At 41.1% G+C, this 115,343-nt stretch carries 115 protein-coding genes, 4 tRNA genes and 1 pseudogene (2 of these 120 cut by a window edge); 62 read left to right on the forward strand and 58 right to left on the reverse strand.

Going from position 1 to position 115,343, the window contains the following annotated elements; all coding sequences use genetic code 11:
• The 6 genes from dapD to P255_RS08360 all read left to right on the forward strand — a co-directional run.
• Nucleotides 1–370, forward strand: partial view of a 2,3,4,5-tetrahydropyridine-2,6-dicarboxylate N-succinyltransferase gene (gene dapD, locus P255_RS08335; protein WP_004751466.1) — the final stretch only. 452 nt of this gene lie to the left of the window's left edge; 370 of the gene's 822 nt are visible here — the last part of the coding sequence; its start codon lies off the left edge, out of view; the stop codon is at nucleotides 368–370.
• Nucleotides 371–484: 114 nt separating this feature from the next.
• Complete coding sequence (gene queE, locus P255_RS08340; protein WP_004900418.1) at nucleotides 485–1,195, forward strand: 7-carboxy-7-deazaguanine synthase QueE; 711 nt, start codon at nucleotides 485–487, stop codon at nucleotides 1,193–1,195.
• A gap of 22 nt (nucleotides 1,196–1,217) precedes the next feature.
• Nucleotides 1,218–1,889 (forward strand): 7-cyano-7-deazaguanine synthase QueC, encoded by a 672-nt coding sequence (gene queC, locus P255_RS08345; protein WP_004900415.1) that lies wholly within the window; start codon nucleotides 1,218–1,220, stop codon nucleotides 1,887–1,889.
• A 12-nt stretch (nucleotides 1,890–1,901) separates the two neighbouring features.
• Nucleotides 1,902–2,306, forward strand: a complete 405-nt coding sequence (locus P255_RS08350; protein ID WP_004900412.1) for a hypothetical protein — start codon at nucleotides 1,902–1,904, stop codon at nucleotides 2,304–2,306.
• A 94-nt stretch (nucleotides 2,307–2,400) separates the two neighbouring features.
• Entirely contained in the window at nucleotides 2,401–3,093 is a 693-nt protein-coding gene (locus P255_RS08355) for a Dph6-related ATP pyrophosphatase (protein WP_004900411.1), read from the forward strand.
• Between the two features lie 9 nt (nucleotides 3,094–3,102).
• A complete protein-coding gene (locus P255_RS08360; RefSeq protein WP_004900406.1) occupies nucleotides 3,103–3,564 on the forward strand; it encodes a peroxiredoxin in 462 nt (153 codons plus the stop codon).
• A 33-nt stretch (nucleotides 3,565–3,597) separates the two neighbouring features.
• Here P255_RS08360 and P255_RS08365 read toward each other — a convergent pair whose 3' ends face one another.
• Nucleotides 3,598–4,161 carry a nicotinate-nicotinamide nucleotide adenylyltransferase gene (locus P255_RS08365; protein WP_035365128.1) on the reverse strand — a complete coding sequence of 188 codons (564 nt, stop codon included), beginning with the start codon at nucleotides 4,159–4,161 and terminating at the stop codon, nucleotides 3,598–3,600.
• 118 nt (nucleotides 4,162–4,279) lie between these two features.
• Between P255_RS08365 and P255_RS08370 the strand changes: the two genes are divergently transcribed.
• Together P255_RS08370 and P255_RS08375 are read left to right on the forward strand one after the other, a co-directional pair.
• Nucleotides 4,280–5,131, forward strand: a complete 852-nt coding sequence (locus tag P255_RS08370) for an enoyl-CoA hydratase-related protein (RefSeq protein ID WP_004900399.1) — start codon at nucleotides 4,280–4,282, stop codon at nucleotides 5,129–5,131.
• Nucleotides 5,132–5,250: 119 nt separating this feature from the next.
• Nucleotides 5,251–6,009 carry a nitroreductase family protein gene (locus P255_RS08375; RefSeq protein WP_004900396.1) on the forward strand — a complete coding sequence of 253 codons (759 nt, stop codon included), beginning with the start codon at nucleotides 5,251–5,253 and terminating at the stop codon, nucleotides 6,007–6,009.
• A gap of 242 nt (nucleotides 6,010–6,251) precedes the next feature.
• Here the strand turns inward: P255_RS08375 and P255_RS08380 are convergent, their stop codons facing one another.
• The 5 genes from P255_RS08380 to P255_RS08400 all read right to left on the reverse strand — a co-directional run bounded on the left by P255_RS08380 (nucleotide 6,252) and on the right by P255_RS08400 (nucleotide 12,964).
• Nucleotides 6,252–6,569: a YqfO family protein gene (locus tag P255_RS08380; protein ID WP_004900393.1), complete on the reverse strand. Its 318-nt coding sequence runs from the start codon at nucleotides 6,567–6,569 to the stop codon at nucleotides 6,252–6,254.
• Between the two features lie 42 nt (nucleotides 6,570–6,611).
• A complete protein-coding gene (locus tag P255_RS08385) occupies nucleotides 6,612–7,169 on the reverse strand; it encodes a hypothetical protein (RefSeq protein WP_004900390.1) in 558 nt (185 codons plus the stop codon).
• Nucleotides 7,170–7,215: 46 nt separating this feature from the next.
• A complete protein-coding gene (locus P255_RS08390; RefSeq protein ID WP_004900388.1) occupies nucleotides 7,216–7,908 on the reverse strand; it encodes a hypothetical protein in 693 nt (230 codons plus the stop codon).
• 115 nt (nucleotides 7,909–8,023) lie between these two features.
• Nucleotides 8,024–11,860, reverse strand: coding sequence for a phosphoribosylformylglycinamidine synthase (purL, locus tag P255_RS08395; RefSeq protein WP_004900386.1), 3,837 nt, complete (start codon nucleotides 11,858–11,860; stop codon nucleotides 8,024–8,026).
• 399 nt (nucleotides 11,861–12,259) lie between these two features.
• On the reverse strand, nucleotides 12,260–12,964 hold the full coding sequence (locus P255_RS08400; RefSeq protein WP_004900383.1) for a VIT1/CCC1 transporter family protein: 705 nt from the start codon (nucleotides 12,962–12,964) through the stop codon (nucleotides 12,260–12,262).
• A 186-nt stretch (nucleotides 12,965–13,150) separates the two neighbouring features.
• On the opposite strand from P255_RS08400, the gene P255_RS08405 reads away from it, so the two are divergent.
• The 10 genes from P255_RS08405 (at nucleotide 13,151) to pal (ending at nucleotide 21,536) form a co-directional block, all read left to right on the forward strand.
• On the forward strand, nucleotides 13,151–14,491 hold the full coding sequence (locus P255_RS08405; RefSeq protein ID WP_004900378.1) for a deoxyguanosinetriphosphate triphosphohydrolase: 1,341 nt from the start codon (nucleotides 13,151–13,153) through the stop codon (nucleotides 14,489–14,491).
• A gap of 17 nt (nucleotides 14,492–14,508) precedes the next feature.
• Nucleotides 14,509–15,111: a Holliday junction branch migration protein RuvA gene (gene ruvA / locus P255_RS08410; RefSeq protein ID WP_004900376.1), complete on the forward strand. Its 603-nt coding sequence runs from the start codon at nucleotides 14,509–14,511 to the stop codon at nucleotides 15,109–15,111.
• A gap of 8 nt (nucleotides 15,112–15,119) precedes the next feature.
• Complete coding sequence (gene ruvB, locus P255_RS08415; RefSeq protein ID WP_035365129.1) at nucleotides 15,120–16,118, forward strand: Holliday junction branch migration DNA helicase RuvB; 999 nt, start codon at nucleotides 15,120–15,122, stop codon at nucleotides 16,116–16,118.
• 15 nt (nucleotides 16,119–16,133) lie between these two features.
• The gene (gene ybgC, locus P255_RS08420) at nucleotides 16,134–16,547 is read left to right on the forward strand and encodes a tol-pal system-associated acyl-CoA thioesterase (protein ID WP_004900373.1); all 414 of its coding nucleotides are present in this window, start codon (nucleotides 16,134–16,136) and stop codon (nucleotides 16,545–16,547) included.
• A 15-nt stretch (nucleotides 16,548–16,562) separates the two neighbouring features.
• Nucleotides 16,563–17,261 carry a protein TolQ gene (tolQ, locus tag P255_RS08425; RefSeq protein WP_004900371.1) on the forward strand — a complete coding sequence of 233 codons (699 nt, stop codon included), beginning with the start codon at nucleotides 16,563–16,565 and terminating at the stop codon, nucleotides 17,259–17,261.
• Complete coding sequence (gene tolR / locus P255_RS08430; RefSeq protein WP_004751428.1) at nucleotides 17,261–17,713, forward strand: protein TolR; 453 nt, start codon at nucleotides 17,261–17,263, stop codon at nucleotides 17,711–17,713. The genes tolQ and tolR overlap by 1 nt, the downstream gene beginning before the upstream one ends.
• Nucleotides 17,714–17,716: 3 nt before the next feature.
• Nucleotides 17,717–19,006: a cell envelope integrity protein TolA gene (gene tolA, locus P255_RS08435; protein ID WP_004900368.1), complete on the forward strand. Its 1,290-nt coding sequence runs from the start codon at nucleotides 17,717–17,719 to the stop codon at nucleotides 19,004–19,006.
• 313 nt (nucleotides 19,007–19,319) lie between these two features.
• Entirely contained in the window at nucleotides 19,320–19,574 is a 255-nt protein-coding gene (locus tag P255_RS08440; protein WP_228127528.1) for a TonB C-terminal domain-containing protein, read from the forward strand.
• Nucleotides 19,575–19,641: 67 nt separating this feature from the next.
• Nucleotides 19,642–20,925: a Tol-Pal system beta propeller repeat protein TolB gene (tolB, locus tag P255_RS08445; RefSeq protein WP_035365130.1), complete on the forward strand. Its 1,284-nt coding sequence runs from the start codon at nucleotides 19,642–19,644 to the stop codon at nucleotides 20,923–20,925.
• A 41-nt stretch (nucleotides 20,926–20,966) separates the two neighbouring features.
• Nucleotides 20,967–21,536: a peptidoglycan-associated lipoprotein Pal gene (gene pal, locus P255_RS08450; RefSeq protein ID WP_004751420.1), complete on the forward strand. Its 570-nt coding sequence runs from the start codon at nucleotides 20,967–20,969 to the stop codon at nucleotides 21,534–21,536.
• A gap of 42 nt (nucleotides 21,537–21,578) precedes the next feature.
• On the opposite strand, the gene P255_RS08455 is transcribed toward pal, so the two are convergent.
• Nucleotides 21,579–21,779, reverse strand: coding sequence for an NF038105 family protein (locus tag P255_RS08455; RefSeq protein ID WP_004900360.1), 201 nt, complete (start codon nucleotides 21,777–21,779; stop codon nucleotides 21,579–21,581).
• 178 nt (nucleotides 21,780–21,957) lie between these two features.
• On the opposite strand from P255_RS08455, the gene P255_RS08460 reads away from it, so the two are divergent.
• The 5 genes from P255_RS08460 (at nucleotide 21,958) to P255_RS08480 (ending at nucleotide 25,289) form a co-directional block, all read left to right on the forward strand.
• Complete coding sequence (locus tag P255_RS08460) at nucleotides 21,958–22,929, forward strand: class 1 fructose-bisphosphatase (protein WP_004900358.1); 972 nt, start codon at nucleotides 21,958–21,960, stop codon at nucleotides 22,927–22,929.
• Between the two features lie 66 nt (nucleotides 22,930–22,995).
• On the forward strand, nucleotides 22,996–23,772 hold the full coding sequence (locus tag P255_RS08465) for a TrmH family RNA methyltransferase (protein WP_004900357.1): 777 nt from the start codon (nucleotides 22,996–22,998) through the stop codon (nucleotides 23,770–23,772).
• A 159-nt stretch (nucleotides 23,773–23,931) separates the two neighbouring features.
• The gene (locus P255_RS08470) at nucleotides 23,932–24,546 is read left to right on the forward strand and encodes an RNA polymerase sigma factor (protein ID WP_004900356.1); all 615 of its coding nucleotides are present in this window, start codon (nucleotides 23,932–23,934) and stop codon (nucleotides 24,544–24,546) included.
• Nucleotides 24,536–24,868 carry a hypothetical protein gene (locus P255_RS08475; RefSeq protein ID WP_004900354.1) on the forward strand — a complete coding sequence of 111 codons (333 nt, stop codon included), beginning with the start codon at nucleotides 24,536–24,538 and terminating at the stop codon, nucleotides 24,866–24,868. Before P255_RS08470 ends, P255_RS08475 begins: the two co-directional genes overlap by 11 nt.
• Nucleotides 24,858–25,289 carry a DUF3106 domain-containing protein gene (locus P255_RS08480; RefSeq protein ID WP_004900352.1) on the forward strand — a complete coding sequence of 144 codons (432 nt, stop codon included), beginning with the start codon at nucleotides 24,858–24,860 and terminating at the stop codon, nucleotides 25,287–25,289. Before P255_RS08475 ends, P255_RS08480 begins: the two co-directional genes overlap by 11 nt.
• On the opposite strand, the gene hda is transcribed toward P255_RS08480, so the two are convergent.
• On the reverse strand, nucleotides 25,286–26,008 hold the full coding sequence (hda, locus tag P255_RS08485) for a DnaA regulatory inactivator Hda (RefSeq protein WP_004751403.1): 723 nt from the start codon (nucleotides 26,006–26,008) through the stop codon (nucleotides 25,286–25,288). The genes P255_RS08480 and hda overlap by 4 nt on opposite strands.
• 22 nt (nucleotides 26,009–26,030) lie before the next feature.
• The gene (gene cxpE / locus P255_RS08490) at nucleotides 26,031–27,224 is read right to left on the reverse strand and encodes a chloramphenicol efflux transporter CxpE (RefSeq protein ID WP_004900349.1); all 1,194 of its coding nucleotides are present in this window, start codon (nucleotides 27,222–27,224) and stop codon (nucleotides 26,031–26,033) included.
• 136 nt (nucleotides 27,225–27,360) lie between these two features.
• Here cxpE and purM point away from each other — a divergent pair, with 136 nt between their 5' ends.
• Together purM and purN are read left to right on the forward strand one after the other, a co-directional pair.
• Nucleotides 27,361–28,431 carry a phosphoribosylformylglycinamidine cyclo-ligase gene (gene purM, locus P255_RS08495; RefSeq protein ID WP_004900346.1) on the forward strand — a complete coding sequence of 357 codons (1,071 nt, stop codon included), beginning with the start codon at nucleotides 27,361–27,363 and terminating at the stop codon, nucleotides 28,429–28,431.
• A gap of 10 nt (nucleotides 28,432–28,441) precedes the next feature.
• Nucleotides 28,442–29,074 carry a phosphoribosylglycinamide formyltransferase gene (gene purN, locus P255_RS08500; protein WP_035365342.1) on the forward strand — a complete coding sequence of 211 codons (633 nt, stop codon included), beginning with the start codon at nucleotides 28,442–28,444 and terminating at the stop codon, nucleotides 29,072–29,074.
• A 13-nt stretch (nucleotides 29,075–29,087) separates the two neighbouring features.
• On the opposite strand, the gene P255_RS08505 is transcribed toward purN, so the two are convergent.
• Nucleotides 29,088–29,900, reverse strand: a complete 813-nt coding sequence (locus P255_RS08505) for an alpha/beta fold hydrolase (RefSeq protein WP_004900343.1) — start codon at nucleotides 29,898–29,900, stop codon at nucleotides 29,088–29,090.
• A 23-nt stretch (nucleotides 29,901–29,923) separates the two neighbouring features.
• Nucleotides 29,924–30,958 (reverse strand): signal peptide peptidase SppA, encoded by a 1,035-nt coding sequence (sppA, locus tag P255_RS08510; RefSeq protein WP_004900340.1) that lies wholly within the window; start codon nucleotides 30,956–30,958, stop codon nucleotides 29,924–29,926.
• A 127-nt stretch (nucleotides 30,959–31,085) separates the two neighbouring features.
• On the opposite strand from sppA, the gene P255_RS08515 reads away from it, so the two are divergent.
• Nucleotides 31,086–32,099: a lysophospholipid acyltransferase family protein gene (locus P255_RS08515; protein ID WP_004900338.1), complete on the forward strand. Its 1,014-nt coding sequence runs from the start codon at nucleotides 31,086–31,088 to the stop codon at nucleotides 32,097–32,099.
• On the opposite strand, the gene P255_RS08520 is transcribed toward P255_RS08515, so the two are convergent.
• From P255_RS08520 to P255_RS08530, 3 genes are all read right to left on the reverse strand, one after another.
• Entirely contained in the window at nucleotides 32,029–34,425 is a 2,397-nt protein-coding gene (locus P255_RS08520; protein ID WP_228127507.1) for a DNA internalization-related competence protein ComEC/Rec2, read from the reverse strand. The two genes, P255_RS08515 and P255_RS08520, sit on opposite strands and share 71 nt — an antisense overlap.
• Nucleotides 34,426–34,541: 116 nt before the next feature.
• Nucleotides 34,542–35,225: a lipoprotein-releasing ABC transporter ATP-binding protein LolD gene (gene lolD / locus P255_RS08525; protein ID WP_004900333.1), complete on the reverse strand. Its 684-nt coding sequence runs from the start codon at nucleotides 35,223–35,225 to the stop codon at nucleotides 34,542–34,544.
• Nucleotides 35,218–36,453: a lipoprotein-releasing ABC transporter permease subunit gene (locus P255_RS08530; protein ID WP_004900332.1), complete on the reverse strand. Its 1,236-nt coding sequence runs from the start codon at nucleotides 36,451–36,453 to the stop codon at nucleotides 35,218–35,220. Before P255_RS08530 ends, lolD begins: the two co-directional genes overlap by 8 nt.
• Nucleotides 36,454–36,476: 23 nt before the next feature.
• Between P255_RS08530 and P255_RS08535 the strand changes: the two genes are divergently transcribed.
• Complete coding sequence (locus P255_RS08535) at nucleotides 36,477–37,049, forward strand: PilZ domain-containing protein (protein ID WP_004900330.1); 573 nt, start codon at nucleotides 36,477–36,479, stop codon at nucleotides 37,047–37,049.
• Nucleotides 37,050–37,051: 2 nt separating this feature from the next.
• Here P255_RS08535 and P255_RS08540 read toward each other — a convergent pair whose 3' ends face one another.
• The gene (locus P255_RS08540; protein WP_004900326.1) at nucleotides 37,052–37,960 is read right to left on the reverse strand and encodes a DMT family transporter; all 909 of its coding nucleotides are present in this window, start codon (nucleotides 37,958–37,960) and stop codon (nucleotides 37,052–37,054) included.
• Nucleotides 37,961–37,963: 3 nt separating this feature from the next.
• Nucleotides 37,964–38,437, reverse strand: coding sequence for a YaiI/YqxD family protein (locus tag P255_RS08545; protein ID WP_004900324.1), 474 nt, complete (start codon nucleotides 38,435–38,437; stop codon nucleotides 37,964–37,966).
• A 205-nt stretch (nucleotides 38,438–38,642) separates the two neighbouring features.
• Between P255_RS08545 and P255_RS08550 the strand changes: the two genes are divergently transcribed.
• Together P255_RS08550 and P255_RS15470 are read left to right on the forward strand one after the other, a co-directional pair.
• Nucleotides 38,643–39,581, forward strand: coding sequence for a hypothetical protein (locus tag P255_RS08550; protein WP_004900322.1), 939 nt, complete (start codon nucleotides 38,643–38,645; stop codon nucleotides 39,579–39,581).
• Nucleotides 39,582–39,624: 43 nt separating this feature from the next.
• Nucleotides 39,625–39,762: a hypothetical protein gene (locus P255_RS15470; RefSeq protein WP_004900321.1), complete on the forward strand. Its 138-nt coding sequence runs from the start codon at nucleotides 39,625–39,627 to the stop codon at nucleotides 39,760–39,762.
• A gap of 51 nt (nucleotides 39,763–39,813) precedes the next feature.
• Here the strand turns inward: P255_RS15470 and serC are convergent, their stop codons facing one another.
• From serC to surE, 5 genes are all read right to left on the reverse strand, one after another.
• Nucleotides 39,814–40,893, reverse strand: a complete 1,080-nt coding sequence (serC, locus tag P255_RS08555) for a 3-phosphoserine/phosphohydroxythreonine transaminase (RefSeq protein WP_004900316.1) — start codon at nucleotides 40,891–40,893, stop codon at nucleotides 39,814–39,816.
• Between the two features lie 212 nt (nucleotides 40,894–41,105).
• A tRNA-Asn gene (locus P255_RS08560) sits at nucleotides 41,106–41,181 on the reverse strand.
• 500 nt (nucleotides 41,182–41,681) lie between these two features.
• The gene (locus P255_RS08565; RefSeq protein ID WP_004900315.1) at nucleotides 41,682–42,611 is read right to left on the reverse strand and encodes a LysR family transcriptional regulator; all 930 of its coding nucleotides are present in this window, start codon (nucleotides 42,609–42,611) and stop codon (nucleotides 41,682–41,684) included.
• A gap of 82 nt (nucleotides 42,612–42,693) precedes the next feature.
• Nucleotides 42,694–43,545 (reverse strand): peptidoglycan DD-metalloendopeptidase family protein, encoded by an 852-nt coding sequence (locus P255_RS08570; RefSeq protein ID WP_004900311.1) that lies wholly within the window; start codon nucleotides 43,543–43,545, stop codon nucleotides 42,694–42,696.
• Nucleotides 43,546–43,675: 130 nt separating this feature from the next.
• Nucleotides 43,676–44,443 carry a 5'/3'-nucleotidase SurE gene (surE, locus tag P255_RS08575; RefSeq protein ID WP_004900308.1) on the reverse strand — a complete coding sequence of 256 codons (768 nt, stop codon included), beginning with the start codon at nucleotides 44,441–44,443 and terminating at the stop codon, nucleotides 43,676–43,678.
• 91 nt (nucleotides 44,444–44,534) lie between these two features.
• On the opposite strand from surE, the gene P255_RS08580 reads away from it, so the two are divergent.
• The 11 genes from P255_RS08580 to P255_RS08630 all read left to right on the forward strand — a co-directional run bounded on the left by P255_RS08580 (nucleotide 44,535) and on the right by P255_RS08630 (nucleotide 54,368).
• Nucleotides 44,535–44,897: an MCR_0457 family protein gene (locus P255_RS08580; RefSeq protein WP_004900307.1), complete on the forward strand. Its 363-nt coding sequence runs from the start codon at nucleotides 44,535–44,537 to the stop codon at nucleotides 44,895–44,897.
• A 154-nt stretch (nucleotides 44,898–45,051) separates the two neighbouring features.
• Entirely contained in the window at nucleotides 45,052–45,450 is a 399-nt protein-coding gene (locus P255_RS08585; RefSeq protein WP_004900303.1) for an MCR_0457 family protein, read from the forward strand.
• 110 nt (nucleotides 45,451–45,560) lie between these two features.
• On the forward strand, nucleotides 45,561–46,709 hold the full coding sequence (gene dacC, locus P255_RS08590; RefSeq protein WP_004900300.1) for a D-alanyl-D-alanine carboxypeptidase PBP5/6: 1,149 nt from the start codon (nucleotides 45,561–45,563) through the stop codon (nucleotides 46,707–46,709).
• Between the two features lie 94 nt (nucleotides 46,710–46,803).
• On the forward strand, nucleotides 46,804–47,343 hold the full coding sequence (locus tag P255_RS08595) for a gamma carbonic anhydrase family protein (RefSeq protein WP_035365343.1): 540 nt from the start codon (nucleotides 46,804–46,806) through the stop codon (nucleotides 47,341–47,343).
• A gap of 469 nt (nucleotides 47,344–47,812) precedes the next feature.
• Nucleotides 47,813–48,523, forward strand: coding sequence for an outer membrane protein (locus tag P255_RS08600; protein ID WP_004900294.1), 711 nt, complete (start codon nucleotides 47,813–47,815; stop codon nucleotides 48,521–48,523).
• Nucleotides 48,524–48,888: 365 nt separating this feature from the next.
• Nucleotides 48,889–49,377 (forward strand): NUDIX hydrolase, encoded by a 489-nt coding sequence (locus P255_RS08605; protein WP_004900292.1) that lies wholly within the window; start codon nucleotides 48,889–48,891, stop codon nucleotides 49,375–49,377.
• Nucleotides 49,378–49,381: 4 nt separating this feature from the next.
• Nucleotides 49,382–50,512 carry a tRNA 2-thiouridine(34) synthase MnmA gene (gene mnmA / locus P255_RS08610; protein ID WP_004900289.1) on the forward strand — a complete coding sequence of 377 codons (1,131 nt, stop codon included), beginning with the start codon at nucleotides 49,382–49,384 and terminating at the stop codon, nucleotides 50,510–50,512.
• Between the two features lie 12 nt (nucleotides 50,513–50,524).
• Nucleotides 50,525–51,262 carry a high frequency lysogenization protein HflD gene (gene hflD, locus P255_RS08615; protein WP_004900287.1) on the forward strand — a complete coding sequence of 246 codons (738 nt, stop codon included), beginning with the start codon at nucleotides 50,525–50,527 and terminating at the stop codon, nucleotides 51,260–51,262.
• Nucleotides 51,263–51,309: 47 nt separating this feature from the next.
• A complete protein-coding gene (gene purB, locus P255_RS08620) occupies nucleotides 51,310–52,698 on the forward strand; it encodes an adenylosuccinate lyase (RefSeq protein WP_004900285.1) in 1,389 nt (462 codons plus the stop codon).
• A gap of 76 nt (nucleotides 52,699–52,774) precedes the next feature.
• Nucleotides 52,775–53,416: a DUF2238 domain-containing protein gene (locus P255_RS08625; RefSeq protein WP_004900283.1), complete on the forward strand. Its 642-nt coding sequence runs from the start codon at nucleotides 52,775–52,777 to the stop codon at nucleotides 53,414–53,416.
• Nucleotides 53,417–53,678: 262 nt separating this feature from the next.
• A complete protein-coding gene (locus P255_RS08630; protein ID WP_004900280.1) occupies nucleotides 53,679–54,368 on the forward strand; it encodes a pirin family protein in 690 nt (229 codons plus the stop codon).
• Nucleotides 54,369–54,735: 367 nt separating this feature from the next.
• On the opposite strand, the gene htpX is transcribed toward P255_RS08630, so the two are convergent.
• Nucleotides 54,736–55,641, reverse strand: a complete 906-nt coding sequence (gene htpX, locus P255_RS08635) for a protease HtpX (RefSeq protein WP_004900278.1) — start codon at nucleotides 55,639–55,641, stop codon at nucleotides 54,736–54,738.
• A gap of 142 nt (nucleotides 55,642–55,783) precedes the next feature.
• Nucleotides 55,784–56,596 carry a lytic transglycosylase domain-containing protein gene (locus tag P255_RS08640; protein ID WP_004900274.1) on the reverse strand — a complete coding sequence of 271 codons (813 nt, stop codon included), beginning with the start codon at nucleotides 56,594–56,596 and terminating at the stop codon, nucleotides 55,784–55,786.
• A 485-nt stretch (nucleotides 56,597–57,081) separates the two neighbouring features.
• Between P255_RS08640 and ttcA the strand changes: the two genes are divergently transcribed.
• Both ttcA and P255_RS08650 read left to right on the forward strand, forming a co-directional pair.
• Nucleotides 57,082–57,987, forward strand: a complete 906-nt coding sequence (gene ttcA / locus P255_RS08645) for a tRNA 2-thiocytidine(32) synthetase TtcA (RefSeq protein ID WP_004900272.1) — start codon at nucleotides 57,082–57,084, stop codon at nucleotides 57,985–57,987.
• A 203-nt stretch (nucleotides 57,988–58,190) separates the two neighbouring features.
• Nucleotides 58,191–58,574, forward strand: a complete 384-nt coding sequence (locus P255_RS08650; protein WP_004751348.1) for an SCP2 sterol-binding domain-containing protein — start codon at nucleotides 58,191–58,193, stop codon at nucleotides 58,572–58,574.
• 56 nt (nucleotides 58,575–58,630) lie between these two features.
• Here P255_RS08650 and P255_RS08655 read toward each other — a convergent pair whose 3' ends face one another.
• Nucleotides 58,631–59,749: a transglycosylase SLT domain-containing protein gene (locus tag P255_RS08655; RefSeq protein ID WP_004900271.1), complete on the reverse strand. Its 1,119-nt coding sequence runs from the start codon at nucleotides 59,747–59,749 to the stop codon at nucleotides 58,631–58,633.
• A gap of 385 nt (nucleotides 59,750–60,134) precedes the next feature.
• Nucleotides 60,135–60,602 (reverse strand): transcription elongation factor GreB, encoded by a 468-nt coding sequence (gene greB / locus P255_RS08660; protein ID WP_035365133.1) that lies wholly within the window; start codon nucleotides 60,600–60,602, stop codon nucleotides 60,135–60,137.
• A gap of 280 nt (nucleotides 60,603–60,882) precedes the next feature.
• On the opposite strand from greB, the gene P255_RS08665 reads away from it, so the two are divergent.
• Nucleotides 60,883–60,972: transfer RNA gene (locus P255_RS08665), tRNA-Ser, on the forward strand.
• A gap of 255 nt (nucleotides 60,973–61,227) precedes the next feature.
• Here P255_RS08665 and P255_RS08670 read toward each other — a convergent pair.
• From P255_RS08670 to P255_RS08705, 9 genes are all read right to left on the reverse strand, one after another.
• Complete coding sequence (locus P255_RS08670) at nucleotides 61,228–62,349, reverse strand: sigma-54 interaction domain-containing protein (RefSeq protein ID WP_004900264.1); 1,122 nt, start codon at nucleotides 62,347–62,349, stop codon at nucleotides 61,228–61,230.
• A gap of 164 nt (nucleotides 62,350–62,513) precedes the next feature.
• A complete protein-coding gene (locus tag P255_RS08675; RefSeq protein ID WP_004900262.1) occupies nucleotides 62,514–63,380 on the reverse strand; it encodes a transporter in 867 nt (288 codons plus the stop codon).
• 393 nt (nucleotides 63,381–63,773) lie between these two features.
• Nucleotides 63,774–64,484 (reverse strand): ABC transporter ATP-binding protein, encoded by a 711-nt coding sequence (locus P255_RS08680; RefSeq protein WP_004900261.1) that lies wholly within the window; start codon nucleotides 64,482–64,484, stop codon nucleotides 63,774–63,776.
• Nucleotides 64,382–64,663 (reverse strand): ABC transporter permease subunit, encoded by a 282-nt coding sequence (locus P255_RS15640; protein WP_081401994.1) that lies wholly within the window; start codon nucleotides 64,661–64,663, stop codon nucleotides 64,382–64,384. The genes P255_RS08680 and P255_RS15640 overlap by 103 nt, the downstream gene beginning before the upstream one ends.
• Nucleotides 64,623–64,808 (reverse strand): hypothetical protein, encoded by a 186-nt coding sequence (locus P255_RS15475; RefSeq protein WP_035365136.1) that lies wholly within the window; start codon nucleotides 64,806–64,808, stop codon nucleotides 64,623–64,625. Before P255_RS15475 ends, P255_RS15640 begins: the two co-directional genes overlap by 41 nt.
• 642 nt (nucleotides 64,809–65,450) lie before the next feature.
• A complete protein-coding gene (gene groL, locus P255_RS08690; RefSeq protein ID WP_004900257.1) occupies nucleotides 65,451–67,085 on the reverse strand; it encodes a chaperonin GroEL in 1,635 nt (544 codons plus the stop codon).
• Between the two features lie 57 nt (nucleotides 67,086–67,142).
• The gene (locus tag P255_RS08695) at nucleotides 67,143–67,433 is read right to left on the reverse strand and encodes a co-chaperone GroES (RefSeq protein ID WP_004652030.1); all 291 of its coding nucleotides are present in this window, start codon (nucleotides 67,431–67,433) and stop codon (nucleotides 67,143–67,145) included.
• A 195-nt stretch (nucleotides 67,434–67,628) separates the two neighbouring features.
• Nucleotides 67,629–68,387: a metallophosphoesterase family protein gene (locus P255_RS08700; protein ID WP_004900255.1), complete on the reverse strand. Its 759-nt coding sequence runs from the start codon at nucleotides 68,385–68,387 to the stop codon at nucleotides 67,629–67,631.
• Nucleotides 68,368–69,303, reverse strand: a complete 936-nt coding sequence (locus P255_RS08705; protein ID WP_004900252.1) for a diacylglycerol/lipid kinase family protein — start codon at nucleotides 69,301–69,303, stop codon at nucleotides 68,368–68,370. Before P255_RS08705 ends, P255_RS08700 begins: the two co-directional genes overlap by 20 nt.
• 407 nt (nucleotides 69,304–69,710) lie before the next feature.
• Between P255_RS08705 and P255_RS08710 the strand changes: the two genes are divergently transcribed.
• Entirely contained in the window at nucleotides 69,711–71,561 is a 1,851-nt protein-coding gene (locus tag P255_RS08710) for a phosphoenolpyruvate carboxykinase (GTP) (RefSeq protein WP_004900251.1), read from the forward strand.
• 96 nt (nucleotides 71,562–71,657) lie between these two features.
• Complete coding sequence (locus P255_RS08715) at nucleotides 71,658–72,059, forward strand: hypothetical protein (RefSeq protein WP_004900249.1); 402 nt, start codon at nucleotides 71,658–71,660, stop codon at nucleotides 72,057–72,059.
• Between the two features lie 77 nt (nucleotides 72,060–72,136).
• On the opposite strand, the gene P255_RS08720 is transcribed toward P255_RS08715, so the two are convergent.
• Nucleotides 72,137–73,432, reverse strand: a complete 1,296-nt coding sequence (locus tag P255_RS08720; protein ID WP_004900245.1) for an MFS transporter — start codon at nucleotides 73,430–73,432, stop codon at nucleotides 72,137–72,139.
• A gap of 297 nt (nucleotides 73,433–73,729) precedes the next feature.
• Between P255_RS08720 and P255_RS08725 the strand changes: the two genes are divergently transcribed.
• Nucleotides 73,730–74,161, forward strand: coding sequence for a hypothetical protein (locus P255_RS08725; protein WP_004900242.1), 432 nt, complete (start codon nucleotides 73,730–73,732; stop codon nucleotides 74,159–74,161).
• 32 nt (nucleotides 74,162–74,193) lie between these two features.
• Here P255_RS08725 and P255_RS08730 read toward each other — a convergent pair whose 3' ends face one another.
• Nucleotides 74,194–74,862 carry a class I SAM-dependent methyltransferase gene (locus tag P255_RS08730; protein ID WP_004900240.1) on the reverse strand — a complete coding sequence of 223 codons (669 nt, stop codon included), beginning with the start codon at nucleotides 74,860–74,862 and terminating at the stop codon, nucleotides 74,194–74,196.
• A gap of 233 nt (nucleotides 74,863–75,095) precedes the next feature.
• Nucleotides 75,096–75,944, reverse strand: coding sequence for a bifunctional methylenetetrahydrofolate dehydrogenase/methenyltetrahydrofolate cyclohydrolase FolD (folD, locus tag P255_RS08735; RefSeq protein ID WP_004751261.1), 849 nt, complete (start codon nucleotides 75,942–75,944; stop codon nucleotides 75,096–75,098).
• Nucleotides 75,945–76,097: 153 nt separating this feature from the next.
• On the opposite strand from folD, the gene P255_RS08740 reads away from it, so the two are divergent.
• A tRNA-Cys gene (locus P255_RS08740) sits at nucleotides 76,098–76,171 on the forward strand.
• An 11-nt stretch (nucleotides 76,172–76,182) separates the two neighbouring features.
• Nucleotides 76,183–76,268 (forward strand) — tRNA-Leu (locus P255_RS08745).
• A gap of 104 nt (nucleotides 76,269–76,372) precedes the next feature.
• Here the strand turns inward: P255_RS08745 and def are convergent.
• Nucleotides 76,373–76,854 (reverse strand): annotated as a pseudogene (gene def / locus P255_RS08750) (peptide deformylase).
• An 80-nt stretch (nucleotides 76,855–76,934) separates the two neighbouring features.
• Here def and P255_RS08755 point away from each other — a divergent pair.
• Complete coding sequence (locus P255_RS08755) at nucleotides 76,935–77,138, forward strand: hypothetical protein (RefSeq protein WP_004900234.1); 204 nt, start codon at nucleotides 76,935–76,937, stop codon at nucleotides 77,136–77,138.
• Here the strand turns inward: P255_RS08755 and P255_RS08760 are convergent.
• Entirely contained in the window at nucleotides 77,135–77,959 is an 825-nt protein-coding gene (locus P255_RS08760; protein ID WP_004900232.1) for a PhzF family phenazine biosynthesis protein, read from the reverse strand. The genes P255_RS08755 and P255_RS08760 overlap by 4 nt on opposite strands.
• 106 nt (nucleotides 77,960–78,065) lie before the next feature.
• On the opposite strand from P255_RS08760, the gene P255_RS08765 reads away from it, so the two are divergent.
• Complete coding sequence (locus tag P255_RS08765; RefSeq protein ID WP_004900230.1) at nucleotides 78,066–78,668, forward strand: flavin reductase family protein; 603 nt, start codon at nucleotides 78,066–78,068, stop codon at nucleotides 78,666–78,668.
• A gap of 53 nt (nucleotides 78,669–78,721) precedes the next feature.
• On the opposite strand, the gene icd is transcribed toward P255_RS08765, so the two are convergent.
• Entirely contained in the window at nucleotides 78,722–79,978 is a 1,257-nt protein-coding gene (icd, locus tag P255_RS08770; protein WP_004900227.1) for an NADP-dependent isocitrate dehydrogenase, read from the reverse strand.
• Between the two features lie 198 nt (nucleotides 79,979–80,176).
• On the opposite strand from icd, the gene P255_RS08775 reads away from it, so the two are divergent.
• The gene (locus P255_RS08775; protein WP_004900226.1) at nucleotides 80,177–80,965 is read left to right on the forward strand and encodes a pseudouridine synthase; all 789 of its coding nucleotides are present in this window, start codon (nucleotides 80,177–80,179) and stop codon (nucleotides 80,963–80,965) included.
• Between the two features lie 141 nt (nucleotides 80,966–81,106).
• Here P255_RS08775 and P255_RS08780 read toward each other — a convergent pair whose 3' ends face one another.
• The 5 genes from P255_RS08780 to P255_RS08800 all read right to left on the reverse strand — a co-directional run bounded on the left by P255_RS08780 (nucleotide 81,107) and on the right by P255_RS08800 (nucleotide 90,216).
• Entirely contained in the window at nucleotides 81,107–83,338 is a 2,232-nt protein-coding gene (locus tag P255_RS08780) for an NADP-dependent isocitrate dehydrogenase (protein WP_004900223.1), read from the reverse strand.
• Between the two features lie 637 nt (nucleotides 83,339–83,975).
• Complete coding sequence (locus tag P255_RS08785) at nucleotides 83,976–84,662, reverse strand: hypothetical protein (RefSeq protein WP_004900221.1); 687 nt, start codon at nucleotides 84,660–84,662, stop codon at nucleotides 83,976–83,978.
• Nucleotides 84,663–84,671: 9 nt separating this feature from the next.
• On the reverse strand, nucleotides 84,672–86,717 hold the full coding sequence (locus P255_RS08790) for a hypothetical protein (RefSeq protein ID WP_004900219.1): 2,046 nt from the start codon (nucleotides 86,715–86,717) through the stop codon (nucleotides 84,672–84,674).
• Complete coding sequence (locus P255_RS08795) at nucleotides 86,708–88,216, reverse strand: hypothetical protein (RefSeq protein WP_004900216.1); 1,509 nt, start codon at nucleotides 88,214–88,216, stop codon at nucleotides 86,708–86,710. Before P255_RS08795 ends, P255_RS08790 begins: the two co-directional genes overlap by 10 nt.
• Nucleotides 88,217–88,512: 296 nt before the next feature.
• Entirely contained in the window at nucleotides 88,513–90,216 is a 1,704-nt protein-coding gene (locus P255_RS08800) for a M61 family metallopeptidase (RefSeq protein WP_004900213.1), read from the reverse strand.
• Between the two features lie 174 nt (nucleotides 90,217–90,390).
• On the opposite strand from P255_RS08800, the gene P255_RS08805 reads away from it, so the two are divergent.
• The 3 genes from P255_RS08805 to phrB all read left to right on the forward strand — a co-directional run bounded on the left by P255_RS08805 (nucleotide 90,391) and on the right by phrB (nucleotide 93,837).
• Nucleotides 90,391–91,680 carry a D-alanyl-D-alanine carboxypeptidase family protein gene (locus tag P255_RS08805; RefSeq protein WP_004900211.1) on the forward strand — a complete coding sequence of 430 codons (1,290 nt, stop codon included), beginning with the start codon at nucleotides 90,391–90,393 and terminating at the stop codon, nucleotides 91,678–91,680.
• A 148-nt stretch (nucleotides 91,681–91,828) separates the two neighbouring features.
• Complete coding sequence (locus P255_RS08810) at nucleotides 91,829–92,311, forward strand: FKBP-type peptidyl-prolyl cis-trans isomerase (protein ID WP_004900209.1); 483 nt, start codon at nucleotides 91,829–91,831, stop codon at nucleotides 92,309–92,311.
• Between the two features lie 95 nt (nucleotides 92,312–92,406).
• Nucleotides 92,407–93,837: a deoxyribodipyrimidine photo-lyase gene (phrB, locus tag P255_RS08815; RefSeq protein ID WP_004900206.1), complete on the forward strand. Its 1,431-nt coding sequence runs from the start codon at nucleotides 92,407–92,409 to the stop codon at nucleotides 93,835–93,837.
• A gap of 6 nt (nucleotides 93,838–93,843) precedes the next feature.
• On the opposite strand, the gene P255_RS08820 is transcribed toward phrB, so the two are convergent.
• Together P255_RS08820 and yaaA are read right to left on the reverse strand one after the other, a co-directional pair.
• On the reverse strand, nucleotides 93,844–94,473 hold the full coding sequence (locus tag P255_RS08820; RefSeq protein WP_004900202.1) for an HD domain-containing protein: 630 nt from the start codon (nucleotides 94,471–94,473) through the stop codon (nucleotides 93,844–93,846).
• 2 nt (nucleotides 94,474–94,475) lie between these two features.
• Nucleotides 94,476–95,255: a peroxide stress protein YaaA gene (yaaA, locus tag P255_RS08825; RefSeq protein WP_004900201.1), complete on the reverse strand. Its 780-nt coding sequence runs from the start codon at nucleotides 95,253–95,255 to the stop codon at nucleotides 94,476–94,478.
• A 129-nt stretch (nucleotides 95,256–95,384) separates the two neighbouring features.
• Between yaaA and P255_RS08830 the strand changes: the two genes are divergently transcribed.
• Complete coding sequence (locus tag P255_RS08830; protein WP_035365344.1) at nucleotides 95,385–96,014, forward strand: alpha/beta hydrolase; 630 nt, start codon at nucleotides 95,385–95,387, stop codon at nucleotides 96,012–96,014.
• Between the two features lie 150 nt (nucleotides 96,015–96,164).
• Here the strand turns inward: P255_RS08830 and P255_RS08835 are convergent, their stop codons facing one another.
• The 3 genes from P255_RS08835 to pheA all read right to left on the reverse strand — a co-directional run bounded on the left by P255_RS08835 (nucleotide 96,165) and on the right by pheA (nucleotide 101,182).
• Nucleotides 96,165–97,625 carry an aminoacyl-histidine dipeptidase gene (locus P255_RS08835; protein WP_004900197.1) on the reverse strand — a complete coding sequence of 487 codons (1,461 nt, stop codon included), beginning with the start codon at nucleotides 97,623–97,625 and terminating at the stop codon, nucleotides 96,165–96,167.
• Between the two features lie 143 nt (nucleotides 97,626–97,768).
• Entirely contained in the window at nucleotides 97,769–100,027 is a 2,259-nt protein-coding gene (locus P255_RS08840; protein ID WP_004900194.1) for a bifunctional prephenate dehydrogenase/3-phosphoshikimate 1-carboxyvinyltransferase, read from the reverse strand.
• A gap of 48 nt (nucleotides 100,028–100,075) precedes the next feature.
• Nucleotides 100,076–101,182 carry a prephenate dehydratase gene (pheA, locus tag P255_RS08845; RefSeq protein WP_035365346.1) on the reverse strand — a complete coding sequence of 369 codons (1,107 nt, stop codon included), beginning with the start codon at nucleotides 101,180–101,182 and terminating at the stop codon, nucleotides 100,076–100,078.
• A gap of 335 nt (nucleotides 101,183–101,517) precedes the next feature.
• On the opposite strand from pheA, the gene P255_RS08850 reads away from it, so the two are divergent.
• Nucleotides 101,518–102,516 (forward strand): glycosyl transferase family protein, encoded by a 999-nt coding sequence (locus P255_RS08850; RefSeq protein ID WP_004900189.1) that lies wholly within the window; start codon nucleotides 101,518–101,520, stop codon nucleotides 102,514–102,516.
• A 43-nt stretch (nucleotides 102,517–102,559) separates the two neighbouring features.
• On the opposite strand, the gene P255_RS08855 is transcribed toward P255_RS08850, so the two are convergent.
• Together P255_RS08855 and P255_RS08860 are read right to left on the reverse strand one after the other, a co-directional pair.
• On the reverse strand, nucleotides 102,560–102,832 hold the full coding sequence (locus P255_RS08855; RefSeq protein WP_004751217.1) for a YeaC family protein: 273 nt from the start codon (nucleotides 102,830–102,832) through the stop codon (nucleotides 102,560–102,562).
• Complete coding sequence (locus P255_RS08860; RefSeq protein WP_171063163.1) at nucleotides 102,829–103,740, reverse strand: NAD(+) kinase; 912 nt, start codon at nucleotides 103,738–103,740, stop codon at nucleotides 102,829–102,831. The genes P255_RS08855 and P255_RS08860 overlap by 4 nt, the downstream gene beginning before the upstream one ends.
• A gap of 190 nt (nucleotides 103,741–103,930) precedes the next feature.
• On the opposite strand from P255_RS08860, the gene mrcB reads away from it, so the two are divergent.
• Complete coding sequence (gene mrcB / locus P255_RS08865; RefSeq protein WP_035365347.1) at nucleotides 103,931–106,318, forward strand: penicillin-binding protein 1B; 2,388 nt, start codon at nucleotides 103,931–103,933, stop codon at nucleotides 106,316–106,318.
• A gap of 72 nt (nucleotides 106,319–106,390) precedes the next feature.
• Nucleotides 106,391–106,954 carry a hypothetical protein gene (locus P255_RS08870; protein WP_004900183.1) on the forward strand — a complete coding sequence of 188 codons (564 nt, stop codon included), beginning with the start codon at nucleotides 106,391–106,393 and terminating at the stop codon, nucleotides 106,952–106,954.
• On the opposite strand, the gene P255_RS08875 is transcribed toward P255_RS08870, so the two are convergent.
• Nucleotides 106,951–107,847 carry an NUDIX domain-containing protein gene (locus tag P255_RS08875; RefSeq protein ID WP_004900180.1) on the reverse strand — a complete coding sequence of 299 codons (897 nt, stop codon included), beginning with the start codon at nucleotides 107,845–107,847 and terminating at the stop codon, nucleotides 106,951–106,953. The genes P255_RS08870 and P255_RS08875 overlap by 4 nt on opposite strands.
• Nucleotides 107,848–107,996: 149 nt before the next feature.
• On the opposite strand from P255_RS08875, the gene hemP reads away from it, so the two are divergent.
• Nucleotides 107,997–108,167, forward strand: a complete 171-nt coding sequence (hemP, locus tag P255_RS08880) for a hemin uptake protein HemP (RefSeq protein WP_004751206.1) — start codon at nucleotides 107,997–107,999, stop codon at nucleotides 108,165–108,167.
• A gap of 291 nt (nucleotides 108,168–108,458) precedes the next feature.
• Here hemP and P255_RS08885 read toward each other — a convergent pair whose 3' ends face one another.
• Both P255_RS08885 and tsaA read right to left on the reverse strand, forming a co-directional pair.
• Nucleotides 108,459–110,240, reverse strand: coding sequence for a type IV pilus assembly ATPase TfpB (locus tag P255_RS08885; RefSeq protein ID WP_004900179.1), 1,782 nt, complete (start codon nucleotides 110,238–110,240; stop codon nucleotides 108,459–108,461).
• Between the two features lie 107 nt (nucleotides 110,241–110,347).
• Nucleotides 110,348–111,064, reverse strand: coding sequence for a tRNA (N6-threonylcarbamoyladenosine(37)-N6)-methyltransferase TrmO (gene tsaA / locus P255_RS08890; RefSeq protein ID WP_004900176.1), 717 nt, complete (start codon nucleotides 111,062–111,064; stop codon nucleotides 110,348–110,350).
• A 101-nt stretch (nucleotides 111,065–111,165) separates the two neighbouring features.
• On the opposite strand from tsaA, the gene P255_RS08895 reads away from it, so the two are divergent.
• The 3 genes from P255_RS08895 to nth all read left to right on the forward strand — a co-directional run bounded on the left by P255_RS08895 (nucleotide 111,166) and on the right by nth (nucleotide 113,584).
• Nucleotides 111,166–111,945, forward strand: a complete 780-nt coding sequence (locus P255_RS08895; RefSeq protein WP_004900174.1) for a ferredoxin--NADP reductase — start codon at nucleotides 111,166–111,168, stop codon at nucleotides 111,943–111,945.
• 155 nt (nucleotides 111,946–112,100) lie between these two features.
• Nucleotides 112,101–112,898: an RnfABCDGE type electron transport complex subunit B gene (locus P255_RS08900; protein WP_004900170.1), complete on the forward strand. Its 798-nt coding sequence runs from the start codon at nucleotides 112,101–112,103 to the stop codon at nucleotides 112,896–112,898.
• A complete protein-coding gene (nth, locus tag P255_RS08905; RefSeq protein WP_004900168.1) occupies nucleotides 112,898–113,584 on the forward strand; it encodes an endonuclease III in 687 nt (228 codons plus the stop codon). The genes P255_RS08900 and nth overlap by 1 nt, the downstream gene beginning before the upstream one ends.
• A 105-nt stretch (nucleotides 113,585–113,689) precedes the next feature.
• On the opposite strand, the gene P255_RS08910 is transcribed toward nth, so the two are convergent.
• The 3 genes from P255_RS08910 to P255_RS08920 form a co-directional block, all read right to left on the reverse strand.
• Nucleotides 113,690–113,872, reverse strand: coding sequence for a hypothetical protein (locus P255_RS08910; protein WP_004900165.1), 183 nt, complete (start codon nucleotides 113,870–113,872; stop codon nucleotides 113,690–113,692).
• A gap of 68 nt (nucleotides 113,873–113,940) precedes the next feature.
• The gene (gene adk / locus P255_RS08915; protein ID WP_004900163.1) at nucleotides 113,941–114,600 is read right to left on the reverse strand and encodes an adenylate kinase; all 660 of its coding nucleotides are present in this window, start codon (nucleotides 114,598–114,600) and stop codon (nucleotides 113,941–113,943) included.
• Between the two features lie 74 nt (nucleotides 114,601–114,674).
• Nucleotides 114,675–115,343, reverse strand: partial view of a DUF445 domain-containing protein gene (locus P255_RS08920; protein WP_004900159.1) — the 3' portion only. 648 nt of this gene lie beyond the right edge of the window; 669 of the gene's 1,317 nt are visible here — the last part of the coding sequence; its start codon lies off the right edge, out of view — the gene reads right to left on this strand; the stop codon is at nucleotides 114,675–114,677.

Here is a 115,343-nt window from a genome sequence, read left to right on the forward strand (position 1 = left end):
AATTGGTAAAAACGTACACTTGTCTGGCGGCGTAGGGATTGGTGGTGTTCTTGAGCCACTTCAAGCAAACCCAACCATCATTGAAGATAACTGTTTCATCGGTGCACGTTCTGAAATCGTTGAAGGCGTGATCGTTGAAGAAGGTTCTGTGATTTCTATGGGCGTGTTTATTGGTCAGTCAACCAAAATTTATGACCGCGCAACTGGCGAAATCCACTACGGCCGTGTACCAGCAGGTTCTGTTGTTGTTGCAGGTAGCCTTCCATCTAAATGCGGTACTTACAGCCTTTACGCTGCAATCATCGTGAAAAAAGTTGATGCGCAAACTCGTGCAAAAACCAGCTTGAACGATTTGCTTCGCGACGAGTAATCTCTAAACTGTTGAGGAACTTAACCTGTTCCTCGGAGCTTCATTCGCTCCTCGTCTCTACGGTTGTAAAATCGTAGAGATTTTTGTTTTTTTAAATACTGTGGTTATTTTGCTATGAATCCGCTTCGCTCCTCTCAGATTCCTGTGACTGATCCTGCTGCAGGCTTACGTATTACCGAGATTTTCTATTCACTGCAAGGTGAAGCGAATACCGCAGGATTGCCCACGGTTTTTATCCGTTTGACAGGCTGCCCACTGCGTTGCACCTATTGTGATACCACCTATTCATTTGAAGGTGGCGAACGCTGGTCACTGGACAAAATTATTGAAACAGCCCAAGCCTATCAAACCCCATATATCTGTGTGACTGGTGGTGAACCACTGGCACAGCCCAACTGCATCGCCTTACTGAATCGCTTGTGTGAACTAGGTTTTGAAGTATCTTTAGAAACCAGTGGTGCATTAGATGTCAGTAAAGTCGATCAGCGCGTATCCAAAGTCCTTGATTTAAAAACCCCAACTTCGGGTGAGGCACACCGCAATTTGCTCAGCAATCTGGATCTGCTTACGACCAAGGATCAAATCAAGTTTGTGATTTGTAACCGTGAAGATTATGAATGGTCAAAGCAACAGCTTGCAGAGTATCAACTCCAGCAAAAAGTCAGTACCGTTTGGTTCTCCCCTGCTTTTGCTGTCGAAAAAGGCAATGCCAAATTGCCACGCTTTGCCCGTGATCTGGCACAGTGGATTTTAGATGATCATTTACCTGTACGTTTTCAGTTACAACTACATAAACTGTTGTGGCAAGATGAAACAGGTCGTTAATTAAATTTTTTGGAGAATGAATATGCGCCCTCGCGCCATAGTTTTATTATCTGGTGGTTTAGACTCAACTACTTGTTTAGCTTGGGCGCAAGCACGATATGAATGTATTGCCCTGAGCTTTCAGTACGGACAACGCTCAAGCACCGAACTTGATGCTGCCAAAGCTCTAGCACAGCGTTCAGGCGTAGAACATCGTATTATCAATATTGATTTGGGTAATCTCGGTGGTTCGGCACTCACTGACCATAACATTGCGGTTCCAGAACAGGCTCAGGAAGGTATTCCTGTCACTTATGTTCCAGCACGTAACACGATTTTCCTGTCTTACGCACTTGCTGCGGCAGAAGTTTTTGGCGCTGAAGCCATTGTGATTGGCGTAAATGCTGTAGATTACTCAGGTTATCCTGACTGCCGCCCTGAGTTTATTGACGCGTTTGCACAACTTGCAAGCCTCGCGACCAAAGCTGGGGTTGAAGGAAAACCACTTAAAATTGAAACACCTCTGTTACATTTATCTAAAGGGAATATAATACGTTTAGGTCTTGAACATGGTGTAGACTACAGTCAAACAGTGTCTTGCTATCAAGCTGACGACCAGGGACGTGCTTGTGGTAAATGCGATAGCTGCCGCTTACGTAAAGAAGGTTTTGCTCAGGCAGGCGTTGAAGACCCAACACGTTACGTACCTCAATAAAAGGCAGGTTATATGAAATTCTTAAATTCAAAACTGATTGTTTCTACTCTTTTTTCTGCATTGGCATTTACAGCAACAATGTCTCATGCAGCACAAGATCCGTCAAAAAGCACCAACGTTCGTGCAACCCTAATTAGCAACTGTAAAGAAAGTGCAGGTAAAGGCGGCAAACTGACTGCAGCAGAAACCAATAAGTTTTGTACATGCCAAGTCGATGCTGAAGGTCGCTTGACCAAAGCTCAAGAATGGCAAATTATTAGCACCGTTAACCAAAAGAAAAGCCCAAGCTCACTTCCTTTTATTCAACAACAAAACAAAGCTGTCCAAGCTTGTTTTGGTCCACAGTTGACTGCAAAGTTAAAATCTTTGTCTGAAGAAGCCATGAAAAATGCGCAACAAGCAGAACAAAAGAAGTAAGACATCACAGTTAAGTGATTCTATTAACTAGCCACATCATGTGGCTAGTTTTTTTATGGGGTCACCTATTTTCAACGCAGGTAGAACATAAATCATGCAAATGCTATGGAATGCCAACGCCCAGAACAAAAAATTTGTCGCTGCTTATAGTGGAGGTAAAGACAGCAGCCTTGCTCTCTTTAAAGCCATGCAAATGGGTGAAGCGATAGGTTTAATTGTGATGCTAGAAGAGCAAGGACTCAAATCACGTTCACATGGTATGTCACTCGAGATTATCCATGCGCAAGCCGATGCTATTGGGTTACCTATTTTGACGGCTTGTGCAACATGGCAAAACTATGAAGCACAGTTTATCGAACTACTTAACCAGCAAAAAACATTGGGTGCAGAAGTTTTGGTCACTGGGGATATCGATTTACTCGGTCATGCAGAATGGAACCAATCCGTCTGTAATAAAAGTCAGTTAAAATTATGCATGCCTCTATGGCAAAAACCCCGTCTCGAAATTATCCATGAATTTATAGACTTAGGCTTTCAAAGCGTTATTGTTACGGTAAACCTAGATTTAGGCATGAAAGTTGAAGATCTTGGGCGGGTTTTGACTACCCAGTATGTAGAAGAACTTTGTGCGCGTGGCATTGATCCCTGTGGTGAAGCGGGTGAATTTCATACCACGGTGATTGATGGCCCAATCTTTAAAAAAGCACTTTCAATTCGCAAAGGTGATATTCTGTATCACAACAATTATGCGTTTTTGCCCCTTACATTAGAACATCATGAAATTTAAGGACAGATAATGACTGACAGCATTCAACTTCCAAATCAAGCCTTTCCTACCACAACAGGTGAAATCAACTTAGCTGAAGTTGCATCAGAATGGTTAATTGTTTATTTTTACCCTAAGGATTCAACTCCAGGCTGTACCACTCAGGCTGTTGATTTTTCTTGTATTCAAGACCAGTTTACTGAACAAGGTGCAACGATTATTGGGATTTCACGTGATTCGGTAAAATCGCACCAAAACTTTACTGAAAAGCAGGCTCTCAAAATCAATCTGATCAGCGATAAAGAAGAAGTTTTATGCCAACACTTCGATGTCATTAAAGAAAAAAATATGTATGGCAAAAAGGTCATGGGCATTGAACGCTCTACCTTTATTTTTCATAACGGCAAGTTAGTAAAAGAATACCGTAAGGTGAAAGCTGCAGGTCATGCCGAACAAGTACTTGCCGATCTTAAAGCACTCAAAGCGGCATAAAAAATAATAGCTAGCAGTAATGCTAGCTATTTTTTAAAAACTGCTACTGTCTTGCCGTGTAAAACGCTGTTTTAGCTCATCATAAACAGGCGTATTTTGAAATTGCTGTAAAAACTCAATCGTACCTTGCGGAAAATATTGGGTTTGAATTTCACCACGATAATATGCTTCACGCATTGGTGTTGCCGAAATCGAATTTTTTAAACTTTCGAGCTCGACCAAAGTCCAGTCTGGAAACAATTGTAAATAGTACGACGAGTCATCTTTAAAGTGACCAATCAGTCCAATGCTCGCCTGCACTGGTGTATTGGCTGCCACCAGATCTTTGACCAATTTCACCCATTTCTGATCATCATAGACATCAACAACATGCACAAAAACAATACGTTGTTGATCTTCCTGAGAAAAATTCGACAAGATCATCTGTTCACGTTCTTGAGCAAGAAACGGGTTTTTGATACTGCGCTCGGCCTGAGCCGAACCTAAAGCAATAATCACCTTCTGGCTTTGTTGCAATGCAATCTGAATAGTCTGCATATGCGCCAGATGAAATGGTTGAAAACGCCCAATGAAAACAAGATAATCAAAACGATACATCATAGGATATCAATAATTAAACCAAGGGATGGTGAAGTGCAATGATAAAGAATCAGCGTGAAGCATAACAATTTACCTTCTGAAAATCACCAAATACTGTAAATAAAGGATATGAATAATGACACTCACTTGTTTAACACAGCCCCATCAGCATTTACAGGCAAGCCTTGAACATGGCGTACTCACTCTCGCCATTGACCGTGCGATTGCCAAAAATGCGATTTATAGCGGGTTATATTTATGGATTGCTCAGGCTTTAGACCAAGCCAATGTCAGTGATGAAGTTCGTGTAGTTGTTTTACGCGGCGCAGGCGATGACTTTACCGCAGGCAATGACATGCAGGATTTTTTAGATTCCCTGCAAAACCCGATCAGCACCAGTGCGGCAGAACAACCACCTTTTATCTTGCTCAAATCTGCAGCCAAACTCTCTAAACCGCTGATTGTTGCCGTCAAAGGTGTGGCAATTGGTATTGGTGTCACCCTACTCTTACATGCAGACTTGGTCTATGCCGATGAATCTGCTGTGTTTCAACTACCATTTGTCAGCCTTGGACTATCACCAGAAGGTGGTGCAAGCAAACTTTTGCAGCAACAAGTGGGCTATCATCATGCCGCAGAACTTTTGCTGACCGCACAAAAATTCAATGCTCATACGGCTGAAAAATTTGGCTTAATCAATCAGGTTTTTTCCAATGAACATCTGCGCGCACCATTTCATCTAATGGCCTTGATGGAACATCATGATGTTTATGATTTTGCGAATGAAACAGCGAAAAATATGGCAAAACTTCCAATTGCATCGCTTAAGCAAACCAAAGCACTCATGAAACAAAACCTACCTGAAATTTTGGAATGGATTGATGAAGAAGCTGAAATTTTTATGCAACGGGTCAAATCACCTGAACTGCATGAAGCGGTCAATGCTTTCTTGGAAAAGCGCGAAGCTGATTTCTCAAAATTCAACTAAATAGCCTCTTTAGGCAGCTCTTTTCTGAGCTGCCTATTTATACACTACACAATCCTACATGCAACTGCGTTTAGAATAGCAGATAATATTTTCTGATTTTTTGTTGTGATATTTAAAATATGGACACTACGAAAACCACAGCCAAAGTTCGTTACCATGAGGCTGCACCTGATGATATTGATGTCAATCAGTTTAAAAAAGTCATCGAAAGTCGCCGTTCAGTGCGTAAATTTACCGATACGCCGATTCCTGCTGAAATTTTAGATGAATGTTTAGACCTTGCACTACTTGCACCCAATTCTTCAAATTTGCAGCCGTGGATGTTTTATGTGGTGCAATCGGCTGAGAAAAAAACGCAACTGGTTAAAGCCTGTATGGGGCAACTGGCTGCTCGAACTGCGGCTGAACTGATTGTCTGCGTGGCACGTACAGATCGTATTGATGAAATGGCAAAGAAAAATCTCAGCCAGTTTCCAATGCCTAAAACACCAAAAGCAGTGCAGCAATACTATCGCTTTATTGCCTATAATTACAAAACAGGACTATTCAACAGTATTGGCAACGCCAAAAAACTGGCTTTTAGCGTTGTTCGCCAATTTACCCCTCTGCCTGTCACTGCATTTAGTCCTGCAGACCGTAAACTTTGGGCTGTTAAAAGCACTGCCCTTGCCTGTGAAAATTTAGTTTTAGCACTCCGCGCTTATGGGTTTGACAGTTGTATGATGGAAGGTTTCGATGAACCTCGCGTGCGTAAACTTTTACAGTTGGGTGATGAAGAATATCCTGTGATGGTCATCGGTGCTGGGCAACGTGCTGAAGATGGGGTGTTTTTCCCGCAGTATCGTTTTGAGCGTGAGTTATTTGTTCAGAAGGTTTAATCGAACACTTTATTATTAGCTACTCGCAGCAATTTGATACGCGTCAAAGTCATCAGCAACTGTTCGAGGCAAGGTGAAAATCGCATCGTAAAGTTTCTGCGATCAGTTTAATTGAATGATGAACTTTGCCGAGTTTTGCTGATGACAATGGTTTTGCCTACTTTTGCCAAAACAAAAGTAGGATTCAGCAAACATTAAGCCCTAAATCAAAAATTAAATTACAAGATGGCATCTTGATAACTTTAATACTGAACATCCACCATTTGAATAAACTCAAAAGCAGGTTCTTCATACGGATGACTCGTTTGTAAAGCTTGAACCACTTGCTTGGCTTGCGCTTCAGGAACAATGGTTTCTACACGCCACTCTTCAAGTTGTTCGAGCTGATCAAGTTGCCCTAAACATGGGTCTGCGCCTTTCACAGGTTTAAACTGTCCGATACCTTTGACTTGCCATGCACACTGTTCGTAGTTGCCGATACCACCTGCACCTGCAGCAAAAATGGCTTGTTTGGTCGACTCAAGATGGCTTTCAGGAACGTAGTAAATGAGTTTGAACATAATAATTAATCTAAATAACTAAGGGTTCTAAAATTATTTATTTTATATATCAGAAAAACCAAATTCAAATCCAGTTAATATTTTACTTTTCTTATTGAACTTATAGAGCGCGTAATAAGATGGCATATAATTATTTTTCAAAATAGGATAATCTCGATCTTCTGTGTAATATTTTAATATGAGTGAATCTTTGTCATTATATTGATTTGTTGGAACACCCATTTTTTTAATAAAATCAGCATAATGTATACCAATAAAATTTTGATTTTGTGTAATAAATTTTTCAACATTCAACTTATTAATAAGCCTACCATATGCTACTCTATTTGGAGTAGTCACTGTTATTCGCTGTACATTCAAACTAGATCCACCACAACAGAAATCCAAAATTAAAATTTGATCATTATTTTTATTAGAAAAATAAATTTTCTCTCCTGATAATTCAAACTTTATATTTTTATTATAAAATTTAGACTTTTCAAAATTTTGCGCTATTTTAATATTATGGCTAATAACATCTTGATCAAATTTAAAATGATTATCTTGGGCTTTAATATTAAAGCTAAAAAAGAACAATCCAATTAAAATAATTTTTCTCATATTCGTCTCACTTCTTAAAGTTCAAATAATTTCACTTCGTAAATTTTTATAAATCAGTTATAGACATCAATTCTTTGTGAATCACATAAAGCTTTGCATAAGCATCTATTGCATTATGAATATCTTGCTTAATGGTCAAAAAATCAGGTTCCGGTGTAGTTCGGCTTCTTAAGTCTTCAATCATGGCATCTGTTAAATGTAATGATAAAGCCTGTGGTGTCCATAAATCATCTAAAGAATCTTGTAGAGTTTTTACTGATTTTTTATGAATAAAGCATAATAAATTGAACTGTGTAGTGATTAATACTCGTAATGTTTTTTCAATATCTGACGTCAATTCAGCCACACAATCAAATGACTGAATCGCCCCATAAAGTTGACAAAATCCCTCTACACGTTTATCAACTTTAGACAAACTTCCCAAAGTACCACCAAAATTCAAAGCTTGTGGCAGCAGCAATCTAAATAGCTCAGTTCGTGCTTGTTTTAAGCTTTCAATGGTTTGATGTGCCTCATCTTTTAGCTCTCTAAGCTTCACTGCATTCCCTGCAATCGAAAACTCTTGAATTTCCGAAGAAAAATAAATGATTAAACTTAATACTATGCCACCCAAAACCAATGCTACAAACTCCGATCCTGCAAGCTTTCCAATGAACAGTAACCATACTGCTCCACCAATACAAAATAAACTCAGAGAAATACCGAGAAAAATTGAAATGCCTGATTTTTTTGATGACATATTTTTTATTTTCCAATTTACAAATTTAGTTAATCAACAGTCTCAGCATAAACTGATTTACTGGCAAAGAAAAAGCCACCTTACGGTGGCTTTTTGAACTTGGCTAAATCAACAATTAACCAATAAATTTACGGGCATTACGGAACATACGTAACCATGCACCATCCTCAGTCCAGCCTTCTGGCGCCCAAGAATGCTGAATCGCACGGAAGTTACGCTCAGGGTGCGGCATCATAATTGTCGCACGACCGTCTTTAGATGTTACACCTGTAATCGCATCTGGCGAACCGTTCGGGTTCAACGGATAATGCTGAGTCGGCTGACCAAGGCTATCCACATAACGTAAAGTCACTTGATGTCCTGCTTGTAAGCTTGCCAAGTTTTCAGCACTTGCCACAACACGACCTTCACCATGCGCAACTGCGATTGGTAAAATCGAACCTTCCATATCTTGCAACAATACAGAAGCTGATTTTTCTACACGGACATTCACTGCACGTGCTTCAAACACTTCAGAAGTGTTACGGTGGAAACGAGGCCAAGCATCCGCACCAGGAATTAATGGCGCAAGTTGTGAAATCATCTGACAGCCGTTACAGACACCTAAAGTGAAGGTATCGTCACGGTGGAAGAATTTTTCGAACTGGTCACGCAATTTCGCATTGAACAAAACTGATTTTGCCCAGCCGCCACCAGCACCCAGTACGTCACCGTAAGAGAAGCCACCACAAGCCACTAAGCCTTCGAAGTCATTTAAGTCAACTCGACCCGCAAGCAAATCACTCATGTGAACATCGACTGTGTTAAAGCCAACTTTATCAAATGCAGCCGCCATTTCAGTCTGACCATTGACACCTTGTTCACGCAAAATCACCATGCTTGGACGGCGTAAATTAATGAACGGCGCTTCTACAGGTTCATTTAAGTCATATGTTGGCTGTGCAATCAAACCTTTGTGGTTTTTATCTGCAATTAACGCAAACTCTTGATCAGCAGTTTCAGAGTTGTCACGTAAACGCTGGATTTGATGTGAAACTTCTGCCCATGCCTGTTGTAACTCTGCACGGTCTAAAGTTAAGCCGTTGATGCTTAACTGGTCGCTGTTATTCACTTGACCAACCACAGTAATTGCATCTTTCAGACTTGATGCAGCAACTTCAGCTTCAAGCGCTGCCCAGTCAGCTGCCTTGATTTGTACAACTGCACCAATTTCTTCAGCAAACAGGCTTTCAGTGCTTTGGTTTTCCAAAGCCACGCCCAAGCGTGAAGCAAACATCATTTCAGCTACAGTTGCCAACAAACCACCATCACCAATGTCATGGTAAGCTTGAAGTAAGCCACGATTGTTCCAGTCTTGAACTAATGCGAAGAATGCTTTGAAGTCATCAAAACTGTCTACGTCAGGAGTTACTGAACCGATTGCTTTATAAACTTGAGTAAGGATCGAACCACCTAAACGGAACTGACCTTTTGACAAATCAATACGTACAAGCACTGAATCATCAAGCTGTTTTAGCTCAGGTGTCAATGTCTTACGAACGTCCAAGACTGGCGCAAATGCGGTAATCACACCTGTCATCGGTGAAGTCACAGCTTTATCAACGCCTTCATCCGTCCAAGTGGTACGCATTGAAAGTGAGTCTTTACCCACTGGAATAGCAATACCCAACGCAGGGCACATTTCCATACCAATCGCTTTTACACCTTCAAACAAGGCTTGGTCTTCGCCTTTTTGACCTGCTGCTGCCATCCAGTTCGCAGACAATTTAATGTCGCTGATCTGTTCGATGTTGGCACACATGATGTTTGAAATTGCTTCAGCCACTGCTAAACGTGCAGATGCTGCTGGGTTAAGCAATGCAACTGGTGGACGTTCGCCCATTGCCATTGCTTCGCCTGTATAACCTTCAAGGCTTGTAGTCGTCACTGCTGCATCAGCAACAGGAACCTGCCAGCGACCAACCATTTGGTCACGTGCAACCATACCTGTAATTGAACGGTCACCGATGGTAATCAAGAATGATTTAGATGCAACCGTCGGGTTTTTCAAGACACGGAAAATCGCATCTTTCAAATCAACTTTTGATGCATCAAAGTCGTTACCTTGACGTTCAATGGTTTCGTAAGAACGTTGCATACGTGGCGTGCCGCCCAACATCACTTGCATTGGGATGTCGACTGCCTTGTTCTCAAATAACGGATCTTCAACAGTTAAGTGACGTGCTTCGGTTGCTTCACCCAACACAGCGAATGGACAGCGTTCACGCGCACAAATTGATTCAAATTGTGCCAAAGACTCTGGACGAATTGCAAGAACATAACGCTCTTGTGCTTCATTTGACCAGATTTCCATTGGGCTCATGCCCGGTTCAAGCGATGGAATCTTACGAAGGTTAAGAATTGCACCTAACTCGTGATCATTCACAAGTTCAGGCATAGCATTCGATAAACCACCCGCACCTACGTCATGTACAGACACGATTGGGTTGAAGTCTTCCAAGCGCCAGCATGTATCAATGACTTCTTGGCAACGGCGTTCCATTTCTGGGTTTTCACGTTGTACAGAAGCAAAGTCAAGGCTTTCACCCATCGTACCGCTATCTACAGAAGATGCTGCACCACCGCCAAGACCGATCAACATGGCAGGGCCACCAAGTACAATCAGTAAATCACCTGGTTGAATCGCATCTTTCTCGACATGGTCAGGACGAATGTTACCGTAACCACCTGCGATCATAATTGGCTTATGGAAACCTTTCACTTCACCATTCACGTTTTGTTCAAATGTACGGAAATAACCGTTCAGGTTTGGACGACCAAATTCGTTGTTAAACGCTGCACCACCCAACGGGCCTTCGATCATGATTTGTAATGGCGATGCCATACGTGAAGGTTTGCCGTAGTTCTCTTCCCAAGGCTGTTCAAAACCAGGAATATTCAGGTTAGATACAGTAAAGCCTGTTAAACCTGCTTTTGGCTTACCACCACGACCTGTCGCGCCTTCATCACGGATTTCACCACCTGAACCTGTTGCCGCACCTGCAAATGGAGAAATTGCAGTCGGGTGGTTGTGGGTTTCCACTTTCATGAGGATGTGAGCGGCTTGGCTCTTGTATTTATAAATGTAATGACCTGTTGCTGCGTCTTGTTTTGGATAAAAACGCATGGTGTCATAACCGACAATCACCGAAGCATTGTCTTTATATGCTGACAACACATCATTTGGTGATTCTTTATAAGTATTTTTAATCATCTGGAACAAAGACAATGGTTGTTTTTCACCATCAATTGTCCATTCTGAACCAAAGATTTTATGACGGCAGTGCTCAGAGTTGGCTTGAGCAAACATCATCAATTCGATGTCGTTCGGGTTACGACCCAATTTGGTGAAAGCCGCAGTCAGATAATCAATTTCTTGCTCTGACAATGCAAAACCAAACTCTTGGTTCGCTTTGACCAATGCTTCTTTGCCTTGACCCAAAATATCAATTGCATTGAGTGGCTTTGGTGCCGTCTCTGAAAATAGTGCTTGAGCATCTTCAATCTGGTCAAACACAGTCTCAGTCATGCGGTCATGCAATACCAGCTTTACAGCTTTTGAAACATCACTTACGCCTTTTAGAGTAAATAAAAGACCACGTTCTAAGCGGTGTACAGGTGTATTACAGTTTTTGAAAATATCGGTCGCTTTAGATGACCACGGTGAGATTGTGCCAACCCGTGGAGTCACCAAAATTTGAACTTCATCGGCTGCAACTTGACGCAACTCGAAAGACTGACCATCATTTAAAAGTTGTAAAGCTGACTGATATTGCTGCTCGTTGAGCGCTTGATCAAACAGATAAACCCATTGGCTATCAAAAGACTGAACAGAACTAATTGACGTCAAACGCGATAATAGTTGAGTTTTCTTAAAAGAGGAATGCGCTGAGGCACCGGCCACGATAAACATGTTGATTTTGGCTCCACGGGCTTGTCGTTAATGACGTTACCGCAATGTGACTTAGAGAGAGCGCATATTCTACTGTGAAAAGCCCCAATCAGCTAGATCAAGAAATAAGATTCTGTAAGTGATTTTTAAAGAAGTATTTATTTTTACAAAATATTTTTTTTAGATTGCTTATTTTAAATGCAATTTTTTTTTCAAATCAAACTGAGTGCATAACAAATAGACAACATAAAGGGCTTTTTCTGTGGTCTCTGTTCAACTTCAAATAGAAAATAGCCCTCTTTCGATGATTTATACCCTCTTTGTATCTCTCCTTAACCCAAATAAAAAGTAAAATAAAAATCTCAATTATCAGTGGCAAGTTAATAAATACACATTCAAAGCACGATCTCCACGCTTATATCAATGAACATCCACATCAAATAACGAACCTACCCAAAAACTAAACAGCATCGCCAAAATCCCCCAAACCACAACCCGTAATGCTCCTTTCCAAACGCTATTGCCTCCGACATAGCTGGCGAGCGCACCTAAAACGCCCAAAGAAATAATCCCCACGCTGCCCACACCGATTTGAACCCAATGCGCAGGAAAAATCAGGATTGCCAACAGTGGGCACACCGCACCAACAGAAAAAGAAAAAGCAGAAGAAAAGGCGGCTTGCAAAGGCTTCGCCAGTGTTTGTTCAAAAATCCCGATTTCATCACGGGCATGGGCTTGCAAAGCATCATGTGCAGTCAGTTGTTTAGCCACTTCAACAGCCAGACTCGGCTCCAAACCACGCTGTACATAGATTTTGGTGAGTTCTTTAAGTTCCTGATCTGGATTGTGATGCAATTCATGCGCTTCCATTTTCAGGTCAGCCTGTTCAATGTCTTGTTGTGACTTGACTGAAATGTATTCACCTGCCGCCATGGATACAGCACCCGAAATCAAACCTGCAATACAGCTCACCAGTAGTGTTTGTGCAGATGCACCACTTGCTGCAATTCCGATCACCAAACTGGTCACAGAAATAATGCCATCATTTGCACCGAGTACCGCAGCACGCAACCAACCTGAACGTTCGGTATAATGTTTTTCGGTATGAGAAGAATGTCGTGTCATTATTGTCGGCTCTAAATTTTATGATTGTACTTAGCTTGTATATAGCAGAAATTAGTCATTGCTTCGACATTTATACGAGATAAACTGCGCAACATCTGCAATTACGACAAGTCATGACGTTATGCTCTAGAGTCTATAGCGCTTTTTTGGCATGATGTCTTTTTACAAGGAATAAAAACTGAATTCATGAGACAAATGCGTTGGTTAGAATTGCTATCAGCAATCCGTTTAGGTACAAAAAAAAGTCGCAACGAATTAGGACGCAGCCCATTTCATAAAGATTATGATCGCATTATTTTTTCACAAAGTTTTCGTCAATTAAATAGAAAAACCCAAGTACATCCCCTTACCCAACACGATGGCGTACATACACGTCTCACCCATTCACTCGAAGTTTCCTGTATCGGACGTTCACTCGGCATGATGGCAGCCGAAAAAATCAAAGATGATTTACCCATGTGGATTACCCCTGCCGATGTCGGGGCGATCATCCAGGCAGCCTGTTTAGCACATGACATAGGTAATCCACCATTTGGGCATGCAGGCGAATACGCGATTCGCGAATGGTTTGATGATGCTTCTCACACTGACTTTCTCACCGAATTAAGTCCAGAAGAACAAGCCGATGTACGTCAGTTTGAGGGCAATGCACAAGGTTTACGCTTATTGACCCGCGTTGACTACCATCCTGACAATGGTGGCATGCGTTTAACCTGTGCCACCATTGGGGCATATTTAAAGTATCCATGGTTGTCTAAAACCATTGAATCTCAGGGTGACCAACCTTCTCACCGCCGAGCAAAATTTGGCTGCTACCAGACTGAAAAAGAGATTTTAAAAGAAATTGCCGAACAGCTTGGACTGATTCAACTGGGTGAATACCATTATTGCCGTCATCCACTCACTTATTTGCTCGAAGCTGCCGATGACATTTGTTATGCCCTGATTGACTTAGAAGATGGTATTAGCCTGAACATTCTCAGTTACCCAGAAGTTGAACCGATTTTTTTGAACTTAATTGCCGACTATGGTGTACCTAGCGAACTTTCAACACCGTGGAGTACATGGCAACAAAAAATTGCAGCTTTACGCGGACGCGTTATGAAACGCCTTGTCGATGAGGTCACGACAGCTTTTGCCAAGCATCAATACCAGATTCTAACAGGTCAACTTGAAGGAACACTGCTGCAATACTGTTCTGCCGATATTTCAGAGGGGATTGAACAAGCAAAAAATCTGGCACGTGAAAAAATCTTTAAGCACAGACAAAAACTAGATTTAGAAATTGTTGCACACATGAGTTTACAATCTATTCTCGATGCCTTTATTCCACTCACTGTTCCAAACAAACAACTGAGCTTTAAAGATCAGCGCATGATGTCAATTTTGCAGCAATCTGGCGCGAATTTTGGGGTAAATCACTACCAAAACATCATGCAGGTGCTCGATATCATCAGCAAGTTTTCAGACCATGAAGCATATGACCTCGCGCAAGTTTTGCAAGGTCGACCAACCTCTTTTATATAATTTCAGGAAATATTGACATGATTGGCTGCTTAATTGGCGAAATTATCTCCATCGAAACTGCACCAAGCGTTTTATTAAATGTAAATGGTGTCGGTTATGAAATTGATACGCCACTTTCAACTTTTTGCCAATTACAAAAGGGGCAAAAAGTGACACTATGGACACACCTCGTTGTGCGTGAAGATGCACAGCAATTGTATGGTTTTTTAGATACCCAAGAAAAAAGTATTTTTAAAACTTTACTCAAGGTTAATGGTGTAGGTCCAAAAATGGCACTCGGGATTTTATCCACATTAAGTGTCGAACTACTCATTCAAACGATTGAACATGATGACGTAAACACTCTGGTCAAAGTACCTGGAGTGGGCAAGAAAACTGCTGAACGTTTATTAATTGAATTAAGAGATCGTGTTAAAGGGCTATCTGGTCATCAGACACAGAATCATCCAAATAGCACTTTACAACTTTCTGGAAATTCTGCAGTTGCAGAAGCCGAAGCAGCATTACAGTCTCTGGGCTATAAACCTGCCGAGGCGCAAAAAGCAATTGCTTTAGTCAAAGATCAATATACCGATGTCGCAGACCTGATTCGTGCAGCACTTAAATCTATGATGAAATGATAAGCACCATGCAAGATCGATTAATTAGTAGTGTAGAAAAAACTGAAGATCATATTGATCGGGCCATTCGACCAGCAACACTTGCAGATTATGTCGGGCAACCTGTTGTGTGTGAGCAAATGGAAATTTTCATTGGTGCAGCCCGTGGTCGCGGCGAAGCACTGGATCACACCTTAATTTTTGGCCCTCCAGGTTTGGGAAAAACCACGCTTGCCAATATTATTGCCCGTGAAATGGGTGGTAACCTCAAATCTACCTCTGGCCCAGTCCTTGAACGTGCGGGTGATTTGGCAGCACTATTAACCAACCTCGAAGAAGGTGATGTGCTGTTTATTGATGAAATTCATCGCCTTTCTCCTGTAATTGAAGAAATTCTCTATCCTGCCATGGAAGATTATCAGCTCGACATCATGATTGGTGAAGGTCCTGCTGCACGTTCGATTAAACTCGATCTACCACCGTTTACTTTAGTCGCTGCAACAACACGCGCAGGCTTACTCACTTCACCGCTACGTGACCGTTTTGGCATTGTACAGCGCCTTGAGTTTTACTCTGTAGAAGACCTCACCTCAATTGTCAGCCGCTCAGCCATGCTGATGGATGTCCCAATGACGCCTGAAGGTTCAGCAGAAATCGCTCGCCGTGCTCGCGGCACACCGCGTATTGCAAACCGTTTGTTACGTCGTGTACGAGATTATGCACAGGTCAAAGGCACTGGTGAAGTCACTCAAGATATGGCACAGCGCGCATTAAATATGCTGAATGTCGACAAAGCAGGCTTAGACACCCTTGATCGCCGTTATTTAAGTATGTTGCTTGAACGCTTCGATGGTGGGCCAGCAGGAATTGAAGCTCTAGCCGCAGCTATGGCTGAGGATAGCGGCACACTTGAAGATGTCATTGAACCCTATTTGATTCAACAAGGTTTTGTCATGCGTACCGCGCGTGGCCGAATCGCGACCAATCAATCTTATTTACAATTTGGATTGACTCCACCTGAAACGTAATTATGGAAAACATTTATGACTAATCGTTTTGAGTTCAAAATACGTGTTTACATCGAAGATACCGATGCAGGAGGCATTGTTTATCATGCCAACCATATTCGTTATATGGAGCGTACTCGTACCGAATGGTTACGTGCTTCAGGCATTGATCATTACTGGCATCAAACCGATTACAACTTTGTTGTCCATAGAATTGATATCAAATATCACCGCCCTATTCTGATGGATAACCTGATCACCGTAACTGCGCGTGTTATTTCTTGTAAAACTGCGTCATTTGTATTGCAACAAGAAATTTATCGTGATGAAATCTTGCTGGCTTCTGGTGAAGTTGAACTCGCATGCTTAAGCAAAGAGATGCGTCCACGTCGACTTCCCGATTATCTCCGTCAGTTGATTCAAGAACAATTGGATCAAGAAAAAGCATAAGTGACCTGTTGTACTATGGCAAATCAAGTAACTGCTACCCTGCATATTTCCGATTTAGTTTTGCAAGCAAGCCCAGTCGTTCAAGCTGTCATGCTGCTGCTGTTTTTGGCTTCGCTATATAGCTGGTACTTGATTGCCAGATTATATTTAGGCTTTAGAAAAGCTCAGCAACAAGATGAACATTTTCAGAAAATTTTCTGGTCGGGCGCTGAACTCAGCACCTTGTACAATAATGCACAGCTCAACTCAAAACGTCATGGTTTAGAAGATATTTTTTATCAAGGTTTTGGAGAGTTTTTAAAACTTAAGAAACGCCATGCGCCTTTGGTGCAAACGATCGAAGGCACAGAACGCATTTTACGTGTTGGCTTAAGTCGTGATCAAAGCTATATGGAATCTGGACTCAGTGCTTTAGCGAGTATTGGTTCGGTTGCACCGTATATTGGTTTATTTGGCACAGTCTGGGGCATCATGAATGCCTTTATTGGTTTGGCTGCTGTCGAGCAAGTCACCTTGGCAACCGTTGCTCCTGGTATTGCAGAAGCCTTGGTTGCAACCGCAATCGGCTTATTTGCTGCGATTCCTGCTGTGCTGTCATTTAACCATTTCACTGCAAAAAGTGAAGCAGTGTACTCGGACCGAGCTTTATTTTCCGAAGAAATGGTTGCACTCCTGCAACGCCAATCTTTCAGTACCACACAGGATGCTGAATAATGGCCATCCAGCGTTCTGGACGCTTCGAGCGTATTAAAAAACCTCTGAAAAGTGACATGAATGTTGTACCTTACATTGATGTCATGCTCGTTTTGCTGGTGATTTTCATGGTGACTGCGCCAATGATTACCAGCAGTATTAAAGTTGACTTACCTCAAGCCAGCAGCACCCCGTTTGAATCTAAAGACACCCCTGCTATTGTCAGTTTAAATAAAGATGGAAATTACTATTTAAACTATCAGGATCATCATAATGATCAGCCACTTTCGCTCGATCAACTCAAAGATATTCTGAGCAAGGCACAACAGCAAGCAAGCCAAAACCATACTCAGCTTAATGTATTGGTCAATGGTGACAAGTCACGCCCATATGGCGATGTGGTCACACTCATGGCAAACTTGCAACAAGCAGGATTAGAACAAGTTGGCTTACTCACTGAGCCAGTGAAGTAACTTATGAAACAGATTCAAAAACCACCTTTTCAGCAAAAAGCGATCGCCATCGGATTTACCCTTGGCGTACACGTGATTGCCGTTGTGGGATTATTGTATTTAGGCTTAAGTAAACCACCTGAACCACCAAAAAAATTAAAAACTTATTTGGTTGATCCAAGTACTTTGCCACAAACAGAAAATACTGAAACGGCTACTGCACCTGAACAAGATTCAACTCAAGCTGCAGCCAAAGCTGTAGAAAAACCAGAGCCGACACCTGAACCACAAGCCAAATCAAGCTCTGCTGATACCAAACAGCTTGCTGCACTTGCTGCGACAGTGGCAGCGGCCGAAGCTGCTAAGCATCAGGCAGCATTACATGCTCAGAAGCAAGCAGATGCAAAAGCCGCTTTAGAAGCGAAACGACAAGCCGAAGCTAATGCTGAAGCAAAACATCAAGCCGCACTAGAAGCGAAAAAACAAGCTGAAGCTGAGGCAAAACATCAGGCTGCAGAGGCGCAAAAACAAGCAGCTGCCGAAGCCAAACACCAAGCTGCACTTGAAGCCAAAAAACAGGCAGCAGCAGATGCTAAACGTCAAGCTGCTCTTGAAGCACAAAAACAAGCCGTTGCTGATGCAAGACTTAAAGCGGCTACAGAGGCAAAACGCCAAGCTGCTTTACAAGCTAAAAAACAGGCTGATACTGATGCGAAAGCCAAAGCTGCTGATGCAAAACGTAAAGCCGATGCCGAAGCAAAACGTCAAGCTGCTTTAGAAGCAAAAAAACAGGCGGCGGCTGACGCTAAAGCCAAAGCTGCAGATGCAAAACATCAAGCGGCTCTAGAAGCAAAAAAACAGGCGGCGGCTGATGCCAAAGCCAAGGCAGCAGCAGATGCAAAACATAAAGCCGATGCAGACGCAAAACATCAAGCTGCTCTAGAAGCTAAAAAACAGGCTGCGGCTGATGCGAAAGCCAAAGCAGATGCAGATGCGAAAGCTCAATCCGCTAAAGACGCAGCCAATAAAAAGGCAGAAGCTAAGCACATTGCTTCGACTGCAAAGCGTGATTTTCAAAATAAAATTAAAAGTGTTTGGGATGTTCCATCAGATTCTACAGGAAAAACAGCCAGTGTGCGTGTGACCCTGACTGCCTCAGGAGGCGTTGCCTCGGTATTGGTCAGCTCAAGCGACCCTGATGTAAAAGCCAGTGTAGAAGCCGCTGTTCGTCGGGCTGCACCTTACCCGATGCCAAGTGACCCAGATGCACGTCGAGAAGCCCAAAGCTTTAGTGCCACATTCACAGCAAAATAATCCAAAATTAAGTATGATCTTCTCAAAAAGGTCATACTTAAACTTCAAATTATGTCTAATTTAAAATCAACTTTTCAATATCTTTCAACTCGTTTAATTACACTTATCATTTTAAGTTCAAGTCATTCTGTATTTGCAGAGCAAACCACTTCTATATTTAGAAGCTTCCGAACAACCCCATTAGAAGCTTCCGAACAACCCCCAAGCGAATACTCAACAGCAAACTGCACGAGAAGCAATAAAACAAACTGACACTGATATTAAACATCCAGAGGGATTCAACACTAAACTGACAGCAGCTGAAATTGAAGCTATTCAGGCATGGAAGAATTTATATAGACGTAAAATTATGAATGCTTGGAATGTTCCTCCGCATAGTTCAGGACAAATCGCAAAAGTAAAAATTCAACTGGATTTAGACGGCAATGTGTTAAGTATAGACATTCAAAGCAACTCAAAAGAAATGCAAGACAGTATTCGTCAGGCCATTTTACAATCAGCCCCTTATCCGCTCCCCGATGCTATTAAATATCGACAATTTTTTTATATAACTTTTACAGCAAAGTAATAGTTTATTTAACCCGCATGGTTTAGATTGTGTAAAACCTTTTCACCCTAAGATCTGCATAACAATGATGGAAATGAAACGTCAGCATCTTCTTGCCTTAGCTTTTGTTGCAGGATTGGGCTCTACCCTATCCACAACGACCTCAGCTCAACTGCATCTTGAAATTGCCAAAGCACCTGAACAAGCACCTAAAATTGCGATTGTGCCATTTAGCAATGATCAAAGCATTTACCCAATCGTAGAGACCGATCTTAATCGTTCGGGGCGCTTTAGCAGTGCATCACAAAACTTACCAACCAGTGGCAGTATCGACAATATCAATGCTACCAACTGGAAAACTACAGGTATTCCTTATGTAGTGGTGGGTAAAATTACCGCCATCGATGCCAATACCAATCAAGTTCATTATCAGCTCTACGATGTAGATAAACAAAAATACTTACTCAACGAAGTTTTAACTGTACCGACTTCTCGTATACGCCAAGCTGCCCATATGATGAGTGATGCCATTTATCAGGCACTCACAGGCATTCAAGGGGATTTCAGTGGTCGTATTGCCTATGTCTTACGAGATCCAAGTAATTCAGACAAACGCTACACTTTGCAAATTGCAGATACAGATGGTGAACGACCATTCACAGTTTTGTCTTCACACTATCCTATTCTGTCTCCAGCATGGACACCAGATGGTAAACAAATTGCATATGTCTCGTTTGAAACCAAACGCCCTGCAATTTATTTACAGGATTTATCGACAGGACAACGTCAGGTACTCACCAACTTCAAAGGTTTAAACGGCGCGCCAAGCTTCTCGCCAGATGGTAAATCAATGTTGTTTACATCATCTATGGATGGAAACCCTGATATCTACCGTATGGATCTCGCGACTCACCAATATGAGCGCATTACCAATGATTCAGCGATTGACACTGAAGCGCGTTACGCACCAGATGGTAAATCATTTATTTTTACCTCTGACCGAGGCGGCTCACCACAGATCTATCGCTATACGTTTGCCGATGGTTCAAGCAAACGCATCTCCTTCCGAGGAACGTTTAATGCACGCGGTACTCTCAGTGCTGACGGTCAAAAACTGGCGATGGTACATCGACCTGCAGGCAGCAATTTTAAAGTTGCAATTCAGGATCTAAATTCTGGCGTACTGAATGTACTCACCCCAACTGACCTAGATGAATCACCAAGTTTTTCACCAAACGGGCAAATGGTGGTGTACGCCACTCATGAAGGCAATCGTGGTTTGCTGTCGATTATTTCGACCAATGGTCAATTCCGTATGAACCTTCCAAGTGAGCAAGGTGAAGTCCGTGAACCTGCATGGGCACCTAAATAATTTCAGTTTTTATTACATATCGTAATTGTGGAGTATCCATCGTGAAAACTTTAAAACTTCTTATCCTTCCAGTGTTGGCATCTACTGTAATTTTCACAGGATGTGCGAGTCGTAAACCAACAACTCAAGTTAATCCTACAACCAACCCATCAGGTACAACTACAGTCAATACTGCAGGTTTAAGCGACGATGCAGCACTTGATGCAAAGAACTTAAAAGGTGCTTCAGCGAAAGGTGTTACCGATGCTAACCGAGCATTCCTTGCTCAACGTGTTGTACATTTTGGTTATGACAGCAGTGACTTGTCATCTACTGACTATCAAACACTGCAAGCTCATGCTGACTTTTTAAAAGCGAATTCTGGTTCTAAGATCGCATTAACAGGTCATACCGATGAACGTGGTACACGTGAATACAATATGGCACTCGGTGAACGTCGCGCAAAATCAGTATTTAACTATCTGGTTTCTTACGGTGTTAACCCAACCCAACTTGATACCGTAAGCTATGGTAAAGAAATGCCAATTAACCCAGGGCATGATGAAAATGCATGGAAAGAAAACCGCCGCGTAGAATTAAACTATGAAGCAGTGCCTCCACTTCTAAAATAAGCAATCTTTGTATTAAAAAAGCGCTCAAAATGGAGCGCTTTTTTAATGATCGAGTACTTTTTTCGTAGTTTCATCAATTTTGCATGATTGCATCGATTCAATCAGATCATGCTTGTTAAATTCTTTGTATTCAGGTTTGGTCTCATAATTCGCCCAAGCCGATTTGACATTTTCATCAGTAATTTCATTAAAATCAATCGCTTCACTTGGCGTCGGCATGGCATCAAAAGTCTTTGTTGTCATAACGATATCCTCTTTCCTCTTGTTATGATTTTAAAATAGCATGTTCTGCAAGACTTGCAAGCTGAAAAATAATGTCAATTGTGTCTATAAAATTTTTATTTTTTGCGGTTCTCATCTAAAATATGCCCCAGCCGTTCTAGCCAAGAACATATTGCACAAAATTTGGAGCAACCTCATTATGTCAACTGCCACATTATCCCAGTATTTAAAACAACAACAGGGAAATCTTACACCAGAACTAGCCAGTGTCATTGAAACGATTATTGAGAGCTGCAAGACGATTGATCAGGCATTGCAAAAAGGTGCGATTGCGGGAATTTTAGGTAGTGCAGAACACGAAAATGTTCAGGGCGAAACGCAAAAGAAACTTGATGTAATTTCTAACCAGATCTTAATTGATGCTCTACAAGTTCATCCACACGTAGGTGGTTTAGCATCTGAAGAATTGGATACTTTTACTTCAGCGCAAGAAAATGGTCAATATCTGGTGTTGTTTGACCCTCTTGATGGCTCAAGCAATATTGACATTAATATGTGTGTTGGCACAATTTTCTCAATTCTTCCTGCAAAAAATGCCGTGACCCAAGCGGAAGATTTCATGCAAGCTGGTGTTGATCAGGTTGCTGCAGGCTATGTGATGTATGGTCCATCGACCATGTTGGCACTGTCTGTAGGTGTTGGTACTGTTTTCTTTACCTATGATGTTGATAGTCAAGAGTTTGTATTAACCAAACAAGATATTAGCATTAGCCCTACAACTCAGGAATTTGCAATTAATGCATCTAACCAGCGCCACTGGGAACAACCTGTAAAACGTTATATTAATGAATTACTTGAAGGTAAAACAGGCGTTCGCGGTAAAGACTTTAACATGCGTTGGGTCGCTTGTATGGTAGGTGATGTGCATCGTATTTTATGTCGTAGCGGTATTTTCATGTATCCGTATGACTTGAAAGACCCGAAAAAAGCAGGTCGTTTACGTTTGATGTATGAAGCAAACCCGATGAGCATGCTGGTTGAACAAGCTGGCGGCGTAGCAACGACTGGTCGTGTTCGTATTCTAGACATTCAGCCAACTGAATTACACCAACGTGTACCTGTGATTTTGGGTAGTAAAGATGAAGTTGAACTTGTCACTAGCTACCACTAATTGATTTATCTTTTCTTGTTTTAGACTTAGATGTAAGCTAAGCCTTACATCTAAGCGGTTATTATTATGTCCATGACTTTTCTTGCTTCAAAAGACAACGCAAAAATTAAACATCTGCGTGCCTTGATTGAGCAAAACCAATATCGTAAAAAACATCAGCAAACTGTTCTTGAAGGCACACATTTGTGTCTAGCATGGTTGCAAACACATAAAAATCTTGTTTCACTTTTTACTACCGAAGCGGCTCTAGAACACCCTGATCTGGAAAAAATTCAGGAGCAGTATCAAGGGCAAATTTTTATTATTAGTGAAAGTTTATATAAAGATCTCAGCACACTAGGAACTTCTTTAGCATGTCTTGCGATTATTGATATTCCAAAGCATGCACAAACTGTTGATTTGACTGTAGATACTCTTATTCTGGACGATGTTCAGGATCCTGGAAATGTCGGTACTTTACTGCGCTCGGCGGCAGCAGCAAATGTCAAACAGATCATCTGCACCAAAGGCGTTGCTGCACTTTGGTCTCCTCGTGTTTTACGTGCAGGTATGGGCGCCCAATTTTCGCTATTATGCTTTGAAAATGCCGATCTCAGCTTATTATTACCTGATTTCAAGATTCCTGTTTATGTCACCAGTTCTCATCGTTCTGAAAGTTTATATGCTCAAAACCTCAGCAAACCTTGTGTATGGATTCTAGGCAACGAAGGACAAGGCGCTTCTGAATATGCTTTAACTCATGCCAAAGCGGTTGCTATTCCACAACCAGGTGGACAAGAGTCTTTAAATGTTGCTATCGCAGGTTCGATCTGCTTATTTGAGATGGTGCGCCAGCGCCAATAAATCGTTTCATTTATTTTACTTTAAGCCCTTTTTTACTCAAATTACTTTACACTGAAAAAATTTAGTAGAATTGTCAACCTTCCATGTTGTTTGAACGTTATTAGAAATACATTGTTGAAACAATATGGTGGGTATCCAATGACAGGATTTTCCATCTCTATGGATCTAACACCAAAAGAGACCAAGTCTGAACTTAGTCAGTCAAAAACGACTGAACAACGTCTTAAGTTTTTTATGCAAGACGTGACTGGTCGTGCCTTGGTCATGATGGAAAATGCAACACAAGGGCAACAAGGTATTGCAATGGATCTGGTACAGGAAGCGTTTATCTCCTTACACAAATCTTATGCCGATAAAGCAATTGATGAGTGGTACCCGTTGTTCTACACTATTTTAAACAATAAATTACAAGATTGGCGGCGCAAAGAAGCACGAAGAGCTCAACCCTTTTCACTTTTCAAGAAAATCAGTCTTGATGATGACAGTGAAGAAATTCTTGAAATTGAAGATCAGCAACAGCTCAACCCTTTTGATACACTAGATCAGGCAGTGACGATTGAAGAAATTCAACAGGCAATTCGCCAACTCCCTGTGCGTCAACAGCAGGCCTTCATGCTACGCGCTTGGGAAGGCTTTGATACCCAAACCACTGCTCAAATTATGAATTGTAGCGAAGGTAGTGTAAAAACCCACTATCACCGCGCTATACAAGGTTTAAGAACAGCATTAGCACACCTTAATCCACATATTGGAGGATCATCACATGAAGAATGATGATTTTGCAAAAAAAATTACGCAACGTCTTGACCACCTCGCAGAAACACATAAAGATAAAAATGTGTTGATGTATCAGGTCATCGAAAAAGTGCATGCAGAGAAAGCTCATCGCCACTCGATGTGGAAAATGACAGGCTTTGCTCTTGCAGCGACCTTAACTGGGTTCTTGGTATTACCCACTGCATTCAATTTCTCTGAGAAAAGCCATCCTCAGCAGACAATTGTAAATAACAATACCAATAAGCTTTCACCACAAATGGTCGAAGATTTGGAAATGGTCATGGTATTTGGAGAGGATCATAATTCTCATGGCAGTTAAGAAAGTGACTTTAGCTTTTTGTGCACTTGCTTTCTTGCAAACCAGTTTTGCAGGATTTGAACGCTTTTGGCCATTTAACACAAAAAGCACCACAACTGCTCAAGTCGATGATAACTGGGACGAGTTGACAGCGGAGCAGCAAAAACAACTGATTCAGCGCTATCAAAATCTCAAAGAGATGCCTACTCAGCAGAGTAACAGCATTCAGCAACGAATGGACTGGTTTACGCAACTACCAGAACAAGAACAACAGCGTATGCGCGATGTATGGCAACAAATGAGTACACAGCAACGTCAAACCATGCGACTACGCATGCAAAAAGCCAAAACACTACAAGAGCGTAATTTGATCCGTCAGGAATATATGCAAAAATTCCAGCAGATCAATCACACTGCGCCAACACCAACACCTTCAAGTTAATGAGAGAATGATGTTTGCTGATATTCATCAATCAGTGCATAAATTTGACGTAATGTCGCATTTGACAACTTGGTTTTTTCACCTTTGAGTAGTTTTTCTAAACGCTCAACTGCCTGTAATAACAAAGATGCCTGATGTGGACCATTCAACAATAAATAATCAATAATTTGCTGATCGAGATGGACACCCCGACGTCCCAATACCGAAAGCACCAAAGCCTGTCGGTCAGCATATAAACTCCCATTCGGCAATTTCACACTCACAGCCTGTGTCAAGCGTGACTGTAGATCAGGTAACTCAAGTTTGAGTTCAATAGGCGCGTAACGTGATGAAAATACCAACTGCCGACCTTCCTGATCACTATTATTAATCAGGTGAAATACGGCTTTTTGCCAGTGTTTTACACCACTAATTGCCTCGATATCATCCAAGGCAACCAAATCATATTGTTCTAATGAAGTAATGGCTTCAATTGGCGCATCTAGCAATTGCAATAATGAAACTTGAATTGCTGTTTTACCAATTTCACAATAAGAATCACAAATTGCCGACAGAAGATGACTTTTCCCTGTCCCTGCTCCGCCATAAACATAAAAACGGTTGACTAACCCTGCATGTAGCTGGCGAATTGCATCAATGACATGCCCCCAACTTGGCCCTGAAAAATCACTGATTCGGGCATCAAGTTGAGGTTCTATGTCGAGTTGTAATTGACGCATAAATGCACATGTACCTAGAGTTTTATTCTGGATCAATCTTACTTGATTTTTGGCTATCTTGCTGATTTTTTATTGTTATATCAACATTAATATTTTCAGCATCGACATGGACACTCTTGCCGTTTTCTCCGTCAAGTATGACCTGCGCTGATTTTCCATACCACAGACTACTTTCATAAAACTCACGCGCATGTTTTAAGAGTACCACAATGATTGCGGCAACAGGCAGCGCAATCAACATGCCCAGAATACCACCTAAATGAGCCCCAGCCAAAACCGCAAAAACCACGGCAACTGGAGACAAACCGATTTTATCACCCAACAAAAATGGCTGTAAAATATACCCTTCTATCGCCTGTCCGATCATAAAAACAACGCCCACAAGAAACAACTGCATCCAGTCAATGCCAAACTGGAATAACGTTGCGATCACAGCGGAAATAATCCCGACTGCAAAGCCCAGGTAAGGAATAATACTCGCTAGACCCGCCACCATGCCAATGATTAAGCCCACTTCCAAACCAATGATCTGTAAGCCAACAGCATAAACCACACCCAACAAGAACATGACTAAAATTTGCCCTTTGACAAATGCCCCCAATACCATGTGACAGTCACGTACAATCCGCATGGTAGTTTTTTCGTACGGGCGTGGAATCAAGCGATGCATCTGCTTGAGCATACGCTCCCAATCCAGCAAGAAGTAGAATGTAATAATCGGCACCAATACGACCGTACCGCCGATCTGGATAAAATTCAATCCCGATTGAGCAAGGCGAAGCACCAAAGTCTGAATATTATCAATACTATAATTTGTCTTGATATACTGCATAATCGCATTTGACATCTGATCTGTGTCTATACGCATAGGCACAAGATTAAAAGTGCGTTCCGCCCATGGCAAGAAATGATGGTTGACCCAGTGCACGCCAGCTGGAATGCTATCACGGGCATAAATCACCTGTTTCCAGACCAAAGGTACGACATACCAAAGCGCAAAGGTTAAGCCAACACTAATACCTAGAAATACCACACAGGTTGATAGCCAGCGTGGTAACCCCAACTTTGACAAACGCGCGACCAGTGGGCTGAACAGATAAGCAATGAAAAATGCCCCAACAAATGGAATGACAACAGGTTTAAGTAAATAAATCAGCCACAGTAATAGCGCAATAATTATCAAAATAAAGATACGACGTAATGGACGATCGATCATGTATTTGCCTACTTCAATTTATAAGATTATTTATTAAGGGTAATTTAATAAGCAAAGATAACATTTTCGTGCATAAATAACGTAAGAATTTCGTATATTAGGTTATAATCTGCGGCCAAAGCGGAGACTTCTTCATATGAGCAACTCGACTTCCAATTCAAATACTGGCTTAAGCTACAAAGATGCAGGCGTAGACATCGAAGCAGGTGATGCACTTGTCGATCGCATCAAATCTGTCGCAAAACGCACAACTCGTCCAGAAGTAATGGGCGGACTAGGCGGCTTTGGTGCATTATGTAAAATTCCAAAGGGCTATGAAGAGCCTGTTTTGGTTTCAGGCACCGATGGCGTAGGCACAAAATTACGCCTTGCCCTTAACTTAAATCGTCATGACACTATTGGTCAAGACCTTGTTGCTATGTGCGTTAACGATCTTTTGGTTTGTGGCGCAGAACCCCTTTTCTTCCTTGACTACTATGCAACTGGACACTTGAATGTTGACGTTGCTGCAAATGTCGTTACGGGTATTGGTAAAGGTTGTGAGCTTGCAGGCTGTGCATTGGTCGGCGGTGAGACTGCTGAAATGCCTGGCATGTATGAAGGTGAAGATTACGACCTAGCAGGTTTTGCTGTTGGCGTGGTTGAACAAAGCAAAATCATTGATGGTTCAAAAGTCAAAGCTGGTGATATCTTAATCGGTGTTGCATCTTCTGGTGCACATTCAAACGGTTATTCTCTACTACGCAAAATTTTAGACGTTAAAAATGTTGATTTAACGCAAATCGTTGATGGTCGCCCACTTGCAGATGCTGCAATGGAACCAACACGCATTTATGTAAAACCAGTACTTGAACTTTGCAAACAAGTAGATGTTCATGCTATGGCGCATATCACAGGTGGCGGTCTACCAGGTAACCTTCCACGTGTATTGCCTAATGGTGCTCAAGCAGTGATTAACGAAAGCTCTTGGGAATGGTCAGAGTTGTTCCAGTTACTACAACGCGAAGGTAATGTTGAACGCTTTGAAATGTACCGCACATTTAACTGTGGCGTTGGTATGGTCATCGCTGTAGATGCAAGTGAAGCAGATAAAGCCATCGACATTTTAAATGCTCAAGGCGAAAAAGCATGGAAAATTGGTCATATCCAAGAAAATGCTGAATCTGTTGAAGGTGCAGACGAAAAAATTCGTGTGTTATTTGCATAAAGAAAATCGCATGATCAAAATTGCAGTACTGGTTTCAGGCAACGGAAGTAACTTACAAGCGCTGATTGATGCCAATTTATCAGGCGAGATTGTGGGTGTTTTGTCAAATCGACCAGATGCCTACGCTTTGCAGCGTGCCCAGCAAGCAAATATTGCTACACAAGTAATTGAACACAAAAATTTCCCAAATCGTGAAGCTTTTGATGCTGCAATGCAGCAACAGCTTCAGGCTTGGGATGTTGATTTGGTCATTCTTGCTGGCTTTATGCGCATTTTAACACCTAAATTTGTACAGGCTTGGGAAGGAAAGATGTTAAACATTCATCCTTCATTACTACCAGCCTACAAAGGTATGCACACCCATCAACGCGTACTCAATACTGGTGATCGCTGGCATGGTTGTACTGTGCACTTTGTCACAGATGAGTTAGATGCGGGTCAAGCTCTCGCACAAGGCGTGATTGCTGTTACTCAGCATGATGATGCGGAACGTTTGGCTGAGCGTGTGCATGTTTTAGAACATGTGGTTTACCCACAAGTGGTTGAATGGATCTGTTCTGGGCAGCTTCAATATGTATCAGCTCAACAAGTTGAATACCAAGGTACGCCACTGTCGGGCCCGATACAATTTTGTAAGCTCTAAAAAAAGCGCATCTTCATGATGCGCTTTTTTTTATCACCTGCTGAACTAAATGCGTGGTTTCTATTGGATACTCTAATGGGAACATATGCCCACCCGCCATGACTGAAAAAGGAATTCCCAAGCGTTTTTGTGCCATTTCAGTAAACTTACGCTCATAAAATGGACTCTTCTCTCCAACAATCATACGTGTTGTGACAGGTGGCTTTTCAGGCCAAACCCGCCACCAATTTGAAGGATTTGTGCGAAAAATTGCCAGTTCATCAACCTTAGGAATCGTGAGAGTAAAACCACCCGTAACGCTGTCTTCAGTGAGAGCATAACGAAGATAATCAGAAAAACAGTCAGAATCAAAATTACGATAAAAAGGTTTTGGGCGAAATAATTGTGCCGCCTGCTCACGAGAATCCCACTGATCACGGCGACGCTTGGACAGTCCTGCAGGGCTAAGCTGATCGACCATTTTTGGGTAAAACAACTTTGCCATATCAAAAGCAAAAGAAGCAGCCCCCATAATCAAAGGTGGATCAAGCATCACCACTTGCTGAAAAAGTTCAGGACGTTTACGACTTGCCATATAGGTGAGTAAAGCACCTAAAGAATGCCCCAAACCGATAACTGCCTGCCCTTTTGCCTGTTGTACAATGCTGTCAATGACCTGATTGACTAAGCTTTCCCAATTATTATCAATAGGATAACGCTTATCTGGCCCAAGTAGCGGTACAAAAATAATCTGATAATTTTCAGACAACAAGTCAAAAAGTTTTCGATAAACCAATGATGGAACACCATTGGCATGTGCAAAATGAATAATCGGTTTGGTTGTCATAATATCCTGTCTATTTTTTACATTTATTGCAAACTCACTTGTTTTTGACTTTGCAATTGTTGCGTTACAGTTTCGCTAAAACCTTGTCCAAATTCTGCCCCCATTTTGCCCAATACAGACTCTAGCGGGTTACGTTGAACGGTATAATTTACAGTTTTATCAAGTTTTAACTCTCTTTTTAAGCTTTCAATGCCACCTGTACGGTCAGCAATACCTATTTTTACAGCTTGGGCACCGCTCCAGAACAATCCAGAGAAGATGGCAGGGTCATTACTTTTTAGACGAGCGCCACGACCTTCTTTCACAGCATTAATAAAATGCTCATGCACGTCATCAAGTACTGCTTGCACATGTGTACGCTGCGCTGGATTAATCGGCTTGGTCATACTCAGAATGTCCTTGTTCTCACCAGAGGTCATGGTACGATCTTCTACACCCAATTTTTGTGCCAACCCTGCTACACCATAATTTGGCATAATGACCCCAATAGAACCCACTAAGCTCGATGGGTTTACCCAAATTTCGTTGGCGGCTGACGCAATATAATATGCACCCGACGCACCCATATCACCAATGACTGCGTAAACTTTTTTGTCTGGATGCTGTTTTTCCAAGTAACGGATTTCCTGCCAGATCTCATCAGATTGAACAGGTGATCCGCCTGGCGAATTGATATTTAAAGCAATGGCTTTACTACCACTTGCAGCAAATGCCTGACGCAATGCTTTAATCGTATCTGCACTATCAACTGACTTCGAACCACCAGACTGGATGGTTCCGACAATATCGACGACAGCCAGATGACTGCTACTTGAAGATGTACTTACACCATCACTACCTGCATTATTACAGCTACGCAAAACACCCAAGATCACAATAAATAAATATAAGAAGGTTAATGCCTTAAAAAAAATGCCCCAACGGCGTGCACGACGCTGCTCTGTGACAGAAGCCATCACCACTTTTTCAAGCAGTTGCCATTCTTGTCCAGAATTAGCTTGAGGCTCGTTATGTTGATTTGTATTTTGATTGAATGGTTTTGGTGGCCAATCGGACATAAATCACATCCTAGCGATAAAAAATTGTCCCATTATATACACCGAAAGCCTAGTCGCTGTCTAAAAGAAAAGTTTTCACTTATAATATTTCGCTGAATGGCGATAAATTGTGTACGAATCTTTTCTAATGCTGAATTCAAGTTCAAATTCTTTTACCTATCGTGTTTTAAAGTTTGTAAGTAAACAGCCTTTACATTTTGCACGTGCCTTTGCACGCGTATTAGCATCTATTGCCAATACCGTCAAAATTGCAAAAACAGCTCAAGTAGCCGACTTAAATATTCGGATTGCATTGCCTGAGTTGAATGAGGACACACGCCAATATATCGTCAAAGAAGCGATTAAAAATGAAATGACCTCTTACTTTGAGTTCTTCAATGTTTGGGGAGCAAGTAATGCAAAAAATATTGCCCGTATTCATCATATTCAGGGTGAAGAGCACTTTTATAACGCATTAGAGCAAAAGAAAGGTATCGTTCTGATTGTTCCTCATTTTGGTACATGGGAAGTGATGAATGCTTGGTTCGCCCAACATACCGCTATGACCATTATGTACAAACCAATTAAAAATGAAGTTGCCGATCAGTTTGTACGTGAAGCTCGTAGTCGGGAAAATGCTCATCTTGTACCCACCGATGAGTCAGGTGTGCGCCAAATTTTCAAAGACCTGAAACGTGGTGGCACAACCGTCATTTTGCCAGATCACACCCCTAACATCGGGGGAACAATGGTTGATTACTTTGGTATTCCACTCGCATCCAGTAACTTATCAGCAAAATTGATTCAAAAAACGAAAGCACGAGCCTTATTTTTGTATGCCATTCGTAATGACAATGCAGGATACGACATGTTCATCGAACCTGTTGCTGAACAGATTTACGCTGGATCAGATGAAGAAGGCACATTGATTATTCATGAAATGATCGAGAACCTAATTCGTAAGTATCCACAGCATTATCATTGGAGTTACAAGCGTTTTAAAGCCAACCCTCAGCTCAATAACCTTTATAATTTACCCGAAGATGAAGCACTGGCTAAAGTTAATCAGGTGCGTACAGAACGACTATATGTTAAGGATGCAGCCACAAGCGAGCATTCCGAGCCGCTGCATAATTTAGAGACCCCTCATCCGTTACCGTAAAATACAATGAGCCCTGTTCTGCTGTATTGAGCAATGGAATTTGTGCTTGTTGTAAACGTTGTTGCACTTCCCGACTTGGGTGTCCATAACGGTTGTGCAACCCTGCCGAAGCAATCGCAATTTTAGGTTTTAGCCGTTGTAAAAACTCAGGTGATGAGCTAAAGCGACTACCATGATGTCCGAGCACTAAAACATCAACAGCTAAATCTGGATATTTCTGCAATAAAAACTGCTCTGTCTGTGTGCCTGCATCTCCCATAATCAAAAAATGGGTCTTGGCTTGCTGATGCTTATAGCTCAGATAAATCACACAAGATAGTTCATTTTGTTGATATTCAGCATTCGCCAAGTCATCTTCTTGTGGCGATAAAACTTGCATTTCTATATTTTTACTGACCCAACGCTGCCCTGCATGACAATAGTCAAAACTCGGTAAATTGCCCTGCGGGCGCTGACTACCAAACAGTTGCTTGACGGGCATCTTTTCATTTAAACGAGGAAATGCACCGCTATGATCCTGATCGAGATGACTCAAAATCACTTGATCTAAACTTGAGATTCCGCGACTGGAAAAATAAGGTAACAGCACCCGATCTGCCAGACTGAACTTTTGCTCATCACGCGTCCCACCTGTATCAATCAGAATCTGCTTGTTTTGGTCACGAATATGGACTGCCTGCCCCTGTCCCACATCAAGCACATTAAATTCAAATGGCTGTGTTTCATGAACAGGAAGGACTACGGGTAAACACCCTAAAACCAGCCATACTTTAGGCACAGTACCTTTCGGCAAGAACAGCATCACAATTACCAGTGTAAGTACGGCAATTTGTAACGACGTAAAATGCAGTTGCTGCACTTCAACAGGAATTGCACTTTGTAAAGTTCCCAAACTGACGAGCAAGATTGAAATCGCCGCATCAGCGACATGATACAGTGGTAATGCAAGACTTGGAGAAAGTAGCCAAACGCAGGTCGCCAAGATATTTAAGGGTACAATCACCACACCAATCAAAGGAATGGCTATGATATTTGCCAGTGGTGCAAGCCAAGAAAGTTGCTGAAAAAACAACATCACCAGTGGCAACAATGCAATAAAAATCTTGCCTTGAGATTCAAACAGTAACCGCAGATAGTAACGACATTGCTGGAAATGACCAAGCAGCACTTGTTGCGGCTGCTGCTGTACGGTTTGATAAACTCGCAGCAAAATAAAACAGGCACCATACGATAACCAAAAGCCTACCGATAACATGCTAAATGGATCAAACAGTAGCATTAATGCTGCACTTGCTAACAATGTCGTAAAAACAGAAAGCCTTCGCTGACACCACATGGCAAGTACAATCAGGCTACTCATGAGTAAAGTTCGTAACGCAGGAATCTCAAAACCAACAAACCCACAATACACCCAAATGCCAATTAAAAAAGGCAGACTCAGCAGCAACTGTTTAGGCATACGTAAATATAATTCGGGGCAAAATCTGGCGATTAAATGATGTAGCACTAAACAAAGCAGCATCGCAAAAACCAAGACATGTGGCCCCGAAATTGCCAATAAATGCTGGATACCCAAGTTCTGAAATTGTTGCTGTGTTATGTCATCGAGTAGACTTTCATCCCCTGTCAACAATGCTAGCAATAGACCACGATGCCGTAATGGCGATTGCATCAACCAGTTCCGACAATTCAGGCGCTTTTGCTCAATCCATAATCGTGATGCCTGCAAAAATCCCCGATGTCGCTGAACAAATGAAGTTGAACTTTGTGTTAGGGCTTGTGATTTGTTCAACAATTCAAATTGTTTAACCTGAAAACTTGCCATCAGATTTTGCTGAAGAAACCATTTTTCCTGATCAAATCCACCTTTAATCGCATAGCCGTGTGCAGGTCGCACCTGTCCAGTCACTCGATAATACTGTCCCAGTTGCAATTCAGGTTGTTTTGCTGGAATTCGAGCAAACCAATGCACCATCTGCTGATGCGAGGCGTCCCAGACCTGAAGTATTTGCTGCTTATTGTCTTTGTTTAATACACTCATCCGATCAACATAAACCACTACCTCAGCCTGATGTACCTGTGTTTGCCTTAGGCTTAGGCGCTGCTGAAGTTGATGATCCGCAAATGATATTGCTACGAAAAAGGCAGCCAGAGCGATCAATATATGAATCAGAATTTGACTGTTTTTAAGTTGTAAAAAATACTGTTTTGCATAGCCAATCAACAAGGCTATTCCCAGTAGAATAAAACTACACAATACTGACCAACGACTTACATAATGAGCTTGGGGCAAACCTAAAGTACAGATTCCAATTACCCATGCCAAAAAAATTAAGTTCCATTTCATTGTTTCTAATAAACTGTTTTTGTTATCTATAAAATGCATTAAAGCCCACATTATGGGCTTTAACAAGGAATTTTAGAGGATGTAACCCAATAAATTTATGGAGTTTTCCATAAACCATCCTGCATATGCATAATCTTGTCCGCAGTCTGGGCTAGCTGTTCATCATGTGTCACAATCAGCATGGCCATATTGAATTCCTTTTTCAAATCATTCAGCAATTCAAAAATAGTCATTGCCGTTTGTCGATCCAGATTTCCTGTCGGCTCATCGGCTAACATGACTTTAGGATTGGTCACCAAAGCACGTGCCAATGCAACACGCTGACGTTCACCGCCAGAAAGTTCACCAGGTTTGTGAGTTAGGCGATGTGATAATCCAACTCGTTCCAGTAAATACTCCGCTTTTTTCTTGACTTCACTAAATTGACTGCCTTTACGTAACATAAGCGGCATAGCCACGTTTTCAAGCGCGCTAAATTCAGGTAATAAGTGGTGAAATTGGTAAACAAAACCCAAATGTAAGTTGCGTAAATCACCACGAGTGGTTTCACTCAATGTGTCAAAACGCTGTCCACATAAAAATACTTCACCGCTAGATGGTCGGTCTAAACCACCTAAAACATGCAACAAGGTACTTTTACCCGAACCACTCGCCCCGACAATCGAAATACACTGCCCTGCTTCAACTTGTAGAGATAAGCCTTTAAGCACATCAACATCGGTCTTGCCATCAGTAAAGGTTTTTCTGATTTGCTTCGCTTCCAAAACCACATTACTCATAACGCAATGCCTCCGCAGGCTGGATTTTCGCAGCACGCAGCGCTGGATAAATGGTTGCCAAGAAACTTAAAACTAATGACACTACCACGATGACCGCAACATCTTGCCATCTTAAATAAGAAGGCAAATAGTTAATAAAGTAAGCATCAAACAAATGCCAGCCAAGGCGAGTATTCAACCAGTCGATCACGGTACTAATACTCGATGCCAGAATAACCCCCAAGACTGCGCCCGAGAATGTTCCAATCACACCAATAATTGTACCCTGTACCATAAAAATACGGGTAATCGTGGCAGGTGAAGCACCTAGTGTACGTAAAATGGCAATATCAGCTTTTTTGTCGGTCACGACCATAACCAGAGAAGAGACAATATTGAACGCAGCAACCAGAACAATCAAAAACAATAGCAGGCTCACCATGGATTTCTCCATCTGAATTGCGCTAAACAAATTACCATGCGTATATGTCCAGTCAGAGCTATAAAAGCCACTTGGCAACTGTTTCACAATATCTTGAGCAACTTGTGGTGCAAGGAAAATATTGTCTAGTTTTATCCGAATACCCTGAGCGCCATCAGGCAAGCGCAACAAGGTTGCCGCATCATTCAGGGCGATATAACCCATCATTGAGTCAACTTCAGCACCAATACTAAAAATTCCGACAATCTTAAAGCGCTTGAAACGTGGAACCACACCCGCAGGCGATGGTGTCGCTTCAGGCAAAACCAGAGTCACACTGTCATTTAAACCTAAGCCCAGAGCATCGGTCATCTGTTTGCCAAGAACAATCCCGAAACTACCTTTTTTCAGGTTATCAATGCTTCCTGCAACCATATGATCTTGAATAATAGAAACATTCTTTTCATACTGTGGTTCAATACCATTGACCATCAGACCTGACACCTGCCCCTGTGCGGTCAGCATTCCTTGTAACTGAGTAAAAGGAGCTACACCTTTAACATGTTCATGTTGAGCAATTTTTTTAGCTAAATCTGGCCAATCTGTAATGATTTCCGTTGAAGATACACTGGCTTGAGGTATCATACCTAAAACACGATTTTTTAATTCACGGTCAAAACCATTCATCACTGACAATACGGTAATCAGTACAGCGACTCCAAGCGTCAGACCGATCATGGAAACCAGTGCAATAAAAGAAATAAAATGATTACTGCGACGTGCGCGAGTATATCTCAGACCAATGTACAGCGAGATTGGTTTAAACATACGACCTAAATCCGAGGTATTTTATGGGAAAATTACAGCATCAATACGAACAAATTGAAAGGCGGGTCATGTCTCGTATGGACGCTGCCTTAAGATTTAACTATCAAGTCATTTCAGAAGAAATGGCTCTAAAAGACCCCTATGACCCTCACTTTGTTTTGCCACGCTATTTTCTACTACTTACTGAACTAGATCAATTTGATCAGGTTCTTCACAACGAATTAAAACAATTAAATGAAAAAGATCAACAAATTGCCAAAATCTTATCCTTATTCAACCAAAAATTAAACCTTATAACAGGCACAATGTATGATTCTATTGTACAAAGCATGTTACCAACCCCTGAACAAATTAACTTATCCGAAGATGGCTTAAGTTTTTTTACTGAACATGCGATTAGCAAAGATAGCTACATTCATGTCACCTTAAGCCACCCAGATAACTTTTTCCACATTGCCGCGATTGCACAGGTTGTCTACGAACAATACGATGCAACGAATCATTATCGTATTGGCTGTTACTTTATTTCCTTGCACCCACATGACCGCGAAAAAATTGCAGAATGCCTTGAAAATCAGGCTATAGACACACCATAAGCTTACATTTTTCGAAAACGCTTTTGCCACTTTTGCTGAAGCTGTAAATCGCGAAAAAAATAGATCAACAACCCAATAACCAGCACACAAGCACCTAAAATCACTTGTGTTCCCAAAGTTTCATGATTAAATACTGCACCGATCAGCAATGCCAATAACGGCGTCATCACATTGGTTAAAGACAACGTTGTGGGTTGAATATTCTGCACCAGTTTAAAATAACAGAACATTGCCAGTAATGATGCCACCACGACCGTATAAGCAAGTGCCAGCAACGATTTCAGATTTGGCACATGTGTTGGAAAATGAGACCAGATAAAAGGCAACATCAGCACAGCCACAAAACTTGATATCAAAATGGAGCCAGTTGCCTGTGCCATTGGGTGAAGTGGTGCTCGAATTTTCTTCACCCAAAAAATTGACAATGCATAGTTAAAAACGCTCATCAACATCAAGATAATACCGAATGGCTGTATATGCTGCTGCCCTGCAAAGCAAATCATACCCAAACCAGACAATGCGACCAGCATGCCACACCACTGTGCAAAATGCAGGTATTGTTTAAACCATGCCCAGCCCATCAAGCCAGCCATAATCGGTGTTAAACCAAACATCAGGGCAATAATTCCCGAGCTCAAATACTGGGTAGCCACATAGGTAAAAATTTGCGAGCCGATAAAACTAAATGAACCTGCAATATAGCTATGCACCGATTGCCAATTAAACGGCAATCGTATTTTAAAGATCCAAAGTAAACTACAAGCAATCGGTAATGCCAAAAAGAAACGAAATGCCAGTGCCCAAAACAAATTGAGGTCTTTCACACTCCAGACAATCGCTAACGGCGTTGTTGCCCAGATCAAGATTAAAAGCATATAGGTAAATGCCAATTGCGATTGTACTTTTGGCATCTTTTAACTCGTTTTGGTGACGCGAATCTGGCGCTGAATGGTCTGATCTAACGCACTGGAAAACTCCCGCTTATCGCGCTCATTCAGTGGTTTTGGACCGCCCGTTTGCACACCTGCACCACGCAAGGTATCCATATAATCACGTAAATGTAGGCGCGCCTTAATATTGGCTGTGGTAAAAACCTCGCCACGTGGGTGAATCGCAACGCCACCTTTTTCAATGACCTGAGCTGCTAGTGGAATATCTTGAGTAATCACAACATCATGCGCAGCCATTTGCTTCACGATTTCCTGATCGGCTTGGTCTGCGCCACTCAACACCTGCAAGGATTTAATACGTACCGATGGGCTGATTCCCAAAGGTTGGTTCGCAACAAAAATGACTTCCAGCAAATAGCGATCCGAAGCTCTAAAAATAATTTCACGCAAAATTTTAGGCAATGCATCTGCATCAACCCAAAGTTTAAAATTAGCCACAATAATTCACAATCTATTCAGTTCTACGATAGTTTAACAAATTACACATGACACTGCTGTGATGTGTTGACCTTTCGGTCTATTTCCGATTTTTTGTGCAGATAGACACATAAATTTTACGTAATCAATAAAAAATCATGGCGATGACTTGAAAAATAATAAGTTACCCTCGATAAATATAAGCAGACCTACTGCAATTGTGCTTATGAATATGCAAAATAACCGACCAGATACCATTACTGTCGATGACCAAAACTTTGGAAGCCATATTGAGCATTGGAGTTTGCTCACAGATGACCCAGCACAAACCGTTCCTCGGTGGTTAGGTCAAGCACTTGATGCACCTGTCATGCCAATGGGTTTGTGTTCCAATGAAGAAGAGATGGATAACAATACATGGCTGATTCAAGGGCCAAATCATGCGACAATTCAATTTTCCCAAGTCGTTGCTGTTGAAAATAACAAACCTAAATGTGTCAAAACTGCTTTCCCGATTTTTGAAAGCCCCTATAAAACTACAGCAAAAATTGAGCGTGTCATTTGCTGTAAATCTAACACACAGGCAGTATTGCGCTTAAATATTGGACAAAATGCAACAGTATATGCATTTGATAATCTTTATAGCGTCAACCACGAGCATTACGTAAAAGATCAAAATTATTGCGTACACTTAAATGCGTGGGCATATGAACTTGAACAAGTCAATGAACACGAGCAAATTATTGTCGATGACCCTGCATCAATTAAGCATCATCGTGCCTTAAATGATATTTTGGCAGAACATAATGGTGTTGCACCAAGCAATTTGCAGGAACTGATCGATGCATGGCAACCTAAAACTGAGGATGACCAAGCACCTGTCACCGTAGATTTTTCAAAAATGGTGGCTTACCTATATGGTGAGACAGCAGGGCAAGAAGATGAAGCATGGTTTCAAGGCAAAATTGTCGGTAAAACAAATGCAACATGTATGAACGAAGATTATGTTCTATACGATGTCACTTTATTGCTTGAAGATAATGAAGAAGCCACATTAATTCGAATCGCAAGCCGTAATCCTGAATATATGAATTTCGAAATTGGGCAATATATTCGAGGCAACATATGGATTCAGGCGAATATTTATGCTAAAACTAAAAAGTAATATACTATAGGGTATGGCCTAAAATAATTTAGGCTGCAGTCTTATGAAAATTACACAACAACAGACCTCAAATATGCTGCAACAACATAGCCAACCCAGATTCAAGATTGATTTTGGTGCAGTTTGTTTTTTTCTACTTGGTATGTTCTTGCTTGGTTTTTTTCTACATCAGATTACCTAAATAAAAAAACCTCATCATATTGATGAGGTTTTTTTTGGCTTACCGTTTAACTTAACCGTGACGTTTTGCAAAGTCATCCATAAAACTAACCAATGCCTGTACACCTTCAAATGGTACAGCATTGTAAATGCTGGCACGCATACCACCCACGGAACGGTGACCTGCCAAGTTTAACAAATGATTGGCTTCAGCTTCTTGCAAGAATAGTTTATCCAAATCGCTATCTGCCAAAGTAAATGGCACATTCATCAATGAACGGTTTGCTTTCGCAATCGGGTTATTATAAAAATCACTAGAATCGATGTAACCGTAGAGCAACTCAGCTTTTTTCAAGTTAATTTGATGCATTGCTGGTACACCACCATGTTCAAGTAACCACTCAAACACCAAACCAGACAAATACCATGCATAAGTTGCAGGTGTATTCACCATAGAGTCATTTTTAGCTTGAGCTGAATATTTCAACAAACTTGGAATTTCAGGTTTTGCCTGATCCAGCAAATCTTCACGGACAATCACAAGAGTCAAACCTGCAGGGCCGATATTTTTCTGTGCGCCAGCATAGATCAAACCAAATTTGCTGACATCAATCGGCGCAGACAAAATGCTTGAAGACAAATCAGCAACCAATGGGGCTTGAGTTTCAGGAATATGATCGAACTGTAAGCCACCAATTGTTTCATTTTCACAATAGTGCACATAAGCCGCATTGTCAGAAAACTGCCAAGTTGCAGGGTCAGTAATTGCAGTTTTTCCATCAATTTGTGTGCCTGCTTCAATCACATGCACATTGCCATAACGCTGAGCTTCTTTAATGGCTTTTTCAGACCAAATGCCTGTATGAATATAATCGGCTTGGCTATTTTTACCCAGTAAATTCAACGGAATCGCTGAAAATTGTAATGTTGCACCACCTTGCAGGAACAAGACTTTATAATTTTCAGGAATATTCATGAGCTTGCGTAAATCAGCTTCAGCTTTTTCCGCAACCGCTACATAATCTTTACTACGGTGGCTCATTTCCATGATGGAAACGCCCTTACCATGCCAATCTAGTAGCTCGCTTTGAGCTTGTTCTAAAACAGCGGTTGGTAATGCTGCAGGACCAGCACAGAAATTGTACGCGCGCATGATTTCTTCCTTCATGAAGTAAATACAATAAAATGTGATGGCATTTAACCACAGAATGCCAAATGATGCAGTAATTTCCTCAGTTAATATTTCTATTTAGAGCAAACATCTGCTGTAATTTTTTAGTGCGAGCAGATGTAAATATATGTAAGATTTGACTTATTTTTTATTCATAAAAAAAGCCATACTTAAATGTATGGCTTTTTGAATCTTGGCTCTCCCACCTGGGATCGAACCAGGGACCTGCGGATTAACAGTCCGTCGCTCTACCGACTGAGCTATGGGAGAATCTAGAAGAGAATTCTAGAGATAAAACATGATACAGTCAAGAATTCTTATTTAAAAATATATATAAATCAATTAGGTGTTCTAAAAATAAGCAACAATTAAAGATTTAAACAGCTAAAAAAGGAGCCTTTATAGGAATAGCAATCCATAGATTGATGCAAATAAAAAACTGAGCCTAAATAAAGAGCATTACTGGCAAAATGTTTTAGCATAAAAAGTACATAAAATTTTGTTTACTCCCTGCTCTTCATTCATCCAATTTTTTCACGCTATAAAATGAAAGTAATATAAAAAAAGTATGAATTAGCCACATAAACGTAATATAAAAAAAGTATGGGTTGATTCCATACAAGAATAACTGTTAAAGAAGCTAGAAAAATAGTTGTAAAATTGATCAGGAATTATATTTTCAGAGATAGCATTTATCTTAAAAACACACAACGCCCAATGAAATTCATTAGGCGCTTCTATTTTAGGAGAAACATTAACATCATAATTGATCAAGAAGCTTCTTTATATAAACGTCCACCTGGGATCTGACTAAAATAGGCTTTCAAAGCTTCAATACAACGCTGGGTTTTCACTGAACGCTGTGCTAGCGGTGCAGCGACTGCATACAAGGTATAACTTGGTAATTTCCAGTCAGGTAAAACCTCGATCAACTCACCATTCATCAGCTCTTTTTGCACATCTAAATACAATACTCGAGCCAAACCCAAACCATTTTTACATAAGGCTTTGACTACACAAATATTATTACTACTCATTCGTGCTTTCATTTCCAGTTCAACACGTTGATCCGACAAATTGTGCTGAAAGAAAAACCGATGCCAATGCTGCATGCTATACACAGGCAAAATATTATGCTGTTTCAAATCTTCAGGAATATTGATTGACGCTGTTTGATTGAGATAATCTGCTGACGCCACCAACACTTGTTCGACCCGAGCCAAAGGAATGGTGTCGAAAGTCGTTTCTTCAATTTTTGGTGCCATACGCAAAGCGATATCAATATTATTTTTTTGTAAATCAATAAATTGAGTATCAACATCAAACTTTACGCTCAAACCGCGGTGTGCAAACAACCACTGAGATAGCGCTGGAATAATATGATTTGCGGCTAACTCAGGTGTTGTTGCGATGTGTAATTCACCAATCAGATCATCACGTAACTCATTCATACGAATCTTGCCACGTTCAGCTGCTGCGAGCATCTCTTTACAACTCTGATAAAATACCTGACCTTCTTCAGTCAAACTAAGTTTTCGAGTTGATCGATATAGCAGGATTGCATCCATCTCCTGCTCTAAAGAGCGAATTTGCTGACTGACAGCACTCGTAGTAATTCCCAACTCTCGGGCAGCACCACTAAAAGAGTTCTGTTTGACAACACAAGCAAACACTCCCATTGCTCGAAGTTGATCTAACATTACCTTCCCTCGGTATAAAAAAGCGTGATCTAATCATAATACGCCTGAATACCTGAAGAGAATTCAACTTTTGCATTAAGCTTTATGAATTTTTTGCAATGAGTTGCATTGGATCAATCGGTTTTCCGTCTGAGCGAATCTGAAATTCCAGCATCACACGGTCTGCTCCTGTTGAACCCATTTCGGCAATTTTCTGCCCTGCAGATACAGTCTGACCACTCTTAACCAGCATTTTGCTATTATGCGCATAAGCACTGATATAGCCATTGCTATGCCGAATTAAAATCAAATTCCCAAATTCTTTCAAACCGTTATCTGCATAAACAACTTGTCCCGCTGCGGTTGCAACGACAGGATCACCTTGCTGTCCACCAAAACGCACGCCTTTAATATTATTGGCAAGATTATAATTTTGAATAATTGGGTTCTGAGATGGAAGTATCCATTGCAAACCATTATTTACAGGGACTGGTGCAGTCTGAGTTTGTGTACGCGTTGCGGTTGGTGCTGCGACTAAAGTTGTAGTCGATGGCATAGGTAGTTCACGGCGCTGCACTCTTGGTGCAGTTTGCTGTGATATTCGGCTATTGGTGTGTGCCATCACTGGTGATGTTGTTGTGGAAGATGGCGCTGAGCCTTTTAATTTAAGTGACTGATGCACATAAATTGTATAAGGCGGTGCAATCCCATTCAAACGTGCGACTGTCACATAGTCTAATCCATAACGCGCCGCAATTCCGCTTAAGGTATCCCCAGAACGTACCGTATAGTAATTTGGGGCTGTAGCATGACTGTAGCGCGTTGCCTGAACCTGCGGTTTAGAGGCACATCCTGTAAATGCAACCATTGAAAATGCAGCGACAGATAAAAATAGTGGTTTCAACCACGTTGTTTGTTTTTGTTTTTTAACAAAATACTGTTGCAACACCTGCATCAACTTTCCTCTCTATCAAAGAAAATGTTCTATTCATGGGCTAAGATTACCAAAAAAAATTTGTGACACACCGAATTGATCCGATTTGTCACAAAGTCTCAACACAGCAGCACCAAGAAACCTCTTCACTTTAGACAAGCTGTTCGTGTAAATGCTGCAAGATTTGATAATTGGTTGCATCCATCTGAATAGGCGTGATGCTGACATAGCCATGATTGACTGCATAAAAATCGGATTGCAAATGATGTTCAGTTTTAGCAGGTTCAGCGACAGCTTCTCCTGAAAGGCCGATCCAGTACACCTGACGTCCACGCGGATCAACATGACTGCTAATCGGCTTAGATTGACGGCGACGCCCCTGATAAGTCACCAAAGCCCCTTTGAGTTCTGGCACATCGGGAATATTAATATTTAAAATATGTCGCTCAGGCAACTGAGGCAATCCTTGAGCAATAAAATCATGCACCCACTGTGCTGCCACCTGATAATCCTGTGCAGACTGGTAATTACGTACATGCGCACCAGACAATGACACTGCAATTGCAGGATGTGTTGTTAAACGTCCTTCAAATGCAGCCCCCACCGTACCAGAATAGAGCACATCATCACCCAAGTTAGCGCCACTATTAATACCGCTCACCACCAAATCAAACTCAACATCAAACAAACCATTCACTGCCAAGTAAACACAGTCTGCAGGCGTGCCATTGACCGCCCAAACATCAGGCATAATTTCAATAGGACATAGTGGGCGATCAAGCGTCAGTGCACTAGAAAATCCACTACGTTCAGATTCTGGTGCGACAATCACGACCCGACCTAAAGGCTTTAACGCTTGTGCTAAGGCTTGTATCCCTGGTGCAAATACACCATCATCATTGGCAATTAAAATATTCACAAAAAAACTCTTAGAAAAAAACTACTTGCTGATTTAAGCCTAGAAGTATATATATTGGCGCAATCGAATCCACTAAAAATTTGTGTGCAATATGATCTATTTTGCAAAACGTCTTTTCTGTGCAACTTTTACCTTGAGTATGATGTTATCTGCATCAGCAAATTCTGATTTCAGTCTAGAAGAACAAGAGAGCCTCACCAAAGGAGACCTCGCTTCTTTGCAGGTTTTATCGGAGCTATGTCATCAGGTCATCGGCAAACATCCACAATTTCAGCAAAATATGCAACGTTTGATCGACCAAAACCAGCATATTCTATCGCGCTCAAGATCTCTGCAAGAACTACCGCAAGATCACGAATATCAATCCTTGCTTGCAGAAAGCAAAAGTAATAGTCAGGAAATGAGCCAATCTGAATTAAAAGCGGCATGTGAAGAAGTGCTGAATGCCCAATAAGTACAAATTTTATTCATTTTACAAATTAAATTTAACTCACTGTTTTTATTTTAAAAAAATGAGTAAAAATACAGCTTTAATACAGTTTTCCTGCTGTTATTTTTGTTAAAAACAGGTAATCTTTGTACACTGTTTTAGTAATGATATTTAGCTCATGATCAAGTCGATTACACATAAATTAATAATTGGTTTACTTTGTGGTTCAAGCTTAGGCATCTCACTGGCTTATGCTGAAACGCCTACAGAAAAAATTGAAGTTACATCTGAACACAACGAAACAACCCCGGAAGAACTGGCTGCAATCGTTGTTCTATCTCAGCTATGCACAAGTTACGGTTTCAATAAAGACCCGAACTATCAGACAGGTTATGCAGCACTGGTCAAAGAAAACATGCCAGATGAAAAAGACCCTGTACAGGCATTAGAACAACGCGCTAAACAGAAAGATTTCCAAAAATATATTATTGAAGCGCAAAACGATGCCAAAAAGGCTGGTGAACAACAAAACAAAGATATTTGCGGTGAAATTTCGACCTTAAATAAAGATTCTTAATTTCGTTACAATACTCATCGAAATAAGCAAAGCTCGTGTCTAGAAGTCCACTTGGCTTTATCCTAAAATGCTAGACTTTGTTTGCCGCTACAACCACTGGAATATACAGAATGAGCCGAAAAAGTGCCTTTGCTGCCCTACTACTTTTACCATCCTTCTCATATGCAGCAACAGTCTTATCTTCGCCACCAGATTTAAATAATAAATCGTATGTGTTAATGGATTACGAAACGGGACAAGTGCTTGCTGCGAAGAATGAAAATGAAAAGCTAGCGCCTGCTTCCATGACCAAAATGATGACCAGCTACATCATTGAACAAAAATTACTTAAAGGTCAGCTCACCGAAGGTGAAAAAGTTCGCATGAACGAATCAGCATGGTGTCGAGGCAGCAGCACCGAATCATGTATGTATGTTCCTTTAAATGGCACGGCAACTGTGCTTGAAATGTTACGTGGTATTATTATTCAGTCAGGTAATGATGCCTCTAAAGCCATGGCTGAGCACATTGCGGGTAATGAAGGCACATTTGCCTATATGATGAACCAAGAAGCCAAACGCATTGGCATGAACAACACTCACTTCATGAATGCTACAGGTCTTCCTGCCGATGGTCATTACTCTAGTGCAAAAGATATGGCAATATTGGCACAGCACATTATTCATGATAGTGCCAAATATTACCCAATTTACTCAGAAAAAGCATTTGCGTTTAATGGTATTAAGCAAGGTAACCGTAACCCGCTGTTATATACAGACCCAAGTGTTGATGGTTTAAAAACAGGCCATACAGATGAAGCGGGTTACTGTTTGACGACATCAAGTAAACGTGGCCCAATGCGCTTAATCTCGGTGATTTTTGGTACACCAAGCGTCAACGAACGTGCATCACAAACTCGAGCATTATTGGCTTGGGGCTTTGCAAACTATGAAACTGTAAAAGTACAACCTGCCAATCAACCCCTTAAAAATGTTCGCGTCTGGTATGGCACAGAAAATGAAGTACCTGCAGGTTTAGCTGAAGACTTCAATGTAACTATGCCAAAAGGTCAGGCAAGTGCGATTAAAACCAGCTTACAGATTTCTTCTGAAGTCAATGCACCGCTTAAACAAGGTCAAACCATCGGTAAGTTAGTCGCAACTTTAGATGGCAAAGTCATTGCTGAAAAGCCTGTTGTCGCACTTAAAGCAGTCAATGAAGCAGGTTTCTTCTCTCGTTTGGTTGACCATATCAAACAATTCTTTAGCAAATTGTTCTAATTAAAAATATAACCTCAACAGAAGCATCCATGACATGATTATGGATGCTTTTTTTATTTTATACTCAAGCCTATTTCAAACACCGCCAGTCTACATGATGAATAATATCCGCCCCTATTTAGAACATACCCCTCAGGTTGATGACAGTTGTTATATTGATGCCATGTCAGTTGTGATTGGCGATGTACAACTTGCAGAAAATGTTTCGGTTTGGCCATTTGCCGTCATTCGTGGCGATGTCAACTCCATTCAAATTGGTAAAAACAGTAATGTGCAAGACCACTGCATGCTACATGTTAGCCATAAAAAACCAAGCAAGCCAAATGGTTCCCCATTGATTATCGGTGAAGATGTCACCATTGGACATCATGTGACATTACATGGTTGTGCCATTGGAAATCGGGTTCTGGTCGGCATCAATACTGTCATTCTTGATGATGTGATAATTGAAGACGATGTGATGATTGGTGCAGGCAGTCTAGTACCGCCACGCAAGCGCTTGGAAAGTAGTTATTTATATGTGGGTAGCCCAATCCAAAAGGTTAGACTGCTCACTGATGAAGAAAAAGCGTTCTTAGCTTACTCAGCTCGGCATTATGTGAAAGTGGCTGGTCATCATAAACAGAATCAATAGAAGCTAGGTGCATGAGACAATTCATCCAGAGCAGAATGCCTCTAGACGTCAACTGAAAGCAGAAGACTTCTTCATGTGGTTAATCACCAATGGGCTAGAGATAAAATAAGGAGGATATAAATCACAATATCCTCCCCTTATAACCAAATAGATAAGCTTCACTTAAAAATACAGCCGCTCAATTAAATTGCGATTTATCTTCTGCTGATTTTACAATTCATTTTTTTACGAACGCAGGCTAAAGTATTTAGCTCCAGATTGTTTTCAATGTGGCTCAACTTCGTTAAAAATATCTTCATATAATCAATATAAAACACTGATTTACAAATAATTTTTAAGAATATAATCCCTAATTTATATTTTTTAATTTTTCAAAAATCTTCGACAATAAAAGTTGATTTAACATCAAATACATTGTATAAAAAACAATCAACCCCGAATTACAATAATGTTATAAAGAGGTAGTAAAATGAAAATATTTAAATCTACAGCAGTGTCAGTATGTCTTGCGATTGTTGGTCTGGGTTCATCTGCGACTACATTAGCAAATAACAATTTTAGTGGTCCCTATATTGGTGTTGAAACTGCTTATATTCATGCTAATGATAAGGGAAAAGAATATGATGCAAATGGACTCAATGGTTATACTCAGAATTTAAAACCAGATGGTATGGGTGTAGGCATATTAGGAGGTTATAACTGGGCACTAGGTTCCAAAGCAATTGCCGGTCTGGAAGTTGGATATGATCACTATCGCGAAGCTGACGCGATTAGCGGTCAAAATTTTAATGGATCTTTAGACTGTGCTGTCACTTCATGTGAATTCAAAACGGATATTAAACAATCGTTGTCAGCTGTAGGTCGTTTGGGCTATTTAGTCACTAATAACATGTTAGTATATGGCTTATTTGGCTACTCAAGCGCAGAAATCCAACGTTCTCTTAATGTGGTTGGAGAGGGAAATACCTCTTCAGAAACCCATAAAAAATGGCAAGATGGCTGGGTCGCAGGCGCTGGGGTTGAGTACCTAGCCTCCAAAAATGTTTCTGTAAAACTCGAGTATCGTTATACCGACCTTGGCAATGCCAAATACCGTGCTGCAGCGTGGGGTGGAGGATATACAGAGAAATTTGATTATACCCAAGATCAAGTTCTACTCGGTGTAAACTACAGATTCTAATGATGTAATTAGAATTTAATCCATTACTTATCTATAGGCACTTAAAAAATTGATCTAAGTGCCTATTGTTTACGCTAAACACAAATCCAGCATAGCAACTGATTAATCACCTGAAGATTATTTATGGCTAACTCAATAAATATTATAAAAACATTTTTGAGAATTAAATTTTACTCACTCCTTGTACACAGTTAAGTTCAAATCGTTTCAAAAATTCGAATTGAAAATCATAGCCAGATGGATGAAGTATAAGAGGCGCCCAATCTAAAAATTTTTTAAAAATTATCGCAAACTCGAAGTCATCTCGACATAGCCATTCTCCACTAAATTTTGTAGAATACACCTTTTAAATCATGGTGCTTTTTATGACAGCTTGGGCAGCACATGTCACGGTTGCAACCGTTGTTGAAAAAAACGGTAAATTTCTGTTTGTTGAAGAACATTCGGAAGGGTTTACCCATCCTGTGTTTAACCAACCTGCAGGACATGTCGAAGCTGGCGAAACTTTAGTTGAAGCGGCCATTCGTGAAACACGCGAAGAAACGGGGCATGATATCCAAATCGATCATTTATTAGGCATTTATACCTATACTCCCCCAATGTTCCCAGATCGTACCTATTTTCGTTTCTGTTTTTTAGCACACATCGTCGAAGAGCATCCGCATGCCAAGCTCGATACAGGCATTATTCAAGCGACATGGCTATCTTTTGATGAATTGCAAAATTCTGGGCGCGCGCGCAGCCCTTTAGTCATTCAAGCGATTCAAGATAGTTTAACAGGTCATAAATATCCTTTATCCATGATTCATGAACACCCCTTCTCTCCCAATCTAACTTCAAATTTGGATGCCTAGTCCTATGCAACAACGTGTCATCGTCGGTATGTCTGGTGGTGTAGATTCTTCTGTTTCTGCTGCTTTACTTCTTCAACAAGGTTATCAGGTCGAAGGCTTGTTCATGAAGAACTGGGAAGAAGATGACGGAACAGAATACTGTACGGCACTTGAAGACCTTGCAGATGCCCAAGCCGTTGCAGATAAACTCGGTATTAAATTGCATACTGCAAACTTTGCCATGGAATATTGGGATCGTGTCTTTGAGCATTTCCTTGCCGAATATGCTGCAGGTCGTACCCCTAACCCAGATATTTTGTGTAATAAAGAAATTAAGTTCCGTGCATTTTTAGACCACGCCATCACTTTGGGCGCAGATTTTATTGCTACAGGTCATTATACTCGCCGTGGCGAAACTCAATACAACAGCAAAGGTGAAGCATATGCACCGTTGCTCCGTGGAGTTGACCAAAATAAAGACCAAAGTTATTTCCTGCATGCTGTTCATGGGCGCGAAATTAATAAAACTTTATTTCCAGTTGGTGAAATTGAGAAACCTCAAGTTCGCAAAATTGCCGCTGAACTTGACTTGGCAACCGCGAAGAAAAAAGATTCTACAGGGATTTGCTTTATTGGCGAGCGTCGTTTTAATGACTTCTTAAAACAGTATTTACCTGCACAACCTGGAAAAATTGTGCTGGAAAATGGTCAGGAAGTTGGTGAACATCACGGCTTAATGTACTATACACTGGGTCAACGTGGTGGGATTGGTCTAGGTGGAATGAAAGATGCACATGAAGGTGCATGGTTTGTTCTGCATAAAGATATAGACGGCAACCGCCTTGTGGTAGGTCAGGGACATGAAAACCCGCTGATGCAAAGTACCACGTTGTGGAGTGAAAAGATTGACTGGGTTGCAGGTGAGCAAGAAATTCCTGCAACTGGCTTACGTTGCACAGCTAAAACCCGTTATCGCCAGTCTGATCAGGCATGTACCATTTTTTATGACTCAAAGCATGAAGGTGTACGCGTAGAGTTTGATCAGCCACAGCGCGCTGTAACGCCAGGTCAAAGTGTTGTGTTTTATATCAATGACAACTGTTTAGGCGGCGGCGTGATTCATCATACCAATGCACCTAAACCTGCTTTTCTTTAGGAATTTTTAGGCATGGTTGATCTTCCCTTTCAACAGCCTCAACAATTAACCGTCCGTCAAAATCGTGTCTTGGCGTTAGCAGGGGTTTTTCAAGCGTCCCAGCTAACCCACATGACCGCAATGATGGGACTGAATAATATAGGCGAAAGTGGCAATTTTTATTTTGAACAATTGATTAAAGCCAGTTTAAATATCAGACCAGCCGAAAGCAATTCTTCACAAACACTCGATTTTTTTGCGCAGCTCACAGATTTATCGTTGGGTTTAAAAATTCTAGAGCAAAGTATCACCCAGCCTTTTACTCCGACGCCTAAAAGCAAGATTCCTAAACTTGCGACAGCCAAGCTACCAATGACCTATGCCATGTCATTATTACAGCTTGAAAAGAAAGTTTACCGTAACCATGATTTTGTCCAGAAAATTTCAAAGTCCCAGCAACAAATTCTTAAACAGCTTTCCTTTTTTGACCAGAATTATTTACATCCCAGCATTTTAGCTAACCTTGCACAAACCTATGTGGAAACCGCAGGGCAAATCAACCCGCGCATTTTAGTTCGTGGCAATGCTGAAGCTTTTAAAGATACCCAACATACCAACCGAATCCGTGCTTCGTTATTTACAGGTCTGCAAATGGCGCACCTGTGGCGACAGCTCGGTGGTAGCTCATTGCAGCTAATATTCGGTAAACGCAAACTTTTGCAAGAGATCCAAGCACTTGCACAAATGCAATATGAGCTTGGTCAAATTTAATCCCGTTTTTTGTTTTAGGTGTTTTGCACCACATTGAAGGAAACTTTATGAACGCTTTAACTGCACTCTCACCTTTAGATGGACGTTATGCCAGTAAGTGTGATGCTTTACGTCCTTATTTATCTGAGTTTGGTTTAATTCATGCGCGTGTAACTGTTGAAGTCCGTTGGTTGCAAGCACTTGCAAAACACCCTGAAATTATTGAAGTGAATGAATTCAGTGCGGCAACCAATCAAGCTTTGGATGCGATTGTTACTGATTTTTCAGAAGCAGATGCGCTACGCATTAAAGAAATCGAACGTACCACCAATCACGATGTAAAAGCAGTTGAGTATTTCTTAAAAGAGAAAATCGCACACATCGATGAACTTAAAAATGCAGGCGAATTCATTCACTTTGCATGTACATCTGAAGACATCAACAACTTGTCGCATGCATTGATGTTGAAAAATGGCCGTGACGTTTTAGTTGCTGCCATGCAACAAATCATCGATTCAATCGTTGAATTGGCAGAACAACATGCAGAACAACCAATGTTGTCTCGTACACATGGTCAAACTGCAAGCCCAACGACTTTGGGTAAAGAAATGGCGAACGTAGCTTACCGTTTAGCGCGCCAAATCAAACAATTCAAACAAGTTGAATTGCTTGGCAAAATTAACGGTGCAGTTGGTAACTATAATGCTCACCTTTCTGCTTACCCAGAAATTAACTGGCCTGCTCATTCTCAAGCCTTTGTTGAGTCTTTAGGTTTAACTTTTAACCCTTACACCACTCAGATCGAACCACATGACTACATGGCGGAACTTTTTGATGCGCTACGTCGTTTCAATACTATCTTGATCGATTTTAACCGTGATGTATGGGGTTACATTTCTTTAGGTTTCTTCAAACAACGCTTAAAAGAAGGTGAAGTTGGTTCTTCAACCATGCCACATAAAGTTAACCCAATTGACTTTGAAAACTCTGAAGGTAACTTGGGTATTGCCAATGCAGTATTGGCACACTTGGGCGAAAAATTACCAATCTCTCGTTGGCAGCGTGACTTAACTGACTCGACTGTACTTCGTAACATGGGTGTTGGTTTCGCACAAAGCTTAATCGCATTTGAAGCATGTTCTAAAGGTATTGGTAAACTTGAGTTAAATGCTACACGTATTCTTGAAGATCTTGATCATGCTCAAGAAGTACTTGCTGAACCAATTCAAACTGTAATGCGTCGTTACAACATTGAAAAACCTTACGAAAAATTGAAAGCATTAACTCGTGGTCAGGCAATGACTCGTGAAATGATGGTGAACTTCGTCAAAGGTGATGAACTTGCTCAAGTTCCAAGCGAAGAACGTGCTCGCCTTGCTGAGTTAACACCTGCAACTTATACAGGCAATGCTGCTGAACAGGCAAAACAAATTAAAACGTTAATCAACAAACTTTAAGTTTTAAACGATTTTAGTTCAAAAAAGCGAAGCCTCGGCTTCGCTTTTTCCCTTTATAAGGCAAAATACACAGAATATGCTCGAACAAAAATACACTTTTAAACACGCCATCATATTTACAATACTCGCAGCCACGTTGGTTATTGCGAGTATTCATCCACTTCAATATCCTGATTATCTACTGCATCAGGCGGGCACAGTGTTTATGTTGATTGCTCTGTGCTATTGCTTTAAAAAAATTGGGCTTAATTTTCTGAGTTTTAGTTTCTATATTGGTTTTCTGATTATTCATATAGTCGGAGCGCATTATTTATATTCCTATGTCCCCTACAATGACTGGATCAAACACCTACTAGGTTTTGATTTAAATACCAGTATGCATTGGTCACGCAATATGTATGATCGTTTAGTCCATTTTGCTTATGGCTTTTTGCTATATCCCTTTTTTAAACGCCTATTTCAAGCAACATTCCCTCAAGCCAGCGCATATCAGCTATGTTTTTTAGTTATTCAATTGGTCATGGCGTCTAGCATGCTATATGAACTGATTGAATGGTGGATTGCCATTCATCTTTCTCCTGAAGCTGCCGAAAATTATAATGGACAACAAGGTGATGTTTGGGATGCCCATAAAGACATGCTGCTTGCCACGATTGGCAGCGTAGTATTTGCAGGGATTGATTTAATGTTGACGAAATTCGGTCAAAAGAAAGTATAAGCTAAAAGCAATCCCCATTCAGATGCGATAGACGAATAATATGATCTTATAAAGTCGTACATATCGCCTTGTTCCCTCATCATCTTAATCTCTGATCAAGCTACTTTCTCAATGGCAACTTATTAAGTTCTAGCTCAGGTATACCACACCCTTATTGTTTCATTTTTAGGATATTTAGTTGTATTTAACAGCATTTATCACATTTTATAAAACGCCTAAAATAAGCCATAGACAACATGAAATGTCATGTGGAGACAAAATTATGCAAAGTTATTTACATCGCAGTGAAGAACGTGGGCACGTCAAAGCAGGCTGGCTTGATACTTATCACAGTTTTTCATTTGGTAGTTGGTACAATCCAGACTATATGGGCGTAAGTGTTTTGCGTGTCATCAATGATGATACGATTGCTGCTCACAATGGCTTTGGCACACACCCACACGACAACATGGAAATCTTGACTTGCGTGCTGAAAGGTACAATTAGCCATAAAGATACTATGGGTAATCAGACCCAGATTTCTGCGGGTGAATGGCAACTTATGAGCGCAGGCACAGGTATTCAACACAGTGAAATTAATCAGGGCGATGAAGCTGTACATATGCTGCAAATCTGGATTCATCCGAATGTCCGAAATGCTGAGCCAAACTATCAGCAAATCCAGTGCGATCCACAGCAACAACCCAATCAATGGCACTTGATTGTTGGAAGTCAAAATGCACCGATGGTGATTCGACAAGATGCCGAAGTTAAAGCGGCTTATTTGACAGAAGGCCATCAGCTTGGCGCCCATGCTACACATACACTGAATTATGTACATGTCATTTCTGGGCAAGTCATGATTGGTGAACAATTGGTTGGTGCGGGTGATGCCCTACTTTTTGCAGAAGATGCTCAAGTACAGGCTCTACAAGACACTCAAATGATCTGGTTTGACTTGCCGCAAGCTTGAAGCAAAAAAGTGCCCTAACATCGTTATCACCAGTTAAGGAGATGTTCTATCATCTCCTTAACTTTCTATTTAGCTCAAAGTTAAATTTTTTATCATCTTAAACAGGATAATTTTGTGTTCTGTGACATAAAAAGTAAAATCGAGACAAAGGATACATCTTTACAAGCAAATTCTTTTTCACAAAAATCGGCGAATTTCTTCATTTAAACATTAATCATAAAAACAGCAGTTTTTAGAAAATTTTTTGCCTCAAACAGTCGTAGTCGTAGATAGCATTTCCACGAAATATATAACATCTTAAATCTAAAAAAAGAAAAGCCAGTCAATTACTTAACTGGCTGATAGTATCATGATAAAAGATCTTTAATTATGGACAGTTGAGCTGTTGCAAAGCTGTAACACGCTGCTCAATGCTTGGGTGAGTCTGGAATAAAGCAGCTAGACTAAAGCCTTGTTCCTTACCTTCTGCAATTGCCAAAGCTTTCATTTCTTTCGGCATTTGGTCAGGCATTTCACTTTCCGCCTGTAAACGCAACAAGGCAGAAATCATCGCTTGTTTACCTGCTAAACGCGCACCTGCTTCATCGGCGCGATATTCGCGGTAACGTGAGAACCACATGACAATCGCCGATGCCAAAATACCAAATACGATATCAAGTACCATGCTAATGACCATATAACCAATACCTGGTGCTTCGTCATCTTGACGACCAAATACATTACGGTCAATAAAGTCTCCGACTACACGAGCGAAGAACATGACAAAAGCATTCACGACCCCCTGAATCAGGGATAAAGTCACCATATCACCATTGGCAACGTGACCGATTTCATGCGCCAAAACTGCACGCAATTCATCTTTATTCATACGTTCAAGCAAACCAGTCGATACAGCAACAAGCGCGTCATTTTTGTTCCAACCCGTTGCAAAAGCATTCGACTGATAAGATGGGAAAATACCCACCTCAGGCATACGAATTCCTGAACGCTGTGCAAGGTCTGCGACCGTTTGTAATAACCAAACTTCCGCTTGGCTACGAGGAGCATTTGGATCAATCAATTCTGTACCTGTGGTCTTTTTCGCCATCCACTTCGACATGAAAAGTGAAATCAACGAACCGACCATACCAAATACAAAACAGATCACAAGCAGGTTGCCCAAGTTTAAACCACCTGCACCGTGGTAACTTCCGACACCCAAAACTGACAAAATAAGACCAGCGACAACCAGTACCGCGAGGTTGGTAAGCAAAAACAAACCAATCCGCATCATTAGGAAAATCCTCTTATAATAGAAAAAAACATGATTTATCTATTCAATAAATCATGTCGTTAATATGCGACCTTGTCAGGGAAAATTCAAGAATAAATCCGTGAAAACACATCAAAATCGTGTTTCCAAAATATGTAAGCTTTTAGTTTCTTACTGCAATATCAGTAAATGTTCCATTTGATAGCTGGATAATTTTTCGGCTACTAGCAGTTTTATGAGAAGTAAATACTGGGCTGCTGTTTTTGGTTGCTGTTGAGGTTATCGCAGAAGCAGGCTCACTATCTTTATCCTTAGCAGAATCAATACGAATACCGCTAGCATACAAGTTATTGTAGCGACTCATCACACGGCGTACATAATCCTGCGTTTCGCGAAAAGGAGGAACACCGCCGTATTTATCCACATTGCCTTCGCCAGCATTATAAGCTGCCAGTGCCAAATGTGTATTACCACTATAGCGCTTTAACAATAAACTCAGATATTTTGCACCGCCCAGAATATTCTGCTGCGGATCATAAGGATTGCTGACATTAAAACGTTTTGCCGTTGCAGGCATAAGTTGCATTAAACCTTGTGCTCCAACAGGAGAGCGGGCATTGCTATTAAAACCTGACTCGGTGTGCATGATGGCCTTGATTAAACCTTCGGACAGACCATGCTGCTGTGCGGCATGATGGATCATCTGGTCAAAGGCATCTTTATTTTTACTATAACTTGGCAAAACCGCAGCCTCAGAACCACCCCAGTTGTGATAACTGTGGATGTTACTGTCGGCATAATAAGTCACTTTGACTTTGGTCAAGTGTGGACCGCTTTGCTTACGATTGGTGAGCAACGGCGTGCCATTACGGTCTTCATACGTATAAATTTGCCCAGCATGGGTTACAGAAGCGATCCATAGGCAACTTCCGCAACAATAAAGAGACAGCAGTGCAATTTTGTTTAATATTTTCATTGTTGTGTTTACCAGTGAATGTTCTGTGCAAACAATTGTATTTGATTGTAACAGTAAAACTGTGCATGCCGAGCTTTTTAACAAGCTTAATTTAAAAAATCAAGTCAAATTGTTTCAGTAATCATCAAAAAAAATTTAATTTTTTTTTAAGCTACAGTCCCTTGACATAAATAAACTACTGATAAATAAACAAAATAAAACAAGGTTAAAAAATAACCAATTTGTTTCTAAGCCTTAGTTAACGGACGATCCCTCCTGTCAAGGGTATAGTTATCCACAGTTTTATCCACATTTTTTGTGGAAAACTGTGAATTGCGAAAAAATTCATCAGTTTCGGAATCTGGCTATTGATTTGAATAGTTTAGAAACCTTTTGGAACATTTTGATGACACGAAAAAATATGTGAATAAATTTGTATGTACAGATGCGAAGTACCCTCGAATCGGCTAAAATTGCGCGATATTTTTGCCAAGAGTTTGCTGTCTATGTACTCTCCTGTTGAATCCAATCAAGGGTTTAATTTCAAACCTGAACTTCCAACCAGTTCAGCTTATTACCGTCTTTTGAAAAAACTTCGTCGTCAAGTCGGCCACGCCATTCGTGACTTTAAAATGATCGAGGACGGCGATAAGGTCATGGTTTGTATTTCTGGGGGGAAAGACAGCTATACCCTGCTCGACATTTTGTTGCAGTTTAAGCGCATTGCCCCGATTAATTTTGATGTAGTTGCCGTCAACCTCGATCAGAAGCAACCAGGCTTCCCTGAAGAAGTTTTGCCGCGTTATTTAGAAGAAAATAACATTCCATATTATATTCTTGAAAAAGACACATATAGCATTACCAAACGCCTAACCCCTGAAGGCAAAACTTACTGTGCCGTTTGTTCACGCCTACGTCGTGGTTCATTGTATGGTTTTGCACAAGAAATTGGAGCAACCAAGGTTGCACTCGGCCACCACCGCGATGATATTCTTGCAACATTCTTCCTGAATTTATTTCATGGTGGCAGCCTAAAAGCCATGCCGCCAAAACTATTGTCGTCAGACAAGAAAAATATCCTGATTCGCCCACTGGCATATGTGGAAGAGAAAGACATCATTAAATATGCAGAAATGCGTAAGTTTCCAATCATTCCATGTAATCTGTGCGGTTCGCAGGAAAACCTGCAACGTGCCATGTTGAATGAAATGCTACGTGAATGGGACAAACAGTACCCGAAACGCTTACACAGCATTTTTGGCGCACTACAGAATGTATCGCCATCGCAACTGGCTGACCGTGAACTGTTCGACTTTGAAGCGCTAGATTCACAGCGTGAATTTGACTTTAAAGACCCAGAAGACATGAAAAAACGTCTGGATGTGGTCAATTTGAGCTTTGCAGCGGACTAAAATTAAGATAAACCGCATGAGAAGGCACAACCACGAAAAAGTTGTGCCTCTATTATACTTTCTTACTATTTCTGTGTAATTTGTCTCACTCGTCTACAAAAAAACCATTTTTTTCGACAAGATCATGTTATAACAAGTCGGAGTACGGACGATGTGCAAAAAATGCATATACATCTAGAAATAAACAAATTAGAGGAATAACAATGCCTGCTTTTCTATCGGAAGATTGGTTTTCTACAGTAGAACAACTTACTGCTCAGGCTGGAGACTTGAATTTACCGCCAGCATTAGAAAATCTAGCGATTAATTTTGTCGTCAACCAAACCAGTGGAAATACTGAACTTTCTCTTCATGGTGGGAAAATTCAAAAGGGCTTAGTAGACAACGCTAAAACAACTTTAAATATGGATGCAGAGACCTTGCGTAAAGTGTTTCTTGAATTTGACATGACTGCTGCTATGCAAGCATTTATGACAGGCAAAATAAAAGTTCAAGGTGACATGTCACAACTGATGGCTCTACAAACTGCGCGTCCAAGCCAAGAACAAAAAACACTCTATAAAGAAATTCTTCAGCATACTGCATAATTCAATCTGCAATTGCTACAAAAAGGGAAGCTATTTATATAACTTCCCTTTTTTTGTTAGATATTAATCAACTGCTGATTTTGAATATGCTCTAAATAAGCACGAATGCGGGTTACATATTGCAAAGCTTGAAGATACCGTGCATTACTGGCTTGATGTCGCTGTAAATAAGCATACATGTTCAACCAGTTATTTGGATCTTCTCCCTGTTTCTCCAATTGCTTCTGAATAAAAGTCACTGCACCAGGCCCCATGTTATAGGCAATCAAGGCATACCAGTGACGATCTGGATTAGGGATATATTCATATCTGCTCAAAAGCGAATCGTAATATTTTGCACCGCCTTGAATACTTTGCTCAGGGTCAGTACGGTTTTCAATTCCCATTGCTTTTGCAGTATCACTGGTCAGCATCATTAAACCGCGCACACCTGTTGGTGATACTGAATTCGGTTTTAAATAAGACTCCTGATAGCCCATTGCAGCCAGCATGTGCCAATTCAAATTGTACTGCTCGGCTGCCCGCTCGAAGCTGGCGCGATAAATCGGCATACGCTGCTGCAAATCGCGCTCAATCGTATCCCAAGAGCCTTCATTCACTACATGATGATTGTAAAATGATGCCAAATGCTGAATTGCGCCATTACTTTTGGACTGGCAAATAAAACTACTTGCGGTTTGTGTTAAATGATCTTTAGCATCTTTAAAAACCAAATTTAACTGGGTATCTAGCCCATTTTTCTGCAAAACAGTTGCATCACCACAGCTTGCCGAAAATGACATTAAGCTCTTCTGGTCAATGCTCTGCATATCAGCATTCGTCAATGCAAGGTTAGCTTTGCCTTTAGCCACCCATTTTAGGGCTGTGGCATTACTATCAACAATTTGAAAATTAAGCTGCACATTTAAACTTTGTGCATAGTTACGCATTAAGTCATAGCCGAAACCATGAAAATACTGTCCGTCATTAAAAACAGTTGTTGGGCTTTTTACTGCCACGACCGTCAGTGTATTGCTGCTAATGACCTGAGCATATTGGTTGCTGGCTTTACTGGCATTAATCGCATGTAAAGGTAACATAGCAAGCCCGAAAGCGAGGGCTTTGGTTGGCAAGGAAATTTTGAGATTGTGTAGGCGAAAACGCCTCCTATCTGCCAATGTAGTTGGATTGTGCATGGTGACTCCGCGACAGGGAATTAACTACCCAATGAAATCGAGCAAGCCCAGACTTCAATTAGTTGATCAACGTATGTTTAGGGGGCAGTCATGGCGTCATTAAAAATGACATGAATAGATAAATGAAAACTAAGTCACATAAAAATCAACGACCCAGATTAAAAAATAACCAGCAATAAATAAGAGTTGCGCATAATATCGACATAGAAATTAAAAGTCAAACTTTTAAATCTCTGGCAGGCTAAAATAAATTTGCTCTCCTCTTTGAAAACCTGCTGAATGTTATACGCGAAACAAATGGTGAAACCATGAATAAAATGCTGCTATATGTAAGCAATTCAATACAGATTATTAAAATAATATTTTTTATTTAATGTTTTATTTATCAATAAGATATTCCAACAATATACCAATTCTTCCGACCACTTGGTGTATATACCTGAACCTCATCATCGACAGACTTGCCTAGACATGCTTTTGCCATCGGTGACTGCAACGAAACATAGTCTTTATTGCCATAAATTTCTTCATCACCCACGATACGAAATTTGACCATTTCTTGTTCATCATTCTCTAATTCTACCCAAGCACCAAAATACACCTTGCCTTGCTGCTGAGGATGATATTCAACCTTTTGTGCAACTTCAAAAAGCTTGCTGAGGTAACGAATTCTACGGTCTATTTCCCGTAATTTTCTTTTGTTGTAATGATAATCGGCATTTTCTGAACGATCGCCTAAACTGGCTGCCCATGACACGATTTTAGTAATTTCTGGTCGTTCGTGTCGCAGCAAATGATTCAATTCATCTTGCAAGCGCTGATAGCCTTCAGCAGTTAATAATTTCCGATCCATAACAAATTCCAACTTTCCGAGCATCCGCATTTGTCATGCTCTTTTGACCACAATAACAAACACTGCGTAAGCGGGCATTGTAATCATTGAGATATAAAAATTTAAGCTCAACTGAGCATAATTTTAAATATTTACATACCATCAGTAAGATATGTCTTCATTATGGATATTTTACACGCCCAAGATACCCATCCAAATTGCACTTATTTTAACCACTCAATTGTTTTTACACTAAAATCAGTTGTCAAAGCATATTTTTCCTTATATGATAGCGCACATTGGAAGCGTGGCAGAGCGGTTTAATGCACCGGTCTTGAAAACCGACGAGGGTGTGAGTCCTCCGTGAGTTCGAATCTCACCGCTTCCGCCAAATACTAAAAAGCCCTTACATATTTTGTAAGGGCTTTTTTATTTAAATCGAGAAAATAAAATTTCAAAAATATCAGTAAAAGCCAAATCTAAAAAACTGGGCATGACATAAAACAATATAATATTTATCTTTTAAATTTTTTACTTTCCAATACATAAAAAACTGATTGATTTATTAGAAAATTAATTCAGCATAATATCTGTTTCTAGACTAGAGTTTTATCATCACCTATAACCTCTTTACTCCTCACTTATTTTATTCAGCTATTTCTTTTATAGAAGGAGGCAAAAGATGATGACGCTTTAATAATGTTCGGACCACATTTCTAGATATTCCCAGTAATTCACTGGTTTTAACCTGATTAGAAAATGATGATGAATATGCAGTCGCAATAATCATGCTTTCTAAAGTATTCCATAAATCACCAGAAGAAGATTGGCTCGATGCGTAGATTCTCTTTAACTGAGACTCAATAATCTGATAGGGAGATAATGCCGTATTAATCTCATCATCTGTATGCGTGGCAGGCTGTGCTGAACAATACTCCATATTTTTGAATATCTGATTAAATTTTAAATGCTCAGCCTGAATTAACGTCCCTTCAGTTACCAGCACAGCATAATGTGCAATATTTTCTAGCTCCCTAATATTGCCTGGCCATAAATATGTCAGTAATTGCTGAATTGCAGATGCAGAAATCTGTAATTTATCAGAACGTCTTACCTTAGCTAAATAACGCTGAACAAAATATTCAAACAGCGGTAAAATATCGCCTTTACGCTCCCGTAATGGTTTTAGTTCTAATTGGGCAATATTAATACGAAATAGTAAATCCTGCCGAAATTGCTCGGCTTGTACGGCCTGTTCCAAATCAATATTGGTTGCTGTGACCAATCGAATATCAACAGGAATCGCTTGTCTAGCACCTAATCTGGTGACTTCTTTTTCTTGTAATACTCTGAGTAATTTGACCTGCAAGCATAGTGGCAAATCACCAATTTCATCTAAAAATAATGTACCGCCATGTGCAGCTTCAAACCAGCCTTTACGCTGTTTGATTGCACCAGTAAATGCTCCTGCTTCATGACCAAATAATTCACTCTCAGCCAATTGTTCATTGATGGCACCACAGTTCACCGCAAGGAACGGACCTTTTCTTCCACTTAAACGATGAATATGCTGTGCAACCAGCTCCTTACCTGTTCCCGTTTCACCACGAATTAGAATAGGCGCATCACTGGGCGCAAGGCGTTCAATTAATTTTAATAATGACTGTGAAGCTGGGTCATGAAAGACCAGCGCTTTGGCTCGCACAGTCAAAGGCTGGGTGTGCTCACCCTCCAAAGTAAACACATTTGTGAAAGCAAAATTATTCATTAACCAAGTAAATCCATCGGCTTTATATATTGTGAGTATATTAATACGCTCTTTATTCTTGGCTTATACTTATTTCTACTGCATTTATTCAATATCTTGTTATGCTTCTGGGCAACACAAGTTTAATTTAGGCAGGCCAATCTGACTTGACCTGCTCAAAGAGATTAAAACACTTTTAATAATCGAACATTAATACGATTATTTTCTTTAAAGCCATTTTCAACGGCAAGATCACGCCCATAAGCTAAAATCACATTGGTGCTTGCGGTTGGTGAATATGCTGTCCCAACCCAAAACTTTGTTTGCTGATAACTTTGTGTCTTAATGCCATTTTGCTTGGTATCACCTGCATCAGTATAAGACAGCCCTGCCCGTAGATCTAAGCGATCATTAATAAAATAACGAGTATTGGTTTGCAGTTGATACCCTGTATTCTGTTTTAAAGTTCCTCCACCAACGGCGTCATTATTTTGACCATAAAAAATAATATCGGCAGCCGCATCCCATGCCCATTTATCTGTCAAGCGTTGACTATATGCAGCCTGAAGATCAAGTTTGTAACGGTTCTCACCGAAATTCAAAGAATCATGTTTATCATAATTACCTGTTGGTAAATACAAATAAGGGGTAAGCCCAAAATAAGTCTTATGCTCTGGATTATTGAGCAACCACACAGGGGCAGCCAAAATAATATCTCCGAGTCCACTGGCTGAACCCAATGCAGAAATATCGCCCTTGGCTTTTAATTCACCAAATGGCACTAAAATTTGTGGAGCAACACGTAAACCTGCAATATCGGTATAATGCACAAAACGAGCAATCCCAACATTTGAATCCAGTTTCGGGTTACCTGACAATTTGTCACTTCCTGCATACAGCGCATCGCGACTTGCAGATTGTAAATACAGCAAAGCTAGATTTGTCCCCGCTGGAGCAACATCATAATCACCCGCATCCAAATCTACTGCCTTCGCTTGTGACGCAAAAGCTGCTAATAATATTGCCGTTGTTATTTTCAAATTAAATTTCACTGTTAATAATCCTGAACTCAAAAGTTTATTGTTTAAAATAGTCAGTGACTATTTTGGGTAATCAATCTATTGCAAAGTCGATGCCAAAATTTAAGTTATTGTTTTTTATTATTTTAATTTAAAAAATAAAAATAAATGATGCAAACCAAACAGCCTCAAAGCTAAAAATCAAACAATATGTTTATTTTTAAACATCGTATATTTATTCAAAAATAAAACCCTTCTCTTTTTAATAGAAAAACCCTGTAATATATACAGGGTTGAGCAATAAATTTTTTTCAGAATATTGTGCATCTTCTTGGTTTTTTCTTGAGCAAGCTTGAAATATTGTTCAATAAAACATTATAAGAAAAACAAAAATAGACCGATGAAATAAGCCTAATATTAATAAAGTTATACAGCGGAAGTTGACTGCCCTAGATAAACGTTCTGAATTACACCAGTTTGATAAAGTGCCTGTGTTTTACCAGAGCTGTTGACTTGACCATTTTCAAGCAAATACGCATCATCCGTATACTTGTATGCTAATTCAATATTTTGTTCTGCAACCAAAAAACTGAGTTTCTCCTCTCGGCGTAAACGAGCAATCAGTTCAAAAATCTCATAACTTATTTTTGGCGCAAGCCCCATTGAAGGTTCATCTAACAAAATAAGCCGTGGTTTGGTCATCAACGCCCGACCTATTGCCAGCATTTGCTGTTCACCCCCAGAGGTATAGCCTGCGAGCGTATTCTTTTTTTCTAACAACCTTGGAAAATAACTATAAATTTTATCAAGCTGCTGTTTTAATAACGACGCAGATGCATGATGTAAAAAACCTCCTGTGCGCAGGTTTTCATCTACGGTTAAATTGGCAAATATATGTCGCCCTTCAAGAACTTGCACCAAACCCTTTTTCACAACCTCACTTGGGTTTTGTCCAAGAATTGATTGTCCTTGATAAACAATATCTCCGCGATTGATCTGACCATTTTCAGCATAAACCAGTTGCGATATCGCTTTTAACGTCGTACTTTTGCCAGCCCCATTGGCACCAAGTAATGCAACGATTGCACCCTCTGGAACAGATAGACTAACCTGCCTACCCCCAAACGCCCGCCCCAAAGCAGCCCCGCTACCAGTGCCACAAAACCTGCAACTGCCCAGACCAAAATCCAAATATGATTAAGTTTGATGCCGACTGATTGTGCGGCCAATGGGTCATCTGCCACTGCACGCAGTGCAATACCAAAACGAGTCTTACTAAATAACAAGGACAGGATACCCGTGCAAGGAATTAGCATAGTGTTCACTTATTTCAAGTACATCATGCCATGACCATGTATGCCATAAGCCGAACTGCTTTTGCCGTATTGCAACCTGTTTAGGGTTCTGCTGAGCATGACTCAACAGCAAACTTACAAAATGCTGAAACGATGAATTTGACATACCAAGTCTTTTCCTCCTGATTCATGTGACTCCTTTGCACGCTATTGCACAAGGGAACATAAGCCTTAATCAGGAGGATTTATAACAATTAGTATGCCAAGTATTATTTTATTTAAAATCAATTATTTATTAAAAGTAAAACGCAATATGTTGAGATTACAACAAATACGGTCAAACATAGTGTTGAAAATCAAACAGAATTGCCAAAAATCAACAGTCGCGATAAAAATTTAAGCCTGATTATTCAAATGAAAATTTGATTATTTATTGATTAAGTTATTAGTTTTAGTTCTAAGATGATGCTCAACCTGACTCACAAGCAAAACCTGCATGACAAAGCACAGATGATTTGAAATGTTCAAAAGTATATTTTGCCATTTTTTAGACAAAAAAAAGCCATACTCTGTCAGTAAGGAGTATGGCCAAAATAGGAAACTACAGCAGAATTCCCATATGCATTAGAATAACCATTTAATCTTAAAAAAATCTTAATTTTAAAAGGCTTCTTAAAGCGAATTTTTTAATTTTTCACATAAATAACAATTTTTTAATTTGAAAATAAACAGCCCGAAACCATAAAAATAAGGCGAAAAAAATCCCCGCATGATGCGGGGATTTTTTTTAGTAAGAAGCGATGATGAATTACATCATACCGCCCATACCACCCATGCCACTCATATCAGGCATAGCAGGTTTATCTTCAGGGATTTCAGTAATCATACATTCTGTTGTCAACATTAAACCTGCTACAGATGCAGCATGCTCAAGTGCAGAACGTGTTACTTTAGCAGGGTCAAGAATACCCATTTCAAGCATATCGCCATATTCAGAAGTTGCAGCGTTGTAACCGAAGTTACCTTCACCATTTTTCACAGCGTTGATCACGACAGATGGCTCATCGCCTGCGTTTGCAACAATTTGACGAAGTGGCGCTTCGATTGCACGACGAAGGATGTTCACACCTACGTTTTGGTCGTCATTTGCACCAACTACGCCATCAAGCGCTTTAGCAGCACGTACAAGCGCTACACCACCACCAGCAACCACACCTTCTTCTACAGCAGCACGTGTTGCATGAAGTGCATCGTCAACACGGTCTTTTTTCTCTTTCATTTCAACTTCAGTTGCAGCACCAATTTTGATAACAGCAACACCGCCTGCCAATTTAGCAACACGCTCTTGAAGTTTTTCTTTGTCATAGTCAGACGTAGATTCTTCAATTTGTGCACGGATTTGTTGAACGCGTTCAGCAATTTGAGCAGCGTCACCAGCACCATCAACAATCACAGTGTTTTCTTTAGAAACTGTGATTTTGTGTGCAGTACCTAAGTCTTGAAGAGACGCTTGCTCTAAAGACATACCCACTTCTTCAGAAATCACTGTAGCACCAGTCAAGATTGCGATGTCTTGAAGCATTGCTTTACGACGATCACCAAAACCAGGAGCTTTCACTGCACATACTTTAATGATGCCACGCATGTTGTTAACAACAAGTGTTGCTAGTGCTTCACCTTCAACATCTTCAGCAATAATAAGAAGTGGTTTACCTGTTTTAGCAACAGCTTCCAATACAGTGATTAACTCACGGATATTGCTAACTTTCTTGTCTACAAGAAGAATGAATGGATTTTCTAATTCAGCAGTCAAAGTGTCTTGTTTGTTTGCGAAGTATGGAGAGATATAACCGCGGTCAAACTGCATACCTTCAACAACGTCCAAAGCATCTTCAAAGCCTGAACCTTCTTCAACTGTGATCACGCCTTCTTTACCAACGCGTTCCATTGCTTGCGCAATCAATTTACCCACAGTTTCATCAGAGTTTGCAGAGATCGAACCTACTTGTTCAATCGCTTTAGTATCAGATGCAGGTTTTGCAGTTGCTTTGATTTCAGCAACCAATGCTTTAACCGCAAGGTCAATACCACGTTTCAAGTCCATTGGGTTCATACCCGCTGTCACTGACTTGATACCTTCATTCAAAATTGCTTGTGCAAGTACAGTTGCAGTCGTTGTACCATCACCCGCGATGTCGTTAGTTTTTGAAGATACTTCACGAACAAGTTGAGCACCCATGTTTTCAAACTTGTCTTTAAGTGAAATTTCTTTTGCAACAGTAACACCATCTTTAGTGATGTGTGGTGCACCGAAAGAACGGTCAATTACAACGTTACGACCTTTAGGGCCTAAAGTGACTTTCACTGCGTCTGCAAGAACGTTTACGCCTGCAATCATTTTAGAGCGAGCTGAATCACCAAATTTTACGTCTTTAGCTGACATTATTTATTTACTCCGAATTTTTTGCTTTTTACTTGATCTGATATGAATGGTTGAAAATTAGCCTTCCAAAACAGCTAAGATGTCAGACTCTTTCATGATAAGAAGTTCTTCACCGCTTACTTTTACAGTTGTACCTGCATAAGTACCGAACAATACTTTGTCACCTACTTTTACATCTAATGCACGAACGCCATTATCTGTAATTTGACCGTTACCGACAGCAATCACCTCACCTTGAGATGGTTTTTCTGCTGCTGAACCTGGTAATAAGATACCGCCTGCAGTTTTTGTTTCTTCTTCAACACGACGAATAACTACACGATCATGTAATGGGCGAATGTTGCTCATATAAAACTCCATCAGACTAAGTTTTGTTTCAATTAAAAATGGCACTTTTCATAATTTCTATGTGCCATCATCAATAACTGTTTGTGATGTCATTTTTTTGGGGATAGAAAACAAGGCTTCAAGGGGCATTTCAAAAAAAAATCCATTTTTTGCAGTTTTTTTAGTCTAAAGCCCAATATTTTTTTATGATGCAGATCATTTAAGAACAAATTGGCGTTTTACCACATCAAAGCAATAGCGTTGTAACTCACCTTGCGATGTCAGTACATTAAAGCTATTTGGTTCACCTTTGCGTAAACGATGAGAGGTTGCAGTTCCTGCATGAATTTCAAAAACAGGATGCTCAAGCTTCAAATCATAGATCTGGTTCAAATCATATTGCGCTGTCTGATGCAAATGCCCATGCAACAATGCAAATATTCCCCGTTTCCCCCAAATTTCAAGTGCCATGCGCCCAAGCACAGGGCAATCTTTGACGGCATGACCATCTTCAGGAGAGGTATAAAAAGGTTGATGCACCACCACGATTTTTAATTTATTGGCTGGGGCAGCCTGCAATTTGGCATCAATCTCCTGAATTTGCGCCAAAGAAATATGCCCTTTGGTATGATAACGTCGCCGAATACTGTTTACCCCAACCAAATAAAAATGTTCGGTTTCCAAGACACTTTCCAACGAACCAAAAAATGCCTGATAACGGGTAAATGGGCTAAATAACCGATTAAATACATGATATAGCGGAATATCGTGATTTCCAGGAACAACCAGATAAGGTAAGTTCAAATGCTCCAGAAAATACTTGCAGCCTAGAAACTGAAAAAAACGCGCACGCTGCGTCAGATCACCGCTTACAGCAATGACTTCTATCGAATGCTCACGACAAAACTGCTGTATTGCCAGCAAACACTCTGGTTTTTCTGTGCCAAAATGCAAATCAGACAGATGAAGTAACATGAGCAGGTACCATTACATTGAGTGCTTCGCGCATAACAGAAAACTGCAAAGGTGCAAATTCTTCTACGATTTCACCATCTATTGCGATATGTAGCTTTTTACCTTTTGCTGCATGAACAACAACTTTTTCGGCAGCAAAACTATACACATCATTTGCCTGCTCAATATCTCCTTTTAAGAGTTGAAAGAGCAATTTCAACAAGGTGATTTTATTACTTTTGGCAACAATCACGCCCGCAACCTTGCCTTGCTGTACTGACTGGGCAATTTTCAAATTCAGCTCTTTCAACTGTAGGTGATTATTGCCAAAAAATATCAAGGGTGTTTCAACTGGATATTGATCACCATCTACAACAACTTTTAATTTTAATTCACGATGCCGCCTCAGCAATACATCTAATGCTGAAGTATAAGCATTTAAAGCAAACCGACCAAATAACCGATTGTAATGCTCACGCTTCTCAATAAATAATGGATACAAACCAAGACTGGCATTGTTTAAATAAATATAATCATTCATTTTGGCGACATGAATTTTATTTATTTCTCCAGTTGCAATGATTTTACTTGCTTCATTCAAATCCAATGGGATATTTAACACTCTGGCTACATAATTAAAAGTTCCCATAGGCAAGATCCCCAAAGGAATTTCTGTATGTAATAAATAAGTTGCTACAGCATTTAAGGTTCCATCCCCTCCTGCAACCACCACGACTCCACGGTTTTCTGTATGACTGTGGCGTTGTAAAACCTGTGGCATCAGGGTATCAATAGAGTTGTTTTCATTAAATTCAAATATCTGAATTTCAAAGTTATATTTAGAAAAAATAGTGATAATATCGGCATATGCACTCTCTTGTTGTGCCGTATGAAAACCTGACTTTTGGTTATAGATAATAGAGAGCGGTTTTAGCATAGTATAATTATTATGAGGTCAATTGATTTATCTTTAATTGTCTGGATTTCATTTGAAAGAAATAGTGTGTTTATGTAAAAAAACTACATAAACTTTTGCAATTTTTCAGTTTTTTATGCTTTTTTACGCACAATGTAAACCACTAATTTAAATACATATTTGCAAAATAAATGATTTTATTTTCATAATTTATTTTATGAATACCTGCAAATAAAAAACATAAATTACTGATTTTAAATGTATTTTAATAAAATTTACTCACAACTTCCTATAAGATCAGTTTTTAAACATCTTAAAATTTGAGAACTTTTGTGATTTAATACGCAAACTTTTTAACACACTCATGATCAAGGGTTGATCATATATTTAATGTGTGTTTTGTTTTTTTGTATCTCAAAGGCATCAACATGACCCAAGTGAATGCACCAGAATTCGTTCGTCACCCTAAGCTGATTGCGTGGGTGGAAGAAATTGCTAAATTAACCAAGCCAGCAAAAATCGAATGGTGTGACGGCAGCGAAGAAGAGTATCAACGTCTAATCGACTTGATGATTGCTAACGGCACCATGCAAAAGCTGAATGAAGAAAAACACCCTGGTTCTTATTTGGCGAATTCTGACCCTTCAGATGTTGCTCGTGTTGAAGATCGTACTTTTATTTGTTCTGCAAAAAAAGAAGATGCTGGCGCAACTAACAACTGGGAAGACCCAGCAGTTATGCGCGAAAAATTAAACGGTCTGTTCGATGGCGCAATGCAAGGGCGCACCATGTATGTGGTTCCTTTTTCAATGGGTCCACTAGGAAGCCACATCGCACATATCGGTATCGAAATCACTGACTCTCCTTATGTTGCAGTCAGCATGCGCAAAATGGCACGCATGGGCAAAGCAGTTTATGATGTTTTAGGTACAGATGGCGAATTCGTTCCTTGTGTTCACACTGTCGGTGCGCCACTTGCTGAAGGTCAAAAAGACGTTGTTTGGCCTTGTAACAAAGAAAAATATATCGTTCATTATCCAGAAACTCGCGAAATCTGGTCTTTCGGTTCTGGTTACGGCGGCAACGCTTTGTTGGGTAAAAAATGCCTAGCATTACGTATCGCTTCTGTGATGGGTCGTGAACAAGGCTGGTTAGCTGAACACATGCTTATTTTGGGTATCACTAACCCACAAGGCGAAAAACACTACGTTGCTGCTGCATTCCCATCAGCTTGTGGTAAAACCAACTTTGCAATGTTGATTCCACCAGCAGGCTACGAAGGCTGGAAAATTGAAACTGTAGGTGATGACATCGCTTGGATCAAACCAGGTGAAGATGGTCGCTTATATGCAATCAACCCAGAAGCAGGCTTCTTTGGTGTTGCACCAGGTACAAATACCAAAACCAACCCGAACTGCATGGCAACCATGCATAAAGATGTGATCTATACCAACGTTGCTGTGACTGAAGATGGTCAAGTATGGTGGGAAGGTCTATCTAAAGAAGTTCCAGCGAACTTAACCAACTGGAAAGGTCAGCCACACGTTGCTGGTGAAAAAGCTGCTCATCCAAATGCGCGTTTCACAGTATCAGCAGGCCAATGCCCTTCTATCGATGCTGATTGGGAAAATCCAGCAGGTGTTCCAATTTCTGCATTCATCTTCGGTGGTCGTCGTGCAGACACTGTGCCTTTAATTTCTGAAGCATTTGACTGGGTTGACGGTGTTTATAAAGCTGCAACTATGGGCTCAGAAACAACTGCTGCTGCAGTTGGTCAACAAGGTATTGTACGCCGTGACCCATTTGCAATGCTTCCATTCACAGGTTACAACATGGCGGATTATTTCAGCCACTGGTTAGAGCTTGGTGAACAAGTTGCTGCAAAAGCGCAAGCTTCTGGTAACAAATTACCAAAAATCTTCAACGTAAACTGGTTCCGTCGTGACGAAAACGGCAACTTCGTATGGCCTGGTTTCGGTCAAAACATGCGTGTTCTTGAATGGATCATCAACCGTTGTGAAAACCGCGCTAACGCAGTTGAAACTCCTATCGGTTTCGTTCCAACATATGATGACTTGAACTGGACAGGTACAGATTTCTCTAAAGCTGACTTTGAGAAAGTAACTTCTCAAGACAAAGCGCTATGGATTAAAGAAATCGAAAGCCACACTGAGTTATTCAACAAACTTGGTGATCGTCTACCAAAAGCATTAAAAGCACGTCAAGCTGAACTTTTAGAAGCAGTTAAAGCAACTGAAACAGCAAATGCCAATGTTTAATTGATTTTAAAAAAAGACCACGCCATGTGGTCTTTTTTTTATTCTAATATTTTTAATACTTTACTTAAAATATAAATACCTTCAACTGAGTTAAATATGAAAAAATCTATCCTTGCTGCACTCGTTTTAGTAGGCGCAGCAACTGCACATGCAGAAACAACTCCTACTACCAATCCCAATATATCAACTCCACTCAGCACTCCTGTAAAAGGTTCTCTCTGTGTCATGATCGATACACCACCGAGCGATTTACCCTATAAAGTTGTGAAACGCATTAAAATTGCGAAAGGCACTTATGGCAGTGTTACAGATTTATATCCTCGATTACATGAAACTGCTCAAAAATACCATGCCGATGCCATCATTCATTATAGTGCGAGTCAACGCTTCGGTTTCTGGCCTTGGCGCTTTGTACGACCTGTGATTGCAGGTACAGCCATTCAATGGAAATCTCCATCTGCTGCAAACTGTCGTTTAGCCAATGGTCAAGAACTCTAAGTTTTCCACACCTATACTATTAAAAAAAATGCCAGTGAGTTTGATCCACTGGCATTTTTTATTGCCTCATGTTTTTGTTAATGATCATGGTGCAAATATTCAGGCTCTTTTGGCAATTTCATACTACAAAAGAAGCAAATGATTAACATCACAATCACATAAATAAAGAACGTATATTCATGCCCTGAGTCTTTAAATTGCAATGCAACTGCTGGAGCAGAACCGCCAAATATCGCGTTTGCCACCGCATAAGAGAAACCCACACCAAGTGCACGTACATGAGGTGGAAACATTTCAGCCTTAATCAATCCACTAATGGATGTATAAAAGCTGAGTATCATCATTAGAAATATCAGCATCAACGTCAGAATAACAGGTGACGTACTAAATGCTGGCATAGCAATCACCATTACAGGGTAAATAAAAATCGCTAACAGTGAACTAAACAATAACATTGAGTTACGACGTCCAATGCGATCAGAAATCATACCAAAGACAGGTTGCATCACCATATAAACAAACAATGCAACCGTCATCATATAACCGACTGTTTTTGCAGCTAATCCTAAGCTACTAAAGTAGGTTTTAGAATAAACCGTTAAAACATAAAATGTTAAAGAACCTGCAGATGTATAACCCACGACCAGCAAAAATGACTGCCAGTGATCTCTAAAAAGAGCTTTAAGTGTTCCAGATTCCTCACGATGACTATCTTCTGCGGATAGTGTTTCTTCTAAACGACTACGAGCCACTAGCGATAGAAGTGCAGTAATACCACCAATTACAAACGGAATACGCCAACCGCCAGCTTGTAATTGCTGCTCACTCATAAAGAATAACAAAATGACACCCAATACACTTGCTAAAAGCTGCCCACCAGACAATGTGACATATTGAAAGGAAGCATAAAAACCACGATGACCTTTTAATGCAATTTCACTCATGTACGTAGCAACAGCACCATACTCCCCTCCTACAGATAAGCCTTGCAACAAACGTACTATAAGCAACAAGAATGGTGCAAAAATCCCGACCTGCTCATAAGTTGGCAACATCGCAAATAAGAATGAACTCAAAGCCATTAAAAAAATCGAAGTTACCATGGAACTTTTTCGACCGTGCTTATCTGCAATTCGTCCGAACAGCCAACTACCAATTGGGCGCATAAAGAAACTGGCAGCGAATACACCCCAAACATAAATCTGTTTTGTTCCAGATGCCATGCTTGGAGAGGTTAATGCTTGCTGAAAATAAACAGCAAAAAACGCATAGATATAAAAGTCAAACCATTCAACCAAATTCCCTGAGGCGGCTCCAACAATACCAAAAATCCGTTTACGCTTTTCCTCTGGCGTATATACATGTTCATTCATTATAGACACTCCCTCGTTGTTTAAATTTTAAGTAGTCTGTCTTACTTGGTTTTACGATTCCAAAATCAAAATCCCTTTTGATTGATTTATTGATGGTTTATTCTAAAACCTGTTATCTATCCTTTTTCTTCTCATCTAATATATTCAAAATAAAAACACTTTATGTGAAAAATCCAATTTTATTTTGTATAAATATGTATGAGACCTCTCAAGATCCAGCCGACAATATTTGTTTTATCTAATGAGTATTCAACCGAGCTATGGCATACTGTAAAGAAATGACAAAGGTTTAACCTCATGAAAATGACATTGAAATTATTGGGTCTGAGCGCTTTTGCTATTGGGCTAACAGCTTGCCAGAACGTTCCACAAAGTTACAATGGTAACTCTGGCTATCAGGTTGAAAGTAAAACAGAAAATAGTGCCATTATTAGCTATACGCTTGCTGTTCATGCCAATCGTGTTGCCAATCAGAATAAGCTACAAAATGCTTGCAAGAAAGTTCTGGGTGCAAACCAAGATTATAAAATTGAAATTTTAAGTAGTAATGAGATTGCCAATCCTGCAAGCCTTCCAGTAAGCAATAGCGTACAAATTGGTAAAACACACACCACATTTGGTCTAAGCAATACCAGCAGCAATAACAATGATGACGACTATGCAATGCGCAATGCGATGCAAACTCGTCCAAGCACATTAACTGTCATCCGTTACCGCTGTTCAATCTAAGTTAGACAGGACATCAATAAGACGCTGATGGGTTACAGCGTCTTATAAAAACTTACATTACGAAACTCTTTGGCTTCATCTAAATCTGGCCAAGTCGTAGCGCTACGTTCATCTATTTTTTGATATTGTGGATGACTAAAATTTTTCACTCGACTGTCTGCGACCCAAACTTCTGGGGCAAACTTTAAAAACTCATCTAAAAAGAAACGATTGCACTGGTCATATAACACATCGGCAGCGAGTAAAATATCAACTTGTTCAGCTTTATATAAATCATCCAGATATTCGAGCTCTACGCCATTAAGCAAAGCATTTCCACGGCAAGCATTTAAACTGACTTGATCAATATCACAGCAGATCACGCGCTTTGCACCTGCAAGTTTTGCCGCAATCGCGACCACTCCCGAACCCGCACCGAAATCCAGAACCACTTTATCTTTAACATGCTCAGGTTCTGCAAGTATCCACTGCGCCATTGCCAAACCCGAAGCCCAACAGAAGATCCAATACGGTGTGTCATTCCAGATGCGCTGAATCACTTCATCATCCAAACGCTCAGTCGGAAATACAGGTGGTATCAACCACAATAAAATCGGCGTATTGGGTAACTGCTGTGGCTGTAAGTCACAATGAGGGATGACTTGATGTAAGGCTTGAAGTAAATGTTCAGGGGCTTTGGTAAGTTGAAAGGTGCAGCTCATAAATAAGCTCAACAATTTATAATTACTATTTGATACGCGTTAGCGTCATCCGCAATTGTTCGAGGCCGGACTACATGAGACCGAAATGTTTCTGCGACTCATCTAAAGCTAACCAGTAGCTGACGAGTTTTGCGGATGACAAATGGTTTTGGTTACTTTTCCCGAAAGAAAAGTAACATACGAACTCCTAACATTTGCATTAAACGATAGGATGCCGTCCTGAATAAATTAAATTAACCTAAAGCTTTTTCAGCAGCTTCTACAGTTTGACGAATCAAAGTGGTAATCGTCATTGGACCAACACCACCAGGAACTGGTGTGTAAGCAGAAGCAATTTCTTCAATACCTTGCAACTGGATATCACCAACACCACCACCATCACGTGGGTGGAAGCCAGCATCAACCACAACAGCACCTTGCTTGATCCAGTCTTTTTGAATCAATTCAGCTTTACCAACTGCACCCACAACGATGTCTGCTTGTTTAACCAAGTCAGCTAGGTTTTGAGTACGTGAATGGCAAATCGTGACTGTTGCATTGGCTTGAAGTAGCATCATCGCCATTGGTTTACCCAAAATTGCAGAACGACCAACAACAACTGCATGTTTTCCTGCAATTTCAATGTTGTTTTCTTGCAAAATTGTCATAATGCCCGCAGGTGTTGCTGAACCATAAGCCGCTTCGCCCATTGCCATACGACCAAAACCAAGACAAGTGACGCCATCAACATCTTTTGCAAGGCTAATTGCATCAAAACACGCACGTTCATCAATTTGTGCAGGTACAGGATGCTGCAACAAAATACCATGCACATCAGGATTGGCATTTAATTTTTCAATTTCAGCCAACAACTGTTCAGTTGTAGTTTCTTGCGGCAATTCAATTTTAATTGAATCCATACCCACGCGACGGCAAGCATTGCCTTTCATGCGGACATACGTTGCCGATGCACCATCATCCCCCACCAGAATTGTTGCCAAAATCGGAGTACGACCAGATTTTTGCTTTAATACTTCAACACGTGCAGATAAATCTGCCTCAATTTGCTTTGCTAACGCTTTACCATCTAATACCAATGCCACAATACGTCTCCACAGGCCGATATCAATCAATTCCGCAAATAATACATGATAATTTGCCCAATTTTATTTTAGATGTTGATTTTATGTGCATATCCTCTGAATTACCTATTGTTTTTTTTTCAAAGGTTGCTAATATGTGCATCACCAAGACAAGGCGGGGTGGCAGAGTGGTCATGCAGCGGACTGCAACTCCGTGGACGCCGGTTCGATTCCGACCTCCGCCTCCAATCTTGGTAAAGCCCGGGTGGTGAAATAGGTAGACACAGGGGATTTAAAATCCCCCGCCCACAAAGCGTGCCGGTTCGAGTCCGGCCCCGGGCACCATTTTAAGACTGTTAAAATGGTGCCAATAAAGAATCCAGCGAAAGCTGGTTTTTTTATGCCTGAAATTTGAATACCTATATTTAGATGTGTATTAAAAAAGCGACTTAAAGTCGCTCTACAAATAAAATTCCATTCAGATGATCAATTTCATGCTGCACAATCCGTGCAGGAAAACCTTCATAAGATTGTTCAACCTGTGCTCACCTTGTAGAGTTAAATAACGTACTTTAACCGCATAAGCACGCTCCACTTGCCCACGCTGCTCAGGTACACTCAGACACCCCTCTTCACCAAAACAGGTTTCTGTTGAGTATTCAATAATCTCGGGGTTAATCATGGTGACTGCTGGCATGTCTGGCGCATCTGGATAGCGCAGATTGGAACGTGACGCCACAATAATCACCCGTTTCGAGATATAGACTTGCGGCGCAGCAATCCCCACACCATTTCGCGCTAGCATGGTGGCCTGCATCGCAAGTGCCAATTGCTTCAGCCAGTCGCTATTTAGTTCATCTTGTGCAACAGCAGCCGCTTCAAGCGTTAAAATAGCTTCTCCACGTTGCGCTACAGGTAAAATGGCAGACACCTTTTCTTCCTCAAAAATTAATTTTTCATCTTATAGAATTCAGCATACTATAAACAGAAATTTACAAACCAACGAATACCATGAATGCAACACAACTTTTTCTTGGAGTCATTTTTGGCTCAATCGGGTTAGGCTATTTTATTTACGGCAAAAAGCAAAAGCGTAGTATGCCTTTCATGTGTGGCTTAAGTTTAATGGTTTATCCCTATTTTTTTGATAGTAACCTTGCCATTGTCAGTATCGGTTGCATCTTAACCGCCATTCCCTATTTTGTACGTGTTTAAACAAACAGCTCACCAATCATATAGAGCTTGGCATATCCTGAAACTTCCATACGCTCATCATTCAAGATTCGGCAGAACAACTCTCCCCCACGTGCCGATGCCTGATACGCGACCAATTCGGTTTTACCCAGTTTTTCTGCCCATAAGGGTACAATTGCGGTATGAATCGAGCCTGTCACAGGATCTTCATCAATCCCAATCTCTGGCGCGAAATAACGCGAAATGCAGTCATAGGGAGATTCGCCCACATAACTTGCTGTCACCGCAACATCTAAATTTGGTGCTTCCATCACGGCATGTGCATGACCTAATGCTTTGAGCTTTAAAAAATCCACCTCCAAGTCCAGTACATCTTGTGCAGACTCCAACTCAATAATATACGCCTGTGGATTGACATAGACAGCTTGAATGGGCTTATTTAGAGCTTCATTTAAAATTTCTGGGTATTCTTCCAGATATTCAGGTTTACGAATCGGGAAATTCATATTGATTTTGCCATCTGCCGCCTGAGACACATAAAATGTTCCTAAATTTTTGACTTCAAACTCAATCTCAGTGGCTTTTGTGTATTCACGAAACAAGATAAAAGCACTTGCCAATGTTGCATGACCACAAAATGCCACCTCAGCAGTAGGTGTAAACCAGCGAATCGCATAATGGGTATCATCAATTCGTTTTACAAATGCCGTTTCAGATAAATTATTTTCAAGGGCGATATTTTGCATTAACTCATCTGACAGCCATTCATCTTGTACAATCACTGCCGCAGGGTTGCCTTGAAATAATTTTTGACTAAAGGCATCCACTTGATAAATTTTCATTGTTTTACATTCTCTAGGTAGAATTAATTGATTGATGAACCGCAGAATCTTTTATTGTGATTGAGTTCATTTCTTTTTTAACCGAATCCTATACGATTGTCACTTTATGAATGATTTTCCCAACTCACATTTTAAAAATGTCCCGCTTGAAAAGGCATATCGTTTACTGACTCACGGTGCAACGGTCTTGGTCTCTGCACAGCATGAGCAACAACGCGATGTCATGGCAGCTGCATGGGCGTGCGCACTAGAATTTAAACCCGCAAAAGTGACTGTAGTTCTCGATAAAAGTACCATGACCCGTCAGATTATTGAGCAATCGGGTTATTTTGTATTACAAGTTCCTACCTACAAACAAATTGATTTGGTTTATCAACTGGGTACAACCAGCCTGCATGACATGCCCAATAAACTAGAAAAAAGTGGTGTGAAATTATTTTACTTAGAAGATTCAGAGCAACCTTTAGTTGCAGGCTGTTCAGCATGGTTAGTTTGTAAATTGATTCCTGAACCACACAATCAACAGGCACATGATTTATTTATTGGCGAGGTCATCAGTGCATGGGCAGACGACCGAATTTTCCGTGATGGGCATTGGCATTTCCAAGATGCAGATCCTGAGTGGCGTAGCCTGCATCATGTTGCAGGTGGCAACTTCTATTTGATTGGCGAAGAAGTCAGCGTGCAGGATCGACTAAAATCACCTTAAAATAGAAAAGACCTCGCGTATAGCGAGGTCTTTTTCCGGTAAATCATTCGTTATTATTCGCCCATGTTTTCAATAATTGCCTGACCAAATTCAGAACAACGAAGAAGTGTAGCGCCCGGCATTAAACGTTCAAAGTCATAAGTGACCGTCTTAGCGGCAATTGCACCTGAAATACCTTTAATGATCAGATCAGCAGCCTCAACCCATCCCATATCGCGCAGCATCATTTCCGCAGAAAGAATGATGGAGCCTGGGTTAACTTTGTCCTGACCCGCATATTTAGGTGCAGTACCATGAGTCGCCTCATAAACTGAAATCGCACCGCCAATATTTGCGCCAGGTGCGATCCCGATGCCACCCACTTCAGCAGCAAGTGCATCAGAGATGTAATCACCATTCAGATTCAACGTTGCAATCACTGAGTAGTCCGCAGGGCGCATCAAAATTTGCTGCAAAAATGCATCGGCAATTACATCTTTAATGATGATGTCTTTACCATTTTTAGGGTTTTTAATTTTCACCCAAGGGCCGCCATCAATCAGTTCTCCACCAAAGCGCTCTACAGCAAGCTCATAGCCCCATTCTTTGAATGCACCCTCGGTGTACTTCATTATATTGCCTTTATGCACCAAAGTTACACTTGGCTTATCATTGTCAATTGCAAACTGAATTGCTTTACGAACCAAACGTTGAGTCCCCTGTTTAGATACAGGTTTAATCCCGATACCACAATCTTCAGGAAAACGGATTTTCTTTACACCCATTTCTTCTTGAAGAAATTTGATCACTTTTTTGGCTTCTTCAGAATCCGCTTTCCATTCAATCCCTGCATAAATATCTTCTGAGTTTTCGCGGAAGATCACCATATCGGTGAGTTCAGGATGCTGAACTGGTGAAGGTACACCCTCAAACCAACGCACTGGGCGTACACATACATAAAGGTCTAATTCTTGACGCAAGGCAACATTTAATGACCGAATACCACCGCCAACGGGCGTTGTGAGTGGACCTTTGATCGATACTACAAATTCACGAAGTGCTTCAAAAGTTTCTTCTGGCATATATGTGCCATAAATTTTATCTGCTTTTTCACCACAATAAACTTCCATCCATTCGATAGATCGTTTGCCACCATATGCTTTTTGTACTGCTGCATCGACAACAGCTCGCATTGCGGGTGTAATATCCACACCAATACCATCGCCTTCAATAAATGGAATGATTGGCTGGTTGGGAACATTGAGTGACAAATCTGCGTTTACAGTAATTTTGCTGCCATCCGCAGGCACAACGATCTTCTGATAACCCATTGTATAGGTTCTCCCTTTTATTATAGTTAGCAAATTAAAAAAATAATTGCCGATAGACAATACTTTCCTGTTTTCTTATCGCATAATAGATTAATTGAATTAAATCATTTTTGAGATTTATATGAGAAATAACAATATTTCTCGCTCAAATAAAACTCAATGTTTCCTGTGGTTATCTGAAAGAAGAAGTCATTTTTTATGAAAATCGTCATCCTGAACAAGCCCTATGACGTCCTCTCCCAATTTCGTAAAGACGAAGCCCACATGACGATGTCTGACTTTGTAGATGATCCAACTTTACGTTTGGCTGGTCGTCTTGATATGGACTCTGAAGGTTTGGTTTTTTTAACTGATCACGGTGGCCTCAATCAATTCATCACCAATCCTGCAAATAAAAAATACAAGACGTATTTAGTTCAGGTAGATGGTGACATTTCTGAAGAAGCTCTTGAAAAATTACGTCAAGGAATTGAGCTCAATGATGGTATGACACTCCCTGCCAAAGCCATTAAAGTTTCAGAGCCAGAATGGTTATGGGAACGTAACCCGCCTGTACGTTACCGTGCAAGTATTCCAACATCTTGGGTTGAAATTTCAATTTGTGAAGGTCGCAACCGTCAGGTTCGTCGTATGACCTCTGCTGTTGGCTTCCCAACTTTACGTCTGATTCGCACCAAAATCGGTTCAATCGATTTGGTTCAACTTGGTTTACAACCAGGTGAAACTAAAGAAATTGAGCCGTTGCTGTATCCTGATTTTAGGGATGTTCCAGAAGAACGACCATATCAGTCACGCTCATACGTGAAAAAGCCAGGGGGTACAGGGGGTAAGCCAATGCACCAGAAAAAGAAAGAAGGCGAAAAGAAAAAAACGGGAACCAAACGCATTTGGCAAATGGATGAAAGTGAAAAACCACGTCGTAAGACCAATGGCACAACCCGTCCAAATACCAAAGCACCACGTGGTCGCAGCCGTAATGGTCGTTAAGATTTAAGTTTTTAAAGCTCACTTAAGTGGGCTTTTTATATATCTAATTGATTATATTTCAATATAATAAGCAAAAAAAGCCGATGCAAATGCACCGGCTTTTTTCACATCATCAGCTTAATTGCCGATTTTGTATTTCACTTAAACAGTTGCAAGCAATGTGTTGAACGTCGTACTTGGACGCATTACAGCATTTACCTTAGCTTGATCAATCACGTAATAACCACCAATATCGGCAGGTTTACCTTGTACTTGAGCAAGTTCAGCAACAATTTTTTCTTCGTTTTCAGCCAATGCCTTCGCAAGCGGAGCAAACTTAGCTTTCAACTCAGCATCTTCGTCTTGTGCAGCAAGAGCCTCAGCCCAGTACAACGATAAGTAGAAGTGACTGCCACGGTTATCAAGCTCACCTGTACGACGTGATGGTGACTTGTCATTGTCGAGCAACTTGCCAGTCGCTTGATCCAGTGTCTTGGCAAGCAACTTCGCGCGGTCATTGTTTTCCTTAATTCCCATCTCTTCCAAAGAAACTGCAAGAGCTAGAAACTCACCCAATGAATCCCAACGCAAGTGGTTTTCTTCAACAAGTTGCTGAACGTGTTTAGGAGCCGAACCACCTGCACCTGTTTCATACATACCGCCGCCAGCCATAAGCGGAACGATAGACAACATTTTCGCAGAAGTACCAAGTTCCATGATTGGGAACAAGTCTGTCAGGTAATCACGTAAAATATTACCAGTTACAGAAATCGTATCCAGACCACGCGCCACACGTTCAAGCGTATAACGCATTGCACGTACTTGAGACATGATTTGAATATTGAGACCTGAAGTATCGTGATCTTTCAAGTACTCTTGTACTTTCTTGATCAATTCATTTTCATGTGGACGGTAAGGGTCAAGCCAGAAGATCGCAGGCATGCCTGAGTTACGTGCACGAGTTACCGCAAGTTTCACCCAGTCACGAATCGGAGCATCTTTCACCTGACACATACGCCAGATATCGCCTTCTTCAACATTTTGTGTCATCAACACTTCACCTGTTTCAAGGTCAGTGATGTTGGCAATACCCGCTTCAGGAATTTCGAAAGTTTTATCATGAGAACCGTATTCTTCAGCTTTCTGTGCCATCAAACCAACGTTTGGCACAGTACCCATGGTTTTCGGATCGAAATTACCATTCCACTTACAGAAATTGATCATCTCTTGATAGATACGAGCAAATGTTGATTCTGGCATCACCGCTTTAGCATCATACTGCTTACCATCGGCACCCCACATTTTACCACCCGCACGAATCATCGCTGGCATAGACGCATCAACAATAATATCGTTAGGTGAATGGAAGTTTGTGATGCCCTTCGCTGAATCAACCATCGCTAATGCAGGACGGTGTTCTTGACAAGCATGTAGGTCACGGATGATTTCATCACGTTGTGATTCTGGTAAGCTTTCGATTTTTTCGTAAAGCACTGACATACCGTTATTGACGTTGATACCCAATTCGTCAAATAGTTTGCCATGCTTCTCGAATGCATCTTTATAATAGATTTTCACACAGTGACCAAATACGATCGGGTGTGAAACTTTCATCATGGTTGCTTTTACGTGCAACGAGAACAAGATGCCTGCTTCACGACAATCTTCGAGCTGTTTCTCGTAGAAGTCACAAAGTGCTTTTTTGCTCATGAACATTGAATCAATGATTTCGCCATCTTGAAGCGCAACTTTTGGCTTAAGTACGATGGTTTCACCACTTTTTGTGATCAATTCCATTTTCACGTTACGCGCACGATCAAGAGTCATTGACTTTTCACCGTGGTAAAAATCGCCATGTTCCATATGTGAAACGTGGGTTTGTGACCACTGTTTCCATTCGCTCATCGAATGCGGATGTTTTTTAGCGTAGTTTTTCACCGCAGCAGGTGCACGACGGTCAGAGTTACCTTCACGTAATACTGGGTTTACAGCAGAACCAAGGCATTTACCATAGCGAGTTTTAATCGCTTTTTCATCTTCAGTAGTCGGGTTTTCAGGATAATCAGGAATTGGATAGCCGTGAGACTGAAGTTCTTTGATACATGAGATCAATTGACCAACTGAAGCACTGATATTAGGAAGTTTGATAATATTGGTGTCTGGATCTTGCGTAAGACGACCTAGCTCTGCGAGGTTGTTAGGTGCCTTCTGTTCGTCGCTTAGGTAATCCGAAAATTCTGCGAGCACACGCGAAGCAACAGAGATGTCACTTTTGACAATCTGAATACCTGCGGGCTTAGTAAAGGTTTCAATGATCGGCAGTAGCGAATAGGTCGCCAATAGTGGCGCCTCGTCAGTCAGTGTGTAAATGATGTTTGACTTTCCACCAGCCATATATAGCCCCTTGTGTTAAATTGATTTTTCAAGAACCGAGCTTTTGGCCCTGTTCTACTCACTAATGTGCTTAAATAAAAACCTTGAGAGTATCGACCCTCATGGCATTTCAGTCAACGATATATCTCGTGATAACGACATTTCGCAAAAAAATACCCAATCTTATTTTAGGTCATCAATGTCTATATTCAATAAGATTGTTTAAAAATTCAGATTGATAAGTGATATAACTATAAGATTTTTCACATATCTGCGTCTATTATTATGCAACTTTCTACGGAGTTCACGGATAATTTGATTCACTCTAGCGCATTAATTTTAACTTTTAAAGCACAAAATGCATCGCAATATTTTTTAATTTAATATTGGTCAGCGATACAAAAGCTTAAATTGAGTCATTCATTCGATCAAAAAAACCTCGTCTCTACCTACTTTAACCAACAAAAATTCAAACGCAATCTGAGTTATTCAAACAAAATGTACAGGATTAGTACCATTGTTTTGGTGATTGATGGCTTACTTGGTCACCATGATATTCCACTACAGATTAGCCCATATAGGTATTTGACTTATCGGGATATTGAAATAAAAAACCGATGACTGAGCATCGGTTTTTTATTTTGGCTATTGATCAGTTTTATAGTGTAGTCAAGTCAACAGGTTTTGTTTTAGCACTAGTTGGCACTTGAAAATCAATTCCTGCTTTTTTAAACAACTGAGGCACTTCTACTAAGGCCATAGATGAGTTTTTTGCAATTCCCCCAACATCACTCACCAAGCCTTGAGCGCTCGTTAAATTCATCCCTGTTGATACCAATGATTGAGGGTTACTAGCAATTGTCATAGAAACTTGCTTAGAACCTTGTGCTAAATCTTTTGCCATAAGCGCAGCAATCGCATAGTTTTTTGCAGCACCCAATAGGTATTGTTTCTTTTGAGCACTCAATGTTTTTAATTGCTCTAATGTTTGATTTTCATCTTTTTTTGCTGCGGATAAAACAGTTTCAGAAAGTTTTGCTAATTCTTTAATTTGAGCATCTTTTTCTTGCAAATTAGAGGTTTCACTTAAGGTAGCTAATTTAGTTTGAATTTCTTTGCTATCTGCACCCGTTGAAATTGCAGCAGCTAAGGCAGCGCGACTTTGCTGAAATAAGTAATTGGTTGCACGTGCCTGAGTTAAGAAATCGCCGACATTGACACTTGTTGCAGATGAGGTTCCAACAACACTTTGGGTAACATTAGAAGCAAGATTACTCAGCCCAAGGCCTGCATGAGCCATAGACACAGAAAACACAGTTAGAGAAATTGCTGCAATTTTTTTCATGATTTTTCCTTATTTCGCCAAATCGGCTTTTTGAACAACTTGTTTAAGTAATGGGGGAATGATTTCAAGTAATTGAAGATTATAAAGTTGATCTCTATTGTCTAGTTGACTGTCAATTAAATTGAATTCTTGTTGAATACCTTGAGCTGCAATCTTTTGCTGTTTTTGATCAAAGAAACGTACACCTAAGGTAAAATCTGCTGTAACTTTGCAATGATGATCTTGTGCATTACACTTAGATGCATCCATTTTTAACTTAGATTTTAAAACAGGTTGAATGCACTTTGCAGGAACAAAGGGCTTGAAATTTAACTGCTGCTTAAACCCTGCATTTTGTGTCATATAGGTAACCGATGCCTGAAACGGCATTTGCCCTAGCAACGCACCACCTGTTGCATAAAATGGATACTTAGAATTGGTCGCAAAAGCGTAATAAGTCAATGTAGGAAAAGCGGGTAATTGCAAATCGCCAGATTGCTCAGATGCCACAAAAGAACACATTGCACGCGAATAAGTTGAATCCGCTGCAGTCTGTTGAGAATTGTTAACTAGAACAATATCTCCTTTTGCGACTGAGAGAGTATCTCGACCACTAATGGCTGCATCCAATTGAGCAACTGCTTCATTTTGATCACGCGAAATTACCGTTGCTTCCCATGTTGGGATAGATACCAATCTTCCAGAAATTTTCTGCTGATTGTAAATATAAATTTTCATCCCAACACTCAAGCGCAGACCTGCATCAGAAATTTTTACCTGATTTCCATCTTTCGCACTGATTTTCAAATCAGATCGTGTAAATTTAATGCCTTTTTTAAATTCCTGACCTAATTTAATTAAAGCATTTTTCAATACAACTTCTTGACGATTTTCTAAAGAAAAACCCATGCTATCAGAAATCAGATCTTTGACTTCATCACTGGCATGTGCAACATGAATTACTCGACCTGAACGATCCAACATCTCGGCAAATACTTCACTATGTACAACCTGTTGCTGAGTAATTTTTCCTAGAGGCTTTTGATATGCTACAGTCGGCAAGATATTTAAACGAATAAATAAATCTGGTAACTCTCGATGATTGATATCTTGGGCTTGAGCCAATTGAGTTTGCTCAGAAATTGATTGCGCCAAACTACTATAGCGCTTATTAACAGGCACTAAACTGAATGCAGCACCATCTCCAATAGCATCAGAAAAGATTTGCTCTACCAAATCCTTTGATTCAGCCTGTGTTGTTGCTACATCAACTACCAAAGCTTTAGGTTTACTCACCGCTTGTCGAACATTGGTTGTCAGTTTTACAAACTGTTTCGAATGGTTATTGACCAGAATTGGCATTGCTACAGCATAATCACTATCCGCATAAACTACATGAATCAAATCTCCTTCAGCAGATGATAATTCATCATTTTGTCCAATTCCGTGATTCAATCCTTTATCCAGAATTAAATAAGATTTCCATTGATCAAGAACTGAAGTTTTAATTTCAGACAATTGCAAATCGTTTCTTGCTTTTTTTACCAGCTGGCTCGAGAGTGTAATCACACTTGCTTGATATTGCTGCATGATTTGCTGTTTTGTGACTGAACTACGCAGGTCTGCTGTTAATACCTTAATCGGCTGTGTCGAGGTCAAACTTTCACTATACAGGACTTCTCCTGTCAAGATATTGGTCAGCTTCAGACTTAAGGTAACAGGTGTAAAAATTTCTGTTGTTGATTGTTTTTCAACAAAATATTCACCAGCTCGCAAGACTTCTAGTGATGCGACATAAGTTTTATGCTTGGTATTCTGCTGAATTTGCTGCGCAATATGATTGGTAAATTCTTGCTTCAACGCTCCTTCAAAACTCGTTTGTAACTGTGAGCGAATATCAGGTGTAATCGACTGAATAAAATCACATGCAATTGGTGAATTTTTTTCATCATGGACGAATGCCTGCTTACATTCCTGATCTAAACCAAATAAACCTTTTGAAGGATAAATTTGCAAATCAGCATACGCACTTACACTCAAAAAAGGGAGTAACCATACCAATTTTTTTATTTGCATTGGGTACCACCAATACATAATGTTAGCGTATTACCTTCTTGCTTACGTTCTGCTGCAGCTAACACGGGGCTACTACGCAATGCTTTCGCCAATTCAACTGTAATTGGCTTATTACCCTTATAGGTCATTGTAATTTCAACCAAATGACCATCTTGGGTACGGATATTAATATTATCTGTACCTTGAATATCTTCTAGCGCAACAAAGAGATCATCACCTAAACGGGTTGAAACGTTATTCGAAATACTCTTTACAAAAATCGTCATGTCTTTGCCATACATTGAACGATTTTTTGAATAATTCAAGACCTGTGGTCCAATCGTACTCAGTGCTAATTGCCCAAGTTTTGCTGCAACATTTGCACGGCATGCTTCCGCAGTTGCGCCTGAAGCAGATTCAGTACGAGTTTCCCCAGTCATTAAAGTTGCATCATCAACTGAATAAACCTTAAAACTGATTGCTCCATCACAGGCATATTGTCCGGTTACAGGAGATCGCCCTCGATCAAAGATATTACTACTGCCTGCCATAAACCAATCTGCTTTTTCTTGGCGTGCAGCAGCAGCAAATTTTGCTAGTTCGCTGTCACTCAGCAATTGCTGAACTGACATATGACGCCCTTTTAAATATTTACTTCTAAATAGATCTGAATCCATAAGTCGTAAATCGTACCTAGCAGCATTTTGTGCAATACTATTTAGAGTCTGATTAACACTTTCAGGTTTAGTACTTGGAGTTTGATATTCCACATATCGAACAAAACTTTGAATATCATTTTGCTGCTCATTTTGTGAATAACTCGCACTTTCTGAAGCATTATATTTTGAAGAAGACGCAGCAGCATATTTACTACTATTACTACGGCTACTCCCGCCTGCATATGCACCTGCTCCATAATAATTATCATAAGCCCCAGCATAACCAGAGCTTGCACGACTCCGCGAAGATGCACTTTCTCTTGAAGATGCACTTGCACTTTCGTTGCTTTTATATTTTGCATTTTCATTATATTTATAGCTTTGATCATTATAATAAGCCGTAAACTCTTTTACTGGCTTAGAATTATCTCGTGGAACACCAAAATACTCATCCATAACCACCATAATTGGACTTGTACGGCTATTCTTTTTAGATAAGCCATAATCATTAAGAATTGAACGAAACTCTTGATCATCCATCTCCAAGCTTATGCGTGTCACCAAGTTTTGCTCAGTATCCGTCTGGCTCCCCAAATTGACGTAATAGTTTGGATCAACCTGTTTGACGATTTGGCTTAAAAATGGCTTGGCATCAGCAAGAGATTTTGGACCATTAATTTTAATAATCATAGCAGTCACTGCATCTTCACGCGCATTATTTAAAGCCTGATTACGCGTTAGATTCTGATCTTTCTTTATAATCGGCGCCTTACCCTCACCAATTGTTTTAATAATTTCTGCATGCACAGCAAAAGATGACAATAGCAAAGAACTCGCTAGAAGTAAGAAAGACCTATTCATTATTATCTCACGTTTAATAAGTGTATATATTTGTATATTTAGAGTAAAATATAGTTCATATTTTTAAAAGTCAATTTAATAAAGATTTAAACATATCATTTTGATTGTTAATAAATCTTAAAACCTATTAAATCATTCCTCAATATTCAATACATTTTTATAAAAATTTTTTTTATAATTGGCTCACAACAATAAATAATTAACAATATATTATTATTTTGTAGATAAAAAATGGTGAACCCACAGCTTGGTTATTCACCATTTTTAACATCATCTTTATATTTTTAAAATATAAGTCATTTATTTAACCACCCGTCTACTTTCTGTTGATCGTCCACTTTCAACTCAACTGTGGTCAATCCAGTTTCCGCTGCATTTACCGTAAACTGAAGCAACTCATCACGACGGAAAGCATGCACCACAAACTTACCTTGTTGTTTGGCATATTTCGCCAACAGTTTTTCCGACGCTTTTAAGCCATCAATCGCTACAATCACGTCATTGGCAGACAGCCCTGCTTTTGCACCAGCACCATCACGGCGTGCCTGCTGAATCATCACACCCTCAGGTTTATCGGCAACTTTTAAACCAAATGGCTGAGTCTTGTCATTTTTAACTTGATACTCGATTCCGAATTCAGGGAATAGTTGATCAAGTGGCAATTCATCGGTGGTATAGATCAGATGGTTAATTTGCTCCAACCATGAGTGACCTGTTAATTCTTCACACAAGTCAAAAATGCTACGTTCACTGACTTGAATGCCCTTTTGTGCATTTTCATACAGTTTACGTACCAATGCATCCAGACTTGAACCACGTAAACGCAAACCTAAATCCAGACACAGTGCAACCAAGCAACCTTTATTGTAGTAACTGGTTCCTGCATTATTGCTGTTTTCATCTGGACGATAGAATTTGATCCAAGTGTCAAAACTCGATTCAGCCACAGACTGCACTTCACGACCTGGATTTTGTAAATAACGATCGATCTGTGTTTTGAGTAATTTCAAATAAGAGGCCTGTGAAATCACACCACTGCGCAGCAAAATCAAATCATCGTAATATGAAGTAAAGCCTTCAAAAATCCACAGCAACGAAGTGTAGCTTTCTTTGTGCAAATCATAATTCACAAAGTTTTCAGGGCGAATATATTTCACCAGCCATGAATGAAAATACTCATGACTGCAAAGCCCTAGGAAACGTTGATAATCTTCCGAAGGTTCCTCAGGCTCATTGGCTTTTGGCAAGTCATCACGCGGTGTAATTAAACTGGTGCTGTTCGGATGCTCCAGACCACCATAACTGTTGCCTGTTGCCATGGTCATGAACACATAGTTTTTAAATGGCGCAGAACCAAAAAGTTGAATTTCGGTTTGGCAAATTTTTTGGATATCGGCTTGTAAACGCTCAACGTTGGTTGCATGTTTACCCGAAATCACAAATTCATGCTGGATGCCTTCAGCCTCAAAACTGAAACGGGTCTGATCTGCCAGTTCAAATGGACTGTCGATGAGCTGCATATAGTTGTCAGCTTTTAAGGTATAGCGCCCTTTCACCAAGCTTTTTGATGCCAAGCCTGTCGCTACAGTAAAATGCTTAAACTCATCAGGTAAGAACACTTCCAATTCACATTCAGCTTCTTCTTGATCTTTGAGACTTAAGCAAACACAGGCTGGATTGACATAAAAACGGGTCTGATCGACATAACTACCACGAACAGAAAGATCATAAGCATAGACATCATATTCAACCGTGATCAGCTCATGATCAGTGTTAAATAAACGCCATTTATTCTTTTCAAATTTACTGATTTTAAGCTCACGTCCTGCCTCATCATAGGCTTTGACAGATTCAATGTGTTTTGCAAATTCACGAATCAGGTAACTGCCCGGAATCCATGTCGGCAACCACAACTCTTGTGTTGGATTGGCAACAAAACGTAAGGTCACATGAATGAGATGCTGTTGGTAATCGTCAAACTCTATTTGATAGTGCAACATAAGTCGGAATTCTAATCTTAATCAGGTTATGCAGGGCTTTAGCTTAGCATTTTTTTACTCTAATATGCGCTACTGCTATTATTCCATACAGAAGATAAAGTAAATCAAGTTAGCTTTAATCTTTGTCATGGAAGATAGTTTTCTCTTTCTTTTGATCTCCTCAGGATTTGTCCTTTGAAACGTTTTATTTCTTGGTTTGCAGGGCTAGGTATATTGTGCTCAGGTTTTGCCCATGCAGCCATTTTGAATATTGATCCCGAATCTGTACCTGCCGCAGCATGGACAATTTATGATCCTCAATCTGGTCAAACTATTGCTGAATACAATAGCCATGCGCAGCGTGCACCCGCTTCATTAACCAAAATGATGGTGGCTTATATTACGCTCCAAGAAATTAAGGCGGGCAAACTCAAAAAGACAGATGTGATTACGGCCAATGACGTGGTGCATGTCGTTCAGCCTGATGAATCGCAAATGTTCTTGCGCCCAGGGCAACAAATCACGGTTGATCAATTGCTCACGGGTTTAGTGGTGATGTCTGCCAATGATGCTGCTGTGACGTTGGCACAGCGGATTGGTGGTGATCTTCCACATTTCGTGGCACGCATGAACCAAGAAGCAAAAGCATTGGGCATGACGGATACCCACTTTACCAATCCTGCAGGAATTACCATGGATGGGCATTATTCCTCTGCCGCAGATATGGCAAAACTGGGCAATGCACTGATTCAACAGTTTCCTGATTATTTGGGTTACTCTAAACAGACCAGTTATTCATGGAATGGTCATCCGCATCACGCCACCAATATCTTGCTCAAACAAGATCCGACTGTGGACGGTTTAAAAACAGGTTTTACCCGTGCAGCAGGCTTTAACCTTGCTTTAACTGCCAAACGTCTGACCATGAATCCAAATCTGCCAGAGCGCCGTTTAATTGTCGTGGTACTGGGAACAACCAGTCCTGTGATGCGTGCCGAAGTTGCACATCGCTTAATGAATCTGGCTTATAGTTACACCCGCGACGAAGTGATGGTTAAAGCACAACAGCCGATTGCCATTTTGCCTGTCATGAACGGGAAAATCCGCAGCTATCAGGTTGTACCGCAAAGCACGCAGTTTATGACGACTTCTTTGTACAACCAGCCGATCAATATTGACATGCGTAGCTTCAATAATAATAGCGGACGTTTAGTCTATAACGGACAAAGCATTGAACCGGTTAATGAAACTAAAACCCAGATTCAGGTCAATTTGAATCAGAAACAACTCACCGCACCTTTAAATCAGAACGTGCACATCGCAACACTCAAGGTCTACCAAAATGGTCAATGGCTAGAAGATATTCCTGTGCTTTCACATGTCCAGCTTGAATATGCCAACATTTTCCAGCGCTTCTGGCACTGGTTATGCCAATTACTCCCTTTCCTCGCAGAAAAAGTGATTCCCGCGAAGATACTGTTGTAAGATCGAAAGAAAAATAGGCTTGAATTTTTTAAATCAGCCCCAAATTCGTTTAAAATAATGCACGTCATCAAAAATCCTGAATTTGCATTCCCCAAATTCAGGATTTCATTTTATGATGTGACTTTAAAACTCTGTATGGATTTCAAACATGACTGCTATTGCAAATAACCACGTGGTTTCATTCCACTACACATTAACAAACGCTGAGGGTGAAACACTTGACCAGTCTCAAGGTGAACCACTTGCCTATTTGCACGGTGCAGGCAACATCATTCCTGGCTTAGAAAAAGCACTAGAAGGTAAAACTGTTGGCGAAAAATTGACTGTCAACGTTCCTGCTGCTGAAGGTTACGGCGAATATAACCCAGACCTCGTACAAGAAGTTCCTGCGCAAATGTTCCAAGGCGTTGAGAAAATCGAAGCTGGTATGCAGTTCCAAGCTCAAACTGATGACGGCGTACAAATCGTGACTGTTAAATCAGTTGAAGGCGATACAGTAATCGTTGATGCAAACTTCCCACTTGCTGGTCAAGACTTGACTTTCCAAGTTGAAATCGTTGAAGTGCGTGACGCGACTGCAGAAGAACTTGAGCATGGTCATGTTCACGGTGTAGGTGGTCACCACCACTAAGTTTTGCCAAGTGCAAATCTTAAAAGCAAAGCCTAGCGCTTTGCTTTTTTTATGCTATTTTTGAGCCATCAAGTACTCAAGACTGATTGAATTTTATGCCTACCCTGATTTGGTTTCGTCAAGATTTACGGATTTCTGATCATGCTGCCCTGTGGCACGCCAGTCAAAATGGTTCATGTCTCGCACTCGCGATTTTGTCTCCCAAGCAGTGGCAACTGCACGATGATGCGCCGATTAAACTGGATTTTTATTTGCGTCAATTACGCCAGTTACAGCAGCAATTACAACGCTACAATATCCCGCTGATCGTTAAAATTGTGCCAGTTTGGCAAGATATTCCATATGCATTACTCCAGCTGTGTAAGCATTTTCAAGTTCAGCATGTGCATGCCAATGTCGAGCTTGGCGTACATGAACTACAACGTGACAAACACTGTCAAGATCAGTTAGCACAAGCAAATATTCAACTGGAGTTGTACCAAGACCGTACATTATTTCCTGTCGGCAGTATTCGCAATCAGTCAGGGCAACCGTATCAGGTGTTTACCCCTTTTAAGAAAAACTGCTATGAACGCCTCAATCAGCAATTACCTGCCTGCTATCCCAATATTGCCATTCAAACACCTCTGCAGCTTGAACTGAGTGAACAAGAACAAAACATTCCTGAACTGCATGAACTGGGTTACAGCGCCATTTCTCCCGAGCAACAACAACTTTGGCCAGTCGGCGAACTACATACCCAGCAACAACTGGATAATTTTATAAAAAGCGCGCTGGCAGGTTATAAGCAGCAACGCGACTTTCCTGCCCAAGCGGGCACCAGCCAACTGTCAACGTATTTAAATATTGGGATTTTGTCGATTCGCCAATGTGTACAGGCACTATTTCGTCCGCAGCAAGGGCAATTTTTACTGACCGATCAGGGACAACAGACTTGGCTGGATGAATTACTCTGGCGTGAATTTTATCAGCATATTTTGTTTGATTACCCTCAAGTGTCGAAGCATCTGCCCTTTCAACCCAAAACCCAGCAACTCCAATGGCGTGATGATCCCGAGGGTTTAAACGCATGGCAACAAGGTCAAACAGGCATCCCGATTGTCGATGCAGGGATGCGACAACTGCTGGCGACAGGCTGGATGCACAATCGGGTACGTATGATTTGCGCGATGTTTCTCACCAAAAATTTACTGATTGACTGGCGTAAAGGCGAACAGTGGTTTATGCAGCATCTGATTGATGGGGATTTGGCAGCCAATAATGGTGGCTGGCAATGGAGCGCATCGACAGGCACAGATGCAGCACCGTATTTTCGAATTTTTAACCCGATTAGCCAGTCGGAAAAATTTGACCCAAATGGGGATTATATTCGTCGCTGGGTGCCTGAACTTCGATCTTTAGATGATAAAACTATTCATGAGCCTTATGCCAAAGGCTATAAAGCTGGCTTAGGCTATCCAAAAGCAATTGTTGATCTGAAAAGCAGTCGGGTGCGTGCAATCGAAGCCTTTAAAGCACTGGACTAATCTGAATTAACCCAATGCTTGCAGCAAGTTGTTTTTGGCTTGCTGCTCATAGTGCTGCTGAAAATATCGGGTTTGATATAACGGTTGCGTCAGATAAAACTGGCGCAGTACCTGTTTGCGTTTTTCCTGATAAATCAGTTCATCAACCCAGATATATTCCTGCCGAATTTGCTGTTGATACTCGGCAAAACGCATAACTGCACTGCCTAAAATTGCCAGATCAATATCCAGTAAATACGCCAAATCTGACTCAGAAGCAACGGCATGTTGCTGTGTCGCCAAAATCCACGTCGCAATCTTATCCAGCTGAGCTTTGGGTAATGCATCTGCCACTTGTTGGCGCATCCACAGAGCACTGTCCTGTTCATTGCTTACAGAACGCGGTTGATACACCACATCGTGAAAGAAAATTGCCAGTTGCAGTGCAAAACCATCTTCAATCTGGCTTTGCACGTTTTCAAACAGCGCCAGACATTCCACAATATGCTGCACCTGATGATAAGCACGCTGCGATTCCTGATAGGCATGCAGCAGTTTTTCCAAACACTGTTCATGCTGTTGCACAGACCAGTGCTCAGGTGCAAACTGCGCGAATAGTTTTCGCCATGCCTGACTAAACTGCTGCTGAAAAGTCAAGATTATGCTGCCTGTTCATCACGCTTAAACACCAGTTCTTTGGCATTAGAGTTTTCAACATCGAAATAATAACCTTCGCTATTAAAGGCTTTTAAATCTTCAACCTGTTGAATCTGCTGTTCAATCACAAAACGTGCCATTAAACCACGGGCTTTTTTAGCATAGAAACTAATGACCTTGTATTTGCCATGTTTCTGATCCAGGAACACAGGTTTAACGATTTGCGCATCCAACGCGGATTCTTTCACCGCTTTATAATATTCATCTGAGGCAAGGTTCAGTAAAATATTGCTATTGGCTTGCTGCAAATCCTGCTGAATCAGATCGGTAATGCGTTTACCCCAAAATTCATACAAGTTGCTGCCACGCGGATTGTGCAGTTTTGTACCCATTTCCAAACGGTAAGGCATCATCAAGTCCAATGGACGAAGCAGCCCGTATAAACCCGAAAGCATCCGCAAATGCTGCTGAGCAAAATCCAGTTGCGGGTCGCTCAATGCATAGGCATCTAGACCTGTGTAGACATCACCCTTAAATGCAAAAATGGCTTGGCGAGCATTGGCAAGATCAAACTCGGTTTGCCAATCCTGAAAACGCGCGACATTGAGCTGTGCAATTTTTTCGCTGACACTCATTAAACTTGCCAGTTGTGATGCTGACAATTCACGGCAAACATCTATCAACTGCTCAGACTGATCAAGCAGACGTGGCTGGGTAAAGTTGCTGCTTGGCAATGCAGTTTCATAATCCAGTGTTTTCGCAGGTGAAATTAAAGCCAGCATAGACATCCTCATTTTTGCTATATTCTGCTCACTATATCAGCCACCTATTTATAACGCCAATTCGTGTTTCTGATGGCGTTTATCGGTACAATCATGACCCCTACTTTAAAATTAAGCTCATCGAGTCCTATGCCTGAAACGATTTTTTTACAAGGTCCTGCTGGGAAAATTGAGGTTTTTGTTGACCGCCCACAGGGAGAAATTCACAGTTTTGCGATTGTCTGTCATCCGCACCCTCTGCAAGGTGGCACGGCGCATCATAAAGTCCCGATGTTACTCTCGAATATTTTGACCGAGCGTGGCTGTATCGTGTACCGTCCAAGTTTCCGTGGTGCAGGACAAACCGAAGGCTTGCATGAAGAAGGTTTTGGCGAAACCGACGATATTTTGGCAATCTTGCAACAATTGCGTGAGATGCATCCGAACCTTGATTTTTATGCAGGTGGATTTAGCTTTGGTGCGCATGTGCTCGCCAAATGTTATGCCGCACTCGATGTCGCACAGCGCCCAAAACAGTTAGTGTTATGTGGTTTACCGACAGCGATGGTACGCGGCTTACGTGACTATCAAACACCTGAAATTCAAGGTGATATGCTATTTGTACATGGCGAAGAAGATGATATTACCTTGCTCAGTGACTTAATTGTCTGGGCAAAACCGCAAAAACATCCCATTACGATTTTCCCAGGGGCAAACCACTTTTTTACAGGTTATTTAAAGCCACTTCGCCAAGTGATTAGCCAATATCTTCGTCTGTAAATTCGTATTGTATGGCAAGACGTTTAATGCAGAATGTCTTGCTTCTAGGGAAATATAAAACCATGCCCAATGCATTTGGAGCATGAGTTCAATAAACAGAACAAAATACACCTGATCCGCAAGCGACACTAGCCGATCAGGTGCATTTTTTTAATCAACAGTTGCCAGTGCAGCCACCAACAACCGCCAGCATTTTTCAACTGTATCGACTTTGACTCGTTCGCCTGGTGCATGCGCACCCTGAATATCGGGGCCAAAAGACACCATTTGCAAATCAGGATAATGCTCGGCAATAATTCCACACTCTAAACCTGCATGAATGACTTTAAGTTCAGGTTCAATCTGGAAAGTATCCTGATAAGCACGTTGCAAACATTTTAAGGCTGCCGATTCTGGGTTCGGTGTCCAACCTGAAACGAATGGCGCAAGACTCGAATGCAATCCATAATATTCAAAATGCTGCTGAATCCGATGTGCGTGCGCTTCCAGTTCATCATTGACCATTGAACGCACCATAATCAGCACACTGGCTTGTTCACGATTTAAACGCACCACCCCGATATTGTTTGAGGTTTCCACCACATCAGGCAGTGCCTGACTCATTTGTGCCACGCCATACGGACAACTCGACAAAGCAGCCAACCACGCTTGCTGCTGTTCACGGGCAATCACTTCTGTGACAACTTTATCAAGTGACTGAGCACGCAATTCAAGCACCTCATCCACACCTTTGAGTTGCACTCGCCAATCTGTTTGAGCCTGTTGTAGTAGAGCGTCTAATTGGGAAAGTTTTGATTTTGGTAAAGCAATCTTGGCAGTCGCTTCACGTGGTAAGGCATTACGCGCCGTACCGCCTGAGAACTCAACCAGATGTGCTTGTAGTTCAGGCAAATGTTGCTGTAAAAACTGCGCTAAAATCACATTGGCATTGCCACGTCCTAAGTGAATATCAACACCCGAATGTCCCCCCTTAAGTCCGAGTACCTGTACTTCAACTGCGGTCTGTTCTGCATCAGTTGGCACATACGTCAGGGTTTGTTCGACTTCGATATCCTGACTACCTGCGCAGCCCAGATACAGTTGCCCCCACTCTTCGGTATCAATATTAAATAACCACTTGCCTTGCAGGACGTTTTCTTCAAGAAAACGCGCACCACTCATGCCCGCCTCTTCATCGACTGTCAGCAACACTTCAATCGGCCCATGTGCAATATCATTGGCATCCAATACTGCCAACGCCAGCGCTACACCAATACCATTGTCCGCACCGAGTGTGGTATTGGGTGCAATTAGCCAGCCATTTTCCAAAATCGGTTGAATCGGATCACAACTAAAATCATGTACCGTACCACGATTGGCTTGGGTCACCATATCCAGATGCCCTTGCAAAATCACGGCTGTTTTATGCTGCATGCCTGCGGTTGCAGGTTTACGGATAATTAAATTTCCGACAACATCGACATAGGTGTCTAAACCTTTGTTTTTCGCCCAGTCTTGTAAATATTGACGTAGTTGTTGTTCTTGTTTGGACTGACGCGGAATACGGCATAAAGTGGCAAAATGCTGCCAGACGTTTTTTGGTGAGAGTTGAGAAAAATCAACGGCATTCATGATCTGGTCTCGTAAAGAAAATAAGTCTGTTTGGTTTCACTATACTGCAAAATGAGCTGACAAGGTAAAACCTTGCCGAAAGAGAACTGCGGATATAAAAAAGCCAAGCAGATGCTTGGCTTTTAATTTTAAAACAGGTCGAATTATTCAGAGACTTCGATGCTTAAACCTGCCTGATTTGCCAGTTCAGTAAAGGTTGGGAAACTGGTCGCAACCGTTTCTGTACCCACAATCGCGATCGCTTCGGCAGCACGTAGACCTGCAATACTAAAGCTCATTGCAATACGGTGGTCATGATGTGATTCAATCTGAGCACCTTTAAAGATTGGTGACCAGTCGCCAGATTTACCCTGACCTTGAATGATAATACCATCTTCAGTTGGAGTACATTGGATACCCATCGCCTGCAAACCATCTGCCATGACCTGAATACGGTCAGACTCTTTCACGCGCAGTTCAGCCGCACCCGTCAGTACCGTTTCACCTTCTGCACACGCTGCAGCAATAAACAACGCTGGGAATTCATCAATCGCCAATGGCACTTGGTCTTCAGGAATATGAATGCCTTTTAAAGTCCGTGTTGCACGAATACGAATATCAGCAATCGGTTCACCGCCTGCGATACGCTCATTCAACACTTCAAGATCAGCACCCATGGCTTTGAGAATTTCAATCACACCAGTACGAGTTGGGTTAATACCAACCGCTTCTAAGGTCACATCGGCATTTTCACAAATCGCTGCACCGACCATAAAGAATGCCGCAGAAGAAATATCTGAAGGCACTTGGATGTCTGTACCCACCAATTTACCACCACCTTGCAGGCTAATACGGTTGCCTTCGGTTTTTACTTCATAACCAAAGGCACGTAACATACGTTCAGTATGGTCACGCGTTGGTTCAGGTTCAGTCACTGAAGTTTCACCTTCTGCCCACAAGCCTGCCAGTAAAATCCCTGATTTCACCTGAGCTGATGCCATTGGCAAATCATACTGAATACCTTTAAGCACTTGCGAACCTGTAATGCTGACAGGTGGCGTACCTCTCTCACCTGTAGTCTGGATTTGTGCACCCATTAAACGCAATGGCTTGGCGATACGCTCCATCGGGCGTTTTGACAACGATGCATCACCCGTCATGACCGTATCAAATTTCTGTGCAGACAACATGCCCGACAACAAACGCATACTGGTGCCCGAGTTACCCATATACAACGCGCTTGCAGGTGCTTTCAAACCCTGCATACCCACACCATGAATGGTCACTTCACCATTTTTTGGCCCTTCAATCGATACGCCCATATCACGAAAGGCCTGCAAAGTTGCCAAAGCATCTTCACCTTCAAGGAATCCTGTGACATGTGTTGTGCCTTCAGCAATTGCACCAAACATAATCGAACGATGTGACACCGATTTATCACCCGGAACAGTAAATGTTCCCTGAAAACGATGCTGTTGAGGTTGAATGGTAAATTGTTGGGTCACCTTGTCTTTCTCCATTAAAGGTTTTTGGGCAAGCATATGGTTAAAATGTTGACGCGCAGCTTGAGCATGTCCGAGTAAGCCCATCAGCGCTTGCGAATCTTCTTTTTCAATCAGCCCACGAATAATCGCCAGTTGTTGTTCAAAGCCATCGACAGCTTTTAAAATTGCAGTTTTGTTGGCAAAGAAAATGTCATGCCACATTTGTGGATCAGAAGCTGCAATTCGTGAAAAATCGCGAAAACCACCTGCAGCATAACGGAAAATATCCAGATTATCTTCGCGGTTTGCCAGTTGCTCCACCAGATTAAATGCCATCAGGTGCGGTAAATGACTGGTATGTGCCAACACTTCATCGTGTTTTTGTACATCCATACAGATCACTTCGGCTTTGGCTGCCTGCCAAAGGGTGATCAGTTTTTCAACCGCCCAAGGCGCGCTGCTTGGCAATGGCGTCAAAATCACTTTGTGATGCGCAAACAGATCGACTTTGCCTGCATGCACACCCGTATGTTCACTGCCCGCAATCGGATGCCCCGGCACAAAACCCACAGGCAGACTATCACCGAATATACGCTGTGCCGCAGCCACGACGTTACCTTTGGTGCTGCCCACATCGGTTAAAATCGCATCGGCTTTTAAATATGGCTTAATTTGCACCAGGACTTTTTCAGTGGCTTGCACAGGCAATGCTAATACTACCAAATCTGCATCTTGCACGGCGTCAATTGCTGAGGCATAACCTGCCTGAATCAACCCCAGTGCTTTTGCATCCTGCAAGGTTTTTGCTGAACGTGTTGATGCTACAACCTGAGTTGCCAAACCTTCCGCCTGAATCACACGTGCCAGACTTGAACCAATCAAGCCCAGCCCAATAAATGCCACTTTATGAAACAAGGGCTGTGTTTCTGAAACTACCACCAAAATTTGCCTCTATGCTCAATACGATAAAAATGCTCAACTAGCAGATCACAACACGGCAACAGGATATGAACCCAGTACACGCAACTCTTTAACCAGTGGGCGAATTTCATCGAGCGCAGCCGCAACATTTGGCTGATCAATATGCCCTTCCAAATCGACAAAGAACACATACGCCCATTTTTCAGGAAGCGCTGGGCGGGTTTCAATACTGGTCAGACTAATGTTGTGCTTGGCAAATGGCTCTAAAATTTCTAAGAGTGCCCCTGCACGGTCATGTGCAGAAATCAATAAAGAGGTTTTGTCATTACCGCTGGCAGGAATTTTCTCACGACCAATCACCAAAAAACGCGTGGTATTTTCAGGATTGTCTTCAATATTGCTGTGTAAAATTTCTAAACCATACATCGTTGCCGCAATATCAGAAGCAATTGCTGCTGAATGCCACTCATTACGAATACGGCGTGCCGCTTCTGCATTAGAAGTCATAGCAACACGTTCAACACCAGGGTAATGGATGTCGAGCCATTTACGGCACTGAGCCAAAGTTTGTTGGTGTGCATAAATCTGTTTAATGCTGTCTTTACGGGTATTTTCAGATACCAAAAACTGGTGATGAATACGCAATTCAACTTCACCAATTACGTTCAGGCTCGATGATTTAAAACAGTCTAATGTATGGTTAACTACACCTTCTGATGAGTTTTCTACAGGGACAACACCATAATGTGCGCTGCCTGCTTCCACTTCACGGAACACTTCATCAATGGTTGCAATCGGGCGCACAATTGCATCCTGACCAAAGTGCTTCAAAGCTGCGGCTTGGGTAAATGTACCTTCAGGGCCTAAAAACGCAATGCTTTGTGGTGCTTCAAGTGCCAAACATGCAGACATAATTTCACGGAACAAACGTGCCATGGTCGCATCAGACAACGGGCCTTCATTGCGTTCCATCACTTTACGTAAAACTTGCGCTTCGCGTTCAGGGCGATAAAACACAGGATTCTCTTCAGTTGCAAATTTGGCTTTGGCAACCGCTTCCGCTAAGCGTGCACGACGATTCAATAAATCCTGAATCTGCTGGTCTACGCTATCAATATCCGAACGTAATTGTTCTAAATTCAGAGAAGTCGTTTTCTGATCATCTTGGATCATGTCATTTCGCCCCGTGCTCATGTTTTTTTCTGCCTGCAAGTATAACCACATTCAACTGGGAAATGTCATCACATCCTAAGTAGCACATTAAGTTTTTCGAGTAGATCAATGCATTTAGCAACTCTAGCCAGAACTAGCTCAATCTCATGCTAATCTTGAATCTCAACTGTAACGCCAACATTAACAGGCGAGATAAAAAATACCGTGGCATTGTTCACAAAACAAAGTATTCCTTCAGATTTATTTTTGTCATGGTGTCACCAGACAACCACGCTTGGTTCTGGCACAGCTTATGCTAGTATGCTGAATATCTTTTATTTTCCCACAATTCAATCATGACAAATAAACGTAATATCTATCAAGACTTTGAGCATCCTTTTGCACAGTACATTCGTATTATTGGCAAAGGCAAAACAGGTGCACGTTCACTGACTTTTCAGGAAGCCTATGATGCATTTAGCATGATTCTTAAAGGCGATGTCCTCGATGTGCAGCTCGGCGCATTTCTGATGTTGTTACGTGTCAAAGAAGAATCTGTCGAAGAACTGGCAGGCTTTGTACAAGCCACCAAAGATCAGCTTCAGTACCGCCCACTTAAGGTTGATCTGGACTGGTCATCGTATGCAGGCAAACGTAAACATTATCCGTGGTTTTTACTGGCAGCACTGACTCTGGCACAACATGGCTATCGCGTGGTGATGCATGGCGCAGCAGGTCATACCTTAAACCGCGTCTATACCGAGCAGGTTTTAGAATTCCTCAACTATCCGATTTGCCATACGCAAGACGACGTTGAACAACAATTAAAACAGCGCAACTTTGCTTATTTACCTCTCGCTGCGATTTCGCCTGTACTGGATGAGTTGATTGGCTTACGCAATGTCATGGGATTGCGTTCCCCGATTCATACTTTGGCACGCTTAATTAATCCATTTAACGCTAAAGCCACCTTACAGGCGATTTTCCATCCTGCCTATCGTAGTTCACACCAACGTGCAGCATTTACACTGGGTTATAAAAATAGTGCCGTGATTAAAGGTGAAGGCGGTGAGTTTGAGCGTAATCCCGATGCCAAGACCTTAATTTGCGGCATTCGTGATGGTGAAATGTACGAACATGAATTACCTAAACTGACCCCTGAGCGCAGTGCAACCGAAGAAGAGTTAGACTTAAATATCTTTAAAGCAGTTTGGGAAGGCAAACAACAGCATAACTATGGTGAGATGGCAGTCGTTGAAACCATGGGCATTGCTTTATATAGCATGGGTGTGGTCGACAGTTATGACGCTGCCATGCAAAAAGCCCAAACTTTATGGAAAACCCGTCATCAATAAAAATGATTGGCATAAAAAAATCCCCAGCTGGGGATTTTTTTATTTAGACAAAGCGAATTGGCTTAAATTCAGGTTCATTCTTGTGATGATCATCTTCACAAACTTCACCTTCTTCTTTCGTACCACGGTCGATATACCCTGTACGTTCTTCTTCAGGTAAATGTTTATATTCCCATGCCAATACTGCTTGCATACAAATTTCACGTTGCTCTTGGGTCAAGGCAACACCATTGGGCCATTTACCAATTTCAACTGCTGTTTTTAGACGTTGTACAATTTCGGGGTCTAAGACCGAGAGCATTTGTTCAATATTCATGACTCTTCCTGCTGCTGCAATGCTTCAAAATCCTGATGCCATCCCAACTTGGTACGACATGCCATATAGAAGTCATAACCAGGTGGATGCAATAAACTTAATTTAAAGGGATGCTTGCGAATATACAAAACATCTCCGACATTTAGTGCCACGCTATGCTGCGCATCGGCACTGACCATCGGCAAAATACGGTTTTTACGGACGGTAATTTTGATTTCACTTTGATCACCCACAATAATTGGTCGAGATGAAAGTGTATGCGGATGCATCGGCACTAAGACAATCGCATCCATACTTGGGTGAATAATTGGGCCACCGCCTGACAATGCATAAGCCGTCGAACCTGTCGGAGTCGCAACAATTAAACCGTCACTATGCTGGCGGTAAACAAACTGTCCATCGATGGAGAGTTCAAAATCCACCATATGCACCGACTTGCCTGAGTGTAATACAATATCGTTCAATGCAATGGCACTATAAACAGTTTCGCCTGCTGTGCGAACTTCCATTTCCAGCAAAAAGCGCCGATCAAGCTGGAAATTTCCCTTTAGTACCAAGTCCAGTTTCTGTAGCACTTCAACTGGGTTAATATCGGTTAAAAATCCCAAACGTCCACGGTTGACCCCGATTACAGGTGTATTGTACTTCACCAGTGCGCGTGCAGCATGCAATAAAGAACCATCACCGCCTACAACGACAACCAAATCTGCCACTTCACCCATCAGGTTACGGCTGACAATCTGGCAATTTTGATAAGGGACAAGTTTTGCTGTTTCGACATCAAAAATTGGATGCAATCCCAATTTCAGCAAATGGTCATAAATAAGACAAAGTGTTTCTACAACAGCGGCTTTTTCTGGTCGTCCAATTAGCCCAATGTTGCGAAACGACTTGTGTGAGATTTTCACCAACTCAAGCGCTCCGTTCGGATTCGCAGCCATAATAACACGTTGTTTCAGGTTTGAAAAAACAATACAAAGCCTCTGATAAAACGCTAAATTATTGCTTAATTTTGTATTGTTTCACGAATAATCATTGCAAAATAAATAAAAGCTTCGCATGATTACAGGGTTTATGTCGGATAGCTTATCACTTTTTATGAAGTCACAACGCGGTCTTGGTTTATTTCCCCTGATTTTTTGTATTGTTGTTATCGCAGGATTTCTCGCCTTTAGCACGTATGTTATTCATATTGATAGTGTTATTCGAAAGAAATTTGAAGGTCAGCGCTGGGATATTCCAGCCAAAGTATATGCACGCCCTTTAGAAGTATACAATCAGGCACCTGTAAATGAACCTGATTTTCTACAAGAGCTAGGAATGCTGGGGTATAAAAAAGCCGATGGTTACACTCAACCAGGCAGTTATGTACTGAATGGTAATAGCGTTTATGTACATACTCGTGGCTTTGACTTTGGTGATAGTAACGAACCTGAGCAAGTATTGCATATTACCTTTGGCGATGACCAAATGCAGGACGTGCGCACGACCAAGCCATCAAGTACAGGAATGACTCGCCTTGAACCGTTATTGATTGGCGGAATCTATCCGCAACATAACGAAGACCGCGTCCTCATCAAGCTAAAAAATGTACCAAAGCCTCTCATTAATGCGCTGGTTTCGACAGAAGACCGTAATTTTTATGAGCATCATGGGATTTCCATCCGTGGTACTGCCCGTGCAATTGTCAGTAACATTACAGGCGGTAAACGTCAGGGTGGATCAACACTTACCCAGCAGTTGGTAAAAAACTTCTACTTATCTCCAGAAAAAACATTAAAGCGTAAGGTCAATGAAGCCTTAATGTCTATATTGCTGGAAATGCACTACAACAAAGATGAAATTCTAGAAGCATATTTAAATGAAGTGCATCTGGGGCAAAACGGTAACTATTCTATCAATGGTTATGGTTTAGCTTCACAGTTTTATTTTGGTCTACCTTTAGGTGAACTGAATATTGCTCAACAAGCTTACTTGGTTGGTTTGGTACAAGGACCATCTTTATATAATCCTTGGCGCAATCCTGAAGGTGCAAAAAACCGTCGTGATACCGTTTTGCACAATATGCTGGTGATGGGTTATCTGACTCAAGCGCAGTATGAACAAGAAAGTGCCCGCCCACTGGGTGTCGTGGCTAAACCTGCTCTTGGGCCAACCCGTTTCCCTGACTTTATGGATATTGTGCGCCGTCAACTACGCAGTGAATACCAAGAGTCTGACCTGACCAATCAGGGCTTACGCATTTTCACCACGCTTGACCCGATTGCACAAACCAAGGTTCAAAACAGCTTTAAAGATACCGTAGACAACCTGTCAAAACGTAACCCTCGTGTGTTAGCAGATTTACAAGGTGCTGTACTAATTCAACGCCCAGACAATGGCGAACTGGTTGCAGCTGTAGGTTCAACACAAAACTTTACTGGCTTTAACCGTACCATTGATGCCAAACGCCAAGTTGGTTCATTACTCAAGCCTGTGATTTATCTCAGTGCAATTGAATCGGGCCGTTATAACTGGGCATCCGCGATTCAAGACAATTCAATTAGCATTCCAACGCAAGGTAAGGCTTGGACACCTAAAAACTATGATGGTGGTGAGCATGGTATGGTGCCGATGGTGCAGGCATTACAACATTCTTATAACCTTGCGGCTGTACGTTTAGGGCAAGAATTTGGGATTCCAACATTCACCAACCAGTTACGCAAATTTGGTGTGACGAGTGATATTCCATCTTACCCATCTGTTTTCTTGGGTGCAGTGAACTTATCTCCAATGGAAGTTCTAGGTCTTTACAACAACTTTGCAACAGGTGGTTTTAAATACCCAACAAAAGCCATTCGCTCAGTTATTGACCAAAATGGTAGAACGCTCAACCGTTATGGTTTAGAAGTTCAGCAAACTGTTGATCCAGCAGCAGCCTATGTTCTGAACTATGGTTTACAGCAAGTCATGAACAACGGTACAGGTAAAGCAGCATATAGCAGTTTGCCATCTAGTCTAAAACTGGCGGGTAAATCGGGAACAACCAATGACACTCGTGATTCTTGGTTTGCAGGCTATTCGGGCAATTATTTAACAGTCGTATGGCTAGGTCTAGACAATAACAAAGTGACAGGTTTAACAGGTTCTTCAGGTGCGCTTCCAGTATGGATTAATGTCATGAAACAGTTACGCCAGCAACCTGTCAATATCAAACAACCTAACAATGTTCAGTGGCAATGGGTTGATACACGTTCAGGGCGTTTGTCAGGAGCCAATTGCTCAGGTGCAATGTATATTCCATTACTTGCAGACCACCTGCCTGAACCTGGAGGTAGCTGCGGGTTTTCAAATCATCAAGCATCTACTGATGAAGCTAGTGCATCTGCACCCGCGACCACAACCAGCCCAGATAATCTCGAAAACCTGATTCGTGAAAGTAACAATAGTGACAGCAACTCCAATACACCAACACGTATCATTTCAAGCGGCAGTTACGAACAGTAATTTCATCTTTGGGCAATAGTTATTACTATTGCCCAATTCTTTTTAAAGTATTTAGATGGAGAACTCTCGCGAATGCATTTTAAACTGATCAGTAGCTGTGTATTAAGTTTGAGTCTGATCGGCTGTAGCCAACTGACACAACAGTCCCAATCTAAGCATCAACAAAGCACTCCCCCGACAGAGAAAAAAACCACCCCACATTCACATACCAATGGTGTTCAGATTACACCTTATCAAGTTCCTGAAATTAAACGTGAAGCTATACCTGTAAAAAACCATTCTGCCCCTCCACAACCAGCAGCAACTCCAGATGGTTCAGAAAAACCTGTTTTTCGTCAGCTGATTCAGCAAGCGCGACAAGCTTTGCAACAAAACCATCTCACTCAGGCTGAACATTTTGCATTGCAGGCACAGCGTATTTCACCACAGGCGGCACAAAGTTATGTGATCTTGGCACAAATAGCTCAGAAACAACGTAACTACAATCATGCAGAGGCTTTGCTACAACGCGGTTTAAGTTTAGCAAATGACAATGCGACCAAGAAGCAGCTTTGGTTGATTCGCTTACAGATCGCACAAACCCAACATAACCCAAATGCTATTCAACAAGCCAAACGTGCTTTACAGCAATTCTAAACTTGAGAAATACCTGCAATGCCATAAGCGGCATGTTGTTGGGCAATTGCTAAATCCTCAGCTTTAAGCCCACCCAAAGCAATCACGGGTAAATCAACCTGTTCTGCCCAATTCTGAAATTGTATCCAGCCTAATCCTGTGGCTTCAGGGTGCGTTGCTGTTGCCAATACTGGGCTGAGTAATGCTGCATCACAACCAATCTGCTGAGCATGTTTTAAACTTTGCAAATCATGACAGGCTGCTACATAACATTGCCCCACGCGCAATTCGCCTTGCTGAGTTGCCAAAAGTTGTGGCTGCTTGAGGTGAATGGCGGCAAGTTGACGTTGTTGCTCAGCGCTCAACTGTTCTGCCAAAGTTTGATTGAGAATTAACTTGCCTAATTGTTCTGCTGGTAAAGTTTTAATGATTTCCAATTCAGCCTGTTGTTCAGGACGATAATAAATTGCTTGCCCCTCAGTCAAACTGGTGAGTTCCTGTAACTGAGTCCGAATTTTAATTTGCTGTGGAAACAACAAACGCTGGATTAATGCACGATTGGCTTTGGGGAAGTTAAGGGCTGCCAGTTCAGTGCGCGAATACCACTGCCACGGTTGTTGAATCTGTGCTAACAATGCTTCAGGTACATCACTGAAAAACACATGCAAATGCACGATAATATCGTCATATTCATGCTGAATTTGCTCAAATGGATGCCAGTCGACCAGATCAATCCCAACTTCTTCCAAAACCTCACGGCGGCAAGCTTGTTGTGCGGTTTCACCTTGCTCAACCTTACCTCCAGGAAATTCAGCTTTATTGCCCTGATGCTGTTTGACATCACGCCACCCAACCAAGACACGTGTTTTTGAAAATAAGAGCCCAATGGCAACTTCTACGTGGGATTTTTGCATCACTGCTCCTTTGTACACTTCATCATACTTAACCTTGACGCTGAGCATGTTACAAAGTTTTTACATGGAGTGCTAAATTTTCATTGACAGCTCTATTTGATAATAATTATCATTTAAAGCACCCATTTACACCACGAGAACACAATAACATGAACGCACCATTTAACTTATTTACTCGCAATACCGATACAACCCAGTCTTTACCACTGCTACACTCGAATAATTTATTTGCGCTCGGGCGTGAAATTCGCATTATGCACGCAGGAGAAGAATATCGCTTGCGCCTGACCCGCAATAATCGACTTATTCTCACCAAATAATAAGCTTGATTGAAAATAGCGGTGTTTATAAACGTGGAAAAAAGCAGCACATTCAAACACTGTGCTGCTTTTTTATTTCAGCAATTGTTGCTCACAGGTAATGATTCATCTCAGGATTTACAGACTATAAGATCTTTATGATCATAAACCCCAGATTCAACTCAAAAAATTAATATAAATTCAAAAACTTAAATCATATTTTTAATATAGATTCTTGATAAATACACGGATTCCATTGCAATAACAGCAAAACCAGATCATTTGAATTTTGAGATGAAGCCTCTGCCAAAATTAACTTAATGGCACAACCCGAAGCACTTCTTCAAGCGAAGTTATACCCGCCATGATTTTACGTGCACCCGCGATACGAAGAGGTTCAATTCCCTCTTTTTTTGACTGAAAGCGCAAGGCATTTAAAGATACATTTTCACTGATCATTTGTTTGAGTTGGAGACTAATCGGCATAAATTCATAAATCCCGATACGGCCTTTATAACCCGTATAACGGCAGGCTTCACAGCCCACAGGCACATAAGCTGTCTGTGGCACATCAACCGTATAGTCCGTTGTGAGGTGCATCCATTGCTGTTCATTAATCGGTGCATTTTGCTTGCACTGCGGGCAAAGTTTCCGCACCAAGCGCTGCGCCAGCACCCCAAGCAATGTTGCTGAAGATAAAAATGGCTGCACACCCAAATCATGCAAACGTGTCAAACTTGAAGGGGCATCATTGGTATGTAAGGTCGAGAGTACCAAGTGCCCTGTAAGCGCTGCCTGAATCGCCATATCGGCGGTATCTTGGTCACGCACCTCGCCCACCATAATAATGTCAGGGTCTTGACGCATGAGTGCGCGAATCCCATCGGCAAAGCCCAGTTCAATGCCATGATTAACCTGCATCTGGTTAAAGCTGCCTTCAATCATTTCAATCGGATCTTCAATGGTACAGACATTGACCTCTTCGGTTGCCAGTTGTTTCAATGTTGAATACAAAGTCGTGGTTTTCCCCGAACCTGTAGGCCCTGTCACCAAAATAATGCCATGACTATGTTGGGTCAGTGCCTGCCACTGATTCAATAATTTCTGGTCAAATCCCAACTGTTCAAAATTACGCACCAACACTTCTGGGTCAAAAATACGCATCACCATTTTCTCACCGAAGGCTGTTGGCAAAGTCGCCAGACGCAACTCGGTTTCCAGACCACGTGGTGTACGGGTTTTTAAACGACCATCCTGTGGTTTACGTTTTTCAGCAACATTCATCCGCCCTAAAATTTTAATTCGGGCAATGACTGCACCTAAAGTATTGGAAGGCATTTTATAGATGGTATGTAAAATTCCATCAATACGAAAACGCACTTTACTGTGTTCACGGCGTGGTTCAAGGTGAATATCACTCGCGCCCTGTTCAAAGGCAAACTGTAAAATCCAGTCCACCAATTTCACAATATGCTGATCATTGGCATCGGGGTTCTGGCTAATATCTCCCAGTTGCAATAAGGCTTCTACACCACGACCATCACGTTCGTAGTTCTGGCTTTTTTGTGATGAATGAACCGCGCGACTGACTTGATAATATTCAGACAAATAACGCTGTAACTGCTCTGGGCTTAAAAAAACCCGCTGGATTTTCTTCGGCTTTAAGCCGTTTTCCAGATACCCGACCCAATCGGTTAAAAAGGGTTGATCTGTCCCAATCAACACTTCGGCGTCATTAACTTCAACCGCCAGAATATGATTACGGATGGCGAATTCTTGAGACATAACCTCCGTAAGCGCTGGAACATCGGCTTTGAGTGGATCAATCACATAAAATGGTAAATTGGCTTTTTCAGCGAGCCATTGACAAAGTAAACTTAGCGTCAATTTTTGCTCGGGATCTTTCTGATTGACCAAGTCAAATTGCGCAATCCATTGCAAAGGGTGCCATGCTAACTGGCTTTTGTTACGATGCGTGGTTTGTACCAGCACATGATCGCGCTCGGTAATGATTTCATCCCACAGCAGTTGATCTAGGCACCACGTCAAATCAATCGAATAAGAAAATTGTGTAAGCCGTTGATTTGACTGCATAGAAACCCCAAAAAAATACTGATTATGATTTTATGTGGGCTATGTTAGCACTTTCTGCTATCGGGATTAATGATTTCCTCTGAAACTATATTTTTACCAAGCATCACTCAACTTGCATATTCGATCAGTTCCACAATCACAATTTCTGTAGCACTTACCTGAAAACGCACATCAAATTCAGCAAAATGTAGTCCATAAATTCGTTCAGGGTCATCCTGATAAGCTGGGCGTGGGTCTAATGCCAATACCTGTTCAATTTCCTGATATTGTCGTGATGAGCCTAATCCTCGCTCGGCAAGTTGTGTACGCTGAACGAGAGCTGTATCTGACCAAATCACCTGCTTTAACTGGGGCGCTTGGCTGGCATAACCACTTTGCGCATCTGCAATCGCATCTGAATAGGCAATATACGGTTTAATGTCAACAATTGGCGTTCCATCCAGTAAATCTGCGCCAGATACATAAACTCGCAATTGTCCATCGAGCTGTTCTACCCGCTTTAATCGCACCACAGACAGCCCAATTTGTGCAGGTCGATACATACTGCGTGAAGCAAATACCCCGATTTTTTGGTTACCGCCCAAACGTGGCGGGCGAATCTGCGGACGAAAACCGTCTAATGCTTTGTTGTGATGAAACTGCCACAACAACCACAAATGGCTAAATTCTTCAATGCCTGCAAAAGCACGAATGTCGTCATATGGGGCTTGCATCACAATATAAGACTCGACATCAACCAGATTCGGCTGGCGTGGAATACCAAATTTTTCCTTAAAGGGAGAATGCATGAACCCGATGACAGGAACTTGAAGCGGCGTAATCATCACTTTTTCTTATAAACACAATTAAATATATTCAGTTTATCGGCAATCATTTTAGATTAAAATACATCTTAGTTTTTATTATACATATTGAGATTGCTTGAATGGCTGCTTTTAACGTTGAACGTGTTACCCATGTTCACCATTGGAATGACACTTTATTTAGTTTTAAAACAACACGTGATCAAAGCCTACGCTTTAAAAATGGTCAGTTTGTCATGATCGGTCTTGAAGTTAATGGCAAACCGTTAATGCGTGCCTACTCAATCGCAAGTGCCAACTACGAAGAAGAACTTGAGTTTTTCTCGATTAAAGTGCAAAACGGCCCACTAACTTCGATTTTGCAAAAAATCCAAGTGGGTGATGAAATTTTAGTTTCTAAAAAGCCAACAGGAACTTTGGTTCTTGATGATTTGTTGCCAGGTAAAAACTTGTACCTTCTTTCTTCGGGTACAGGTTTGGCTCCATTCTTGTCTGTGATTCGTGACCCTGAAACTTATGAGCGCTTTGAAAAAGTGATCGTGGTTCACGGTACACGTTTTATCAGCGAATTGGCTTACCAAGATTTAATCTTGAATGAACTTCCAAACAACGAATTCTTCGAAGAGTTGGGCATTAAAGATAAATTGGTCTATTACCCAACCGTAACACGTGAACCGTTCCACACCCAAGGTCGTGTAACTGCTGCGATTGAATCTGGTCAAATTTTTGAAAAAATTGGCTTACCACGTTTCAACCCTGAAACTGACCGTGCAATGCTGTGTGGTAGCCCACACTTCCTGAAAGATGTGGCTGCACTGCTTGACCAGCACGGTTTGAAAGAGTCTCCACGTATGGGCGAAATGGGCGACTACGTGATTGAACGTGCATTCGTAGACAAATAATTTCCTGAATCTGTCATGGTAAAAAACCGAAGCCTTGTGCTTCGGTTTTTTACGTGTAGATATTGAAAAACCAGACTTAGCCAGTAAAAAGGCTTGTCGAGCTCACTATTTTTCTGCACAATTCTTGCCTTTGTATTTAGCATAGCCGTAGCCAAATGAGTTTGCCATTCCCTCTCATCCAGCAAATAGATGCCTTATTGCCACAAACCCAGTGCGGTTTATGTGGACATCGTGATGGATGTTTGCCTTATGCCAAAGCGATTAGTGAAGGTGAAGAAGCCAACAAATGTGTACCTGGCGGTCAGCCTGTTGCCGATGCGATTGCACAGCTTCTAAAGCGTCCTTTGCTGAAAGCCGAAGAAAGTGTCTGGGACATTCAAGCCGATGGTCGACCACAGCGCATGAAAGCCATTATTCGCGAAGACGAATGTATTGGTTGTACCAAATGTATTAATGCCTGCCCTGTGGATGCAATTATTGGTAGCGGCAAACTGATGCACAGTATTTTGAGTGATCTGTGTACAGGCTGTGAACTCTGTATTCCACCATGCCCTGTCGACTGTATTGACTTGGTTGAAGATACCGAACCCTTACCAACAGCAACACAACAAATCGAGCAGCAAGATGATTTGCGTTATCGTTATTACGCACATATTCAACGTGAAGAACAGCGTCGCATCCAACGTAAAGGCCCTATTGTACGCGCCGCGATCGATAGCGAATTATTTGTGCAGTTCTCAAGTTATTTAAATAGCGTTCCGACCATTCAACGCGCTAAAAAATCGGCTGAACAAGATTTGGTTGCCGATGCAAAAACCACAATTGAACTGGCGAAACTACGCACTCAAATTAAAAAACTGGAAAAACAGCTCAGCGTTCGGGACAATCCCGCTAAACGCGAACAGCTACAGCAGCTCAATGCCCAGTTGGATGCATTACAAGGTGATGCCTAATGTCTAGCAAAAACATGACTAAAAAACAGGTATATACATTTTTTGAACGCCTGCGTGAACAGCGTCCTAAGCCATCGACTGAGCTAAATTTTTCCTCATCATTTGAACTGCTTATTGCGGTTATGCTGTCTGCGCAAGCCACCGATGTGAGTGTCAATAAAGCCACCGATAAACTCTTTCCTGTTGCCAATACACCTGAACAGATTCTGGCACTAGGTTTAGAGGGTTTAAAAAGCTATATCAAAACCATTGGTTTATATAATTCAAAAGCCGAAAATGTCATTAAAACCTGTGAGATTCTGATCGGTCAGCACAACAGCCAAGTTCCTGACAATCGCAAAGATCTGGAAGCCTTACCTGGTGTTGGACGCAAAACTGCCAATGTCGTACTGAATACTGCTTTTGGACAACCGACGATGGCCGTCGACACACATATTTTTCGTTTAGGCAATCGTACAGGTCTGGCTGTCGGAAAAAACGTGCTTGAAGTTGAACAGCGTTTGATTAAAGTCATTCCAGAAGAATTTATGTTAGATGCCCATCACTGGCTGATTTTGCATGGACGTTACTGCTGTGTTGCACGTAAACCCAAATGTGCTGAATGCGTGGTTTCTGATGTCTGTAATTGGAGAGACCGCTTTGATTTCGGTGCAGTAAAACCTAAACAACCGAAAGCAGAAGACTAATTTTATTTTAATAGCACTGAAGTTTCTGCCAAAATAGCTACATCAATCACTCTTAAAATTTAAAAGAACAATATTGGTTAACTCATATCATTGATTATGCTTCAACTAGCGTTTCTTTTTAGAACGAACAGATGATTTGGTTGGCTGAGGTTGAGTTTTATCTTGAGATTCAGGCATTGGTTTATGCTGCTTCACTGTATCATTCAGCAGTTTTTTGCTTTGCAAAATCAGAAAGATTAAAGCAGCTAAACTCAAAACAACCAGTAAAATCAGTGCCAATTTCAACATATTGAGCCTTTTCCAGCATAAAAAAAGAGCCCTACTATGAATGAGGGCTCTTTATATGTCAAAGTCGATTATTTCGCTTGATCTAAAATCGCGAACAAATCAGCTTGAACATTATCAATCGGGCGTAAGCCATTTAATTTATCGTAGCTTGGTGCGTTGTCACCAGAAGCCGCACGACCTTGGTAAAAACCGACCAATTGTTCAGTTTCAGTATGATATGAAGCTAAACGCTTACGAATAGTTTCTTCTTGGTCATCTGGGCGTTGTACAAGCTCTTCACCTGTTTCATCATCTTTACCTTCCACTTTTGGTGGGTTATAAACGACGTGGTAAACACGTCCAGACGCAGGGTGCTGACGACGACCAGAAAGACGTTTTACGATTTCTTCGTCTGGAACATCAATCTCAATCACGTGATCAATGTTAATACCTTCTTTCTCTAGCGCTTCTGCTTGAGGAATGGTACGAGGGAAACCGTCGAAAATACAGCCGTTTACACAATCAGGCTGAGCAATACGCTCTTTGACTAAGCCGATAATTAAATCGTCAGAAACCAAACCACCAGATTCCATTACACTTTTCGCTTTCAACCCTAATTCGGTTCCTTCACGAATCGCGGCACGGAGCATATCGCCAGTTGAAATTTGTGGGATATCATAGCGCTTACAGATCAACTGAGCTTGAGTACCTTTACCTGCGCCAGGTGGTCCGAGTAATATAATGCGCATCTAATAAATCCTCATCTAAAATAAAAACAGTCTTAACCTGTCCAAAGATTTTAAATCTCTGAAACTGTTAAGTATTATAAAAAAGCAACAAACAAATGTATTGTACCAGCAATAAAGCCAGTTACCCCCCCCAATACAATCAAAATCCATTCATCCTCTTTAAACGCGGGACGTAATAAATTTTGAAATTCGTTTGGAGTTAACTCACGAATACGGTCTCGAAACATTTGAAATATTTTGCGTGCGCGGCTTGCATTAAATGCAGGGTCGCTTACAGGTACCATCGTAATTTCAATTGAGCGGTCAATCAAGTCTGTTTTTAACTTCGCGTACTCTCTTAATCCTAAAGACAATTGTAATGTCGTACGTACCAGTGGCGTATCCATGATCTGATTAACATGCTGTTTGACAATACGTCGAGTTTTTTCCTTGTGATGACCATACATCATTTCGCCCATGATGGTCTTTAAAGTAATTAACTCTTCAGTCACCACTTTAGCAAAGACATCAGAAACTTCCTCTTGACGCTTCATAAAAGCACCCTGAATGTTATACGTACCAATACGTGGAATTACAGGCACAATCCAAGGGAACTGGTGATTATGGGTACGTCTAAAAAACTGAGGATAGCGGACATAGTGCGGATACATTGGATTAAAGACCATCCAGATGGCAATCCAGTTGGTTAAAAATCCCCAAATCGATGCCCAAAAAGGAACTGTCCAATGCCAAGGAACCAAAAA

It is taken from the genome of Acinetobacter brisouii CIP 110357, from assembly GCF_000488275.1.
Lineage (GTDB): Bacteria > Pseudomonadota > Gammaproteobacteria > Pseudomonadales > Moraxellaceae > Acinetobacter > Acinetobacter brisouii.

Coding starts and splice junctions, on each gene's coding strand:
- queE (WP_004900418.1), top strand. CDS start 485: ATGAATCCGCTTCGCTCCTCTCAGATTCCTGTGACTGATCCTGCTGCA.
- queC (WP_004900415.1), top strand. CDS start 1,218: ATGCGCCCTCGCGCCATAGTTTTATTATCTGGTGGTTTAGACTCAACT.
- P255_RS08350 (WP_004900412.1), top strand. CDS start 1,902: ATGAAATTCTTAAATTCAAAACTGATTGTTTCTACTCTTTTTTCTGCA.
- P255_RS08355 (WP_004900411.1), top strand. CDS start 2,401: ATGCAAATGCTATGGAATGCCAACGCCCAGAACAAAAAATTTGTCGCT.
- P255_RS08360 (WP_004900406.1), top strand. CDS start 3,103: ATGACTGACAGCATTCAACTTCCAAATCAAGCCTTTCCTACCACAACA.
- P255_RS08365 (WP_035365128.1), bottom strand. CDS start 4,161: ATGTATCGTTTTGATTATCTTGTTTTCATTGGGCGTTTTCAACCATTT.
- P255_RS08370 (WP_004900399.1), top strand. CDS start 4,280: ATGACACTCACTTGTTTAACACAGCCCCATCAGCATTTACAGGCAAGC.
- P255_RS08375 (WP_004900396.1), top strand. CDS start 5,251: ATGGACACTACGAAAACCACAGCCAAAGTTCGTTACCATGAGGCTGCA.
- P255_RS08380 (WP_004900393.1), bottom strand. CDS start 6,569: ATGTTCAAACTCATTTACTACGTTCCTGAAAGCCATCTTGAGTCGACC.
- P255_RS08385 (WP_004900390.1), bottom strand. CDS start 7,169: ATGAGAAAAATTATTTTAATTGGATTGTTCTTTTTTAGCTTTAATATT.
- P255_RS08390 (WP_004900388.1), bottom strand. CDS start 7,908: ATGTCATCAAAAAAATCAGGCATTTCAATTTTTCTCGGTATTTCTCTG.
- purL (WP_004900386.1), bottom strand. CDS start 11,860: ATGTTTATCGTGGCCGGTGCCTCAGCGCATTCCTCTTTTAAGAAAACT.
- P255_RS08400 (WP_004900383.1), bottom strand. CDS start 12,964: ATGACACGACATTCTTCTCATACCGAAAAACATTATACCGAACGTTCA.
- P255_RS08405 (WP_004900378.1), top strand. CDS start 13,151: ATGAGACAAATGCGTTGGTTAGAATTGCTATCAGCAATCCGTTTAGGT.
- ruvA (WP_004900376.1), top strand. CDS start 14,509: ATGATTGGCTGCTTAATTGGCGAAATTATCTCCATCGAAACTGCACCA.
- ruvB (WP_035365129.1), top strand. CDS start 15,120: ATGCAAGATCGATTAATTAGTAGTGTAGAAAAAACTGAAGATCATATT.
- ybgC (WP_004900373.1), top strand. CDS start 16,134: ATGACTAATCGTTTTGAGTTCAAAATACGTGTTTACATCGAAGATACC.
- tolQ (WP_004900371.1), top strand. CDS start 16,563: ATGGCAAATCAAGTAACTGCTACCCTGCATATTTCCGATTTAGTTTTG.
- tolR (WP_004751428.1), top strand. CDS start 17,261: ATGGCCATCCAGCGTTCTGGACGCTTCGAGCGTATTAAAAAACCTCTG.
- tolA (WP_004900368.1), top strand. CDS start 17,717: ATGAAACAGATTCAAAAACCACCTTTTCAGCAAAAAGCGATCGCCATC.
- tolB (WP_035365130.1), top strand. CDS start 19,642: ATGGAAATGAAACGTCAGCATCTTCTTGCCTTAGCTTTTGTTGCAGGA.
- P255_RS08455 (WP_004900360.1), bottom strand. CDS start 21,779: ATGACAACAAAGACTTTTGATGCCATGCCGACGCCAAGTGAAGCGATT.
- P255_RS08460 (WP_004900358.1), top strand. CDS start 21,958: ATGTCAACTGCCACATTATCCCAGTATTTAAAACAACAACAGGGAAAT.
- P255_RS08465 (WP_004900357.1), top strand. CDS start 22,996: ATGTCCATGACTTTTCTTGCTTCAAAAGACAACGCAAAAATTAAACAT.
- P255_RS08470 (WP_004900356.1), top strand. CDS start 23,932: ATGGATCTAACACCAAAAGAGACCAAGTCTGAACTTAGTCAGTCAAAA.
- P255_RS08475 (WP_004900354.1), top strand. CDS start 24,536: ATGAAGAATGATGATTTTGCAAAAAAAATTACGCAACGTCTTGACCAC.
- P255_RS08480 (WP_004900352.1), top strand. CDS start 24,858: ATGGCAGTTAAGAAAGTGACTTTAGCTTTTTGTGCACTTGCTTTCTTG.
- hda (WP_004751403.1), bottom strand. CDS start 26,008: ATGCGTCAATTACAACTCGACATAGAACCTCAACTTGATGCCCGAATC.
- cxpE (WP_004900349.1), bottom strand. CDS start 27,224: ATGATCGATCGTCCATTACGTCGTATCTTTATTTTGATAATTATTGCG.
- purM (WP_004900346.1), top strand. CDS start 27,361: ATGAGCAACTCGACTTCCAATTCAAATACTGGCTTAAGCTACAAAGAT.
- purN (WP_035365342.1), top strand. CDS start 28,442: ATGATCAAAATTGCAGTACTGGTTTCAGGCAACGGAAGTAACTTACAA.
- P255_RS08505 (WP_004900343.1), bottom strand. CDS start 29,900: ATGACAACCAAACCGATTATTCATTTTGCACATGCCAATGGTGTTCCA.
- sppA (WP_004900340.1), bottom strand. CDS start 30,958: ATGTCCGATTGGCCACCAAAACCATTCAATCAAAATACAAATCAACAT.
- P255_RS08515 (WP_004900338.1), top strand. CDS start 31,086: ATGCTGAATTCAAGTTCAAATTCTTTTACCTATCGTGTTTTAAAGTTT.
- lolD (WP_004900333.1), bottom strand. CDS start 35,225: ATGAGTAATGTGGTTTTGGAAGCGAAGCAAATCAGAAAAACCTTTACT.
- P255_RS08530 (WP_004900332.1), bottom strand. CDS start 36,453: ATGTTTAAACCAATCTCGCTGTACATTGGTCTGAGATATACTCGCGCA.
- P255_RS08535 (WP_004900330.1), top strand. CDS start 36,477: ATGGGAAAATTACAGCATCAATACGAACAAATTGAAAGGCGGGTCATG.
- P255_RS08540 (WP_004900326.1), bottom strand. CDS start 37,960: ATGCCAAAAGTACAATCGCAATTGGCATTTACCTATATGCTTTTAATC.
- P255_RS08550 (WP_004900322.1), top strand. CDS start 38,643: ATGAATATGCAAAATAACCGACCAGATACCATTACTGTCGATGACCAA.
- P255_RS15470 (WP_004900321.1), top strand. CDS start 39,625: ATGAAAATTACACAACAACAGACCTCAAATATGCTGCAACAACATAGC.
- serC (WP_004900316.1), bottom strand. CDS start 40,893: ATGCGCGCGTACAATTTCTGTGCTGGTCCTGCAGCATTACCAACCGCT.
- P255_RS08565 (WP_004900315.1), bottom strand. CDS start 42,611: ATGTTAGATCAACTTCGAGCAATGGGAGTGTTTGCTTGTGTTGTCAAA.
- P255_RS08570 (WP_004900311.1), bottom strand. CDS start 43,545: ATGCAGGTGTTGCAACAGTATTTTGTTAAAAAACAAAAACAAACAACG.
- P255_RS08580 (WP_004900307.1), top strand. CDS start 44,535: ATGATCTATTTTGCAAAACGTCTTTTCTGTGCAACTTTTACCTTGAGT.
- P255_RS08585 (WP_004900303.1), top strand. CDS start 45,052: ATGATCAAGTCGATTACACATAAATTAATAATTGGTTTACTTTGTGGT.
- dacC (WP_004900300.1), top strand. CDS start 45,561: ATGAGCCGAAAAAGTGCCTTTGCTGCCCTACTACTTTTACCATCCTTC.
- P255_RS08595 (WP_035365343.1), top strand. CDS start 46,804: ATGATGAATAATATCCGCCCCTATTTAGAACATACCCCTCAGGTTGAT.
- P255_RS08600 (WP_004900294.1), top strand. CDS start 47,813: ATGAAAATATTTAAATCTACAGCAGTGTCAGTATGTCTTGCGATTGTT.
- P255_RS08605 (WP_004900292.1), top strand. CDS start 48,889: ATGACAGCTTGGGCAGCACATGTCACGGTTGCAACCGTTGTTGAAAAA.
- mnmA (WP_004900289.1), top strand. CDS start 49,382: ATGCAACAACGTGTCATCGTCGGTATGTCTGGTGGTGTAGATTCTTCT.
- hflD (WP_004900287.1), top strand. CDS start 50,525: ATGGTTGATCTTCCCTTTCAACAGCCTCAACAATTAACCGTCCGTCAA.
- purB (WP_004900285.1), top strand. CDS start 51,310: ATGAACGCTTTAACTGCACTCTCACCTTTAGATGGACGTTATGCCAGT.
- P255_RS08625 (WP_004900283.1), top strand. CDS start 52,775: ATGCTCGAACAAAAATACACTTTTAAACACGCCATCATATTTACAATA.
- P255_RS08630 (WP_004900280.1), top strand. CDS start 53,679: ATGCAAAGTTATTTACATCGCAGTGAAGAACGTGGGCACGTCAAAGCA.
- htpX (WP_004900278.1), bottom strand. CDS start 55,641: ATGATGCGGATTGGTTTGTTTTTGCTTACCAACCTCGCGGTACTGGTT.
- P255_RS08640 (WP_004900274.1), bottom strand. CDS start 56,596: ATGAAAATATTAAACAAAATTGCACTGCTGTCTCTTTATTGTTGCGGA.
- ttcA (WP_004900272.1), top strand. CDS start 57,082: ATGTACTCTCCTGTTGAATCCAATCAAGGGTTTAATTTCAAACCTGAA.
- P255_RS08650 (WP_004751348.1), top strand. CDS start 58,191: ATGCCTGCTTTTCTATCGGAAGATTGGTTTTCTACAGTAGAACAACTT.
- P255_RS08655 (WP_004900271.1), bottom strand. CDS start 59,749: ATGCACAATCCAACTACATTGGCAGATAGGAGGCGTTTTCGCCTACAC.
- greB (WP_035365133.1), bottom strand. CDS start 60,602: ATGGATCGGAAATTATTAACTGCTGAAGGCTATCAGCGCTTGCAAGAT.
- P255_RS08670 (WP_004900264.1), bottom strand. CDS start 62,349: ATGAATAATTTTGCTTTCACAAATGTGTTTACTTTGGAGGGTGAGCAC.
- P255_RS15640 (WP_081401994.1), bottom strand. CDS start 64,663: ATGCTAATTCCTTGCACGGGTATCCTGTCCTTGTTATTTAGTAAGACT.
- P255_RS15475 (WP_035365136.1), bottom strand. CDS start 64,808: ATGTCAAATTCATCGTTTCAGCATTTTGTAAGTTTGCTGTTGAGTCAT.
- groL (WP_004900257.1), bottom strand. CDS start 67,085: ATGTCAGCTAAAGACGTAAAATTTGGTGATTCAGCTCGCTCTAAAATG.
- P255_RS08695 (WP_004652030.1), bottom strand. CDS start 67,433: ATGAGCAACATTCGCCCATTACATGATCGTGTAGTTATTCGTCGTGTT.
- P255_RS08700 (WP_004900255.1), bottom strand. CDS start 68,387: ATGTTACTTCATCTGTCTGATTTGCATTTTGGCACAGAAAAACCAGAG.
- P255_RS08705 (WP_004900252.1), bottom strand. CDS start 69,303: ATGCTAAAACCGCTCTCTATTATCTATAACCAAAAGTCAGGTTTTCAT.
- P255_RS08710 (WP_004900251.1), top strand. CDS start 69,711: ATGACCCAAGTGAATGCACCAGAATTCGTTCGTCACCCTAAGCTGATT.
- P255_RS08715 (WP_004900249.1), top strand. CDS start 71,658: ATGAAAAAATCTATCCTTGCTGCACTCGTTTTAGTAGGCGCAGCAACT.
- P255_RS08720 (WP_004900245.1), bottom strand. CDS start 73,432: ATGAATGAACATGTATATACGCCAGAGGAAAAGCGTAAACGGATTTTT.
- P255_RS08725 (WP_004900242.1), top strand. CDS start 73,730: ATGAAAATGACATTGAAATTATTGGGTCTGAGCGCTTTTGCTATTGGG.
- P255_RS08730 (WP_004900240.1), bottom strand. CDS start 74,862: ATGAGCTGCACCTTTCAACTTACCAAAGCCCCTGAACATTTACTTCAA.
- P255_RS08755 (WP_004900234.1), top strand. CDS start 76,935: ATGAATGCAACACAACTTTTTCTTGGAGTCATTTTTGGCTCAATCGGG.
- P255_RS08760 (WP_004900232.1), bottom strand. CDS start 77,959: ATGAAAATTTATCAAGTGGATGCCTTTAGTCAAAAATTATTTCAAGGC.
- P255_RS08765 (WP_004900230.1), top strand. CDS start 78,066: ATGAATGATTTTCCCAACTCACATTTTAAAAATGTCCCGCTTGAAAAG.
- icd (WP_004900227.1), bottom strand. CDS start 79,978: ATGGGTTATCAGAAGATCGTTGTGCCTGCGGATGGCAGCAAAATTACT.
- P255_RS08775 (WP_004900226.1), top strand. CDS start 80,177: ATGAAAATCGTCATCCTGAACAAGCCCTATGACGTCCTCTCCCAATTT.
- P255_RS08780 (WP_004900223.1), bottom strand. CDS start 83,338: ATGGCTGGTGGAAAGTCAAACATCATTTACACACTGACTGACGAGGCG.
- P255_RS08785 (WP_004900221.1), bottom strand. CDS start 84,662: ATGAAAAAAATTGCAGCAATTTCTCTAACTGTGTTTTCTGTGTCTATG.
- P255_RS08790 (WP_004900219.1), bottom strand. CDS start 86,717: ATGCAAATAAAAAAATTGGTATGGTTACTCCCTTTTTTGAGTGTAAGT.
- P255_RS08795 (WP_004900216.1), bottom strand. CDS start 88,216: ATGAATAGGTCTTTCTTACTTCTAGCGAGTTCTTTGCTATTGTCATCT.
- P255_RS08800 (WP_004900213.1), bottom strand. CDS start 90,216: ATGTTGCACTATCAAATAGAGTTTGACGATTACCAACAGCATCTCATT.
- P255_RS08810 (WP_004900209.1), top strand. CDS start 91,829: ATGACTGCTATTGCAAATAACCACGTGGTTTCATTCCACTACACATTA.
- phrB (WP_004900206.1), top strand. CDS start 92,407: ATGCCTACCCTGATTTGGTTTCGTCAAGATTTACGGATTTCTGATCAT.
- yaaA (WP_004900201.1), bottom strand. CDS start 95,255: ATGCTGGCTTTAATTTCACCTGCGAAAACACTGGATTATGAAACTGCA.
- P255_RS08830 (WP_035365344.1), top strand. CDS start 95,385: ATGCCTGAAACGATTTTTTTACAAGGTCCTGCTGGGAAAATTGAGGTT.
- P255_RS08835 (WP_004900197.1), bottom strand. CDS start 97,625: ATGAATGCCGTTGATTTTTCTCAACTCTCACCAAAAAACGTCTGGCAG.
- pheA (WP_035365346.1), bottom strand. CDS start 101,182: ATGATCCAAGATGATCAGAAAACGACTTCTCTGAATTTAGAACAATTA.
- P255_RS08850 (WP_004900189.1), top strand. CDS start 101,518: ATGACAAATAAACGTAATATCTATCAAGACTTTGAGCATCCTTTTGCA.
- P255_RS08855 (WP_004751217.1), bottom strand. CDS start 102,832: ATGAATATTGAACAAATGCTCTCGGTCTTAGACCCCGAAATTGTACAA.
- mrcB (WP_035365347.1), top strand. CDS start 103,931: ATGAAGTCACAACGCGGTCTTGGTTTATTTCCCCTGATTTTTTGTATT.
- P255_RS08870 (WP_004900183.1), top strand. CDS start 106,391: ATGCATTTTAAACTGATCAGTAGCTGTGTATTAAGTTTGAGTCTGATC.
- P255_RS08875 (WP_004900180.1), bottom strand. CDS start 107,847: ATGCAAAAATCCCACGTAGAAGTTGCCATTGGGCTCTTATTTTCAAAA.
- hemP (WP_004751206.1), top strand. CDS start 107,997: ATGAACGCACCATTTAACTTATTTACTCGCAATACCGATACAACCCAG.
- P255_RS08885 (WP_004900179.1), bottom strand. CDS start 110,240: ATGCAGTCAAATCAACGGCTTACACAATTTTCTTATTCGATTGATTTG.
- tsaA (WP_004900176.1), bottom strand. CDS start 111,064: ATGATTACGCCGCTTCAAGTTCCTGTCATCGGGTTCATGCATTCTCCC.
- P255_RS08895 (WP_004900174.1), top strand. CDS start 111,166: ATGGCTGCTTTTAACGTTGAACGTGTTACCCATGTTCACCATTGGAAT.
- P255_RS08900 (WP_004900170.1), top strand. CDS start 112,101: ATGAGTTTGCCATTCCCTCTCATCCAGCAAATAGATGCCTTATTGCCA.
- nth (WP_004900168.1), top strand. CDS start 112,898: ATGTCTAGCAAAAACATGACTAAAAAACAGGTATATACATTTTTTGAA.
- P255_RS08910 (WP_004900165.1), bottom strand. CDS start 113,872: ATGTTGAAATTGGCACTGATTTTACTGGTTGTTTTGAGTTTAGCTGCT.
- adk (WP_004900163.1), bottom strand. CDS start 114,600: ATGCGCATTATATTACTCGGACCACCTGGCGCAGGTAAAGGTACTCAA.